Genomic DNA, 113692 nt, shown 5'->3' on the forward strand with positions numbered 1-113692 from the left:
GTCGCCGGCCGCCTCCGACGAGCGCCCGGTGGTCGCCGTGCGCGACTGCCCCAAGCCGCCGCCGACCCGGGTGAGCCTGGGCTTCCCGGCGATCACCGCCGCCGAGGAGGTCTGGCTGCTGGTCAGCGGGGAGGGCAAGGCCGACGCGGTGGCCGAGGCGCTCTCCGGCGCCGACCGGCTGCAGCTCCCCGCCGCCGGCGCCCGCGGCCGCCGGGCCACCCGCTGGCTGCTCGACACCGCCGCCGCGAGCAAGCTCCCGCGCGCATGACGCCGGCGCCCCCAAGGGCGCCGGCGTCATCGGGAGGTGCTGGAACGGCCCCCTCTCAGGGTCCCGCCCCGAGCTCGCGAGGGGTGGGGTCAGGCCCCCTTCAGGGTCCCGCCGCGAGCGTGCGAGTGGCGGGGGGAAGGGGGTCCTTCCACCTTCCTCAGGCGCCCCGGCGGGCGCGGAGGCGGGTCAGCGCCTCTTCGAGCAGTGCGTCCCCGTCGGCGTCGCTGCGCCGCTCGCGCACGTACGCCAGGTGCGTCTTGTAGGGCTCGGTGCGCGGAGCCGGCGGCGGGCTCTGCTGGTCGGTGCCCGCCGGGAGCCCGCAGCGCGGGCAGTCCCAGGTCTCGGGGACCTCGATGTCGGTCGCGAACGCGATCCGCGACTCGTGCCCGTTCGCGCACCAGAAGCCCACCCGGTGACGGGGCGCGGCCTCGCCCCGTTCTGCCTCGCCCATCGGTCCTGCCCCGACCCGACTGCCCCGGATCGCATTCCCACCAGCCACGAGCGGCCCCCTGATCGTCTGCCTCGACCGCGGTGCTCTTGATCACCGCCCGGGCAGTCTAGGGCCATCCGGGCCGCTCTCAGGTCACGATGCGGACACCGTGCGTACCGACCCGCTACCGAGCGTCGATGGGATCGATCGCACGCTGGTGACTTGCTGGAACGGCCCCCGGCCCCGTCGCAGGGTCCCGCCGCGAGCTCGCGAGTGGTGGGGGCGAGGGGGTCCTTGGTCAGACCTTGATCAGGATGCCCAGGGCGACGATGCAGACGGTCCAGACGAGGCCGGCGAAGACGGTCAGCCGGTTCAGGTTCTTCTCCACCACGGAGCTGCCGGACAGCTGCGAGGACACCGCGCCGCCGAACATCGACGACAGACCGCCGCCCTTGCCGCGGTGCAGCAGGATCAGGACGATCAGCAGCACGCTGGTGAGCACCAGGAGCACGTTGAGGACCAGCTCGATCATCGTCAGTCTCCTGTCCCGTTGACCACGGGGTGGGCTCGCACCCGGTGGATCGGGGGCTCTCGACGGTCCAGCCTAACCGACGCGGTCCCCCGCCCCGGTCAGCCGACCCGCTCAGCCCACCCCTGCGGTGGCGACGTCGTAGCCGCCGTAGGGCTGCATGACCACGCCGTTGCGCAGCCGCTGCCCGGCGAGCAGCTGCACCCGGTTCTCCACCAGCGGCACGTACGCCGACGTCGTCTGCACCGCGGCGACCACCTGGCGCCAGGCGTCCGCGGCGGCGACCGGGTCGGGCACCGCGCGCGCTGCGTCGACCAGGCCGTTCACGGTCGGGTCGTCGAGCCGCGCGTAGTTGGTGTTGCCCACCGCGCCGATCGAGCGGCCGTCGACCAGCGGGACCAGGAACGACGCCCAGGTCGGGAAGTCCGCGGTCCAGGTGGCCAGCACGATGCCGTACCCGCCCGCGGCGACCGCGTCGGGGTCACCGACGTCCGTGGCGTAGTACGTGCTCGGGTCCAGCGGCCGCACCTCGGCCTGGATGCCCACCTCCGCCAGGTCGGCGGCCAACGAGGTGGCGACCTTGACGCTGTTGGGCGCGTCCGGGACGGCGAGCACGGTGCTGAACCCGTCCGGCAGGCCGCAGGCGGCCAGCGACGCGCGGGCGGCCGCCAGGTCCGGGCGGGGGTCGGGGTCGGTGACCTCGCCGGCGAGGGCCCGCGGCCAGAGCATCGACGTCCGGACGGCGTCCTCCGGCCCGCCGAGCGCCTCCTGCACGCCTGTCCGGTCGACGACGGCGGCGACCGCGGACCGGCAGTGCGCGTTGTCCATCGGCGCCACCGAGTTGGGCAGGGCCAGCAACCGCACCGCGCCGGTGGTCACGTCGTCGATCCGGCCGGCGAGCGCCCGGTCGTCCAGCCGGCTGGTGGTCGCCTGGTGCACGCCCATGCCGGACAGGTCGGCGTCGGCCGAGCCGGCCAGCAGCGCCTGGTCCCGGGCGAGCGCGGTCATCCCGGTGCGCACGACCACCTGGTCGGGCAGGGCGGTGCGGACCTCGTCGGTGGCCGGGTCCCACTGCGGGTTCCGGTCCAGCTGGATGCCCGTCTGCGGGTCGACCGAGGTGACCAGGTACGGCCCGGAGCTGATCGGGTCGGCACCGTAGTTCCCCGCGGTGTCGTTCTCGATCGGCACCGGGCTGCTGGACAGCAGCGCCATGACGAACGGGAAGTCCGGCGCCGCGGCCGTCAGGGTGAAGGTGATCGTCCGGTCGTCGGGGGTGGCGATCGAGGCGAGGCCGAGCTTGTCCGCGGACTCGTCCTGGTAGGGGCCGGCGTAGGGGTCGGCGGGGTCGTCGAGCAGGTCGACGACGTAGGTCGGACCGCCGACGACGACCTCGGAGGCGAAGGACCGCTCGATGCCGTACTTGACGTCGCGGGAGGTGATCGGCCGGCCGGTCTCGAACCGGACGCCCTCCTTGAGGGTGAACGTCCAGGTCCGGCCGCCGTCCGGCGTCTGCCCGAGGTCGGTGGCCAGGTCGGCCACCAGCTCGTCGGTGCGGCCCGGCTCGCTGGAGTAGGTGACCAGGGTGCGGGCGTAGAGCCGCATCAGGTTCCACACCCCCGGCGAGTAGGAGCGCTGCGGGTCGAGGCTGTCGATCTCCCCGGTGACCAGCCGGAGCGTGCCGCCGGGGGTGTCGGACGGCGCGCGGACCCCGTCGACGCCGTCGTCGGCCTGGCCGCCTTGGGTGGGCACGCCGGCCGCGCCGGTGTTGCCGCTGCCGCACCCGGCCAGCAGGGCCAGCAGGGCGACGACGGACAGCACGACGGCCGACCGCCCCGCCCCCCGCGAGGAGGGACGGCGGCAGGTCGGCCGTCGATCGGTGCTGTGGTTCAACGTGGGTGCTGCTCCGCCCGGTCAGTGCCGGGGGCGGTCAGCTCCCACCGGCAGCGGTACGACAGATCTGTGCGAACTCGTCGGCGTCCAGGCTGGCCCCGCCGACGAGCGCGCCGTCGACGTCCGGTCCGGCGAGGATGCCGGCCGTGTTGCCGGCCTTGACCGACCCTCCGTAGAGGATACGGACGGCTACGGCGAGTTCCGGCCCGTAGCGCTCGGCGAGCCGTGCCCGGAGTGCCGCACAGACCTCCTGCGCATCATCGGGGGTGGCGACCTCACCGGTACCGATCGCCCAGACCGGCTCGTAGGCGACCACCAGACCGGCGAGCTGGTCGACGGTGAGGCCCTCCAGCGCCCGGTCCAGCTGCGACGTGCAGTGCGGGACGTGGGCCCCGCTCCGGCGGACGTCGAGGCCCTCCCCCACGCACAGCACCGGCACCAGGCCGTGCCGCAGCGCCGCTTGCACCTTGGCCGCGACCACGGCGTCGTCCTCGCCGTGCAGCGTGCGCCGCTCGGAGTGCCCGACCAGCACGTACCGGCAGGCCAGCGCGGCGAGCATCGCCCCGCTGACCTCGCCGGTGTAGGCACCGGAGTCTGCCGCGGACAGGTCCTGCGCCCCGTAGCCGATCTCCAGCTTGTCGCCGGCCACCAGCGTCTGCACGCTGCGCAGCGCGGTGAACGGCGGGACGACGACGACCTCGGCCGCGTCGAGCTGGGCCTCGGTCAGCGAGAACGCCAGCTTCTGCACCAGTCCGATGGCCTCGAGGTGCGTGAGGTGCATCTTCCAGTTGCCGGCGATCAGCGGACGGCGTCCCTCGCGGGGTGCCCGGGTCTCCCTGGTGCGCGCCATCAGTCGGCCAGCACCGAGAGCCCGGGGAGCTCACGGCCCTCGAGGTACTCCAGCGACGCGCCGCCGCCGGTGCTGATGTGACCGTAGGAGTCCTCGTCCAGACCCAGCTGGCGCACGGCGGCAGCGGAATCGCCACCACCCACGACGGACAGGCCCTCGACCTCGGCGACGGCCTCGGCGACCCCGCGGGTGCCGGCCTGGAAGGGCGCCAGCTCGAACACGCCCATCGGCCCGTTCCAGAAGACCGTGTGGGCATCGGCGAGCTCGGCGGCGAAGACGTCCACGGTCAGCGGGCCGATGTCCAGCCCCATCAGGTCGTCCGGGATGCCGTCGGCCGGGGTCACGGTGACCGCCGCGTCGGCGGCGAACCGGTCGGCGCAGACGACGTCGACCGGGAGCGCGATCCGGTCGCCGGCCTGTGCCAGCAGCCGCCGGCACGTGTCGACCTGGTCGGCCTCGAGCAACGACGACCCGACGCCGTGCCCCTGGGCGGCGAGGAAGGTGAAGCACATCCCGCCGCCGACGAGCAGCCGGTCGACCTTGGGCAGCAGCGCCTCGATCACGCCGAGCTTGTCGCTGACCTTGGAGCCGCCGAGCACGACCACGTAGGGGCGCTCCGGGTCCTCGGTGAGCCGGGTGAGCACCTCGAGCTCGCGGGCGACCAGCCGGCCGGCCGCGTGCGGGAGCCGCTCGGCGACGTCGGCGACCGAGGCGTGCCGGCGGTGGACGGCACCGAAGGCGTCGTCCACGTACAGGTCGGCGAGGCCGGCGAGCCGGTCGGCGAGCTCGCCGCGGACGGCGTCGTCCTTGCTGGTCTCGGCCGCCTCGAAGCGGACGTTCTCCAGCATCAGCACCTCGCCGTCGGCGAGCGCCGCGGCCCGGGCCGTGGCGTCCGGGCCGGCGACGTCGGCCGCGAGCGGCACCGGGCTGCCGAGCAGCTCGGCGAGCCGGGCGGCCACCGGGGCGAGGGAGAACTGCGGGTCCGGCTCGCCCTTGGGCCGCCCGAGGTGGGCGGCGACGAGGACCCGGGCACCGGCGTCCCGCAGCGCGGCGATCGTCGGCAGGCTGGCCCTGATCCGGCCGTCGTCGGTGATCTCGCGGGTGACCTTGTCCAGGGGGACGTTCAGGTCGGCGCGCAGCAGCACGCGCCGACCCGACACCCCGTCGGCGATGAGCTCGTCGACGGACCTCATCAGAGCTTGCTGCCCACCAGCGCGACGGAGTCGACCAGGCGGTTGGAGTAGCCCCACTCGTTGTCGTACCAGCCGACGACCTTGACCTGGTTGCCGAACACCTTGGTCAGGCCGGAGTCGTAGATGCACGACGCCGGGTCGGTGACGATGTCGGAGGAGACGATCGGGGCGTCGGTGTAGACCAGGTACGGCGCCAGCGGGCCGTCGGCGGCGGTCCTGTAGGCGGCGTTGACCTCGTCGACGGTGACCTCGCGGGACAGCGTGACGGTGAGGTCGGTCGCCGAGCCGGTCGGCACCGGGACGCGCAGCGCGTAGCCGTCGAGCTTGCCCTTGAGCTCGGGCAGGACCAGGCCGATGGCCTTGGCCGCACCGGTGGACGTCGGGACGATGTTCAGCGCGGCGGCGCGGGCGCGGCGCAGGTCCTTGTGCGGGCCGTCCTGCAGGTTCTGGTCGGCGGTGTAGGCGTGGATCGTGGTCATCAGGCCACGCTCGATGCCGAAGGCGTCGTTGAGGACCTTGGCCAGCGGGGCCAGGCAGTTGGTGGTGCAGGACGCGTTGCTGATGATCGTCTGCGAGCCGTCGTACTGCTCGTGGTTGACGCCCATGACGATCGTCAGGTCGTCACCGGTGGCCGGCGCGGAGATGATGACCTTCTTGGCGCCACCGGCGTCGACGTGCTTGCGCGCGTCGTCGGCCTTGGTGAAGAAGCCGGTGGACTCGACGACCACGTCGACGCCCAGGTCGCCCCAGGGCAGGTTGGCCGGGTCGCGCTCGGCCAGCACCTTGATGGTGGCCCCGCCGACCTTGATGCCGTCGCCGACGACCGAGACGTCCTCGGGCAGCTTGCCCAGGATCGAGTCGTACTTGAGCAGGTGCGCCAGCGTCTCGGGGGTGGTCAGGTCGTTGACCGCCACGATCTCGATGTCCGCACCGCTGGCGGCAGCCGCCCTGTAGAAGTTGCGGCCGATCCGACCGAACCCGTTGATCCCGACCCGTACCGTCACTGCGGACCTCCCAGACCGTGCTGCCGGGCCGTGTTGCCCGGCTGCGCCGTCGGCCGCGCGTGTGCACGGCCACATGTCGCGGTCAGCCTATCGGCCCCCGGGACGGCGCCCGACCACGCACCTGCCCCGGCCCACCGGGCCCGCACAGACGTCCGCGACGTCTCCCCGGCTGAGCCGGAGAGACGTCGCGGACGTCCCGGTGAGGCGCTGGACCGGCCCTCCTACCGGGACGGGAGGCGGCACCCTTGCGTCACTGGGCCAGCATGTCGTCGGTGACGACGGACTCCGTGTCCGGGATGCCGAGGTCCTTCGCGCGCTTGTCGGCCATCGCCAGGAGACGCCGTATGCGCCCGGCAACAGCGTCCTTGGTCATCGGGGGGTCGGCGCGCTGACCGAGCTCCTCCAGCGAGGCCTGACCGAACTCCAGCCGCAGCCGGCCGGCGACCAGCAGGTGCTCGGGGGCGTCCTCGCCGAGGATCTCCAGCGCCCGCTCGACCCGCGCGCTCGCTGCGACCGCGGCCCGCGCCGACCGGCGCAGGTTGGCGTCGTCGAAGTTGGCCAGTCGGTTGGCGGTGGCCCGCACCTCGCGGCGCATCCGCCGCTCCTCCCAGGCGAGCACCGCGTCGTGGGCGCCCATCCGGGTCAGCAGGGCGCCGATGGCGTCGCCGTCCCGGACGACGACCCGGTCGGTGCCGCGCACCTCGCGGGCCTTGGCCGCGATGCCCAGCCGGCGGGCGGCGCCGACGAGCGCCATCGCCGCCTCGGGCCCCGGGCAGGTGACCTCCAGGGACGACGACCGGCCCGGCTCGGTGAGGGAGCCGTGCGCCAGGAACGCCCCGCGCCAGGCTGCCTCGGCGTCACCGATGCCACCGGAGACGACCGACGGCGGCAGACCGCGCACCGGCCGGCCGCGCTGGTCGACCAGCCCGGTCTGCCGGGCCAGCCCCTCACCGTGCTTGGCGATGCGCACCAGGTAGCGGACGCCGCGGCGGATGTTGCCGCCGGCGAGCACGCTCACGCCGCTGGTGTAGCCGTACACCTCGCTGATGTCGCGGCGCAGCCGCCTGGCCACCGAGCCGGTGTCGAGCTCGGCCTCGATGACCACGCGGCCACCCACGATGTGCAGGCCACCGGAGAAGCGCAGCAGCGCCGTCACCTCGGCCTTGCGTTCGGAGGTCTTCGTGCACTCCACGCGGGAGAGCTCGTCCTTCACCATCGCCGTCATAGCCATGAGCGGTCTTCCCTTCCCCCTGTGTGCCGGCCGGTGCACCCGTCGTCGCCGTGCCCGGCCCTCCCCGGCCCGGTCACCGCGCGCCGACCATGGAGGCCAGCGCGGCGGCGAGCCGAGCAGGATCGTGCCGTGGTGCACCGTCGGGTGCAGCCACCGGTGCGAGCACCAGATCCGCACCGCATCCCTGCACAGCAGACAGCAGACCACGCCGGTCAACAACCGCAGCGGCATCGGCGATGACAGTGTGCAACGACACGCCCCCCAGATGTGCCAGCAGGACCCCCAGGTGCTCCTCCGGGGAGAAGCCGTCGGTCTCCCCCGCCTGGGGCTCCAGGTTGAGCACGACCACCATCTTCGCCGGGCTGTCCTGCAGCGCCTGGCGCAGCTGCGGGACCAGCAGGTGGGGCAGCACGGAGGTGTACCAGGAGCCGGGGCCGAGGCTGACCACGTCCGCCTCGGCGATCGCCCGCAGCACCGCCGGGGGCACCGGGGGGTCGGCCGGCGAGACGCGGATGTCGCGGACCCGGCCCGGGGTCGAGGCGATCGCGACCTGGCCCCGGATCCGCCGGGTCTCCTCCGGGTCGTCGGGGTCGGTGCTGACGACCGTGGCCACCAGGTCCAGCGGCACCTCGGCCATCGGCAGCACCCGGCCCTGGGCGCCGAGCAGCTCCTCGAGCACGCCCAGCGCACGCACGCTGTCACCGCCGTGCATCTCGGTGAGCCCGGTGAGCATCAGGTTGCCGACCGGGTGGCCGGCCAGGACGCCGCTGCCGCCGAAGCGGTGCTGCAGCAGCCGGGCCACCTCCTGGGTGCGCGGGTGCTCGCCGGCCAGCGCGGCCAGCGCCATCCGCAGGTCGCCCGGGGGCAGCACCGGCATCTCGCGCCGGATCCGGCCGGAGGAGCCCCCGTCGTCGGCGACGGTGACCACCGCGGTCAGCTCCCGGGTCAGCCGGCGCCAGGCGGCCAGCGCGGCCGCGAGCCCGTGCCCGCCGCCCATCGCCACCACCCGCAGCCGGTCGGCCGAGCGGCGGTCGCCGCCGACGGGCACCGGGACGGGCGGTGGCGGCGCCAGCCGGACCGCCTCGTCGCCGGGCAGCTCGGGCAACGTCACTCCCGCCCCAGGTCGCGGTGCCGGGCGGTGGCGGGCACGCCCTCCTCGGTGAGCCGGCGGGCGAACTCCTCGGCGATGGCCACGCTGCGGTGCTTGCCGCCGGTGCAGCCGACCGCCAGCGTCAGGTAGCGCTTGCCCTCGCGCCGGTAGCCGGGCAGCAGCAGCCGCAGCACCTCGGTGTACCGGTCCAGGAACGCCGGGGCGTCGTCCTGGCCCAGCACGTAGTCGCGCACCTCGCTGTCCCGGCCGTTCATCGGGCGCAGCTCGGGGACCCAGTGCGGGTTGGGCAGGAACCGGGCGTCGACGACCAGGTCGGCGTCCAGCGGCAGGCCGTACTTGAAGCCGAAGCTGAGCACGGTGGCGACCACCTGGGGCGGGGCGCCGTCCTCGACGAAGGCCGACTCCAGCGTGGCCCGCAGCTGGTGGACGTTGAGGTCGCTGGTGTCGATCCACAGGTCGGCCTCGCCGGCGATGCCGGTGAGCAGCTCGCGCTCGGCGTCGATGCCGTCGATGAGCCGGCCGGTGCCCTGCAGCGGGTGCTCGCGGCGGACCGACTCGTAGCGGCGGACGAGCACCTCGTTGCGGGCGTGCACGTAGACGACCCGGGGCCGGTGGCCGGCGTCGGCCAGCTGCCGGATGGACTCCTGCAGGTCGCTGGAGAAGGCGCGGCTCCGCACGTCGACCACCGCGGCGAACCGGCGGAGGTCGCCGCGGGCACCGAGCTCCACCATGGGCTGCAGCAGCGCCGGCGGCAGGTTGTCGACCACGAAGAAGCCCAGGTCCTCCAGCACCCGCCCGGCGCTGTTCTTGCCCGCACCGGACAGCCCGGTGACCACGACGACGTCGAGCGGGGCCAGCTCGGTGCTCGACCCGTCGGCCGAGGGCGGGACGTCGCCCTGCGGACCCGCGGGTGCCGGGTCGGTGAGTGCGGCGTCGCTGTGTGCCGGGTCGGCGTGGGCGGCGTCGGTGGGTGCCGGGTCGCTGTGTGCCGGGTCAGAGTGGGCCGGGTCGGCGGTGGGCTCCCCGGCCTGCGGACCGCCGCTCACGCGCCGCTCCCCTCGACCTGGTGGACCCGGCCGATCTCGGCGCTCTCCCCCGCCTCGGGACCGCGGACCACCCGGGCCGGGGTGCCGGCGCCCACCGGCGCGACCTCCAGCTCGACGGCGTCCTCGGCCACCCGGTCGGGGTCGGCACCGGCCTGGACCGGCTCGGCGACCGCGGCCAGCACCGCCTCGGCGGTCCGCCGGCCGATGCCGGGGACGGCGGTGAGCTCCTCGACCGAGGCCGCGCGCAACCGCTTGAGAGATCCGAACTGCTTCATCAGCGCCTTCCGCCGGGTGTCGCCCAGCCCCGGGACGTCGTCCAGGAGCGACACCAGCATGGTGCTGGATCGCTTCTGCCGGTGGTAGGTGATGGCGAACCGGTGCGCCTCGTCCCGGATCCGCTGCAGCAGGTACAGCGCCTCGGAGGTGCGCGGCAGGATGACCGGGTCGGGGTCGTCGGGCAGCCACACCTCCTCCATCCGCTTGGCCAGGCCGCAGACGGCGACGTCGACGACGCCCAGCTCGGCGAGCGACCGGCTGGCGGCGGCCACCTGCGGGGCGCCGCCGTCGACGACCAGCAGGTTCGGCGGGTAGGCGAACCGGCGCGGCCGGCCCTCCTCCGCGGCGACGCCCTGCTCGTCGCGGCGGTCGGCCTCCTCCTTGAGGTGCCGGGCGAACCGCCGGCGGACGACCTCGGCCATCGCGGCGGTGTCGTCGGTGCCCTGGGCGACGGAGAACCGGCGGTAGTCGGACTTCTTGGCCATGCCGTCCTCGAACACCACCATGCTGGCCACCACGTTGGTGCCCTGGACGTGGGAGATGTCGATGCACTCGATGCGCAGCGGGGCGTCGGCGAGGTCCAGGGCCTCCTGGATCTCCGACAGCGCCATCGACCGCGCGGTGAGGTCGCTGGCGCGCTTGACCCGGTGCCGGGCGAAGGACTCCTTGGCGTTGCGCTCCACCGTCTCCATCAGGTTGCGCTTGTCGCCGCGCTGGGGCACCCGCAGCGACACCCGCGACCCGCGCAGCTCGCTGAGCAGCTCGGCGTAGACCTCGGCGTCCTCGGGGAGCTCGGGCACCAGCACCTCGCGCGGCACGGCCTCCCCCACCTCGCCCGCGCCGGTCTCCTCGTCGACACCGCCGTAGACCTGGAGCAGGAACTGCTCGACCAGCTGCCCGGTGGTGACGTCCTCGACCTTGTCGATGATCCAGCCGCGCTGGCCGCGGACCCGGCCGCCGCGGACGTGGAACACCTGGACGGCGGCCTCCAGCTCGTCCTGGGCGAACGCCACGACGTCGGCGTCGGTGCCGTCGCCGAGGACGACGGCCTGCTTCTCCAGCGCCCGGCGCAGCGCACCGAGGTCGTCGCGCAGCCGGGCGGCCTTCTCGTAGTTCAGCTCCTCGGCGGCCTCGGCCATCTGCCGCTCGAGCCGGCGGGTCATCTGCTCGGTGCGGCCGCCCATGAAGTCGCAGAAGTCGTCGACGATCTCGCGGTGCTCCTCGGCGCTGACCCGGCCGACGCAGGGGGCCGCGCACTTCCCGATGTAGCCGAGCAGGCACGGCCGGCCGATCTGACCGGCGCGCTTGAAGACGCCGTTGGAGCAGGTGCGGGCCGGGAAGACCCGGGTCAGGGTGTCCAGCGTCTCCCGGATGGCCCAGGCGTGCGCGTAGGGCCCGAAGTAGCGGACGCCCTTGCGCTTGGGCCCGCGCATGACCTGCAGCCGCGGGAACTCCTCGTTCAGCGTGACCGCCAGCGAGGGGTAGCTCTTGTCGTCCCGGTAGCGGACGTTGAACCGCGGGTCGAACTCCTTGATCCAGTTGTACTCGAGCTGGAGGGCCTCGACCTCGGTGCCGACGACGGTCCACTCCACCGCGGACGCGGTGGTGACCATCTGCCGGGTGCGCGGGTGCAGCCCCCACACGTCGGCGAAGTAGCTGTTCAGCCGCTGCCGGAGGTTCTTGGCCTTGCCGACGTAGATGACCCGGCCGCCGGGGTCGCGGAACTTGTAGACCCCGGGGTCCTCCGGGATGCTGCCGACCGCTGGGCGGTACGTGGACGGATCGGCCATGCCCCCAGGTTAGGTCGGCCCCCCGACACTCCGGTGCCCCCGTCAGCGACCTGCGCAGATGCCCTGGGGGGTCAGGCCGGCGGCGCGGTCTTGACCGCGAGCACCGGGCAGTCGACGTCCAGCAGGATGCGCTGGGCGGCGCTGCCCATCAGCAGCTTGCCGACCGCCGAGCGGTGCCGGATGCCGATGACCAGCAGGTCGGCCGCCGTCTCGGTGACGACCGCGGCGAGCTCCTCGGCGACGTCGCGGCCCACCGGCTGGCGGACCTCGAACGCCACGCCGGAGGCGGCGAGCTGGTCGCTCAGCCCGCGCAGCGCCTCGCCCTGGAGGTACTCCGGGTCGACGAGCGCGTCCCCGCGGGAGCTGTTGACCACGACCAGCCGGGCCCCGCGGCGGCGGGCCTCCTGCACCCCGTGCGCCAGCGCCGCAGCGCCCCGCGGGTTGGGCACGTGCCCCACGACGACCGTCCCCATCTGCACGTCTCCGCTCATCGCTCCGTCGTCCCCGGGTCGTCCGGGTGGTCTGCGTGGTCCCCGTGGTCTGCGTGGTCCCGGTGGTCCGCGCCGGTGCGGACGCGCTCGTCGCGGTGCTCGAGCCGGCCGTCGCGCTGGACCTCCTCCGGCGTGGACCGGCGGCCCTTCACCAGCCGCAGCACGATCGGCCCCACCAGGGCCACCAGCGCGAGGAACAGCACGATCCGGCTGAACCAGCTGTCCACCAGCACGCCGAGGTCGCCGCCGCTGATCGCCAGGGCGCGGCGCAGGTTGGTCTCCGCGATCGGCCCGAGGATCAGCCCGATCACCGCGGGCGCCACCGGCCAGCCGTACCGGCGCATCAGGAACCCGAGCAGCCCGAGCAGGAGCAGGAGGACCAGGTCCAGCGGGTCGGCGTTGACGGCGAAGGAGCCGAGCGAGGCGAACATCAGGATGCCGGCGTACAGGTAGGGCCGCGGGATGCGCAGCAGCCGCACCCAGACGCCCACCAGCGGCAGGTTGAGCACCAGCAGCATCGCGTTGCCGATCAGCAGCGAGGCGATCAGCGCCCACACCAGCGGGCCCTCGGTGGTGAGCAGCGTCGGCCCCGGCTGGATGCCGTAGCCCTGGAAGGCGGCCAGGATGATCGCCGCCGTGGCCGAGGTGGGGATGCCGAGGGTCAGCAGCGGCACGAGCACGCCGGCGGCCGCGGCGTTGTTGGCGGCCTCCGGCCCGGCGACGCCCTCGATGGCGCCCTTGCCGAACTCCTCGGGGTGCTTGGTGAGCTTCCGCTCCGTCGCGTAGGACAGGAACGTCGGGATCTCCGCACCGCCGGCGGGCAGCGCGCCGAACGGGAAGCCGAACGCGGTGCCGCGCAGCCACGGCTTCCAGGAGCGCCGGAAGTCCTCCCGGGTCATCCAGTTGCCCTTGTGGTCGATCACCTGCACCGCACCCCGGCGCAGCCGGGAGGCCACGTAGAGCGCCTCCCCGACCGCGAAGAGGGCCACCGCGACGACGACGACGTCGATGCCGTCGGACAACTGCGGCACCCCCAGGGTGAACCGCTCCTGGCCGGTGAGGACGTCGGTGCCCACCAGCCCGAGGTACAGGCCCAGGCAGAGGGCGGCCAGCCCGCGCAGCGGGGAGGAGCCCAGCACGGTGGCGACGGCGACGAAGGCGATGACGGCCAGCGCGAAGTAGTCCGCCGGGGTGACGCTGATGGCCAGGTCCACCACGGTGGGGGCGACCAGCGCGAGCAGCAGGGTGGCGATGGTGCCGGCCACGAACGAGCCGATGGCCGCGGTGGCCAGCGCGGCCGACCCGCGGCCGGCCTTGGCCATCCGGTTGCCCTCGAGCGCGGTCATGATCGAGCTGGACTCGCCGGGGGTGTTGAGCAGGATCGACGTCGTCGACCCGCCGTACATCCCGCCGTAGTAGATGCCGGCGAACATGATCAGCGCGCTGGTCGGCTCGAGCACGTAGGTGGCCGGCAGCAGCAGGGCGACGGTCATGGCCGGGCCGATGCCGGGCAGCACGCCGACGGCGGTGCCCAGCAGCACGCCGAGCAGGGCGAAGAGCAGGTTGCCCGGGGTCAGGGCGTCGGCGAACCCGCCGAGCAGGTCGTCGAAGGCCATCAGAGCCAGTCCGTCAGGAACTCGAGGACCGTGCCGCCGGGCAGCGCCACGTTGAGCGCCTTGACGAAGACGATCCAGACGACGCAGCTGACCAGCAGGCCGATCAGGAACGGCCGGACGACGCCCACGGCGCCCAGCGCCCAGGCCACGGCGGCGAACATCAGCGCCACCGCCAGCGGCCAGCCGATCACGTTGATCAGCAGCGCATGGGCGACGAAGGCGACGGCGATGATCGCGACGGCCCGCCAGTCGGTCGGGGCGTCGGGGTCGACGTCCTCGCTGTCGTCGGAGGGTCCGCGGTCGCCGCGCAGCGCGCGGAGGGCCAGCGCGGTGCCGGTGAGCACGGTCAGCCCGCCGACGGCGTAGGGGAAGAACCGGGGACCGACCGTGTTCGACGACCCCGGCACGGCGATGGCCCCGGCGTCGACGAGCAGGTAGACGCCCAGCGCGGCGAGCAGCGCGGCCATCACCAGCTCGCCGGTGTTCCGCTCCGGGCGGCTGCTGCGCTCCTCGGCCACCGGCCCGGGCTCGTGCCCGGCGGCGGTGCTCACGGGATCAACCCGATCTCGGTCAGGACCTGGCGCACGCGGGTCTCCTCCTCGGCGAGGAAGTCGCCGTACTCGTCCCCGGTCTGGAAGGTGTCCAGCCAGCCGTTGTTCTCCAGCGCCTCGGCCCACTCGTCGCTGTCGTGCGCGGCCTGCACCACGGCGATCAGGTCGTCGCGGGCGTCGTCGCTCATGCCGGGCCGGGCCATCAGCCCGCGCCAGTTGACCACCTCGACGTCGTAGCCGGACTCGATGATCGTCGGGACGTCGGGCACCTGGTCGGAGCGCTCGGCGGTGGAGACCGCGAGGCCCCTGAGGTCACCGGCGGCCACCTGCGGGCCGTAGTCCGCGGTGCCGGAGATGCCGGCGGCGACCTGGTTCCCGAGCAGCGCGGACAGCGACTCGCCGCCGCCCGAGTAGGGGATGTAGTTGACCTCGCGGGGGTCGATGCCGGCCGCCTGCGCCAGCAGCCCGGCCAGGATCTGGTCGGTGCCACCGGCCGAGCCGCCGGCGATCGGGGTGCCGCGCGGGTCCGCGGCCCACGCCTCGACGAAGGCCGCCAGGTCCTCGTACGGCGACTCGGCCGGCACCACGAGCAGCTCGGTCTCGCCGATCAGCTGGGCGATCGGGGTGACGTCGTCCAGCCGGGTGCGGGAGTCGTTGGTGTCGACAGCGCCCACCATGACCAGGCCCATCATCATCAGCAACGCGTCGTCGTCCTCGCGGGCCAGCTGCCCCAGGCCGATGGTGCCGCCGGCGCCCTCGACGTTGAACACCTGCACGTTGCGGGCGACCCCGGCCTGCTGGATCACCCGCTGCAGGGTGCGGGCGGTGGTGTCCCAGCCGCCGCCCGGGCTGGCCGGGACCATCATCCGCAGCCGGGAGAGGTCCCCGGGCTGGACGACGGTGCCGGCGCACGCGGACAGCGTGGCCAGGGCCGGCGCCGCGAGGCTGCCGGCGAGGAAGGTCCTGCGGCTCATCGGCACGGGGGTGCGCCTCCTGCGGCTGCGCTGCTCACGGGGAGTCAGGCAACCACAGCCGGACGCCGTCCGTGAACCTGGTGCCGCGATCGGCACCGAGGCGTGACCTGGGGCGGCCGAACGACCGGGCGGGGGGCGCTCCCTCCGCCCGGTCAGCCGGTCGGCGTGCCGGCCGGCGAGGCGGTCAGCTGGCCTGCTCGGCGGTCAGCTGGCCTGCTCGGCGGTCAGCTGGCCTGCTCGGCGACCGCCGCGGCCAGGGCCGGCTTCTTGCGGGTGCGCTTCTTCGGTGCGGCGGCCGCGGCGACGGCGGCCGGGTCGAGGATCTGCGCGAGGAACTTCCCGGTGTGGCTCTCCGGCACCCCGGCGACGAACTCCGGGGTCCCCTCGGCCACCACCATGCCGCCGCGGAAGCCACCCTCGGGGCCCATGTCGATGAGCCAGTCGGCGCTCTTGATGACGTCGAGGTTGTGCTCGATGACGATGACCGAGTTGCCCTTGTCGACCAGGCCCTGGACGACCTTGAGGAGCTTGTTGATGTCCTCGAAGTGCAGCCCGGTCGTGGGCTCGTCGAGCACGTAGATCGTCCGGCCGTTGGAGCGCTTCTGCAGCTCGCTGGCGAGCTTGACGCGCTGCGCCTCGCCACCGGAGAGGGTGGTCGCCGGCTGGCCGAGGCGGACGTAGCCCAGCCCGACCTCGGTGAGCGTGCGCAGGTACCGGGAGATCGCCGGGATGGCCTCGAAGAAGTCCGCGGCCTCCTCGATCGGCATGTCCAGCACCTCGGCGACCGTCTTGCCCTTGTAGTGCACCTCGAGGGTCTCCCGGTTGAACCGGGCGCCCTTGCACACCTCGCAGGGGACGTAGACGTCGGGCAGGAAGTTCATCTCGATCTTCAGGGTGCCGTCGCCGGAGCAGGCCTCGCAGCGCCCGCCCTTGACGTTGAAGGAGAACCGGCCGGGCTGGTAGCCGCGGACCTTCGCCTCCGACGTGCTGGCGAACAGCTTGCGGACGTGGTCCCACACCCCGGTGTAGGTGGCCGGGTTGGACCGCGGGGTGCGGCCGATCGGCGACTGGTCGACGCCGACGACCTTGTCCAGCTGGTCCAGGCCGGTGATCGTGCGGTGCCGGCCGGGCACCATCCGGGCGCGGTTCAGCTCGTTGGCCAGGGTCGTGTAGAGGATGTCGTTGACCAGGCTGGACTTGCCCGAGCCGGAGACGCCGGTGACCGCGACCAAGACGCCGAGCGGGAACGCCACGTCGATGCCGCGCAGGGTGTTCTCCCGGGCGCCCTTGACCACGAGCTCGCGGCCCGGGGTGGGCACCCGCCGGTCCTTGGGGATGGTGATCTCCCGGCGGCCGGAGAGGTACTGGCCGGTGATGGACCGCTCGCTGGCGAGCAGGTCCTCGTAGGTGCCGCTGACCACCACCTCGCCGCCGTGCTCGCCGGCGCCGGGACCGATGTCGACGATCCAGTCGGCCTGCTTGATGGTGTCCTCGTCGTGCTCGACGACGATCAGCGTGTTCCCCATGTCGCGCAGCCGGACCAGCGTCTCGATCAGCCGGACGTTGTCCCGCTGGTGCAGCCCGATCGACGGCTCGTCGAGGACGTAGAGGACGCCGACCAGCCCGGACCCGATCTGGGTGGCCAGCCGGATGCGCTGCGCCTCACCACCGGCCAGCGTGGCGGCCGGACGGTCCAGGGACAGGTAGTCCAGGCCGACGGAGACCAGGAAGGAGAGCCGGGCCTGGATCTCGCGGAGCACCTGGACGGCGATCGCCCGCTCCCGCTCCCCCAGCTCCAGCGCGTTCAGCCACTCGGAGGCGTCGCCGATGGAGAGCCCGGTGACCTCGGCGATGGAGCGGCCGTTGAGCTTGACCGCGAGGATCTCCGGCTTGAGCCGGGTGCCGTGGCAGACGGGGCACGGGACGTCCCGCATGTAGCCCTCGTACTTGTCCTTCATGAACTCGCTGTCGGTGTCCTCGTGCCGGCGCTCGAGGAAGGGCAGGACGCCCTCGAAGGCGGCGTAGTAGCTGCGCTCGCGGCCGTAGCGGTTCTTGTAGCGGACGTGCACCTGGTCCGGGGACCCGTGCAGCACCGCCTTCTGCACCTTGGCCGGCAGCTGCTCCCACGGCGTCTTCATCGAGAAGCCCAGCATGTCGGCGAGCCCGCCGAGCAGCCGCTGGAAGTACTCGTTGCTCATCGACGTCGACCACGGGGCGATCGCGCCCTCGCCGAGGCTCTTCTGCGGGTCGGGCACGACGAGGTCGGGGTCGACCTCCTTGCGGGTGCCGATGCCGGTGCACTCGGGGCAGGCGCCGAACGGGGAGTTGAAGGAGAACGACCGCGGCTCCAGCGCCTCGAACGACAGGCCGTCGTCGATGCAGGCCAGGTGCTCGGAGAAGGTGCGCTCCCGGTGGGTGTCGCCCTCGGCGAGGTCGACGAAGTCGAGCACCACCAGCCCGCCGGCCAGGCCCAGCGCGGTCTCGACCGAGTCGGTGAGCCGGCGCTTGGCGCTGTCCTTGACGGTGAGCCGGTCGACGATCACCTCGATCGTGTGCTTCTCCTGCTTCTTGAGCTTCGGCGGCTCGGTCAGCGAGTGCACGGTGCCGTCGACCCGGACCCGGGAGAAGCCCTGGGTCTGCAGCGAGCTGAACAGGTCGACGTACTCGCCCTTGCGGGCCCGCACGACCGGGGCGAGCACCTGGAACCGGGTGCCTTCCTCCATGGCCAGCACCTGGTCGACGATCTGCTGCGGGGTCTGCCGCGAGATCGGCTTGCCGCAGTTCGGGCAGTGCGGCTGACCGGCGCGGGCGTAGAGCAGGCGCAGGTAGTCGTAGACCTCGGTGATCGTGCCGACGGTCGACCGCGGGTTGCGGTTGGTCGACTTCTGGTCGATCGACACCGCCGGGGACAGCCCCTCGATGAAGTCGACGTCCGGCTTGTCCATCTGGCCGAGGAACTGGCGGGCGTAGGCCGACAGCGACTCCACGTACCGGCGCTGGCCCTCGGCGAAGATCGTGTCGAAGGCCAGGCTGGACTTGCCCGAGCCGGAGAGCCCCGTGAACACGATCATCGCGTCGCGGGGCAGGTCGAGGTGGACGTCCTTGAGGTTGTGCTCGCGGGCGCCGCGGACGACGAGCCGGTCCATGTGATCCCTGTCGGTCGCAGTGGTTCGGGAGTGGTCGCTGCCCCGGGAGGCGGGGACCGGTGGTACGGGGCGGAGCGGGGGCCGTGGGTCGTGCATCCCCAGGTCGAACGGTGGGCCGGTGGGGGCGCTTCCCGGCGGTCGGTGTCGGCTCGGTCTCCCCGCCGCCCCGGGAGCTCGACGGTGACCGGCGACGGTGCCGGTCAGCCGGTCGGGACGCCGGCGGGCTCGGTGGGGTCGAAGACCGGTGCGTGCCGCCGCCAGGGCTGCCGGCGTTCCAGCTCTCCGGCCAGCCAGAGTAGTCGCGTCTCGGACCCTGCCGGTCCGACCAGCTGGACCGAGGTGGGCAGGCCCTCCCGCCCCGGCCCGGCGGGCAGCACCAGCGCCGGCAGCCCGGCCAGGTTCCAGGCCGAGACCCACGGCGCCCATCGGGCGTTCGCCGTGACGTTGGCCAGGAACCCGCGCTCGTGCCACGGCCGGGCGGCCAGCGGCAGCCCTGCCACCACCGGGGTGAGCAGCACGTCGACGTCGGCGAAGAAGCCGGTCATCCGCTCCCGGAAGGCCGCCGCGGTGCGCGGCCGGACCAGCCCGGCCCGGCGGACCCAGCGGCCCAGCCGCGCGTGCGTGCGGCTGCGGGGCTCCATCGCCGCGCGGTCCAGGTCGAGCGCCTCGGCGTCGGCGTCGGCGCCGGCCAGCCACCGGGCGACGGTGCCCAGGGCCGCGGCCGGGGTGACCACCGGCTCGGCGCGGACGACGGTGTGCCCGGCCGCCTCGAGCTCGGCGGCCACCGCGTCGACGGCCGACCGCCCGGCGGCGTCCAGCCGGGTGCCGGGCACCGGCGAGCGGGTGGAGACGGCGACCCGCAGCGGCCGCGCCGGGGCGACCGGGGCGACCACCGGCGTGCCGGCCAGGACCGCGAACCCGGTGGCGAGGTCGGCGACGGTGGTGGCCAGCACGCCGTTCTCCGCCATCCCCGACCAGCTGTCGGCGCCGATGCCGGCCGGGACGACCCCGGAGCCGGGCTTGAGGGTGACCAGGCCGCAGGCGGCGGCCGGCAGCCGCAGCGACCCCATGCCGTCGTTGCCGTGCGCCAGCGGGACGACCCCGGCGGCGACCGCGGCCGCGCTGCCGCCGCTGGACCCGGCGGAGGACCGGGCGGTGTCCCAGGGGTTGCGGGTGACGGTGCCGGGGCCGTCGGTCGCGGAGTAGAGGCACAGCTCGGGCACCCGGCTGATGCCGACGACCACGGCCCCCGCGGCCCGGAGGCGGGCGACGACGGGGTGGTCGGCGGAGGCCGGGGCCGGCCGGTGCGCCCGCGAGCCGTCGGTGGCGACCTCGCCGGCGACCGCGACGTTGTCCTTGACCGCGACCGGCACCCCGGCCAGCGGCAGCTCGGCGCGGTGCGGGGAGGCGTCGACGGCGGCCGCCTCGGCCAGCGCGGCCGCGGTGCGGACGACCCGGAAGGCCCCGATCCGCGCGTCCACGTCGGCCAGGTGGGCGAGGTGGGCACGCACCACGGCGACGGCCGACAGCCCGCCGGAGCGGACGCGGGCGGCGAGCTCGGTGGCCGGCACGCCGACGAGCGACCGGTCGACCGGGGTGCCGTCGTCCGGGAGTCCGGTCGAGGGGTCAGGGCGCGCGGAACCTGCACTAGCGTCCATGCGGTCGAACCTATCCGGGGGCGCCGACAGTTCTCAGATCGGAGCGGGATGAGCGGGCAGACGTACACCGGGGACGTGCAGGTCGGCGGGCCGGCCGAGGTCCGGGAACTCCCCGGGCTGACCATCCGGAAGCTGGCCGTGGGCGAGATGGCCAACAACGCCTACCTGCTCACCGACACCGCCACCGGCGAGGCCCTGCTGGTCGACGCGGCGGCCGAGCCCGAGGCGCTGCTCGGCCTGGTCGACGGGGCCGTCGTGCGCACCGTGGTCACCACCCACGGGCACTGGGACCACCACCGCGCCCTCCCCCAGGTCGTCGCGGCGACCGGGGCGGACACCGTCGCCCACCCGGCGGACGCCGCCGACCTCCCGGTGCCGGTGACCCGCCCCGTGCAGCACGGCGACACGGTGGCCGTGGGCGAGCAGGTGCTCGAGGTCGTCCACCTGCGCGGCCACACCCCGGGCTCCATCGCCCTGGTCTGGCGCGGCCCGGCGGGCGCGGGCACCCACGTGTTCACCGGCGACAGCCTGTTCCCCGGTGGCGTCGGGAACACCCAGCAGGACGCCGCCCGGTTCGCCAGTCTGCTCGACGACGTCGAGACCCGGCTGTTCGGCACGCTGCCCGACGACACCTGGGTGTACCCCGGCCACGGCCGGGACACGACCCTCGGCGCCGAGCGCCCGCACCTCGCGGAGTGGCGGGCCCGCGGCTGGTGAGCCGGCGGGCCCGGATCGTCGTACCCCGGCCCTAGCCTGCCGGGCATGACGTCACGGACCCCGATCACGCTCGGCGCGGTCAACGTCGAGGCCGACGACCCGCCCGCGCTGGCGCGCTTCTACGCAGCCCTGCTCGACACCGAGGTCGCTGGTGGCGAGGACGGCTACGCCTTCCTCGCGCCCCGCCCGGACGGCGGCTTCGCCATGTTCTTCCAGCGCCGCAGCGGCCCCCGCCCGGAGCACTCCGGGCAGCACCTGGACCTCACCGTCCCCTGGGGCAGCCGCGAGGCCGAGGCGGAGCGCGCCGTGTCGCTGGGCGCCGAGCACCGCTGGGACGTGCTCGACGAGGTGCCCTGGGTGCGGTGGACCACGCTGGCCGACCCCGAGGGCAACCTCTTCTGCCTCGCCGAGCACCCGCCGTCCTGACGGGGCGGTCAGTCCTCGAACAGCTCGACGAGCTCCTCCGCGGTCCCGGCGACGTGCAGCGGCACGACCGAGACGGTCCACTCGGGCCGGCGGTCGTCGAGGTCGATGGCCAGGTCCCAGGCCGCCCGGGCGGTGAGCGGACCGAAGCAGGCGTCGTCGCCGTCCTCACCGACCGCGATCTCGACCAGCCAGGTGTCGGACAGGTCGGCCGCGAGCTCCTCGAAGTCCGGGTCGGTGTCCTCGTCGGGCTCCGGAGCGTCGGCCTGGACCGGGTAGATGAGCGCCATGGCAGCACGCTAGACCCGCAGGGCGCCGCCGGGCGTCCCGGCGCGGGTCGCCGGTTCGCCGCGCATCGACCGGGTAGTGCACAACAAGTCGGCGGCCACCGTGCCGCCGTCCCTGCGGGACCCGAGCACCGACCGATCGAGGAGACCCCATGAGCATGACCAACAGCGACGCAGCGACCGGCGAGCGCGACATCAAGTCCCACGACACCACCAGCTTCGCCGACCTCGGCAAGGAGATGTGGGCGTACCTGACCGGCAAGGGCGCCGCCATCAACTACGAGTTCGTCGACATGACCGTCGAGGTCCCCCGGGAGACCGGCGCCGACGCCCCCCGCGCCACCTGGCGGCTCAACGGCACGCTGCGCATCACCACCGCCGAGAACGCCAGCAAGGGATGACCCCGGAGGTGACCCGCCTCGACGTGACCGCCGACCTGTCGATCGAGGTCGACGGCGCGCCCGTGCGGGTCACCGCCGAGAGCGGTGACCTGCACGTGGTCGCCGACGACGTCCGTGGCTTCGTACAGGGCCTGCGGTCGGCGGCCACCGCCCGCAACGGCACCCGTCCCGGCCGGGCCGACGTCGCCGACCTCGCCGGGGTGCTGGCCGACGCGGGGCTCACCGCCCGGCTGGACTCCCCGTCGCAGCACATCGTCACCGTGGGCGCCGGCGTCGACTCCGCGCTCGGTGGCCTGCTGCTCGGCACCCGGCTCGCGCAGCCCGACCCGGTCGGCATCGTCCGGGCGAGCGTCCGGGCGCGGACGGTCGGGACGACGCTCGCCGCGGGCCTGTTCGTGCTGGGCTACGCGGTGGTCCGCCGCCGCCGGTGACGCTCAGCCGACCCGGGTCGCCGCCACGGTGAGCCGGTCCGCCGGGCGCGCGTCGGCCGGCGGGCCCGCTGGCGCGGCGCCGGCCGGCAGCGCCCCGCGCGCCGAGCTGTTGCGGGCCGTCGGCAGCCAGCGGCCCCACCACCGGAGCACGTGCTCCAGCCGGGCCTGCCGGTGCTTCGGGCGCCCGGTCCGGGACAGCTCGTGCCCCTCGCCCGGGAACAGCAGCATCTCGGTCGGGACGCCGCGCCGCTTGAGCTCGACGTAGAGCCGGGTGCCCTGCTCCAGCGGGCAGCGCCAGTCCTCCTCCGAGTGGATCACCATCGTCGGCGTCGTGATCCGGTGCGCGTGCGCCAGCGGCGACTGGGCCGCGATCCGCTCCGGGTCGGTGCCGACGTACTCGTCGGCGAAGAAGAAGCCGATGTCGGACGAGCCGACGAAGCTGACCGGGTCGTTGAACGCCCGCTCGCTGATGCCGGCGGCGAACCGGTCGGTGCGGCCGAGCAGCAGCGTCGTCATGAAGCCGCCGTACGAGCCGCCCATGATCCCGACCCGGGACGCGTCCAGCGTGGGGTCCGCCAGGGCGTCGTCCAGGAACGCGAGCACGTCGTCGGCGTCCAGCTCGCCCATGTGCTCCTTGACCACCCGGCCGTGCGCCTGGCCGTAGCCGGAGGAGCCCCGCGGGTTGCACTGCACGACCGCGTACCCGGCCTCGACGTAGGCCTGCGTCTCGTCGAACAGCGTCCAGCCGTACTGGGAGAACGGCCCGCCGTGCACCGTGAGCAGCACCGGGTGCGGCCCGGGGCCGGGCGGCGTGGTGACCCAGCCGTGCACCGGGTAGCCGTCCGGCGCGATCGCCGTCCGGTCCCGCATCCGGTGCAGCCGGCCGGTGGCCTGCAGCGGGGCACCGAAGCCGGTGATCAGCCGGCGCCGGCCCGGGGTGACGGCGATCAGCTCACCGGCCGACCGGTCGTGCGCCACCGTGGCGACGACGACGCCACCGCCCACCCCGATGCCGCGGACCGTGTACGGCCCCTGGACCAGGGGCTCGGCGTCGCCCCCGGCGAGCGGCACGCGGAGCAGCTCGACCGCACCCCGGCGCTGGACGCCGACGAACGCCGCGCCGTCGGCGAGGACGGTGGCCGGGGTCTCGTCCCCGCGGTCGTGCCACTCCGGGTCGAGCACCGGCTCGACCGGGCCACCGGCGGCCGGCACCCGGCAGAGGGTGGTGTTCCGGCCGACGAAGTCCCGGCCCTCGGGCCCGAGGTCGGGCTGGGCGGTGAGGTAGATCGTGTCGCCGGCCGGGTCGTAGGCCGGGTGCGCGCACGCCGACCGGGACTCCGTGACCCGGCGCAGGCCGGTCCCGTCCGGCCGGACCGCGTACACGTCGGTGACCCGGTCGAGGTCGGCGCCCTCGTGCCGCGCGGAGACGAAGGCGAGCTCGGCGCCGTCCGGGCTCCAGGTGACGTCGGTGTCGTCGACGTCCCCACCGGTCACCTGGAACGGCTCGTCCAGCACCACCCCGTCGTCGGCGGCGTCGTCCGGCAGCGCGACGACGAACACGTGGCTGCGCCGGTCGGCGGTGAAGCCGAGGTCGTCCTGCCGGTAGCTGAGCGTGGTGATCAGCCGCGGCGGCTCGGCGGCCGGCGGGACGTCCTCGTCGGTGCCGTAGCGGCCGGCCTCCGGCACCCGGGCGGTGTACGCCAGCCGGCGGGAGTCCGGCGACCAGGCCGGTCCCCCGGCCCCGAGGGGGTGGTCGGTGAGCCGGCGGGCGGCTCCCCCACCGGTGGGCAGCACGTGCAGCTGGGGGCGGCCCGCCGGCTCCGCGGACAGGTAGGCCAGCCACCGGCCGTCGGGGGAGAACACCGGGGCCGAGTCGCGGTGGCCGTGGGTCAGCGGCCGGGCCGCCGCCGAGCCGTCGGTGGGCACCGTCCAGAGCTGGCTGCGGTACTCGTCGGCGGCCAGGTCGAGCCGGGAGACGGCGACGACGGCGGTCGCCCCGTCCGGCGAGACCGTCGGGACGCCGGGGGTGCGCAGCAGGGAGAGGTCGGTCGGCCGCATGACGGCACGCTAGCCCAGCGCCGTCCGCGTCCCGGTGCTGAGCCGCGCTAAGGGGCCACCGCACCCGGGTCGCGGCGTTCCGCCCGGATGCCGGGGACCAGCCCCAGCGCACCGACCAGCGGCAGCACGGCGAGGAGCAGCAGGCTCCGGTCCAGCCCGAGCACCTCCCCCGCGCCCCCGACCACGGCCGACCCCACGCCGCCGCCGACCAGGAAGACCAGGGTGGCGATGCCGAGGGCCACACCGCGCACTTCGACCGGGACCGCGCCACCCACCGCGGCCATCAGCGCCGGCTGGCCGAGCCCGAAGGCGAAGGTCACCAGGACGACGGCGGACACCAGCCACGGCGCCGAGCCGGCGGTGGCGCCGAGGGCGGCCACCAGCAGCGCGACCGTGGCGGTGACCCCGGAGATGGCCAGCGACCGTGCGGGGCCCAGCCGCGCCAGCAGCGGGCCGGCCAGCCGCGGCGCGAGGAACCCGGTGAGCGCGCTGGGCAGCAGCGCGAGTCCGATGTGCAGCGGCGTCCACCCCTCGCCGGCCAGCACGGCGGGGACGGCGATCAGCAGCGCGAACCACGCGGCCGGGACGGCCGAGGCGGCCAGCGCGCTGCGCACCACCACCGGCTCCCGCACGACGGCCCGGGGCAGGAAACCCTCCGGCCGGCGGCGCACCCGCGCGGCGACCGCCGGGACCCCCAGCCCCAGCAGCGCGGCGCCGACCGTGGCGATGACCACGCCGGACGAGGGGGACTGGATGAGGAGCACCAGGCCGGCGGCGGTGCCGGCGACCAGGACCGCGCCCAGCACGTCCAGCCGGGCACCTGTCCCGGTGGTGGGGACCGATCGCCACAGCACGGGCACCAGCAGCAGCCCGAGCGCGGGCAGCACCACGACCGCCCGCCAGCCCGCCACGTCGGCGACCAGCCCGCCGGCCAGCGGTCCGAGCGCGCTGACCGCCGCGGTGGTCCCGGCCACCTTCCCGAGCGCCGTGGTCCGCACCGTCCCCTCGTACCGGGCGCTGACGATCGCCATGCCGAGCACCGGGACGGCGGCCGCGCCCATGCCCTGCAGCAGGCGGGCACCCAGCAGCACCGGGTAGCTGGGCGCCAGGCCGCCGAGCACCGCGCCGGCGGTCATCAGGCCGACGCCGACGACCAGCGGCAGCCGGATGCCGGCGAGGTCGGCGACCCGGCCGTAGACCGCGGTCGCCACCGCCAGCATCAGCGCGTAGAGGCTGATCACCCAGGACACGCCACCGGTGGTCAGGTCGAGGTCGGCCGCGATGGCCGGCAGGGTGACCGCGACCGCCGCACTGCCCATGGCGGCCAGGCCGAAGAGGAGGCCGACCAGGCCGGCGATGCGGCCGGCGTCGGTCGGGGAGGCCATGGGCGCCAGCCAACCAGGCGCACGTCCGCACCGCCCGGCCGCCTTGTCCTGAGCGGCGCTAACGAGGCGGTTAGGGTGCGGAGATGACGCGACGGGTGTTCACCGGTGGGCAGGTCCTCGACGGCACCGGGAGCCCCGCGGCCCCCGCCGACGTGGCGGTGGAGGACGGCCTCCTCGTCGAGGTCGGCACCGGCCTGGACGGCGACGAGGTCGTCGACTGCACCGGCGCCAGCGTGCTGCCGGGGCTGTTCGACTGCCACGTGCACGTGATGCTGAGCGGCGTCGACACGCTGCGGCACCTGCAGACCCCGTTCAGCTACGGCTTCTACGAGGCCGTGCACAACCTGCGCCGCACCCTGGCCCTGGGCATCACCAACGTCCGGGACGCCGGCGGTGCCGACCTGGGGGTCGCCGAGGCGGTGCGCAACGGCCTGGTCGCCGGCCCCCGGATGCAGATCGCGATCAGCATGCTGTCCCAGACCGGTGGGCACGGCGACGGCTGGCACGTCTGCGGCGCCGAGGTCCCGCTGATGGGCCCGCACCCCGGCCGGCCGGACACCGTCGTCGACGGCCCCGACGAGATGCGCCGCACCGTGCGCGAGCTGTTCCGCGCCGGCGCCGACGTCATCAAGGTGGCCACCAGCGGCGGCGTCCTCTCCGCCCGGGACGACCCGCGGCACCCGCACTTCCGCCCGGCCGAGCTCGACGTGCTGGTCGAGGAGGCCGAGGCGGCGGGCGCGTTCGTGATGGCGCACGCGCAGGGCGCGGAGGGCATCAAGGCCGCCGTCCGCGCGGGCATCCGGTCCATCGAGCACGGGATCTACCTGGACGACGAGGCGATCGAGCTGATGCTGGCGCGCGGCACCTGGCTGGTGCCGACGCTGGCCGCACCCCGCGCGGTGCTGACCGCGGTGGCCAACGGCGCCTCGCTGCCCGCCGCGGTCGTCGAGAAGGCCCGCACCGTCCAGGCGGTGCACGATGCCTCGGTGTCCCGGGCGATCGCGGCCGGGGTCAAGGTGGCGATGGGCACCGACAGCGGCGTCGGCCCGCACGGCGACAACCTGTCCGAGCTCGGCCTGATGGCCGGCTGCGGGATGCGCCCCGAGCAGGCCTGGCACGCGGCCACGCTGTCGGCCGCCGAGCTGCTCGGCGTGGCCGACCAGCTGGGCAGCCTGGAGCCCGGCAAGCGCGCCGACGTCGTCGTCCTGGACGGCGACGCCGGCGACCTCACCGGGCTGGCGGGCCGGGTGCGCGAGGTGTGGCGGGACGGCGAGCTGGTCGCCGTCGGTGGCGCCACGGTCGAGGCAGGGACGGTCCCCCCGCGCTGAGCCGCGGGCTCAGGACCGGGCAGCCCCCGCGTCCTCGTCCTGCGCCGGGTCCTGCCCCAGGGAGAGGAACCCGGCGTACAGCAGCGCGGCCAGCACGCCGCCGACCAGCGGGCCGAGGACGTACGCCCACACGCCGTCGAACTCACCGGCGACGAGCATCGGGCCGAGCGCCCGGGCGGGGTTGACCGCACCCCCGGACAGCGGCCCGGCGACCAGCACGCAGACCGCCAGGGTGACGCCGACGGCCAGCCCGGCCGACGCCTTGGCGACCCGGCTGTCGGTGGCCACCGACACGATGACCAGCACCAGGAAGAAGGTCACGACCGCCTCGATCACGAACACCGTGAGGGTGCTGACCCCGCCACCGGGCAGGGTGGCGGCCAGCGAGGCGTCGTCCCGGGCGGCGTCGCCGTAGGTCAGCCACACGGTCAGGCTGGCCAGGACGGCGCCGAGGAGCTGGCTGACCACGTAGGTGGGCACGTACCGCCACGGGAAGGCCCCGCTCACCGCGAGGGCGACCGTGACCGCCGGGTTGAGGTGGGCCCCCGAGACGTGCCCGAGGGCGTTGACCAGCGCGACCAGCGCGAGGCCGAACGCCAGCGCGATGGCCAGCGAGTCGGCGGTCCCACCGGCGATCGGCTGGTCCAGCAGGGCGGCGACGGCGACCGAGGTGCCGGCCAGGACGAGCAGGTAGGTGCCGATCGCCTCGGTGATCGCCACGCGCGGGATGTTCTGGGTGGTGCTGCTGCCATAGAGGCCGGCGGGCATGTCTTCTCGTTCCCCCGTGGAGACGCCCGCCGCTTGCTCAGCGGGCCCGCTCAGTCTCGGCGCGCACCGGGGACACCGCGCGCCGAGGAGCCGCCGGTGCGACCAGCGTCACCTCCGGGTGCGCCGGGGCCGTCCTGGGCGTCCGGCGCGGGGGCCGGGCGACCCGTCGTCTCGGTGCCGACCGGGGACTCACCCTCGGCGACCTGCGCGGGGGCGTCCTCCGCCGTCTGGCCGCGGGTCTTCAGCAGGCTCGCGACGGTGGCGACCACCAGGACGACGAGGATCACCGTCAGCGACAGCCAGGTCGGGATCGCCGGGACGCTCTCCAGCGGCTCGCGCTCGCCGGCGAACGGGTACTGGTTCTCGTGCAGCGCCTCGAGGATCAGCTTCACGCCGATGAAGGCGAGGATCACGGCGAGGCCGAGCGACAGGTAGACCAGCCGCTTGAGCAGGCCGCCGAGCAGGAAGTACAGCTGGCGCAGGCCCATCAGCGCGAAGATGTTCGCGGTGAAGACGATGAACGGCTCGCGGGTGAGGCCGAAGATCGCCGGGATGCTGTCCAGCGCGAACAGCAGGTCGGTGGTGCCCAGGGCGAGGAACACCACGATCATCGGCGTCCACAGCTTCTTGCCGTCCTGGACGACCCGGATCTTGCTGTCGTGGAAGTCCTGGGTCATCGGCAGGACCTTGCGCATCCGCCGGATGAAGCCGTTCTCCTCGTAGTCCTCGTCCTCCTCGCGGTGCCGGACCAGGTTGATCGCGGTGTAGACGAGGAAGGCGCCGAAGAGGAAGAACACCCAGATGAAGCGCTCGATGACCGCGGCGCCGGCCAGGATGAACAGGCCGCGGAGCACCAGCGCGATGATGATCCCGACCATCAGGACCTCTTGCTGCAGCCTCCGGGGCACCTGGAAGCGGGCCATGATGATCACGAAGACGAACAGGTTGTCGACCGAGAGCGAGTACTCGGTCAGCCAGCCGGCGTAGAACTCCGTCGCGAAGGTCCCGTTCGTCACCGCGAACAGGATCCCGCCGAAGATCAGGGCGAGGCTCACGTAGAAGACCACCCACGCGGTGGCCTCCTTCACGGAGGGCTCGTGCGGGCGGCGGACGACGAGGGCGAGGTCCGCGAGGAGCAGGACGGTGAGCCCCACGAACGTCGCGATCTCGAACCAGACGGGGAGCTCCACGGGAGGGCACTCTACGGCCCCGCTGTGAGGTGCACCGGCCAACTTGTTCGTCGCCCGGGACGGCCCGGCCACCCGGTGCGGGCACCGGCGGGGAGCGCGTTGGACGCCCCCCGCCGGCCGCCGGGGTCAGGCGTCGGGCGGGGGCACGGTCCGCAGCGCCGGGGCCGCCGGACGATCCTCGGCGAGGGCTGACCCGAGCGCCGACACCGTCGTCCGCAGGCTGGCCGCCTCGACGTCCCCGAGCTGCTGGACCAGGGCGGCCAGCGCCCGGATCTGCAGGCCCTCGGCCTGCGCCAGGACGACCCGGCCGGCCTCGGTGAGGTGCACCAGCGGGGCCTCGTCGGCGGGTGAGGCGGGGTGCCGGTGGCGCTGCAGCAGCCCGCGCTGCACCAGCGAGCCGACCGTCGCCGCGCCGGCCTCGTCGACCTGGCCGGTGCGGCGGGCGACGGCCCGGGGGTGGGCCGCGCCCTCGGCGACGGCGACCAGGGCCTGCAGCTCACCGGCCCGCAGCCCGTGCACCGCGTCCAGCCGGCGGGCCACCCCGTCGACCACCCGGCCGAGCGCGGAGAGGTCGTCGAGCAGGCCGAGGACGTCGGTCAGCCCGTCGACCGGCCGGTCCGGCGACCGCAGCAGCTGCGTGACGTCGGCCCGATCGAGGCAGGAGTCGACGACCGTCGGGGCGGCGGTCACCGCCCGGCCACCGGGCCGACGCGCTCGGCGTCCGGGTCGTCGCCGGCCCGGGCGCCGTCGTCCTCGACCGCCTCGCGGGCGGTCGCCGGGGCGGCGGGCGCCGCGACGGCGCTGGGGTCGGCCGGCGCCGCTGCGGCGTCGCGGGCCCGACGGCGCTCGCGGACCTTGCGGTCGTGCCGCAGGCTGGCCACCGTCGTCACCAGCAGGGTGACCAGGATGACCACCAGCGACAGCCAGGTCGGGATCTCCGGGATCGCGGTGATGTGCTCGCCGCCGTTGAGCCAGGACAGCTCGTTGGTGTGCATCGCGTGGATGACGAGCTTGGCGCCGATGAAGGCGAGGATCACGGCGAGGCCGTAGGCCAGGTACACCAGCCGGTCGAGCAGGCCGTCGATGAGGAAGAACAGCTGGCGCAGGCCCAGCAGCGAGAAGGCGTTGGCGGCGAAGACCAGGTAGGTGTCCTGGGTCAGCCCGAAGATGGCCGGGATCGAGTCGACGGCGAAGATGATGTCGGCGGTGCCGATGGCGATGAGCGCGATGGCCAGCGGGGTGATGTACCGCTTGCCCTGCAGCTTCACGGTCATCTTGTCGTCGTGGTGCTCCTCGGTGGTCGGCACGACGCGGCGGACCAGGCGGAGGACGGCGTTCTCCTCGTAGGCCTCGTCACCGTTGTGGCCGCCGCTGCGGGCCTGCACCCAGGCGGTGTAGATCAGGATGCCGCCGAAGATCCAGAAGACCCAGCTGAAGTTCTCGATGGCCGCGGCGCCGACCAGGATGAAGATCGTGCGCAGCACCAGCGCGAAGGTGATGCCGAACAGCAGCACCTTCTGCTGGGCGATCCGGGGCACGCCGAAGCTGGCCATGATCAGCACGAACACGAAGAGGTTGTCCACCGAGAGGCTCTTCTCGGTGATGTACCCGGCGAAGTACTCGCTGCCCGGTGTGGCGCCGCCGAACCACAGGACCAGCAGGCCGAAGACGACCGCGATCCCGACGTAGACCGCCGACCAGGTGGCGGCTTCCTTCAGCGAGGGCGCGTGCGGGGTCCGGACGTGGCCGACGAAGTCGAAGACCAGCATCCCGACGATCGCGGCGATCGTGACCGCCCAGATCCAGAAGGGGACGTCCATGCGTGTGTTCCTCCGGTGCTACTGGCAGATGTGTCAGTACCCGGAGGTCTCTCCCGCCGGCCCCGATCGGGCCGACCGGCAGCGCCGGAGGTCATCGGACCTCGTGTTGACGACGTTGCCGCGCGGGGATACTCCCCTCCACGTCGGACCCGGTCGGCGCAGGCGTCATCGCCCAGCGAACCCGGTCCGTCTGTCGGTGAACGCTCAACCGGCGACCCGAGTTCCCGGCCAGCGCACTTCTCCTCGGCCGGACCATCCCGGCCTGGACGACGTGCGCTTGCTGCCACTCCCCCGGCCCCCACCTGGCACCCAGCGCCCGCCGTCCCGCTACCGGCCGGCGGCGGGTTCAGTCCACGGTGTGCTGGCGCTCCCTGCCCGTGTCGAAGAACTGGTCGAGGTAGTCGTCGGGCGTCAGGGCGCTGTCCCGGATCGACGAGAACACCTCCGCACCGTGGCCGGGCGGCTCGGCCAGCGCGTAGGCCTGGACGAAGGCGAGAGCGGTGACGTCCTCGAGGAGCGCCGCGTACTCCGTCGCCTCGGCCTCCCCGAGCGCGATGGCGGCGTCGAAGGACCCGGCCCGCCACAGGGTCACCCGTTCCTCGTACGACGCGACGCCGGCAACCTGACCGGCACGGTCACCGGGCCAGCTGCGCCGGAAGACGCAGCGGACGCCGTACCAGCCAGGGTCCTCGTCAGCGGTCACCAGCCGATCCTGCCGCGACGGCTGTGGGCACCGGCGACCGTGGACGCCCACGGCCCACTCCGACGGCGGAATGGGCCGTGGGCGTTCAGCGGCGGTGCGGGGTCAGGCGTGGGCGGCGTCGAACTGGCGCAGCTCGCGCTTGAGCTCGTTCAGCTCGTCACGCAGCCGGGCGGCGACCTCGAACTGCAGCTCGCGGGCCGCGGCCAGCATCTGCTCGTTCATGTTCGTGATCATGTCGGCCAGCTCGTTGCGGGGCAGGCCCTGCACGTCGATCGACCCGGCCTTGGCCTTGCCCTTCGACGACAGCCCCGGCACCGGCGACTTGCCGCGCGACTGCTGGCGGCCCGACCCACCCAGCAGCTCGGTCGCCGCCTCGGTGTCCTCGGCGGTCTTGTAGATCCCGTCGAGGATGTCGACGATCTTCTTCCGCAGTGGCGTCGGGTCGATGCCGTGCTCGGTGTTGTAGGCGATCTGCTTCTCGCGGCGCCGGCTCGTCTCGTCGATCGCCTGGGCCATCGACGGGGTGATCTTGTCGGCGTACATGTGCACCTGGCCGGAGACGTTGCGCGCCGCCCGGCCGATGGTCTGGATCAGCGAGGTGCCCGAGCGGAGGAAGCCCTCCTTGTCCGCGTCGAGGATCGCCACCAGCGACACCTCGGGCAGGTCGAGACCCTCGCGCAGCAGGTTGATGCCGACCAGCACGTCGTACTCGCCCTGCCGCAGCTCGCGCAGCAGCTCGACCCGGCGCAGCGTGTCCACCTCGGAGTGCAGGTAGCGCACCTTGATGCCCAGCTCGAGCAGGTAGTCGGTGAGGTCCTCGGACATCTTCTTGGTCAGCGTGGTGACCAGGATGCGCTCGTCCTTCTCGGTGCGGAGCCGGATCTCGTGCACCAGGTCGTCGATCTGGCCCTTCGTCGGCTTGACGACCACCTCGGGGTCGACCAGACCGGTCGGGCGGATCACCTGCTCGACGACGTCACCCTGGACCCGGCCGAGCTCGTAGTGCCCCGGCGTGGCCGACAGGTAGACGGTCTGGTGGATCCGGTCGGTGAACTCCTCCCACTTCAGCGGGCGGTTGTCCATCGCCGAGGGCAGCCGGAAGCCGTGCTCGACCAGCGTGCGCTTGCGGCTCATGTCGCCCTCGTACATGCCGCCGATCTGCGGCACCGTCACGTGCGACTCGTCGATGACCAGCAGGAAGTCGTCGGGGAAGTAGTCGATCAGGCAGGCGCCGGCACTGCCCGGCGCCCGGCCGTCGATGTGCCGCGAGTAGTTCTCGATGCCCGAGCAGAAGCCGACCTGCCGCATCATCTCGATGTCGTAGGTGGTGCGCATGCGCAGCCGCTGGGACTCCAGCAGCTTGCCCTGCCGGTCGAGCTCGGCCAGCCGCTGCTCCAGCTCGGCCTCGATGCTGCCGATCGCCCGTTCCATCCGCTCCGGCCCGGCGACGTAGTGGGTGGCCGGGAAGACGAACAACTCGTCGACCTCGCGGACGACCTCACCGGTGAGCGGGTGCAGGTAGTACAGCCGCTCGATCTCGTCGCCGAACATCTCGATCCGGCAAGCCAGCTCCTCGTACACCGGGAAGATCTCGATCGTGTCGCCGCGGACCCGGAAGGTGCCGCGGGTGAACGACAGGTCGTTGCGGGTGTACTGCTCGGTGACCAGGGTGCGCAGCAGCTCCTCCTGGGACCGTTGCTCCCCCACCTTCACCTTGAGCGCGCGCTCGACGTACTCCTGCGGCGTGCCCAGGCCGTAGATGCAGGACACGGTCGAGACGACGATGACGTCGCGCCGGGTGAGCAGGCTGTTGGTCGCCGAGTGCCGCAGCCGCTCCACCTCCTCGTTGATCGAGGAGTCCTTCTCGATGTAGGTGTCCGTCTGCGGGACGTAGGCCTCGGGCTGGTAGTAGTCGTAGTAGGAGACGAAGTACTCCACCGCCGCGTCGGGCATGAGCTCCTTGAACTCGTTGGCCAGCTGCGCGGCCAGCGTCTTGTTCGGGGCCATGACCAGCGTCGGGCGCTGGACCTGCTCGATCAGCCAGGCGGTGGTCGCCGACTTGCCGGTGCCCGTGGCGCCGAGCAGCACGGTGTCGGTGTCGCCGGCGTTGACCCGCTCGGCCAGCGCCTTGATCGCCGTCGGCTGGTCGCCGGAGGGCTCGTACTCGCTGACGACACGGAACCGCCCGCGGGTGGGCCGGATGTCGGTGGAGGTGGACACGGGACGACGGTACGACGGGGGTGCGACAGAACGGGCCGGTCGGCGTCCGGGACGCCGCGCGGCTGGTGGGGCCGGTGGTGCGACCGGTCGGCGCGGCGCCGCGCTGCACGCTTGTCCGCGCGCTGCGCAGGCCCTACCGTGCTCCCCGCACCAGCGGGCACGCGCCGCTCCCCCACCAGTGCCACCCGGACGCCGGGCGAGGTCGGTGGGGGCCGGTCGACTGCCGCCGGGTCCGGGGTCCCCGGGCCGCGTACGACGCCCCCCGCGGCCAGCCGCGGGGGGCGTCGTCGTCCCCGGTGGGCGCACGGCCGTCGCCCCCGCGCCCAGCGGCCCGGACACCACCGCGCCCGGACACCACCGCGCCCGGTCCCCGGCCGGCCGGGACGTCCTCTTGGCAGACTCCTGACCAGGGGACGTCCGCACCGGCGCCCACCGCAGAGGTGTCCTGGCCCATGATCAGGTGTCCTGGCCCATGATCATGTGTCCTTGCCCATGATCGGGTGTCCTGGCTCATGATCAGGTGTGCGGGGGCCGTGCAGCGGGCATCGGTCCCCGGACCCCCGGGTCCAGCCGCCACGACCCGCGCCTGCGCACCCGCGCAGCGGCGCACTGCTTCAGGAGGACGACCCCTTCATGACCACCCAGGTGTGGCCCGGCTCTGCCTACCCCCTCGGAGCGACCTACGACGGCACCGGCACCAACTTCGCGATCTTCAGCGAGGTGGCCGAGAAGGTCGAGCTGTGCCTGTTCGACGAGGCCGGCAACGAGGAGCGCGTCCGGCTCCCCGAGATGGACGCCTACGTCTGGCACGCCTTCCTCCCCGGCATCCAGCCCGGCCAGCGCTACGGCTTCCGGGTGCACGGCCCGCACGACCCCGCGCAGGGCCACCGCTGCAACCCGAACAAGCTGCTGCTCGACCCCTACGCCAAGGCCATCGACGGCCAGGTCGACTGGGACGAGGCGGTCTTCGGCTACCGCTTCGAGACCGGCGACAAGAACGACGACGACTCGGCGGCGCACATGCCGAAGTCCGTCGTGATCAACCCGTACTTCGACTGGGGCGTCGACCGTCCGCCGAAGACCCCCTACAACAAGACGGTCATCTACGAGGCCCACGTCAAGGGCCTGACGATGACGCACCCGCGCATCCCCGAGGAGCTCCGCGGCACCTACGCCGGCGTGGCCCACCCGGCGATCATCGAGCACCTGCAGGACCTGGGGATCACCGCGATCGAGCTGATGCCGGTGCACCAGTTCGTGCAGGACGACACGCTGCTGCAGAAGGGCCTGCGCAACTACTGGGGCTACAACACGATCGGCTTCTTCGCGCCGCACAACGAGTACGCGCAGCAGACCGACGGCCAGCAGGTGCAGGAGTTCAAGGGCATGGTCCGCGCCCTGCACGAGGCGGGCATCGAGGTCATCCTCGACGTCGTCTACAACCACACCGCCGAGGGCAACCACATGGGCCCGACGCTGTCGTTCCGCGGCATCGACAACCAGGCCTACTACCGGCTGGTCGAGGACGACAAGCAGTACTACATGGACACCACCGGCACGGGGAACTCGCTCAACGTCCGCACGCCGCAGTCGCTGCAGCTGATCATGGACTCGCTGCGCTACTGGGTCACCGAGATGCACGTCGACGGGTTCCGCTTCGACCTGGCGTCGTCCCTGGCCCGGCAGTTCCACGAGGTCGACCGGCTGTCGGCGTTCTTCGACCTGTGCCACCAGGACCCGATCGTCAGCCAGGTGAAGCTGATCGCCGAGCCGTGGGACATCGGTGACGGCGGCTACCAGGTCGGCAACTTCCCGGCGCTGTGGACCGAGTGGAACGGCAAGTACCGGGACACCGTCCGTGACTTCTGGCGCGGCGAGGACGCGACGATCGGCGAGTTCGCCAGCCGGATCACCGGGTCGGCCGACCTCTACCAGCACTCCGGCCGGCGCCCGGTGGCCAGCATCAACTTCGTCACCGCGCACGACGGCTTCACCCTCGACGACCTGGTCTCCTACAACGAGAAGCACAACGAGGCCAACGGCGAGGACAACAACGACGGCGAGAGCCACAACCGCAGCTGGAACTGCGGGGTCGAGGGCGAGACCGAGGACCCCGAGATCCTTGCGCTGCGCGCGCAGCAGCGGCGCAACTTCATCGCCTCGCTGATGCTCAGCCAGGGCGTGCCGATGCTGCTGCACGGCGACGAGCTGGGCCGCAGCCAGGGCGGCAACAACAACGGCTACTGCCAGGACTCCGAGCTCACCTGGATCGACTGGGAGGACGTCGACGAGGGGCTGCTGGAGTTCACCAAGCTGGTGACCAAGCTGCGCAACGACCACCCGACGTTCCGCCGCCGCCGGTTCTTCCACGGCCGTCCGGTGCGCCGCGAGGAGGGCGACCCGGTGCAGGACATCGCCTGGCTCACCTCGGCCGGCGAGCTGATGGACGACGACGACTGGGACGTCGGCTTCGCCAAGTCGCTGGGCATGTACCTCAACGGCCACGGCATCCGGGAGACCGACGAGCGCGGCGAGGAGGTCGTCGACGACTGCTTCTACCTGGTCTTCAACGCCCACCACGACCCGATCGACTTCACCCTGCCCGGCGCCGACTACGCCGAGGGCTGGACCGTCGTCGTGGACACCGCCGAGCTGGGCGAGGTCGAGCCGGTTCAGGTCAAGGCCGGCGAGACGCTGACCGTCGCGGCCCGCGCCACCGTCGTCCTGCAGGCGGCTCCGTGACCGAGCAGACCACCGGGCAGACCGCCGGGGAGCACGGCCGGCGCCGGGAGGTGCCCGCGGGCACCTACCGGCTCCAGGTGACGGCCGACTTCACCCTGGACGACGCCGCGGCGGTGGCCGGTTACGTCGCCGACCTCGGCGTGACGCACGCCTACTCCTCGCCGCTGCTGCGGTCGGCGGCCGGGAGCACGCACGGCTACGACACCGTCGACCACGCGCACATCGACGAGCCGCGCGGCGGGCGGGCCGGCTTCGACCGGTTCGTCGCCGCGCTGCACGACCACGGGCTCGGCCTCGTGCTGGACCTGGTGCCCAACCACATGGGCGTCAGCGACCCGGCCGAGTCGGGCTGGTGGTGGGACCTGCTGCAGCACGGCCGGGACAGCGCCCACGCCGACGCCTTCGACGTCGACTGGGACTTCGGGAACGGCCGGGTGCGCATCCCGGTGCTCGGCAGCGCCGACGACGTCGCCGAGCTGAAGGTGGTCGCCGGCGAGCTGCACTACTACGACAACCGCTTCCCGATCGCCCCGGGCACCGGCGAGGGCACCCCGCAGGAGGTGCACGACCGGCAGCACTACGAGCTGGTCGACTGGCGGCGGGCCGACGACCAGCTGAACTACCGCCGGTTCTTCGCCATCAACACCCTCGCCGGGCTGCGGGTGGAGGACCCGGAGGTCTTCCGGGCCACCCACGCGCTGGTCGTCGAGCTGGTCGAGGACGGCTCGGTGGACGCGCTGCGGATCGACCACCCCGACGGCCTCGCCGACCCGAAGGGCTACCTGGACGCCCTGGCCGCCGCGACCGGCGACCGGTGGACCGTGGTGGAGAAGATCCTCGAGCCCGGCGAGGAGCTCCCGGAGAGCTGGCGGACGGCCGGGACGACGGGGTACGACGCGCTCACCGAGGTCGACGGCGTGCTGGTCGACCCGGCGGGCGAGCCGGCGATCACCGCACTGGACACCGAGCTGGCCGGCCGTCAGGTCGACTACGCGCAGCTGGTGCACGACTGCAAGCGCGAGGTCACCGACGGCATGCTCGGCTCGGAGGTGGCCCGGCTGCACCGGATCGTCGGCGAGCTGCCGGGCGTCCCGGCCGAGCAGGTCACCGAGGGCCTCGCCGAGCTGCTGGCCAGCTTCCCCGTCTACCGCAGCTACCTGCCCGACGGCCGGGAGCACCTGGACGAGACGGTCGCCGCGGTCAAGCAGCGGCGCCCCGACCTCACCGCCGCCGTCGACGCGCTGCACCCGCTGCTGGGCACCGCCGGCACCGAGCTGGCCACCCGCTTCGAGCAGACGTCCGGGCCGGTCATGGCCAAGGGCGTCGAGGACAGCGCCTACTACCGGTGGGCCCGGTTCGTCGCGCTCAACGAGGTGGGCGGCGACCCGGCCCGGTTCGGGACGACGGTCGCGCAGTTCCACGCCGCGCAGCAGCACCGCCAGGCGGTCAAGCCGGCCTCGATGACGACGCTGTCGACGCACGACACCAAGCGCAGCGAGGACGTGCGGGCGCGGCTGGCGGTGCTGGCCGAGGTGCCCAGCGAGTGGGCCCAGCTGGTGCGCGGGCTGGTGCAGCGGCACCCGCTGGCCGACCGGTCGCTGGCCCACCTGGTGTGGCAGAACCTGGTCGGCGCCTGGCCGCTGTCCCGCGAGCGGGCGCACGCCTACGTGGAGAAGGCCGCCCGGGAGGCCGGCACCTCGACCACCTGGACCAACCCGGTGCAGGAGTTCGAGGACCAGCTGCACGCGCTGGTCGACGCCGCCTTCGACGACCCGACGACGCACGCCGAGCTCGAGCGCTTCGTCGCCCGGGTCGCGCCGTCCGGGTACGTCAACTCGCTGTCGCAGAAGCTGCTGCAGCTGACGATGCCCGGGGTCCCGGACGTCTACCAGGGCACCGAGCTCTGGGACTTCTCGCTGGTCGACCCGGACAACCGCCGTCCGGTCGACTACGCGCTGCGCCGCGAGCTGCTCACCCGGCTGGACACCGGCTGGGTGCCGCCGGTCGACGAGACCGGGGCGGCGAAGCTGCTGGTGGTCTCCCGGGCGCTCCGGCACCGGCGCGACCACCCGGAGGCGTTCACCGGGTACACCCCGGTGGAGGCCACCGGCACGGCCGCGGACTCGGTCGTCGCCTTCGACCGCGGCGAGGTGGTCACCGTCGTCACCCGCCGTCCGGTGCACCTGGCCGCGACCGGCTGGGGCGACACCGCGCTGCACCTGCCCACCGGTGCCTGGCAGGACCTGCTGACCGGCACCCGCGTCGTCTCCACCGCCGGTGGGGCCCCGCTCCCCGAGGTGCTGGGCCGGCTCCCGGTGGCGCTGCTGGTGCGCGCCTGACGGTGGATCCGCGGCTCGGGTCGGTGCACCAGGAACGTGCGCCGGCGACGAGCGACGGACGGTGACGGGCCGGGGACGCTGAGGCGTCCCCGGCCCGGCCTGTCGTGGGCCGTCCTGCGGATATGCCCGGCGCCCGCTCGGGCGGCCGAGCGGAACCGGGCGGTCTCGTTGACAGTGGACGCCGTGCCCGGGCCACACCGGACGGGCACGAGGCACCGGACCGCCCAACCCCGTCCGCCGGTCGCCTGACCCCGAGTCGAACCCAGGACGGGGGCGGGGGACCCAGGTTCCCGACGCGTCCGCGCGTCTTGGGGTGAAGCCGCGCCGTGCGCACCACGCACGGCGGGCCGGGCAACGATCGCCCGAACCCGACAGCTCACCCCGCAGGCGGTGATCGGAGGATCACCCATGTCCGAGCACACCTCGATGACGCGCGCCCGCACCCTGCTCCGCGGGGGCGCCGTCACCCTGGGCGCCGCCGCTGTCGGCATCGGCGTCCTGGCCGCCCCGGCCTCGGCGGCCGAGCACGACTGGACCGGCGTCGCCCAGTGCGAGTCCGGCGGCAACTGGCAGATCAACACCGGCAACGGCTACTACGGCGGGCTGCAGTTCAGCTCGTCGACGTGGCTGGCGTTCGGCGGCGGGGCCTACGCGCCGCGGGCCGACCTGGCCACGCCGGCCCAGCAGGTCGAGATCGCCGAGGCGGTCCTGGTCGGCCAGGGCGTCGGTGCCTGGCCGACCTGCGGCAAGCGGCTGACCGGCGGGACGACCCCCGCCGCGGCCGGACCGGCCGCCGCAGCACCCGCCCCCGCGGCCGCCGCCCCGGCGTCGACCCCGTCGTCGGGGGGCACCTACACGGTGCGCGCCGGGGACACCCTGAGCAAGATCGCGGCCGCGCACGGCACCAGCTGGCAGACCCTGCACGCCGCCAACGGCTCCACGGTGCCGAACCCGAACGCGATCCGCGTCGGGCAGCAGCTGCAGCTGCCCTGACCCGCTGAGGGCAGCCGGGGACCGTCGTCCCCGGCTGCCCGCCGGTCAGGGGTCCCAGACCTCCTGCACCGCCAGCGGCCACACCGGGTCGAGCTGGTGGTCGCCGTGCCCGCGGGCGCCCGGCCAGGGCCGCAGCTGCGGGTCGACCGGGGCGGGGTCCAGCAGCCGCCACTCCCGGCCGCTGCGCCGCTCACCCAGCGGGCCGGGCACGTCGTCCGCAGTGCGCAGCCCGGTGCTGGTCAGCCGCGTCGACCAGCCGACGCTGCCGGTGGGCGCCTCGGCGGTCGGCTGCCGGCCCCAGGCGAGCACCGGCCCGCCGATCGGGTCGGTGTCCCGGTAGAGGCTGACCCAGCGGTCGTCGAGCCGGCCGAGCACCCAGCGCAGCAGCGGGGCGTTCACGTAGCCGGGGAACGCCCGGGCGTAGGAATGCCGGAGCTGCGACCCGTGCGTCACCAGCGCGATCCGCCCGTGCAGCTCGGCGGGCACCCGCAGCAGCGCCGCGACGCAGATCAGGCTGCCCTGGCTGTGCCCGGCCAGCAGCACCCGGTCCGCGCCGTGCCGCAGGTGCCAGGTGACCCGGTCGGCGAGGTCCCGCACGGCCCGCTGCGAGTACGGCGGCGGCGCGATCGGGTGGGTCTCCCGCGGCCAGAAGGCGACCACGTCCCACACCACGTTGAGCACCCGGCGCCGGTCGGCGGAGAACAGCGCCCCGCGCCCGGCGCGCAGCAGCCCGGCCGCGAAGACGCTGAGCAGCACGATGCCCACCGGGACCAGCACCGGCCCTGCCCCGTCGTCCGCCCGCTCGCTGAGCCACCCCAGCGGTGGGGGGACGACGTCGGAGGCCCCGCGGCCCGGCCGGAACTCGGCGGCGACGCCCAGGCTGAGCAGCGCGCCGACCGCGGCGAACAGGGCACCGACCCAGCCCACCTGCTCCTTCAGCCGGCCGAGCCAGGTGCCGCGGACCGCCGGGTCCACCAGCTGCGGCACCGGCCCGGGCCCGGCCGGCGGCACGCCGAAGTCAGCGCGCACCTCGGTGCGGATGGCACCGGCCGCCAGCCACCGCCAGCAGGCCGCGGCGCCGGCGAGGAGGAGCACCAGGCAGGCGGCCACGCCCCAGCTGTAGGCGACCCGCTCGTGCACCTCCGGCAGGGTGACGCGCTCCCCCAGCCGGCCGAGCAGCCAGCTCGTCGCGTAGCTGAGCCCGACGCTGAAGCCGATCCCCACGAACACCGCGAGGGTGGCGACCACCCAGGCCGCCGTGCCGCCGGCGTAGGGCCGGAAGGGCGCCGGCACGCCGTCCGGCGAGTCGGCCTCCACCGCCTCTGCGGCGCGGCGGGCGGCCCGGGCCAGCGTCTCGACCAGGCAGAACAGCACGACCAGCGCCACCAGCCCGCAGAGCAGCAGGACGAAGGTGAAGCCGGACAGGCCGGGGAGCAGCCCGCGCTGCGGCGGGGTGTCGCGCAGCGCCCGGACGACCGCGACCGCCACCGCCAGGCCGGACACCGCCAGCAGCACGGCGGTGAGGACCTCCCAGGCCCGGGACGCGGCACCGACGTCCTCCGACGGCGGCAGCGGGCCCCGGGTGCCCAGCAGGCGGCGGACCTCGCCGCGGGAGTCGTGCAGCAGGGCGACGGCGAGCGCGCAGCCGGCCAGCGCGAGCCCGACCGTCCAGACCGTCACCGCCCCCGGCCCGTCGCGGCGCATGTCGGCGAAGGGCAGGGCGACCACCAGCCCGCCCGCGGCCAGGTGCAGCCGGCGCAGCAGGGGCGCGTCCGGCTCGCGCACGTAGAACTGCCGCTCGGCCAGCCGGGTCAGCCGGCGGACGGCGTCGTCGTCCGGGGCCGGGAGCGCGCCGTCCTGGCCGGGTGGCGGTGGCGGCAGCCGGTGCCGGCCGAGCAGGGTCACGGTGCCCAGCACGGCCAGGCAGCCGAGCGCGGCGAGGCCGAGCCAGACCGGGTCGCCGTCCCCCGGCCCCTGCCAGGCCAGCGCGTCGACCAGGACGTGCACGACGCCGAGCACGAAGACGGCGGTGAGGGTGAGCCCGAGCACCCGCAGCACCGCGGCGGCCAGCGTGCGCGCCCAGCGCGGCGGACCGGCCGGCAGCATGAAGAACGCGGCGTTGACCAGGCCGAAGGGCAGCAGCAGGAACCACAGGGCCTGGGTCAGGCTGCCCGAGGTGAACAGCCCCCAGTGGTAGGCCTCCACCTCCTGCCCGTCGGCCGCGGGCAGCGGGCGGCCGGCCCCGGACGCGGGGCGCAGGAAGCGGCCGAGGGAGTCGCCGGCCACCTGGACGGTGACCGGGGCGCCGAGCACCGCCCCGGGCGGGGTGCCGCTGACGCCGTGCACCCGCAGTTCGACCGTCCGTGGACTCGTCATGCTCCCGCATCCGTCGCCCCGGGCGTGCGGCACCGCACGGTTGACCCTCGGCTCCCCGGGCATGATCGACCCGTCTCGACCCTTCCGTCCAGGCAACTCCCCCGCACCCGCACCGCCGCACGCTGGAGGCCCCCGCATGCCCGAGCCCGTCGACTTCTCCGTCTGGGCGCCCCTGCCCGAGCGGGTCCGCCTGCAGGTGGACGGCGAGGTGCACGACATGCACCGGGACGACGCCGGCTGGTGGCGGGCGACGGTGCCGGCGACGGCCGAGGCCGACTACGGGTTCCTGCTCGACGACACCGGGACGCCGCGCCCCGACCCGCGGTCCCGCCGGCAGCCCGACGGCGTCCACGGGCTGTCCCGCCGCTTCGACCCGTCCGCCCACGCCTGGGGCGACGGTGCGTGGACCGGCCGCCCGCTGGCCGGCGGTGTCGTCTACGAGCTGCACGTGGGCACCTTCACCCGCGAGGGCACGTTCGACGCGGCCGCCCGCAACCTCGACCACCTGGTCGACCTCGGCGTCGACTTCGTCGAACTGCTCCCCGTCAACGGGTTCAACGGCACCCACAACTGGGGCTACGACGGCGTCGCCTGGTACGCGGTGCAGGAGACCTACGGCGGTCCGGCCGGCTACCAGCGCTTCGTCGACGCCTGCCACCAGCGCGGGCTGGGCGTCGTCCAGGACGTCGTCTACAACCACCTCGGCCCGTCGGGGAACTACCTGCCGGAGTTCTTCCCGATCTTCGCCGAGGGCGGGGCGAACAGCTGGGGCAACTCGGTCAACCTGTCCGGGCCGGACTCCGACGAGGTGCGCCGCTACATCCTGGACAACGCGCTGATGTGGCTGCGCGACATGCACGTCGACGGCCTGCGGCTGGACGCGGTGCACGCGCTGGTCGACGAGCGGGCGACCCACCTGCTGGAGGAGATGGCCGTCGAGGTCGCGAAGCTCTCCGTCGCCGAGGGCCGGCCGCTGACGCTGATCGCGGAGAGCGACCTCAACGACCCGCGGCTGGTCACCCCGCGGGTCGCCGGCGGCACCGGCCTGGACGCGCAGTGGAGCGACGACTTCCACCACTCGCTGCACACCCAGCTGACCGGCGAGGGCCAGGGCTACTACGCCGACTTCGCCGCGGCCGGGCTCGGCGGGCTCGCCAAGGTGCTCAGCGGCGCGTACTTCCACGCCGGTGACTGGTCCAGCTTCCGCAGGCGGCACCACGGCCGGCCGGTGGACACCGCCGCGCTGCCGGGCTGGAAGTTCCTGGGCTACCTGCAGGACCACGACCAGATCGGCAACCGCGCGGTCGGCGACCGGATCTCCGCCTCGGTCTCCCCCGGCCTGCTCGGCGTCGGCGCCACGCTGGTGCTGACCAGCCCGTTCACCCCGATGCTCTTCATGGGCGAGGAGTGGGGCGCCTCGACCCCGTGGCAGTTCTTCACCAGCCACCCCGAGCCCGAGCTGGGCCGGGCGACCGCCGAGGGCCGGATCGGCGAGTTCGCCGAGCACGGCTGGGACGCCGACGTCGTGCCCGACCCGCAGGACCCGGAGACCTTCACCCGGTCGAAGCTGGACTGGTCCGAGCCGACCACCGAGCCGCACGCCTCGGTGCTCGCGGTGCACCGGGCGCTGATCGCGCTGCGCCGGGCGCACCCGGAGCTGGTCGACCCCGACCTGTCCGCGGTGCAGGTGCACTGGGACGACGCCGACCGCTGGATCGTGGTGCACCGCGGGTCGCTGCGCGTGGTCGCGAACCTGTCCGACCAGCCGCGGGAGGTCGACCTGGACACCCCGGCGACCGAGGTGCTGTTCGCCAGCGGCGAGCTGCCCACGCTGGAGGGTGCGCAGGTGACGGTGCCCGCGGAGAGCGCCGTCGTGCTCGCGACCCACTGACCGTGCAGCCGCTCCCGACCGACCCGGCCGGCCTGGCCGACGCCTACCGCGTCGCACCGGGCCGGCACGTCCGGACCAACTTCGTCGCCTCGCTGGACGGCGCGGTCAGCGTCGACGGCCGCAGCGGCGGGCTGGGCTCCCCCGGTGACCGCCGGGTGTTCCGGGTGCTCCGGGCGCTCGCCGACGCGGTGCTGGTGGGCGCCGGCACCGCGGCGGCCGAGGGCTACCGGCCGGTGGCGGCGGACTCCGCGGTCGGGCGGCTGCGGGCGGAGCTCGGCCGGCCGGCCGAGGCGCCGATCGCCGTCGTCTCCCGGCGGGCGTCGCTGGCCCCGGACGACCAGCTGGTCACCGACGCCGTCGTGCCGACGCTGCTGGTCACCTGTGCGGCCGCCGACGCCCGCCGGCGGGCCGCGCTGGCCGCCGCGGGGGTGGACGTGCTGGTCTGCGGCGACGACGACGTCGACCTGCCCGCGGCGCTGGACGCGCTCGCCGACCGCGGGCTCGCCCAGCTGGTGTGCGAGGGCGGGCCGGCGCTGTTCGATGCGGCGCTGTCCGCCGGGGTGGTCGACGAGCTGGACCTCACCATCGCCCCGCTGCTGGTCGGCGCCGGGCCCGGCCTCGTGCCCGGCCCGCGCGACGTCCCCGCCCGGGCCCGGCTGGTGTCGCTGCTGACCGAGGACCACGTCCTGTTCACCCGGTACGCGCTGGACCGCTGACGTGCCGCGGGGGCCCGGCCCGGGTGCCCGGGCCGCTCTCGCGCGGGTGCTGCGCAGGTCGGACCTGGGTCAGCACCGCGTCCACGGAGAAGGTGGCCGAGTTGCCCTGCACCGCGTCGTCGTTGGCGGTGTCCGGCAGCGCCGGACTGGCAGCACCAGGACACCGACCGCTGGGACCTGCCCGGCGACGAGGACGTGCGCACCGTCCGCCTCCCTCCGGTCCCGGCCCGCGCGCTGCGCTGAGGTCGATGGGCGTCGGTCGTCGCACGCAATGAGTGCCATGTCGCAGCGCCTCGTCCCTGGCGTCCCTCCCGGGCGGTCCCTGGTCAGGCTCCCCCCGGAGCCGCGCAGAGAGGTTCGGACGACGTCGGCCCGACTAGCGTGCGCCACATGCCCATCAAGCTGGAGAACGTCGGCATCGCCGTCCGCGAACTCGACGCGGCGATCACCTTCTTCACCGACCTCGGGTTGACCGTTCTCGGCCGTTCCACGGTGAAGGGTGAGTGGGCCGACACCGCCGTCGGCCTCGACGGCAACCACGCCGACATCGCGATGCTCCAGACGCCCGACGGCAACGGTCGCCTCGAGCTCTTCGAGTACATCCACCCCGACGCGATCGAGACGGAGCCCACCCGGCCCAACGAGATCGGGATGCACCGCGTGGCCTTCTCGGTCGACGACATCGACGAGGCGCTCGCAGTCGCTGCCAGCCACGCCTGCCACCCACTGCGCGGCGTGGCGACGTACGAGGACGTGTACAAGCTCACTTACGTCCGCGGCCCCAGCGGCATCCTCTTGATGCTCGCCGAGGAGATCACGAGCAGCTGACGTCGCACCGGTGCGGATCGTCTGTGCGGACGGCCTCGCGCCGTGGAGCGCAGTCCGAGCCGGACCGGCCAGTGGACTGCCGCCGTGCCGGGAGCCGTTCGGCTGGCGAGACGGATGGACGCCCGACGAGCCACCGGCGTCAGGTCACCCATGGCGGCCCACTATGGGTCACCGACGCTATGCCCTGCCTCCACCAAGCGGCCGGGACGGGAGGAGCGCAGCGGCAGCGAAGGTCACGAGGCCGACGAAGACAGCCGCCGCGATACCACCCAGCCACCACAGGATGACCCCAGCTACCAGCCCCACTGCTACGGCGGGCAGCAGGCGGCGGCGCACGCCCTGCCAGTAAACGCGATCTTGCTGCATGGCGACGGACAGTAATGCCGCTTGACAGGAGTCAGTCCCTCCTTGGCCCGGAGCCCGCTTCGCGTCCCTGAGCGGCCCACTATGGGACGGCTTGACGAACCTCGATCGCGAGCTGCTGGAAGACGCCCGGGTCGACTTCCAGCTCGGCGTCGCAGCGCCAGTGAGGCGGTGCACCGTCCTCCAGCTCCACAAGCACCAAGACCGTGTTGGTCTTGTCATGCCGGACGGATAGCCGCATCTCGGCTTCTCCACTTTGCCAGCGCCGGTCGCCCTCCCAACCTCGCCAGTCCGCTGCGATGTTGTCGAGGAAGTCGGCCAGGCTCTGCGGCTCCCATCCAGCCTCGGCGAAGTCCAAGGAAGCGTTCAAGCCTCTGCCCGCGAGGACGGCCCGCCACATCGGTATCGGTCCAGGCTCCATCGAGCCAGCTGGATGCAGCTCCAGCCGAAGTCCGTTGCGTGATCCAAGTACGGCGGCATCCACGCGGTCAGGCTATGAGGCGGGTGCACCCGAGTGTCTGTGAGGCCGCCCTCTGCGCGAGCCCGGCGAAGGCGTCCCTGAGCGGCCCACTCAGGGCTACGTCGGCAGAGGAGCTACTCGCCAGGCTCTGTGGAAGTCAGTCCCGCCGCCTCGGCGAACTCCGCCGCTGCCCCCTCGGTCACAGCGAGGTAGGTGTGCCACCACCGCTCGTCGTCCTCCGCCCAGCGGCCCCAGGAGACAAGGCGTTCCCGCCCGATCGTGGGCGAGAGCACGCGATCAGGGGAGTTGTCCCCGAACTCGTACAACTGGATCAGCCCTTGGTCGAACCACCGCACGAGGTGCGCCGAGCACGCCTCCGGATCCCACGGGCCAAGCACTCCTCCGCCGAAAACACCGTCGTCGACTCCGCGGGGCACCTCGGCCAGGGAGGCTCCTTCGGCGACCGCCAAGTACATCTCGCGCTCAAAGTCGGTCAGCTGCTCCCAGCCCATGCCCGCAAGCCTGGCAGACCTCTTTACGGACTGTCTCTGAAGCCGCCCTACGGGCGAGCCGGCACGGGTGTCCCTGAGCGGCCCACTCTGAGACAGTTCGCCGAGGTTCCGACGCCTCTAGGAGGGGCGGCCAGTAGCCTCGAATCGTGCCGACCAGTAGTGGGCCGTTGGCGACGCTCAATCACTACCTGCGGGTCGCCTTCGGCGACCTGCAAACCCCGGATATGGCGCTGGCGGCCGACCTGGCGGCGGAGAACGTGCACCACGCCTTGCAAGCCGACCTCGCAGAACTGGGGCCGGTGGAGGTGATGACGGAGATCAACACCGCTGACCGGGCCTGCGCTTTCCGAGTGTCCGGACCCGACGACAGCTATGTGGACGTCGAGGTCTCGACGGTCCTTCCCTACGCCGTCGTCCTACTGCCCAACGGTGGCCCGGGGCTCACGCTGTACCTCACCGAAGCAACGGATGACTGGACGGGCAAGGTCATCGATCTGGTCCGTCGGCATGGTCTGCTGCTGCTCTCCGGCGAAATCTGCCGAGCACCCTCTCCCGTCCTCGACCCATACAGCGGCGATCCCTTGACCTACTTCGAAGCGCTGTTCCGTGACGAGCACGGCATCCCGTGAGCGACTCGGCCATGCTCGCCGGGGCGCATCGGAACTTCGCTCGCGGATGTCCCTAAGGCCGCCTTCAGGGACATCCGTCGACATGGACCTCGACTCACCTGTCCCACAACGACGCACCATCGCTGTCGAAGCGGAGAGTTAGGCCCTTGGCAATCCACAGATGAGTGCCGAGTCGATCTCAGCACGCAGAACTGTCGTACCCCGAACGTATGTTCGACGCGTGGCTGGGCATGCGGGGAGTCTGCAGATCGACGTGGTGTGGGAGCGCCCGATCACGTCGCCGCGGGTCCCGGTCGCCTGGCTCTCGGACGACGACAAGGCCGCCGAGCTGCGGCGGGTGCAGGAGCGGCGGGCGGCGGACACGGCCTACGAGGCGGAGCTGATCATGTCGCTGGCCGCCGAACGGCCGGCGTCGGCCGACCCCGCGCCCGGCACGCCGGGCGCCCGCCGACCCGGGTGGGCCGATGAGGTGTCCGGTGGGGTGAGTGAGTTCTTCACCTCGGAGCTGTCCGCGGTGCTCAACCTCGGGCGGGGGACGGCGGCCTACCGCTACGCCCGGGCCCGCACCTGGCTGACCAAGCTCCCGCTCACCTTCGCCGCGCTCCAGGCCGGCGAGCTGGACCAACGGCGCGCGACCCAGCTGGCCGAGGTGCTCATGCACACGAACGCTGAGGTTGCCGGGCAGGTCGAGGCCGCGCTGCTCGGGGAGGCGACCGATCTGTCGGTGGCGCGACTCAGGGCGCGGGCCACCGAGGAGCTGCTGCGCCTGGACGCCGCGGCCGCCGACGAGCGCCGGGCCGAGGCGGAGAAGGCCGCCGACGTGCACCTCTACCCCTCGGCCACCGACGGCCGCGCGACCCTGGCTGCGGACCTGCCGGCGGAGGAGGCCGTGGAGTGCTTCGACGTGGTCGACCAGCTCGCCCGGATGCTCAAGGCCGACGGCGACCCCCGGCGGATCGGTGCCCTGCGCGCGCACGTGCTGTCCCTGCTCATCCGCCGCCCCGCCGACAGCGGACTGCCCCCGGTGCGCGCCGATGTCCGCATCACCGCCGACCTCGACGCCCTGACCGGGGCCACGCCGACGCCCGGCGAGGTGGGCGGGCTGCCGATCACCGCCGCCCACGTCCGAGAGCTGCTGGTCCGGATCGGTGCGTTGGGCCTCACCGCACCGGTGGGCGGGACCCTCACCCTGGCCATCACCGGACCGGACGGGGAGCTGCTGGCCACGACCACCCCGGCCGAACTGGCCCGGGCTGCCCACCGCGGCTGCTCAGACCATCGAGAGGACGCGTGCTCCTGCCCGGTGCTCGGTCCACCACCAGAGACGACCGGCTACGCACCCACCGACCGGCAACGGGCGTTCCTCACCGTCCGCGACCGCCGCTGCCGGTTCCCCAACTGCGGCCAGCGCACCGGCTGGACCGACCTGGACCACGTCGCACCCCACGGCGACGGCGGCGCCACCGACTGCACCAACCTGTGCTGCCTGTGCCGCTCCCACCACCGCCTGAAGACCTTCGCCCCCGGCTGGCGGTTCCGGCTCGACGACGACGGCACCCTGCACGTCACCACCCCGTCCGGCGTCACCCGCACCACCCGACCACCCGGACTGCGACCACCCGGACTGCGACCACCCGGACTGCGACCACCTGAACTGCGAACTCCAGCTCCAGCGGCCGTCCCACCACTGCCGGACGACGAGCCGCCACCCTTCTGACCGATGATCGGTGTTCCGCCGTGCTCCGGGCCGAACTCGCTGGTTGCCGACTCCCGCTCTCCCTACCCTGCGCGGCGTGGAGATCCGATGGCGCGGGCCGTTCACCAGCAACGAGGCCAACCAGCTGCACGCGGAGGCCTTCGGCACCCGCGTGTACAGCGACGCCGAGTGGAACTGGACCGACCAGGTGGCCCGGCACAGCCTCGGGTGGGTCACCGCCCGGGACGGCGGCACGCTGGCCGGCTTCGTCAACGTCGTGTGGGACGGGGAGGCCCACGCCTGGCTGCAGGACGTGATGGTCGCGGCCGCGAGCCGGCACCAGGGAATCGGCGTCCGGCTGGTCGGTGCCGCCCGGGACGGCGCCCGCGCGGCCGGGTGCGAGTGGCTGCACGTCGACTTCGCCGACGAACTGGCGCCCTTCTACCTCGACGCCTGCGGCTTCCGGCCCACCCGAGCAGGGCTGATGGCGCTGTGACGCCGCGTGTCCCGAGGTCCGGTGCCCGGGCGCCGGGGCTGCTTGACTGACGCCATGGACCTGCCCGTGATGCCCCCGGTCAAGCCGATGCTCGCCAAGCCCGCCGCCGCGCTGCCCACCGGCGACGGATGGTTCTACGAGCCAAAGTGGGACGGCTTCCGCTGCATCGTGTTCCGGGACGGCGACGAGGTCGAGCTGGGCAGCCGCAACGAGCGCCCGCTCACCCGCTACTTCCCCGACGTCGTCGAGGCGGCCAAGGCCCACCTCCCCGAGCGCTGCGTCGTCGACGGCGAGATCGTCGTCCCCCGCGGCGACCGGCTCGACTTCGAGTCGCTCCTGCAGCGGATCCACCCGGCCGTCTCCCGGGTGACCAAGCTGGCCGCGGAGACCCCGGCGTCCTTCGTCGCCTTCGACCTGCTCGCCCTCGGCGACGAGTCGCTCATGGACACCCCGTACGCCGAGCGGCAGGCCCGGCTGCGCGAGGCGCTGGCCGGCGCGCGGGCGCCGATGTACGTCTCGACGGTCACCGACGACGCCGAGGTCGGCCGGCGCTGGTTCGACGAGTTCGAGGGCGCCGGGCTGGACGGCGTCATCGCCAAGCGCGGCGACCAGCCTTACGCCCCCGACCAGCGGCTGATGACCAAGGTGAAGCACGTCCGGACGGCGGACTGCGTCGTCGCCGGGTTCCGCTGGCACAAGAGCGGCCCGGTGGTCGGCTCGCTGCTGCTCGGCCTCTACGACGGCGACGGCGGCCTGCAGCACATCGGCGTCGCGGCGTCCTTCACGATGAAGCGCCGCGCCGAGCTGGTCGAGGAGCTGGCCCCCTACCGGGCCGAGGCGCTGGACGGCCACCCCTGGCAGGACTGGGCCAACGCGCAGACCGGCGAGGACGGCGAGCACCGCATGCCCGGCGCGACCAGCCGCTGGAACGCCGGCAAGGACCTGTCCTGGGTGCCGCTGCGGCCCGAGCTGGTGGTGGAGATCCGCTACGACCAGCTGGAGGGCAGCCGGCTGCGGCACACCGGCCAGTTCCAGCGCTGGCGGACCGACCGGGACGCGCGCTCCTGCACCTACGACCAGCTCGAGGTGCCGGTGAAGTACGACCTCGCGGAAGTCCTCGGCGGCTGAGTTCCCGGCCGGGGGTGAGCGGTTCCTCACCGGCCCGCCCGCTGCCGGGGCCGCCGCCCTCTCCTACCCTGGAGTGATCATGATGTCGCACCGCCGTCTGGCCGCCTCCGGAGGAGCCCTCCTCACCCTCGCCCTCGCGCTCAGCGGGTGCACCTCCTCGGGGGACGAGGAGCCGGCTGCGGACGGCTCGGCGGCGGAGAGCACGGCGGCGCCCACCGCGGAGCCGATCGACTGGAGCGACTGCAGCAGCGACATCAACCCGATCATCGCCGGCCGCCCCGGCGCGGAGCGCGGCCTCACCTTCGAGTGCGGCACCACCGAGGTGCCGGTGAGCTACGACGACCCGGACGGCGGCACGCTGCAGCTCTTCCTCGTCAAGGCCGCCCTCCCCACGCAGACCTCCCGGATCGGCTCGCTGGTGGTCAACCCCGGCGGCCCCGGCCAGTCGGCCACCGACGCGGCGATCCAGTCCGCGCTCACCCTCCCGGCCGACGTGCTGGCGCGCTTCGACGTCGTCGGGGTCGACCCGCGCGGCGTCGGGCTGTCCACGCCCGTCGAGTGCATCTCCGACGAGCAGAAGGACGAGCTGTTCGCCGCCGACCCCCGGGCCACCGACGCCGCGACGCTGGAGGCCTCCTTCGAGCGGGTCGACGAGGTGGCCGCGGGCTGCGCCGAGAAGTACCAGGAGGCCCTCGGCGCCTTCGACACCGTCGACTCCGCCCGAGACATGGACCTGGTCCGCGAGGCCCTCGGTGACGAGCAGCTGACCTACCTCGGCTACTCGTACGGCACCACGCTGGGCTCCACCTACGCCGAGCTGTTCCCCGACCGCGTGCGGGCGCTCGTCCTCGACGGCGCCGTAGACCCCGACGCCGGCCAGCAGGAGTTCGCCGAGACCCAGGCACAGGGCTTCGAGGCCGCCTTCGACGCCTTCGCCGCCAACTGTCTGGCGCTGATCAGCGGCTGCCCGCTGGGCGGGGAGCCGCGCACCTTCGTCAACGACCTGCTGGCGCAGGCGACGACCACGCCCGTGCCCAGCAGCCGGGCGGGCGAGACCCGGCAGGCCACCCCCGGGCTGGTGCTCAACGGCATCCGCTCGGCGCTGTACCAGCCCACCGCGTGGCCGCAGCTCACCCAGTCCCTGGCCAACGCCCGCTACGGCGACGCCGCCGGCATCCTCACCCTCGCCGACACCTACACCGGCCGGAACGACGACGGCACCTACAGCAACGTCGTCGACGCCAACGTGGCGGTGAACTGCGCGGACACCGACGAGGAGTTCACCCGCGAGGAGGTCAGCACCCTGGCCACCCAGTGGAACAGCACCTACCCGCTGTTCGGCGCCGACGCCGCGCTCGGCCTCTACACCTGCTCGCCCTGGGACGCCCCGCGCACCCCGCTGCCCGGGCGGGACGCCGACGGCAGCGCCCCGATCCTGGTGATCGGCACCCAGGGCGACCCGGTGACGCCGCTGCCCGGCGCCGTGGACATGGCCGAGGACCTGACCAGCGGGGTGCTGCTCACCTGGCAGGGCTCCGGGCACACTGCCTACCCCAAGACCGACTGCGTCACCGCGGCCGTGAACGCCTACCTGATCGACCTCACCGCACCGCAGGACGGGCTGACCTGCCCGGCCTGACCTGATCCGCCGGACCCCAGGAGCCCCGAGATGGCCAGCAGCAAGGACGCCGTCGTGCTGTCGGTCGACGGGCACGACGTGCGGGTCAGCAGCCCGGAGAAGCCGTACTTCGGGGACAAGGGCATCCGCAAGATCGACGTCGTCAACTACTTCGTCGCGGTCGGCGAGGGCATCCTCTTCGCGCTGCGCGACCGGCCGACGACGTTGGAGCGCTGGCCCGGGGGCGTGTTCGAGGGCGCCCGGCTCTCCACCCGGATGGACAACACCGGCGACGCGTTCTACCAGAAGCGGGTGCCCAAGAACGCCCCCGAGTGGGTGCCGACCGCGCACATCACCTTCCCCAGCGGGCGGACCGCCGACGAGATCGCGCCCGACTCGGTCGCCGTCGTCGCCTGGTGCGCCAACCTCGGCACGCTGACCTTCCACCCGTGGCCGGTGTCGAAGACCGACGTCGAGTCCCCCGACCAGATCCGCATCGACCTCGACCCGCAGCCGGGCACCGACTTCTCCGACGCCGTGTGGGTGGCCCCGCACGTGCGCGAGCTGCTGCACGAGTTCGGCATGGAGGGCTGGCCGAAGACGTCCGGCGGTCGCGGCGTCCACGTCTACGTGCCGATCCAGCCGCGCTGGACCTTCCCCGAGGTGCGCCGGGCGGTGATCGCCTTCGGCCGGGAGCTGGAGCGCCGGATCCCCGACCGCGTGACGATGAACTGGTGGAAGGAGGAGCGCGGCGAGAAGATCTTCATCGACTACAACCAGATGGCCAGGGACCGGACGATCGCGTCGGCCTACTCGATCCGGGCGAAGTCGCACGCGCCGGTGAGCGCCCCGCTGGACTGGGACGAGCTGCCCGACGTCTCGCCGTTCGACTTCGACGTCCTCACCATGCCGGCCCGGTTCGCCGCCGTCGGGGACAGGCACGCCGGGCTGGCCGACCACGCGTTCGGCATCGAGCCGCTCATCGAGCTGGCCGACCGGCAGGAGCGCGACCTGGGGCTGGGCGAGATGCCCTACCCCCCGGACTACCCGAAGATGCCCGGCGAGCCGATGCGCGTGCAGCCCAGCCGAGCCAGGAAGCCGGCCGCCGGAGACGCCTGACGCGGGCACGTCGGACGACCTGGTAGGCCTGCTCCATGCAGCACTACGACGTCTTCTCCTGGGTGTACGAGTCGGGGACCGAGCTCCTGCACGGCAGACACCGGCGTGAGGCCGTGGAACTCCTCCGGCTACGGCGCGGCCAGACGGTCCTCGACGTGCCGACCGGCACGGGGGCGAGCCTGCCGCTCCTGCGGGAGCGGGTCGGTCCCTACGGCCGGGTCGTGGGCGTGGACTACTCCTCCGGCATGCTCGCCAAGGCCCGGTCCAAGGTGACCGACGCCGGGTGGCGCAACGTCGACCTCGTCGAGGCCGACGCCCGCACGCTGGATGCCGAGCTCGTCGGGACCGACCGGGTGGACGCCGCCATCTGCATGCTGGGCCTGAGCGTCGTGCCCGACTGGCAGGAGGTCTTCCAGCGCATGTTCGACCTGGTGCGCCCCGGGGGCCGCGTCGCCGTCATGGACCTCTGGCTGGACGGCCGGGTCGACAGCGGCATCGCCAACACCTACTACCGCCTGCTCGCGCAGGCCGACCAGCGACGGCGGTTCTGGGAGCCGCTCGTCGAGCAGGCCACCGACGTCCACACGATCGACCACACCTGGTTCGGTGGCGTCGCCAGGATCGTCGGCGGCACCAAGCCGCTCTGACGCCGGGCACCCGCCGGCCCCCCCGACCGGCGGTCCAGACCCCCTCCGGCCGTCTCACCCCTTCAGGTGATGGGACGCTGACCCCAGTGGTGTCCTCGCCCCCGCGAGCCGATCAACCCTGCATGGAGCGGAAGGGGCAGGCGATGACCGCACCCCGGCGTCCCGTCCTCGCGCTGTACCTGACCATCGCCCTGACCCTGGTGTTCGCCACGGGCGTCTGGGTCCGCCCGGCCGGAGCAGCGTGGGACCGGACGTACGACGTGGTGCTGTTCAACCTGCCCTACCTGGCAGCGTCCTGGGCGCTGTTCTCGGCCGGGCGGCGGATCCGGATCGACCGGCTCGCGTGGTGGGGCCTCGCGGTCGCCCTCACCCTGAGCGCGGTGGGCAACGCCCTCCGGGTGCTGGCCGCCGGCGTCGACGGGAACGGGCCCTCGTCGCCGGTGGCGGACCTGATCTCCCTGGCCGGCTACCTGACCCTCTACGTCTTCGTCGTGGGGGTGATCAAGGCGCGCGTGCCGCGCTTCCACCCGAGCATGTGGCTCGACGGCCTGATCACCGCCCTCGGCAGCCTCTCCCTGGGGATCGCGCTCCTCCTCGGGCCCTACCTGATCCCCGAGGCCGGCGAGATGGCCGTCCCCGCGATCGAGCTGACGAGCCCGACGATCAGCGTCGTGCTGCTCGCCATGCTCGCCGCGGTCGGCTCCATCCTCGGGATGCGCCTGGACCGCACCCTCGTCCTCGTGATCGCCGGGCTGACGTTCGTCGCCGCGTCGGACCTCGTGTACTTCACCCAGGCGGTCCGCGGCGACTACGTCGACGGCGGCCCGCTCGAGCTCGGCTGGCTGACCGGCGTGGTCTTCGCCGCGCTGTCAGCGACCAGCGCGGTCGACCGGCCCGCGCCGATCGACCGCGGGGCCTCGCGCATCGGGTGGCGTCTGCTCGCGGTGCCCCTGGCCTGCATCGGCGCGAGCCTCTTCGTCCTGGGGTCCGGCTGGACGCACCCCATCCCGCCGGTGTGCGCCTGGCTGGCGATCGCCTGCGTGGTCGCCGGCATCGCCCGGATCGCCGTCACGTTCGCCGAGGTCCGGGGCTTTCAGCAGGTCAAGCAGGAGTCGCGCACCGACGAGCTCACCGGCCTGCCCAACCGCCGGGCGCTGCTGGAGTCCGCCCAGGAGATCGTGGCCTCGTCGGCGACCAGCCGCCCTGCGGCCCTGCTCCTGCTGGACCTGGACGGGTTCAAGGAGGTCAACGACAGCCTGGGCCACACGGCCGGCGACGAGCTGCTGCGCCAGGTCGGCCCTCGCCTGCGCCGTGGCCTGCGCTCGGACGACGTCCTCGCCCGCCTCGGTGGCGACGAGTTCGCCGTCCTGCTGCCCGACACCGGGACGGAGCCGGCGCGCGTCCTCGCCGAGCGGCTGCGCTCCCTGCTCCTCGAGCCCTTCACGGTCACCGGCGTACGGCTGCACGTCGGCGTGAGCATCGGCATCGCGACCACCCCCGCGCCGGCCTCGACGGTGCAGGAGCTGCTGCACTGCGCCGACGTCGCGATGTACTCCGCGAAGACCGCCCGGGAGGGCGTCCACGTCTACGTGCCGGACCCGGTGACCGGCACGGCCGGCAGCGACCGGCTGCGGACGATGGAGGAGCTACGGGTCGCTCTCGAGGGCGACGAGCTCGTCGTCGAGCTCCAGCCGCAGATGGACCTGCGCGACGGGCGCATCGTCGGCGCCGAGGCGCTCGTCCGGTGGAACCACCCCACGCGCGGGCTGCTCTCCCCCGCCCACCTCCTGCCGGCCGCCGAGCAGGCCGGGCTCCTGCGCCCGCTGACCGACCGGGTGCTCGAGCTCGCGCTGCAGGCGACCCGCCGGTGGTGGGACGAGCGGCACATCCCGGTCTCGGTCAACCTCTCGGCCGCGAACGTCACCGACCTGGACCTCCCGGAGAAGGTCGCCTCCGCACTCCGGCGGCACGGGCTGCCCACCGCGGCGCTCACGCTCGAGCTGGTCGAGGACACCCTCATGGCCGACCCCGACCGCGGCCGCGCCGTGCTGGCGGACCTGCGCCGGCTCGGCGTCCGGACGTCGATCGACGACTACGGCACCGGCTACAGCTCGCTGGCCTACCTCCGGCACCTCCCCGTCGACGAGCTCAAGATCGACCGGAGCCTCACGGCGGAGGTCGACAGCGACCCGCGCGCCGCCGCCATCGTCCGGCACACCGTCGCGCTCGCCCACGACCTCGGCATCACCCTCGTCGCCGAGGGCGTGGAGACGGCCTCGACCAGTGCCGCCCTCGCCGGGCTCGGCTGCGACGTCGCGCAGGGCTACGGCATCGCCCACCCCATGCCGGTGGACGCCTTCCTGGCGTGGCTGGACGCGGCGGACTCCGGGGTGACCGAGGCGATCCTGCTGCCCCAGCTGAGCCGCAGGGCCCGCTCGACCTGAGCGTGGCCCGCTCGACCTGGGCGTCGCCTCGGCCGGCTGCGGATGGGCGGCATCACGTCGTCGTGCGACGACATGCCGTCAGCCCGCGTGCGCTCTGCGTAGTGAGTGGTACACCATGATCGCGTGACGACGACCTCCCCCGGTGACCTGCTGCGACCCCGCGTGGCCCTGGGCTCCGCGCGCCTCCCCACGCACCCGGCACCCGAGGAGTGGCGCGACCTGGCCCCGGAGATCCTCCGCCAGCGACTGGTGATCGAGGGTGTCCCGGCCCGACCCGTCGACGACGAGCAGATCCGCCGCTACCTGTCGGCGCTGTCGCGCGAGGTCGACATGGTTCAGCTGCTGGAGCCGGTCACGCACCGGTCGGACCTCTACGGCTGGGCCGGCTGGATCCACTGGGAGACGTCGGGCGCGCACTTCTACGCCTGGGAGCAACCGCGGCTGTTCTTCTCGGTGGACGTCTACACGTGCAAGGCGTTCAGCGTGGACACCGCTGTGGCGTTCACCCGCGACTTCTTCGCCGCGGGCACGATCGTCGCCAAGTCCTTCTGAGGTGGCGCTCCGGCTGCTGGTCGCCCACACCCCGGCCGAGCGGGACGCCGCCCGGCGGATCGAGGGCGCGGTGTTCCTGCAGGCGTTCGGCAACACGCCGGAGGTGATGGAGGAGGAGTACGGCGCCTACGAGGCCCGCTCCCGCTTCGTCGTCGTCCTCGACGAGGAGTCGGGCTCGGCCATCGGGGCCGCCCGGTTCATCGTCGACGCCCCCGGCGCCGAGCCGGTGAAGACCCTGGTCGACGTCGCGGGTGCCCCGTGGCACGCCGATCCGACGAGTGCCCTCGCCGCCGCGGCGCCGGCCGGTGGACCGGTGTGGGACGTGGCGAGCCTGGCCGTGGACCGCCGCTTCCGCGCCGGTGCCGCCGGCGCTGAGGTCACGCTCGCGCTGTGCCACGGCATCCACGAGTACTCCCGCCGCAGCGGCGTCGAGGGCTGGGTGACCGTGCTCGACGACCGCGTCCTGCGGCTCCAGCGGATGATGGGCATCCCCTGGCTGACCATGCCGGGGGCGGCGTCGCAGCCCTACCTGGGGTCGGCCGCCAGCACCCCGTGCACCCTCGTCATCGCCACGATCGAGCCCCACATGCGGTCGTCCCGGCCGGACGTGGCCCCCGCGATCATGGACGGCGTCCTCCGGTCGATCGCCCTGGACCCGTCCGATCTCTCGGCCGACCGCGGCGCGCTGCTCTCCGAGCCCGACCCCATGCCGGTGAGCCCGCTCCCGGCCAGGCGCGACACCACGGGTTGGCGGCGGCCGACGTCCGGCCGCCGCGAGGTCCGCGACGGCACACCGGCACCTTGATCCGGCCGCACTCCCGCTGCATCCAGGACGACGGTCCCCGACCAGCCACGTCGTAGTTTCGTCACACACGGTCGGGTGCGACGAGCACGGCCGCGCCCACCGGACGACCTTCCCGCCACCGCACGGACCCCACCTGGAGGCTCGCACCATGCACACCGCTCACCAGGCACCCGCGGAGAGCAGCTCGTGAGCGGCACCAGCACCTTCGACCCGTGGCCCGCGCTGCCGCTGGCCGACTGGCAGGACACCCGGGACACCCTGCACCTGTGGACCCAGGTGGTCGGCAAGGTGCGCCTGGCGCTCGCCCCGGCGGCCAACCACTGGTGGCACGTGCCCTTCTACGTCGACGCCCGCGGGCTCACCACCTCGCTGATGCCCCACCGGGGCGGCGGGCTCGAGGTGGTCTTCGACCTCACCGCGCACGAGCTGCAGCTGCTGACCACCCGTGGCCAGCACCGGCGGATGGCGCTCGAGCCGCGCAGCGTGGCCGACTTCGCCGCCGAGTTCCGCGCCCACCTGACCGCCCTGGACGTCGACGTGCCGATCAACGGCATGCCGGTCGAGATCGCCGACGCCGTCCCGTTCGACGAGGACACCGGCCACGCCAGCTACGACGCCGACGCCGTCCACCGGTTCTGGACCTCGCTGGTCAGCGCCGACCGGGTGCTCAGCCGGTTCCGCGGCGGCTGGCGCGGCAAGGCCAGCCCGGTGCACTTCTTCTGGGGCGCGTTCGACCTCGCCGTCACCCGGTTCTCCGGCCGCCCGGCGGCCCCGCACCCCGGCGGCGTGCCGAACTGCCCGGACTGGGTGATGACCGAGGCCTACAGCGACGAGGTCTCCAGCTGCGGGTACTGGCCCGGTGGCGCGGACGAGGGCGTCTTCTACGCCTACGCCTACCCCGAGCCGCCCGGCTACCGGCAGACGCCGGTCACGCCGGCCGGGGCGTCCTTCGACGCGGCGCTGGGCGAGTTCGTCCTCCCCTACGCCGACGTCCGGCGGGCCACGGACCCCGACGCGCACCTGCTCGACTTCCTCACCAGCACCCACGAGACCGCGGCGGCCACCGGGCGCTGGCCGCGCGCCGAGAGCTGAGGAGCACCGGCGTCCGACGACGCAGTCCCCCTGGGCGACAGCCGCCGGGTCGGGGGCACGGACCGGGCGCTGTCAACGACAGCTGCCACCGGGTCCGGGGTGACCGCGTCACTGTGCCCTGCCCGGCGGGCTCTGTCCACCGGGCAGGACGTCCGGGTCCGGCACTGTCGGTGGGGCGCGCCCCCCGCTAGCCTTGCTCCTGGAGCGTGAGCCCGGTCGACCGACCTGGCGGCCCCGGACCCGGCCTCCTCCAGCGAGAGACAGGCCGCGGTCATGACGTCGTCCATCCGCCCTGCACGCCACGTTCCCCTCCTCCACGGTCACGTGGCCCGGCGGCCCGGTGGTCGGGTCGACGTGGTCGTCCTCGGAGAGGTGGACTCGTCCAACCAGGTCGAACTGGGCCGGCTGATCGCTGCCGCGGAGGCCGGCCGACCGGACCGGCTGGTGCTGGACCTGCGCCGGGCGCCGTTCCTCAGCTTCTCCGCGTTGCACCTCCTGGCAGGCGCCCGCAACCGGGCGCGGGCCGGCGGCACCTCCTTCGAGGTGCTCAGCGACACGCGCGCGGTCGCCCGGTCGCTGCGGCACCTGGATCTCTTCCCGTGACGGCGTCCGAGCCAGCGGACTCCCGCCGATGGACGCCGTGACCGGCCTCCGAACGGCCGACATCCTGGCCGAGCTCGCCACCGTCGGACCGATGGCGGCCTGGCCCGGGCACCTGGTCGAGGGGTGCCGCAACGCCACGACGGTCAGCGGCGTCGGGCTGGCGGTGATGAGCGCGGCCGCCGTGGGCAGCGTGCTCGCCGCCACCGAGGGCCTCGCCCGTGCGATGGAGGACCTGCAGTTCCTGCTCGGCGAGGGCCCGTGCGTCGACGCCGTCGCGTCGAGGCGCCCTGTGCTGGTCCCGGACCTGACCCGGCAGGCCGGCGCGCGCTGGCCGGCGTTCAGCGCAGGCGCCGTGGACCGCGGCGTCGTCGCCTCCTTCGCGTTCCCGCTGCACGTCGGCGCGGTCACGATCGGGGTGCTCGACCTGTACGAGGAGAGCCGCGGGCCGCTCGACGACTTCCAGCTCTCCACCGCCCTCGCCTACGCCGACGCGGCCACCGCCGTCCTGCTGCACCTCCAGTACGGCCGGCTCGAGGACGTCGAGGGTGGTGCACGAGCGACCTCCCCGCTCGCCGAGGTGGTGGACCGCAGGGCCGTGGTGCACCAGGCGACCGGGATGATCTCCGTCCAGCTCGACGTCGGTCTGGCCGCCGCGTTGCTGCGCCTGCGCGCACACGCGTTCGCCACGGACCGATCGGTGCTCGAGCTCGCGGGCGACGTGGTCGCCCGACGGCTACGGTTCGACCACAGTGCCGCCGGCACCGTCGCACCACCTCCCTCCACCGCTGCTGCAGACGAGGAGTCGTCGTGACGGGCCGTGAGCTGCTCATCGCAGACACCTTCGTCGAGTTGGCCGACACGCTGGTCGACGACTTCGACCTGCTGGACTTCCTCAGCACCCTGGTCGAGCGCACCGTGGCCCTCGTCGATGCCGACGCCGGCGGCATCATGCTGGCCGACCACCAGGGCGGCCTGCAGGTGTTCGCCGCCTCGACGCACGCCGCCCGGCTGGTGGAGCTCTTCGAGCTGCAGCACGACGAGGGCCCGTGCCTGGAGGCCTTCCGCACCGGCCGGCAGGTCACGAAGACCGACCCGGCGGCCATGGCGGCTGCCTGGCCCGCCTTCACCCCGCGACTGTCCGAGGCCGGCTTCGCCTCGGCCCAGGCCATCCCGCTGCGCCTGCGCACCGAGGTGATCGGGGCTTTCAACGTCTTCCGGGTGGCTCCCGGCGCGCTCAGCGAGGCTGACATGAAGCTGGCCCGGGCGCTGGCCGACGTGGCTACCATCGCGATCGTCCAGCAGCGCTCCCTGGAGGCCCGGGAGCAGCTGGCCGAGCAGCTGCAGCACGCGCTGACCAGCCGGATCGCGCTGGAGCAGGCCAAGGGCATCCTGGCCGAGCGCACCGGGGTCGACGTCGACGTCGCCTTCACCGTGCTCCGTTCGTACGCCCGCCGCCGTGGGCTCCCCCTGCGCCAGGTCGTCCAGGACGTGATCGACGGGACGCTCACCCGGCTCCCCTGACCCGGACGGGCGGGGTGTCCGGCCGCCCGTGACCCCGTGCGGGCAGGGTCTGGCCCCGGTCACCGGGCACGGCCAGGATGCGGGGGCATGAAGCACGTGATGAGCTACCGCGCCGTCGAGGACTTCCTGCCGCTCGCGATGCAGCACGGACCGGACCACGTGACCCGGCTGCACGAGTTCCGGGACCGCGGGGTGCTGCTGATGGCCGGCACCCTGGACGAGCCGATGAACGGTGACGCCCTGGCGGTGTTCACCACCCGGGAGGCGGCCGAGGAGTTCATCGCCGGCGACCCGTTCGTCGTCCACGGCGTGGTGGCGCAGTGGACGGTGCGCCCGTGGGACGAGGTCCTCGCCCCCTGACCGCTCGCCCCCTGACCGCTCGCCCCCTGACCGCTCGCCCCCTGACCGCTCACCCCCTGACCGCTCGCCCCCTGACCGCTCGCCCCCTGACCGCTCACCCCCTGACCGCTCACCCCGTGGGGTGACACAGGGCCGCCCGGGCGGCTCCGGGGCTCCCGTCGCGGGCACCGCCTGCCGTTGTGAGGGCACGGTCGGTCCGACGACGGAGAGGCAGGTCCATGAGGGTCGCGTTCCTGGTGTACGGCGTGCTGTACGTCGTCATCGAGGTCGTGGGCCACCAGCTGGCGCAGGTCAGCTGGATGGAGGTCACCGCCCTCGACGTCGCGACCGCCGTGGCCGACGCCTTCCTGACCGTGGCCGTGCTGGTGGCCGTGCTGGTCGCCGTCGACGTGCTCGGCAACCGGTGGCACCGGCACGTGCAGGCCGCCCGGCTCGAGGCGGCGCGCCGCGCCGCCGAGGAGTGGGCCGACCCCGAGCCGATCACCGTGCCCTCGTGGCGCCCGGCGCCGCTGGCCCTGCCGGCCGGCGCCCCGCCCGTCGAGGCCGTCCGGGTGGAGAACGCCTACGTCCGGGAGGCCTGGCCGGACGACGCACCGGCCGGGGGTCCCCGGCGGCTGCTGTAGCTGCTGGCCCCTGCCTGCGTGGCTCGCCGAGGATCTTCTGGCCCCTGGACTCCCGCGGAGCGCCCGGAGCCGCTAGGGTTCTGCACGTCGGGAAGGCCCTGCGCTCTGGCAGGACCCCGACGCACGACCTCAGCTAGGAGCGAGCAATGCCCGAAGGAACAGTGAAGTGGTTCAACGCCGAGAAGGGGTTCGGCTTTGCCACCCCCGATGGCGGCGGCCCGGACGTCTTCGTCCACTACTCGGCCATCCAGACCAGCGGGTACCGCTCGCTCGATGAGGGCCAGCGCATCTCGTTCGACATCGAGCAGGGCCAGAAGGGCCCGCAGGCGGCGAACGTCAACCCGGTCTGATCTGAGACCGAGGAGCTGACGCCCCTCTCGAACCACCGACGACGCCCCCGCCCGGGAAACCGGACGGGGGCGTCGTTGCGTCTGGACCCGCTGCTCAGCGGCCGCGCGGCACGTACCCGCCGATGAGCGCGGACATCAGCAGGGCGCCGTCGTCCGGGCCGATCGCCGTGGCGGCGTCCGCGAGGGCCCGCCACCGGGCGCGCTCCACGTCGGTCATCGCGCCGGCGGCCCGGGCCGCCAGCTGCTCGAGCAGCCGGTCCCACTCCCCCTGCGGCGTCGGCCAGAGCCCGGTCAGCCGCCGCGCCTCGGCCGAGACGGCGGTGAACCGGACGACCTCCCCGGCGTGGTTGGTGAGCGCCTCGACGTAGCCGGCGGTGACCAGCGCGTTGGCCGCGGACACCACCTGCGGCTTGGGCAGCCCGCTGGCCGGCACGACCGCCCCCAGGTACGGGGCGCTGCCGTGCGGTGGCTCGTCGATGAGCCGGACGATCGCCCGCAGCACGGGGAGGTCGCGGGTGAACCAGGTGTCGGCCAGGGGCTGCGGGGTGCTCATGGGTCCTCTCGGCGGACGGCGGCGCCACCGGACGCGGCGCCGGGCCCACGGTACGAGCCCCGCCGGGGACCCGGTCCGCGGACTCCCGGTGGACGCCGGATGACCATCGGCTTTCGTTACCGGAAGTTGCTCGACCGTCGCTCTGCGCGCTGGGAGGATCGGGAACGTCCCCCCGCCCGACGGGCCCGCGCCCGGGTCGCCGAGGAGTTCCGTGTCCGCGCGCCGCCTCCGCCCCGCCGTCGTCGGCCTGGCGCTCGCCGTCCTGGCGGTCGGTGGTCCGGTGGCCGGCGCTGCGCCTGCGCTCGCCGGCCCCGCCGACGCCCGGACCACGGCCGCGGACGGCGACGGCACCCGGACGGGCGGCGACCACGACCGGGCGACGTCGGGCGGGGCGTCCACCGCGGCGGAGGTCCCGGCGACCGCCACGATCAGCGAGCCGTACCCCCTGGGCGGCGACCCGGTGACCGTGACCGGGAACGGCTTCGCCCCCGGCGAGGAGGTGGACGCGTCGCTGCCCTCGCGCACCCGCGGCCAGCTGGGCAGCGCCGTCGCCGACGCCGAGGGGCAGGTGTCCATCGCCTTCTCGGTCCCGCTGGCGCTGCCGGTGGGCGACCAGGAGGTGCGGCTGACCGGCACCTCGGGCGAGACGGCGAGCACCGGCTTCCAGCTGCGCACCGCGCTGGAGGAGCTGCGCGAGCGGCTGCTCCGCTGGTGGCAGGACTGACCCCCGCCCAGCGCTGAGCGGGCCCTGCGGCAGGTGGCGGGCGCGCCGTACGGTGGGGACATGACCACATCCGCCCACCAGCCCCAGGTCGTCAAGAGCGACGAGGAGTGGCGCGCCGAGCTGTCGCCGGAGGAGTACGCCGTCCTCCGCGAGGCCGGCACCGAGCGGCCGTGGACCGGTGAGTACGTCGACACCAAGACCGTCGGCGTCTACTCCTGCCGGGCCTGCGGCGCCGAGCTCTTCCGCTCCGAGACCAAGTTCGACTCGCACTGCGGCTGGCCGTCCTTCTACGCACCGTCCAGCAGCGACAACGTCGTCCTCCGGGACGACACCAGCCACGGCATGCTGCGCACCGAGGCGCTCTGCGGCACCTGCCACAGCCACCTCGGGCACGTCTTCGCCGACGCGCCGCAGACCCCCACCGGCGACCGCTACTGCATCAACTCGGTGAGCATCACGCTCTCCCCCACCGAGGCCTGACCACAGCACGGCACAGCGCCCCCGCCCGGGATCACCGGGGCGGGGGCGCTGTGCTGTCTGCGGTTCGGCTCTTGCGGTGTGGCGCCTGTTCCTGCGGTGCTGCAACTCCGCGGGAGCTGGAGGAACACCGCAAGAGCACCCGTCAGGGCAGGTCGGCGACGAGCTCCGCGACCTGCTTGCGGGTGCCGGTGTAGAACGGCACCTCCTCGCGGACGTGCCGGCGGGCGCGGCTGGCCCGCAGGTCACGCATCAGGTCGACGATGCGGTGCAGCTCGTCGGCCTCGAAGGCGAGCATCCACTCGTAGTCGCCCAGGCCGAACGACGACACGGTGTTGGCCCGCACGTCGGGGTACGGGCGGGCCTGCATGCCGTGCTCCTTGAGCATGTCCCGCCGCTCCTCCTCCGGCAGCAGGTACCACTCGTAGGAGCGGACGAAGGGGTAGACGCAGACGTAGCGCCGCGGCTCCTCGTCGGCGAGGAAGGCCGGCACGTGGCTGCGGTTGAACTCCGCCGGGCGGTGCAGCGCCATCTGCGACCAGACCGGGTCCAGCTGCCGGCCCAGCGTCGTCCGGCGGAACCGGCCGTAGGCCTCCTGCAGGGCGTCGGGGGTCTCGGCGTGCCACCAGATCATCAGGTCGGCGTCGGCCCGCAGGCCCGCCACGTCGTACACGCCCCGGACGACGACGTCCTTGCCGGCCAGCTCGTCGAACAGCGCGGTGACCTCGTCGGCGGCCGCAGCGCGCTGGTCGTCACCCAGCGGGCGGGCCAGCTTGAACACCGACCACATCGTGTAGCGGATCATCGCGTTGAGCTCGTTGGCACGCTTGCCGATGCTGCGCTCTTCGGTCTGCTCGCTCATGCCCCCATTGTGGCGCGCCGCGGCGACCCGCCCCATGGGGTCCCCTGTGAGACTCGCTGCCCCGTCGCGGCGCTCAGCCGAGGGCGGCGACGGCCCGGCGGGCGTCGCGGATGCAGGCGGGCACGCCGACCCCGGCGTAGGCGGCACCGGCCACGGCCAGCCCGGGGACGGCCTCGACCGCCGACCGGATCGCCGCCACCCGCTGCGGGTGGCCGACCAGGTACTGCGGGAGCCCGTCGGCCCAGCGGACCAGCCGGGTCTGCAGCGGCTCGGGACGCTCGAGGTCCAGCAGCTCGGCGACGTCGGCGACCACCGCGGCCGTCAGGTCCTCGTCGTCCCGGCCGAGCGCGGCGTCGTCGCCGTACCGGCCCACCGACGAGCGCACCCGCAGCACGGGCGCCTCCGCCGGCCCGGACAGGTGCGGCCACTTCGACGACGAGACGGTCACGCCCTTCACCATCCGCCCGGTCACCGGCGGCACCAGCAGCCCGGACCCGGCCGCCACCGGCTGGTCGGGGAAGGCCATCGCCACCACGGCCATCGAGGCGTACGGGATGCCCCGCAGCGGCTCGACGGCGTCCGGCGCCACGTCGGCCAGCAGGCGGGCGGTCGGCGCGGCCGGGGTGGCCAGCACGACGGCGTCCGCGGTCAGCGTCCCCCCGCCCTCGACGTCGAGCTCGAACCCGCCGGGCACCCGGCGCAGCGCCGTCACGGCGGTGTCCAGCCGGACGTCGGCGCGGGACGCCTCGACCAGCGCCTGCGGCAGCGAGCCGATGCCGTCCCGGACGGTGACGAAGACCGGGCCTTCGACGTCACCGCGGCTGCGCGCACCGGCGTCGCGGGCGGCGATCGCGGCGCCGAGCAGCGTCGTCGCCCCGGGCAGCTGCGCCGCGAGCGCGGGCATGGTCGCGGCCAGGGACAGGTCGTCGGGGCGGCCGGCGTAGACCCCGCCGAGCAGCGGCTCGACCAGCCGGTCGACGACCTCGTCGCCGAGCCGCTCGCGGAGCAGCGCGCCCACGGAGACGTCGCCGGCCAGCCGCAGCGGCGGCAGCTCGGCCTCGGCGCGCACCCGGGCCACCCCGGCCGGGGTGAGCACCCCGTCGAGCCCGTCGGCGGTGGTCGGGACGCCCTGCATCGTGCCCGCGGGCAGCGGGTGGCGGCCCTCCGGCAGGACGATCGAAGCCGAGGTGGTGCGGGCCGGCACCAGCTGGTCGGCCAGGCCCAGCGCCTCGACGAGCTCGACCGCCTCGGGCACCCGGGCGAGCACCGCCTCCGGGCCGGTGTCGTACCAGCGGCCGGCCAGGTCGATGCGGTCCAGCTTGCCGCCGGTCCGCGCCCCGGCCTCCAGCACGACCACCTCGTCGTCCGGGTGGGTGCGCCGCCACTCCCAGGCCGCGGTCAGCCCGGTGATGCCGGCACCGACCACGACCAGCCGGCGGGCGGTCATCGCGCCGACAGCTCGTGCACCAGCTCCACCACGTGCGTCAGGACCCCGGGGTCGGTGTCGGGCAGCACGCCGTGGCCGAGGTTGAACACGTGCCCGCGGGCGGCCCGGCCCTGCTCGACCACCCGGCGCACCTCGCGGTCGACGGTCGCCCGGTCGGCGAGCAGCACGGCGGGGTCGAGGTTGCCCTGCAGCGAGTAGCCCGGGCCGACCCGGCGCGCGGCCTCGTCCAGCGGCACCCGCCAGTCGACGCCCACGACGTCGACGCCGGCCTCGCCGATCAGCGGCAGCAGCTCCCCGGTGCCCACCCCGAAGTGCACCTTCGGCACGTCGTCGGCGGCCAGGCCGTCGAAGACCGAGCGCGAGTGCGGCAGCACCCGGGCGGCGTAGTCGGTGGCCGACAGCACCCCGGCCCAGGAGTCGAACAGCTGGACGGCGCTGGCCCCGGCGTCGACCTGGACGCGCAGGAAGGTGGCCGCGCTGACCGCCAGCCGCTCCAGCAGCCGCTGCCACGCCTCGGGCTCGGCGTACATGAAGGCCTTGGTCCGGGCGTGCTCCTTGGAGGGGCCGCCCTCGATCAGGTAGGTGGCGAGGGTGAACGGCGCACCGGCGAACCCGATGAGCGGGGTGTCCCCCAGCTCGGCGACCAGCCGGCGGACCGCGGTGGCCAGGAAGTCCAGCCGGTCGGGCTCCAGCGGCGGCAGCGCGTCGACGTCGGCGACGGTGCGGACCGGGGAGGCCACCACCGGCCCGATGCCGGGCTTGATCTCGATGTCGACCCCGGCCACCACAAGCGGCAGCACGATGTCGGAGAACAGGATGGCGGCGTCCACCCCGTGCCGGCGGACCGGCTGCAGGGTGATCTCGGTGACCAGGTCGGGGTCCTGGCAGGCCTGCAGCATCGCGGTGCCGGCCCGCAGCGCCCGGTACTCCGGCAGCGACCGGCCCGCCTGGCGCATGAACCACACCGGGGTGCGGCTGACCGGGAGACCCCGGGCCGCGCGGACGAGGTCGGAGTCTGCCGGTCCTGCTGCTGTTCCCACGACTGCCGATCCTCCCAGACGCCGCGCCCGGCGGTCGCGGGCGCTCGGGCGGGTCACGGGGAGGGCACGGCGGCGCGTCACGAGGGGCCATCGCGACGCGGGCGACCTACCCTGCGCACGTGGCCCAGCAGCGCAGACGCACGGACGACGCCACCCCGCCGCCCGCGCAGCGACCCGCCGACTTCGAGGCCGCCCTCGCGGCGCTGGCGACCGTACACCCGCGCGCCGAGGTCGTCGTGGAGCACATCCCGGCCCCGCAGCGCCTCGCGCCGTGGGCGCACGCGGTCGGCATCCGGGTCGGCGACCCGCTGGACGACGACGAGGAGATCGCCAGCGGGCGGTTCATCGTGCTGTTCGACCCGGAGGGCCACGAGGCCTGGCAGGGCACCACCCGCTGCGTCGGCTACGTCTCGGCCGCCACCGACTCGGAGATGGTCGACGACAGCATGTTCTCCGAGGTCGCCTGGAGCTGGCTGACCGACGCGCTGGTCGAGCACGGCGCGGGCCACCACTCCGTCGGCGGCACGGTCACCCGCACCGCCTCCACCCGGTTCGGCTCCATCGCCGCCCCCGAGCACTCCGTCGACGTGGAGATCCGGGCCTCCTGGACCGCCGAGGGCACCGACCTGGACAAGCACCTCACCGCCTTCCTCGAGGTGCTCGGCAACGCGGCCGGCCTGCCCCCGCCCGGCATCCACCTGCTCACCTCGAACGGGCAGCCCGCCGAGAGCGGCGCCTAGACTCCTCGTCTGCCGGGGAGAGCCGGCGGCCCGGCCCTGGTGGCGTCCGGGACCGGCACACTGACGAGGGGATCGGCGACGAGGTGGAGCAGTCCGCACCGACCGTGAGGTCACCGGCGTGCCTGCCGGCCATCCGCGTGGAGGGCCTCCGCTGAGCAGCGAGCACACTCGGGCCGTGCCCCCGGTCGAGTTCACCGAGCCCACGCCCCCAGCGGAGGCACCGGCGGCTGCGCCTACCGACCCGGTGGGCGAAACGGCTGCGGCTGCTGCAGACCCGGCGGACGCCACCGAGGACGGGCCGACCGCCGTCCCGCTGCTGGCCCCCCGCGACGGGCTGCCGCCGACCATCGAGACCTCGACCGCCCTGGTGGCCTACGCCGACGCGCTGGCCGCCGGGAGCGGACCGGTCGCCGTGGACGCCGAGCGCGCCTCGGGCTACCGCTACGGGCAGAGCGCCTACCTGGTGCAGCTGCGCCGGGCCGGGGCCGGCACCGGCCTGATCGACCCCGTCCCGCTGCCCGACCTCTCCGCGGTGCAGGCCGCCATCGGCGACGCCGAGTGGGTGCTGCACGCGGCCAACCAGGACCTCCCGTGCCTGGCCGAGCTCGGCCTGGTGCCCAGCCGGCTGTTCGACACCGAGCTGGCCGCCCGGCTGGCCGGCCTGCCGCGCGTGGGGCTGGGCGCCGTCGTCGAGTCGCTGCTCGGGTTCTCGCTGCAGAAGGGCCACTCGGCCGCCGACTGGAGCACCCGCCCGCTGCCCGAGGACTGGCTGGTCTACGCCGCCCTGGACGTCGAGGTGCTGGTCGAGCTGCGCGACGCGCTGGCCGGCATCCTCGAGGAGCAGGGCAAGACCGAGTGGGCGCGGCAGGAGTTCGAGGCGATCCTGGCCGCCGGCCCGCCCGCGCCGCGGGTCGACCCCTGGCGCCGGACGTCGGGGATGCACGGGCTGCGCAGCCGCCGGCAGCTGGGCGTCCTGCGGGCGCTGTGGCAGGCCCGCGACGAGCTCGCCCGCCGGCGCGACATCGCCCCCGGGCGGGTGCTGCCGGACTCGGCCATCGTGTCCGCCGTGCAGGCCGACCCGCGGGACGAGGGCGCACTGCTGGAGCTGCCGGTGTTCCGCGGCCGGGCCAACCGCAAGCTGGTGGGCACCTGGTTCGGCGCCATCACCAGCGGCCGGGCGCTGCCCGAGGCGGAGCTGCCGCTGCACAGCAAGCCCGGCGACGGCCCGCCGCCGGTCAACCGCTGGGGCGACCGCGACCCGGCCGCGGCAGCGCGGCTCAAGGCGGCCCGGGCCTCGCTGGCGCAGATCTCCGAGCAGTGGTCGGTGCCGGTGGAGAACGTGCTGTCCCCCGACCTCGTCCGCCGGCTGATGTGGAGCCCGCCGTCCCCGGCCGGCGCCGACGCCGTCGCCGACGCGCTGCGGGCCGGCGGGGCCCGCGAGTGGCAGGTCGAGCTGACCCGCGACGCGCTCACCGAGGCCGTCGCCGCCGGCTGACCCACGGCGGCGGTCACGGTCAGCGGCGGTGCTGGTCAGCGAACGTGGTGATCAGCGGGGAGCGCCGCCCGCCGCCAGCAGGTCCGCCAGCTTCGTGACGGTGTTCCAGTTGCGGGCCGTGCCGGACGGACCGCCGGTCCGCTTCGCCAGTGCGGCGGCCAGCGGGCTCTGCAGCTGCCCGTGCGGGCACCACAGGTACAGCTCCCGGCCCTCGACCGCGTAGGCGTCGTCGCCCGGCTTGACCGTCTGCAGCCACTCCCCCAGCTCGGCCGGCAGCGCGGTGGCCGCGAACCAGACGACGTACCGGCTCGGGTCGTCCACCACGGCGCGCAGCGGGTCCCGGGCCACCACGTCCAGCAGCTCCGCGGCGGTGCGGACGAGCGTCGGGACCTCGAAGCCGAACCGGTCGTGCAGCGCCGCCGCCATCGACCGGGCCAGCTCGTCGGGCGGCAGCTCGGACTCGGCGACCACGTTGCCGCTCTGCAGCAGCGTGCGGACCCCGCCCAGCCCCTCCGCCGTCAACAGCTCCCGCAGTTCGGCCATCGGCACCCGGTGCGCACGGCCGACGTTGATGCCGCGCAGCAGCAGCGCGTACCTGGTCACGGCGGCACGTCCCTGGTCACGGCGGCACGTCCCTGGTCACGGCGGCACGTCCCTGGTCACGGCGTCACGTCCTCGGCCACCTGCACCCCTCCGGTCCGGCGGTCCGGTCGTCCGGAGCCCTCGCGGGTGCTCCGGACGACCGGACCGTCAGTGTCCTGTCGCGGCCGCCCGGCGACGCGCCAGGGCGTCGACGCTCGCGGCCAGCAGCAGGACGGCGCCGGTGATGATGAAGTTCAGGTACGCGTCGACGCCCAGCAGGCCGAGGCCGTTGGCGATGATCGCGACCACCAGACCACCGAGGACGGCGTCGCGCACCCGGCCGCGGCCACCGAAGAGGCTGGTGCCGCCGATGACCGCCGCCCCCACCGCGTAGAGCAGCGTGTTGCCGCCACCGGAGCCCGGGGTGACCGAGGCGAGCCGGGAGGCGGCGACGAGCCCGCTGACCGCCGCCATCGACGAGGACAGCACGAAGACCAGCACCCGGATCTTGGTGACGTTGATGCCGGCGCGGCGGGCCGCCTCGGTGTTGCCGCCGACGGCGTACACGTGCCGGCCGAAGGTGGTGCGGCCGGCGAGGAACGTGAGCGCCAGCAGCAGCACGACCACCAGCGGCACCGCGTACGGGATGCCCTTGAGGTCGACGGCGGCCGACAGCGCGCGGTCGACGCTGAGCACCGCGGTCACCACCACCAGCACGGCGCCGATGACCACGATGCGGGCGACCACCACCAGCAGCGGCTGGTTGGACAGGCCCCGGGCGTTCGCCACCCGCCACCGGTTCAGCTGCAGCAGCGCGTAGAGCACGATCGCCGCCGCGGTGAGCGCCCAGCCGAGCCCGACGGGCAGGTTGCTGTTGGTGATCGCCCGCACGGTCTCGTCCCGGATCGGCACGGTGCCGCCCTGGCCGATCAGCCGCAGGGTCACCCCCTGGAAGCCCAGGAACAGCGCCAGGGTGACGACGAACGACGGGATCCCGATCAGGGAGACGACGACGCCGGTGAAGAGCCCGATGAGCGCACCGGTGAGCAGGGCACCGAGCACCGCGACGTACCAGGACGCCCCGGCGTCGGCGAGCAGCTGCGCGGCGACCGCGGCGCAGACGCCGCTGACCACGCCGGCGGACAGGTCGATGTCGCCGAGCAGCAGGACGAAGACCAGGCCCATCGCCAGCAGCGTGATGGGCGCGGCCTGCACGAGCAGGTTGGTGAGGTTGAGCGGGGTCAGGAAGGTGTTGGGGCGCAGCGCGTAGAAGAGCAGCGTGAGCGCGACGATGCCCAGGATGGCCGGCAGGGCGCCGAGGTCACCGCCGCGGATGCGGTTGAGGTAGCCGCGGACGACGCCGCCGAGGGAGCCGTCGGGGCGGTCGCCCTCGAAGCCGGACGGTGCGGAACCGCCGGGCTCGACGTTGCTGGTGGGGGTGGTGCTGGTCGACATCGGTGTCCTCAGATCCCAACTTCTGCTGCGGCGGCGGGCGCCATGCCGAGGTCCCCGGAGCGACCGGCGGTGATGAGCTCGATGACCTGGCTGCGGTCGACCGTGGAGATCGGCACGTCCGCGGCGACCCGGCCCAGGTAGAGCGCGGCGACCCGGTCGGCCACCTCGAAGACGTCGACCATGTTGTGCGAGATGAAGACGACCGCGTGCCCGGTGTCGGCCAGCCGGCGCACCAGGTCGAGCACCTGCCGGGTCTGCGCGACGCCCAGGGCGGCCGTGGGCTCGTCGAGGATGACGACCTTGGACTCCCAGAGCACGGCCTTGGCGATCGCGACCGTCTGCCGCTGACCGCCGGACAGGCTGGAGACCAGCTGGCGCACGGACTTCAGCGTCCGCACCGACAGCCGGGCCAGGGTGTCCCGGGCCGCCTGCTCCATGGACGCCTCGTCGAGCAGGATCCCCTTGGTGCGCTCACGGCCCAGGAACATGTTCTGCACGACGTCGAGGTTGTCGGCCAGCGCGAGGTCCTGGTAGACGACCTCGATGCCCAGCGCAGCGGAGTCGCGGGGGCCGGCGACCTGCACCGGCCGGCCCTCGAACAGGATCTCGCCGCTGTCGATGGGGTGGATGCCGGCGATGGACTTGATCAGCGTGCTCTTGCCGGCGCCGTTGTCGCCGACCAGTGCGGTGACCTTGCCGGTGTAGACCTTCAGGTCGACCCCGTGGAGGACCTGCACCGCACCGAAGCTCTTGTTCACGCCACGGAGTTCGAGGACGGGCGTGCCGTCCTCGGACTGCGGAACGCTCATGGTTGGCCTTCCTGCCTGCGACGAGCCTCGGGGCGCCCTCCCGGGAGGAGGACGCCCCGAGGGTGGGGATGGGTTAGGAGATGCCGAGCTCGGTGCAGGCGGCGGCGTACTCACCGGTGCACAGCTCTGCGGCGGTCACCTGGCCGTCGTCGGTGACCTGCTTGACCGTGTCCCGGGTGATGGAGACCGGGTCGAGCAGCACGGACGGGACCTGGCGGTCGCCCTCGGTGTCCTCCGACTCGCCGTTGATGATGTCCGGCGCGTCCTCGCCGTTGATCAGCGAGATGGCCAGCTCGGCCAGCGCCCCGGCCTCCTCGGAGGCCGGCTTGAACACCGTCATGCACTGACGCTCGGCGAGGATGTTCTGCAGGCCCTCGACCGAGGCGTCCTGCCCGGTGACGGGCACCTGACCGGCCTGGCCGTTGCGGGCCAGGGTCTGGATCGCCGCGTTGGCCAGCGTGTCGTTGGCAGCCAGGACGCCCTGGATGTTGCCACCGGCCTGGGTGTACATCTGCTCGAAGATCGTCGCCGCCTCGGCCGGGTCCCAGCCGGGGACGGCCTGCTCGGCGACCTGGGTGTAGGTCGGGATCGCGTCGAGGACCTCGTGCGCACCGCTGGCGAACAGCGTCGCGTTGCTGTCGTCGGGCGAGCCGTTGAGGAAGGCGATGTTCGCGGTGGTGTCGCCGAGGCAGTCCGCGAGGCCCTGGCCCTGCAGCTGCCCGACCTGGGCGTTGTCGAAGGAGACGTAGTACTCCGCCGAGCCACCGAGGGTGAGCCGGTCGTAGTCGATCGTCTGCACGCCCTGCTGGGCGGCCTGCTGCTGGATCTGGGCGCCGGAGGCGTTGTCCAGGTTGACGATCGCCAGGACGGTGACGCCCTCGGTGATCATCTGCTCGGCGATCGTGGCCATCCGCTGGGCGTCGCCCTCGGCGTTCTGGATGTCGTACTCGATCCCGGCGTCCTCGAACGCCGCCTCGAGCAGCGGGCGGTCGAAGGACTCCCACCGGGGAGAGGACTCGGTGTCGGGGAGGATGACCCCGACCTTGCCGGCGGCCTCCTCGCTGCCGCCGCCACCGCCACCGCTGCCGCCGCCGTCGTCGTCGCTGCCGCAGGCAGCCAACCCGAACACGAGCGTGGCTGCGAGAGCCGTCATGAGGGTGCGCCGTACCGCCATCAGGTCCTGCCGTTTCGTTGAGGTCTGTAACAGTGCCGGGCGTGATGGTGCGCGGCCTCACACTGTGGCGGCAAGCACAATCGATCACCGTTATGAGCCCGTGATCGAAAGTTCCCGATACGTCACAGACGTCTACCGTGGCGCAGACCTGCTGCTAGACGGCGTGGCGCGGTCCCGGTGGGCCGGTGCCGGCTGTCCGGTCGGCCACCCCCGCGGGGGGCGGCTGCCGACGTGTGCCGGGCCGTGCCTCAGCGGAACTCGTGGGTGAGGCTGTCCATGGTGCGGTGCACGCTCGCCACCTTGAGGTGGGAGATGCCACCGGTCGCCCCCGCGGCCAGCATCGCCTCGTGCGCGGCCCGCAGGGTGGCCCACACCGCGTCGGCGTCGCCCTCCAGCGTGGTGCCGAGCGCACCCACCTCGCACCGCAGCCCGGACGCCTGCAAGACGCGGATCGCGGCCTCGACGTGGGCGTGCGGGTCGTCCGCGGTGCCCGGCGGCGACGGCGCCACCTGGATCTCGGCGATGATCATGATGCTCCTCCGGCCCTCGTGCAGGGTCCCGGCACGAGCGAGCGAGTGGTGGGGGGCACGGGGGTCCTTCTACTGCTGCTGGCCCTCGGCCCGCTCGGTCTGCTGCTCGGCGGCACCGCGGTCGGCGACCCGCGCCGCCCACTCCACGATCCGGCGGGCGACGTCCTGCTCGGTGAGGCCGGCGTCGGCGAGCACCTGGCCGCGGCTGCCGTGGTCGAAGAAGCGCTGCGGCAGGCCGAGGGTGCGGACCGGCACGTCGCAGTCGTCGTCCTGCAGCGCGCGGGACAGCATCGACCCGACGCCACCGGCCCGGCCGCCGTCCTCGACGGTGACCACCAACCGGTGCGCCGCGGCCATCGCCAGCAGCTCGGTCGAGACCGGCAGCACCCAGCGCGGGTCGACGACGGTGACCTCGATGCCGTGGTCGGCGGCCCGCTCGGCGACGGCCAGGCACATCGGCACCAGCGACCCGACGGCGACCAGCAGCACCTCCGGGGTGGCACCGCGGCGCAGCACGTCGACCGGCCCGCGGCGCTCCAGCGCGGGCAGCTCCACCGGCAGCGCGCCCTTGGGGAAGCGGACGACGGTGGGGCCGTCGGTGACCGCGACCGCCTCGCGCAGCGCCTCGCGCAGGGTGGGCTCGTCGCGCGGCGCCGCCAGCTGCAGCCCGGGCACGACCGAGCAGATCGACATGTCCCACATGCCGTTGTGCGAGGCGCCGTCGGACCCGGTGACGCCGGCGCGGTCCAGCACGACGGTGACCGGCTGGCCGTGCAGCGCGACGTCCATCAGCAGCTGGTCGAACGCGCGGTTGAGGAAGGTGGAGTAGACCGCCACGACCGGGTGCAGCCCGGCCATCGCCAGCCCGGCCGCGGAGGTGAGGGCGTGCTGCTCGGCGATGCCGACGTCGAAGGTCCGCTCGGGGAACCGCTCGGCGAAGGAGGCCAGTCCGGTCGGGTGCAGCATCGCCGCGGTGATCGCGACGACGTCGGAGCGCTCGGTGCCGATCCGCACCAGCTCGTCGGAGAAGACGTCGGTCCACTCCGGGCCGGCGGCGGCGGAGGACAGCCCGCTGTCGGGCTCGAAGACCCCGGTGGAGTGCCAGGCGTCGATCGTGTCGGTCTCGGCCGGCGGGTAGCCGAAGCCCTTGGTGGTGACGGCGTGCACGATGACCGGGCCGCCGAAGGACCGCGCCCGGCGGAGCGCGGACTCCATCATCTCCACGTCGTGGCCGTCGACCGGTCCGACGTACTTCATGCCGAGGTCCTCGAACATGCCCTGCGGCGACAGGACGTCCTTGAGGCCCTTCTTGATGGCGTGCAGCGCGTCGTAGAGCGTCGAGCCGACGACGGGCGCCTTGTGCAGCGCCTGGCGGACCGCCGCCAGCGCGTCCTCGTAGCCGGGCCGCAGCCGCAGCGTGGCCAGCGCGTCGGCGACCCCGCCGATGGTCGGCGAGTACGAGCGGCCGTTGTCGTTGACGACGATGACCACGGGCCGGTCGTCGGCGGCGGCGATGTTGTTCAGCGCCTCCCAGGCCATGCCCCCGGTGAGCGCGCCGTCGCCGATGACCGCGACCACCGGCCGGGAGTCGCCGCGGACGGCGAAGGCCTTGGCCAGGCCGTCGGCGTAGGACAGCGACGTGGAGGCGTGGCTGTTCTCCACCCAGTCGTGCTCGCTCTCCGCGCGGCTCGGGTAGCCGGACAGCCCGCCGCGCTGGCGCAGCTGGGTGAAGCCCTCCAGCCGGCCGGTGAGCAGCTTGTGCACGTAGGCCTGGTGGCCGGTGTCGAACACGATCGGCTCGCGCGGGGAGTGGAAGACCCGGTGCAGCGCGATCGTCAGCTCGACCGCGCCCAGGTTGGGGCCGAGGTGGCCGCCGGTCCTGGCGACGCTGGTGACCAGGGCGTCGCGGATCTCTGCGGCGAGCACGGGGAGCTGGTCGGGCCGCAGTGCCCGGAGGTCATCGGGCCCGGTCAGCGAGCGGAGCAACGACACGACGGGGCAGGGTCCTCTCGACGACGGCGGCGTCCGGTGGGGCGCAACCGGTGGGGGTCCCACTGTAACTGCGAACCGGCGGCCCGCCCGGTGAGCGCGGGCACTCAGAGCCGGGGCACCCAGCGCTCCCCGCGCAGCGCCCCGGCGACCACCTCGACCCCGCGGGCGGCCCGGGTCAGCCGGGCGCCCTCCCGCTCGTAGGCGTTGATGGCCGCCTCCATCGCCTCGGCCGGCAGCTGGTCGGCCAGCTCGACGCGGACGGTGCGCCAGCCGGCGCGGGCCGCCTCGAGGCCCGCGGCGACGTGGTCGGCGGCGAACCGGGCCAGCAGCACCGGGTACCGGCGCAGCACCTCGTGCGCCCGGTAGTCGTGCGGCACCAGGTCGTACAGCCACGCGACCGCCGTGCGCTCCCAGTCCGGCGCCCCCGGCGGGGCCACCTCGTCCGGCCAGCCCGGGGGCAGTGCGACGTCCACCCCGCCAGTGTGCGACCCGTGGGCGCGGCACGGGGCACCGCATCGCACGTGTGTTCGAAGCGTCACCTGCCGGTGCCGAGCCGTGCACGGTCGTGCCGGAACACCCTCCGATCCGCCCGAAGTGCGCTAGGTTCACGGCAGAACCCCGTGGGCGCCCCGGACCCGGCAGCTCGACGACTCGTGCACCGCCACCGAGAGTCGGTTGAGATGGTCCTGGACCCGCACCGGCACGGCCCCTTCGACGCCCGCCCGCCCGCCCCGGGACCGGCTGGCCCACCCGACGGGCACAGCGTGCTGGTGTCGGTGGTGCGGCTGGTCGGCGAGCAGGACGGGTCGACGGTGCCCGAGCTGCGCGCCCGTCTCGACCGGGCCTGCGGCCTCGACCCGCAGGGCCTGGTGGAGGCGGACCTGGCCGCGGTGACCTTCATCAGCTGCGAGCCCCTGCGCGTGCTGGCCCAGACGAAGGTGCGGATGGCCGACCGGTTCCGGCTCACGTCGGTCTCCCGGCCGGTGCGGCGAGTGATCGACCTCACCGGCCTCGACGACGTGCTTGGGCCGGTCCCGGAGGAGGAACCTGAGGTGGCGGCGGCTGAGGCCGCCGCGCTCGCGCTGCTCGCCGACCTCGAGGGCGAGGTGCGCGCGCTGCGCGAGGCGACCCAGGGTCGCGCAGCCGTCGAGCAGGCCAAGGGGCTGCTGATGGGCATCAACGGCTGCGACGCCCAGCACGCCTGGTCGCTGCTGGTCCGCACCGCCGCCGGCTCCGGCGTGCGGATCCGCGACCTCGCCCAGGCGGTGACCGCCGCGGCGGCCGGTGAGCCCGAGCCGGTCGCCCTCCCGGTCCGGGCCGCCATGCGCGCCCTGGCCGGCTCCCCCACGCGGGGACGCGGTCCGCTGTGACCGGCCCGCGACCGTCTGCACCACCACCGGCGACCTGCCGCTGGAGGCGCCCCCCGTGTCACCTCGGGTGAACGAGATCCTCGCCGGGCTGGCGCGCGGCTGCCCGGACGGCGAGGGGCTGGCCGACCGGCTGGTCGCCGACTGCGCCCATGCCGCCGCGGTGACCGGCGTGGGGCTGTCCCTGACCACCGACTCCGGGTCGGGCGCGGTGGTGGTCGCGGTGAGCGACCACCGGGCGGGCGTGGTCGAGGAGCTGCAGTTCACCCTCACCGAGGGCCCCTGCGTCGACGCGGCGCGGTGGGGCCGGCCGGCGCTGCAGCCCGACCTCGGCAGCGGCGTCCGGCCCCGGTGGCCGAGCTTCACCGCCGGCGCGCTGGCCGCCGGGCTGCACGCGGTCTTCGCCTTCCCGCTGCGGGTCGGGGCGATCCAGCTCGGCGTGCTGGACCTGTACCGGGACACCGCCGGGCCGCTCACCGGGGCGGAGCTGGCCGAGGCGCTCTGCTTCGCCGACGCCGCGACCGCCCTGCTGCTGCACCTGCAGGCCGAGGTGCACGGGGGTGGGGGGCTGGCTGCCGTCGACGACCGCGCCGAGGTGCACCAGGCGACCGGGGTGGTGTCGGTGCACGCCGGGGTGACCCTCGTCGACGCGCTGACCCTGCTGCGGGCGCGGGCCTACGCCGACGGCACCCCGATCGGCGAGGTCGCCTCCGCGGTGCTGGCCGGCGAGCTGCAGCTCAGCGACTGACCGACGACGCACGATCGCTCGAGAAGAGGGAGACCATGACCCCAGAGGCCCGGATGGCAGAGGTCTTCGTGGAGCTGGCCGACACGTTGGTCGACTCCTTCGACGTCGTCGACTTCCTGCACGTGGTGACCGAGCGGTGCGTGGAGCTGCTGCCCTGCGACGCCGCCGGGATGCTGCTGGGTGACCAGCGCGGCGGCCTGCGGGTGGTGGCGGCGACCACGCGGGAGGTCGAGCGGCTGGAGGTGTACCAGCTGCAGCAGGACGAGGGGCCGTGCCTGGACTCGTTCAGCACCGGTGAGCTGATCGCCAACGTCGACCTGGTCCACCCCGACGACCGGTGGCCGGTCTTCAGCGCCGCGGCGGTGCGGCACGGGTTCTCCGTGTCGCAGGCGCTGCCGATGCGGCTGCGCGCGCAGGTGATCGGCGCGCTGGGCCTCTTCAACTCCGAGCGGGTCGAGTTCACGCCTGCGCAGGTGGCGCTGGGCCAGACGCTGGCCGACATCGCCACGATCGGGTTGCTGCACGAGCGCGCCGCGCGGGACCAGACGCTGCTGTCCGAGCAGCTGCAGTCGGCGCTCACCAGCCGGGTGCTGATCGAGCAGGCCAAGGGCGTGCTCTCCGCCCGGGCCGGCACCGGCGTCACCGAGGCCTTCGAGCTGATGCGCTCGCACGCCCGCCGGAACCGCCGGCCGTTGAGCGAGGTCGCCTCCGCCGTCGTCGCCGGCACGCTGATGCCGGAGGACCTGCGGACCGGCTAGCGGTCCCCGGCGCACCGGTCGGCGAAGGCCACCAGGTCCTCGGGGCGGAAGTACGAGAGGTCACCGTGCTCCCCGGAGGCCACCGCGGTGCCCACGGACGCACCCTGGGCCCGGAGGGCGGCGACGAGCACGTCGCCGTGGGCGGCGGCGGGCACCCAGGTGTCGTCGGGCGACGTCACCACGAACCAGCGCATCGAGGCCGGCAGCCCGGCCAGCCGGCGGGCGGGGTTGGAGCGGGCCGGCGGCGGGCCCCCGTAGACGTCGAGGAGCTCGGCCGTGGCTCCCGGGACGGCCGAGACGGCGCCGAGGTCGACGACGACCTCCGTGCCGTACCAGCACGGTGCGCTGACGGCCCCGTCGAGCAGGGCGTTCAGCGAGGTGGCGCCGCCCATCGAGCCGGCGACGAGCAGCCGCACCTCCGCGCGGGCCTGCCGGGCCGCCCACCGGGCCAGCTCCCGGGCGTCCCGGACCGCCGCCGGGCTCCCCCAGGCGTTGCCGTGCAGGTCCGAGGAGGCGACCGCCCAGCCCCGGGCCCGGATGGCGTCGAGCCAGGCCGAGCCCATGTAGCTGTCCACGTCGCCGGTCTGGCCGTGGAACCACAGCGCCACCCCGACGGTGCGGCCCGACGTCGGGGGGTCGAGCCGGACCCGCTGCCCGGCGAGCACGTCGGTGACCGTCCGCTCGGGGACGACGCCGCGTCCCGCGGTGCCGGCGGCGCCGCCGGTGCAGCCGGCCAGGGTGAGGAGCATCAGGAGCACGGCGACGAGCGTGGCCGCCGACGTCCGTGCGGGGCGTTCAGCCCGCATGGACCAGCAGTGCCACGCACTCCACGTGGGCGGTCATCGGGAAGCAGTCGAAGGCACGCAGCGTCTCCAGCCGGTAGCCGGCACCGGTGAACACCGCGACGTCCCGGGCCAGCGACGCCGGGTCGCAGGCCACGTAGACGACGGCCCGCGGCCCGGCGGCCGCGATGACCCGGCTCACGTCGGGCCCGGCACCGGCCCGCGGCGGATCGAGGACGACGACGTCCGGGCGGCCCAGGTCGGCCAGCAGCTCGGTGAGCCCGGGGGCGTCGACGTCGCCCTGCCAGACCTCGGCCTGGGGCAGGTCGGCGAGGTTGGCGTCGGCGGCGGCGCAGGCTGCGGCGTCGGACTCGACGCACACCACCCGGCCGCCGCCCCCCACCCCCGGGGCCAGCGCGCCACCGAAGAGGCCGGCACCGGCGTACAGGTCGAGCACCGTCTCCCCCGGCTCGACGGCAGCGGCCGCGGACACCGCACCGACGAGGGCGTCGGCGGCGGCCGGGTGCACCTGCCAGAAGCCGGTGCCCTCGACCTCCCAGTCGCGCCCGCCGGCCGAGCGCTGCGCCCGGCCGGCCGGCTCCTCCGGGACGTCGACCCCCGGCCGCAGCACCCGCGTGGAGGTGGCCTGGCCGCGGCGGTCGAGCCGGGTGGTGGTCACCACGCCCGCGGAGTCGACGGCGACGTCCATCCCGCCCGCGCCGGGCCAGCGGCGGCCCAGCACGGCGTGGGTGGCCGGCTCGACGGTGATCGGGCAGTCGTCGAGGACGACGACGTCGTGCGAGCGGTGCCGGCGCAGGCCGGGCCGCCCGGTGCGGTCGACGGCGAACCGGGCCCGGGACCGCCAGCGCAGCGGGCCGCCGGGCAGCGCCTCGACCTCGACCGGCACGTCGAGCCCGGCCAGCCGGGACAGCTGCTCCCGGACGACGGCGGCCTTGAGCGCGAGCTGGCCGGCGTGGCCGACGTGCTGCCAGTCGCACCCGCCGCACCGCCCGGGGCCGCTGTGCGGGCAGGGCCGCTCGACCCGGTCGGGTGCGGCCTCGAGCACCTCCACGGCGTCCGCGCGGCAGAAGCCGGCGTGTCGGTCCTCGGTGACCTGCACGACCACCCGCTCGCCGGGCAGCGTGTGCCGGACGAACACCACCCGGCCCTCGTGCCGCGCCACGCAGTGCCCCCCGTGCGCCACCGGCCCCACGGTCACCTCGAAGCGGTCGCCCACCCAACCAGCGCCGGCCCTCCGGCCCCCGGCCCCGGCCCGAGGCTCGTCCCGAGCCTGCGAGGGATGAGGAGGCCGGGGTCCTTCGACTTCATCCATAGGGGGTCTGCTCCACGTCGTCGGTGAGCCCGCGGCGCAGGTCGCCCGGCACCGGGCCCTGACCCTCCACCTTGGGTTCACGGTCCAGGGAGCTCTCCAGCTGCCACGGCACGCTGGTGATCATCACGCCCGGCTGGAACTGCAGCCGGGTGCGCAGCCGCAGCGCGCTCTGGTTGTGCAGCAGGTTCTCCCACCAGTGGCCGACGACGTACTGCGGCACGAAGACGACGACCAGCTCGCGCGGGCTGGACCGGCGGATGTCCCGGACGAAGTCCAGAACCGGGCGGGTGATCTCCCGGTAGGGCGAGTCGACCACGGTCAGCGGCACCGGGATGTCGTAGCGCTCCCAGTCGGCCTGCAGGGCGCGGGTGTCGTCGTCGTCCACGTTGACGGTGAGCGCCGTCAGCTCGTCGGGCCGGGTGGCCCGGGCGAAGGCGAGCGCCCGCAGCGTCGGCTTGTGCACCTTGGACACCAGCACGACCGCGTGCACCTTGCTCGGCTTCGTCCGGGCGTCGCTGTCGGGCACCAGCTGGCGGGCGACGTTGGAGTAGTGCCGGTTGATCGACCGCATGAGCAGGAAGATGACCGGCATCGCGGCGATGACGATCCAGGCGCCGCCGGCGAACTTGGTGACCACCACGATGGCCAGGACGACGGTGGTCAGCGTGCCGCCGATCGCGTTGATCACGCGGGACCGCTGCATCCGCCCGCGCAGCGCCGGCTCGGTGGCCCCGCGGAGCTCGCGGTTCCAGTGCCGCACCATGCCCCACTGGCCGATGGAGAAGCTGGTGAAGACGCCGACGATGTACATCTGGATGAGCTGCGTCGAGTCGGCGTCGAAGACGACCAGCAGCAGGATCGCGAACCCGGCGAGCAGCAGGATGCCGTTGCTGTAGACCAGCTTGTCCCCGCGGGTGTGCAGCTGGCGGGGCATGAACCGGTCCTGGGCGAGCACCGAGCCCAGCAGCGGGAAGCCGTTGAAGGCGGTGTTGGCCGCCAGGATGAGCACCAGCGCGGTGGCCGCCTGGACGAAGAAGAAGCCGAGGGAGTCCGCTCCGCCGAAGACGGCCGCGGCCACCTGGGCGATGACGGTCCGCTGCGGCTCGGTCTCGCAGTCGGCGAAGCCCACCAGGTCGCAGGTGTTCTCGACGTACTTGACGTCCGACAGCAGCGCCAGTGCGGTGACCCCCGCGAACATGGTCGCCGCGATGCCGCCCATCAGCGCCAGCGTGGTCGCGGCGTTCTTGCTCTTCGGCGGGCGGAACGCCGGCACGCCGTTCGCGATGGCCTCCACGCCGGTGAGCGCTGTGCACCCGGAGGCGAAGGCGCGCAGCACGAAGAAGATCAGCGCCAGGCCGGTCACGTTCTCGTAGCCGGGCTCCGGGAGCACCGCGTACTGCGCGCTCTCGGCCACGACCGGGTTGTCGGTGACGAGCTCGCGCACCAGGCCGGTGACGATCATCACCATGATGCAGGCGATGAAGGCGTAGGTCGGGACGGCGAAGGTGCGGCCGGACTCGCGCACGCCGCGCAGGTTCATCGCGACCAGCACGGCCACCAGGACCACCGAGATCAGCACGCGGTGCTCGTCGAGGCGGGGGAAGGCCGAGATGATGTTGTCGGTGCCTGCGCTCACCGAGACCGCCACGGTGAGCACGTAGTCGGTGAGCAGGGCGCTGGCCACCACGAGGCCGGCGAACTGCCCGTGGTTCTTCATCGCCACCTCGTAGTCACCGCCGCCCGAGGGGTAGGCGTGCACCACCTGGCGGTAGGACAGCACCACCACGGTCAGCAGCACCACGACCAGCGCGGCCAGCCACGGGGTGAGGAAGAGGAACGACGTCCCGGCCAGCGTCAGGAAGATCAGGATCTCCTGGGTCGCGTAGGCGACGGAGGAGAGCGGGTCGCTGGCGAAGATCGGCAGCGCGAGGTGCTTGGGGAGGAGGGACTCCCCCAGGCGGTCGCTGCGGACCGGCCGTCCGAGGACGAGGCGTTTCGGGAGTTGCCCGAGGTCGGACAGGGTCGGCACGCGGGCGATCGTACGGTCGCCGCGGCCCGCCGACCGCCGTCCCGGGGCGACGTCACTCACAGGGGCGCCCCGGAGGGGTGGGGACGGCGGCCTGGCCCGCCTCGGTGGCCACCGGTCGGGTGTACGTTCGCGCGCTGTACGCCCCCGCGGTGCGCGGGGTCGGCCGAGGGCTCGTGGGACCGGCGAGCAGACAGGGTGGGACAAGGTGCACGTGGTCGTCATGGGCTGCGGACGCGTCGGCTCGGCGATCGCCCGGCGGCTCGAGGCCGTCGGCCACAGCGTCGCGGTGATCGACCAGGACCCCGAGGCGTTCCGCCGGCTCGGCCCGGAGTTCGCCGGCCGGCAGATCACCGGGCTGGGCTTCGACCGGCAGACCCTGCTGGACGCAGGCATCGACACCGCCGGCGCCTTCGCCGCGGTGAGCAGCGGCGACAACTCCAACATCATCAGCGCCCGGGTCGCCCGGGAGACCTTCGGCGTCGAGCACGTCGTCGCGCGGATCTACGACTCCAAGCGGGCCGAGGTCTACGAGCGGATGGGCATCCCCAGCGTCGCGACCGTGCCGTGGACGGTCAGCCGGCTGCTGCGCGAGCTGCTCTCGGTCAAGGTCAGCGAGATCTGGCGCGAGCCGACGGGCAAGGTGCTGCTGATGCGGGTCACCGTCACCGACACCTGGGTCGGCCGCCCGCTGACCGAGCTCGAGGCCGCCTCCGGCTCCCGGGTGGCGTGGCTCGTCCGCTTCGGCGAGGCGCAGCTGCCCGCCGCTACCACCGTCCTGCAGACCGGCGACCACCTCGTCGTCGCCACGACCGATGAGTTCGCCGGCCGGGTCCACGAGTGCGTCGAGCAGGGCCCCACCGGAGGGAAGCACTGATGCGCGTCGCCATCGTGGGCGCCGGCGCCGTCGGCCGCTCCATCGCCACCGAGCTGCTCGGCAACGGGCACAGCGTGATGCTGATCGAGAAGAACGGTTCGCGGGTGAAGCCGCGGTCGGTGCCCGGGGCGGAGTGGGTGCAGGCCGACGCCTGCGAGGTCACCTCCCTGGAGGAGGCGCAGCTGGCCACCTGCGACGTGGTCATCGCCGCCACCGGCGACGACAAGGCCAACCTCGTGGTGTCCCTGCTGGCCAAGACCGAGTTCGCGGTGAACCGGGTGGTCGCCCGGGTGAAGGACCCGCGCAACGAGTGGCTCTACACCGAGGCCTGGGGCGTGGACGTCGCCGTCTCCACCCCGCGGGTGCTGGCCGCCCTGGTCGAGGAGGCGGTGACCGTCGGCGACGTCGTCCGGCTGATGAGCTTCCGCAAGGGCGCGGCGAACCTGGTGGAGATCACCCTGGCCGAGGACACCCCGTGGGTGGGCCGGCCGGTGCGGGACGTGCCGCTGCCCCGGGAGACGGTGCTCACCGCCATCCTGCGCGGCGATCGGGTGATCAACCCCGACCCGGACGAGCCGCTCGAGGCCGGGGACGAGCTGCTGTTCGTCACCCACGGCGACATCGAGGAGCAGCTGCAGAAGGTCATGTGCCCCGACGGGAGCTGCTGACGAGGCTGCTCAGGCGGCGGGCGGGTCGCCTGCGGCCGGTTCCTCCGAGCGGTGCCGGTGCAGGCGGGCGACCACCCAGAGGGTGACCACGAGCTCGACCGCGGTCAGCGGCAGGCCCAGCACCAGGGACGACGTGCCGAGCAGCTCCACCTCGTCGGCGCGGTAGAGCACGAACTGGACGACCGCGCGCAGCAGGAACACCCCGCCCCACAGCACGGTCAGCCAGCCGTAGGCGCGCAGCATCCGGCGGTCGTCGCGCCAGTGCCGCTCGGCCGGTGCGTCCGGGGTCCGCTCGGGCACCGCGGCCTCGGCCTGGTCGGCGGGCTTGCGGGTGAGCCGGCTGCGCAGCGACGGCAGCCGGTGGGTGGACATCTGGCCCAGGTGGCTGGGCGCCAGGAACTCGGCGACCACGCCGACCAGCGGCCAGCGGACCAGCAGCGAGCCGAGCAGGACGACGCCGATCGCGGCGTTGCGGATGATGCCGAGGACGAAGAAGTCGCGCGCCTCGCCGGTGCGGGCCGCGATCACCACGGCCACCGCGACGGCGAACAGCCCGCTGATGGCCTGCTGGATGCTCTCCCGGCGGACCAGCCGCAGCAGGAACACCACCACCGCCGCGGCGACGGCCGCCCAGATGCCGACGGTCAGGCCGCCGATGCCGTTGGCGACGATGAACGCGATGGTCGGCAGCGAGGCGTCGACCATGCCCCGCCAGCCCCCGAGCTGGTCCAGCACCATGTGCCGGTCGAACGTCATGCCGTTGCGCTGTGCCTGACCGCTCACCGCCGGCTGCCCCCGGGCCGTACCGGTGCGCGGGAGGTCACCCGGCGCTCAGCTCGTACCAGGGGTTGTAGATGACCTGACGGCCCTCGAAGGCGGCGAACCGGCCGCGGGCGGTGAGCCGGCGGCCCGGCTCGATGCCGGGGATCCGGCGGCGGCCCAGCCACACCAGCGTCACCGAGCCCGACCCGTCGAAGAGCTCGGCCTCCAGGGTCGGCACGGTCTCGCGCGGGGTGTAGACCACCGACTTCAGCCGGCCGGTCACGGTGACGACCTCGCCCTTGCGGCAGGCGCTCACCGGGGCGCACCCGGAGTTGACGACGTCGGACTGCAGCTCGCGGGCGTCGACGGTCTGGTCGTCGGCGGTCAGCTTCTGCAGCGTGCGGGAGAGCCAGCCGCGGGCACCGGGCTGTGCGCCCGGTGCGGCCGAGGTGGCCCTGGTGTCGGTCACGTCCCCAGCGTAGTGCGGTCCGGGCCGGCTGTCCGTCGCGCGGTCAGCCAGTCCACCGTGCGCAGCCAGGCCTCGTGCGTGAGGTCCAGCACCACCATGTGGTCGCCGGGCACGACGGCCACCTCGACCCGGTCACCGGCCGCCTCCGCCGCAGCCGCGTAGCGCCGGCTCTGCTCCAGCGGGACGGTCGTGTCCCCGGCGCCGTGCACGCAGAGCACGGCCGCGCCGGTGGGCAGCAGCTGCACCGGGTCGGCGGCCCGGTAGCGCTCGGGCACCTCGGCGGGCGTGCCGCCGAGCAGGTCGACGGTCGCCCCGGCACCGAGGTCGGCGGCGACCGCGGCCGTCAGGTCCAGCACGCCCGCCTGGAGCACCGCCGCGGTGACGGCGACCCGCGGCCCGGCCCCCGGGGCATCGGCGGGCAGCCGGCCGCGGCCGGCCGCCCAGGCCGCCAGGTGCCCGCCGGCGGAGTGGCCGACGACCGTCACGTCGGTGAGGTCCAGCCGTGCGGCCCCCGGCACGTCCGGCAGCGCGTCCAGCGCGGCGGCCACGTCCGCCAGGGTCGTCGGCCAGCCGCCGCCGGCACCGACCCGCCGGTACTCGACGGCCACCGCCGCCCAGCCGCGCGCGGCCAGGTCGGCCGCCAGCGGCCGGGCCAGGTCGATGCCGTAGCGGGCCCGCCAGAAGCCGCCGTGCAGCACGACGACGACCGGCGCCGGCCCGTCGCCGTCGCCGTCGGGGAGCGTCACCTCGAGGAACTGGTCCGGCGCCGGCCCGTAGGCGGTCGTGACCGGCGTGCTCACCCGGCGGCGCCCGGGGCGGGTGCCTGACCGGGTGCCTGACCGGGTGCCTGACCAGGTGCCTGACCGGGTGCCCGACCGGTCGCCGGGCCACCGGCCTTGCGCGCGGCCTGCTGTCGGGCGACCTGCTCGGCGGCCTGCGGCGGCAGGGTCAGCGGCAGTTGGTCGCGCACCGGCATCGGCAGCGTGCCCCGGACGACGACGACCGCCCGGAAGGCCGCCTCCAGCGCGGCCGACCCCTCCGGGCTGGCCGCGGCGGGGCCGGTGAGCATCCCGCGCAGGAACCACCGGGGGCCGTCGACGCCCAGGAAGCGGGCCGGCCGGCGCACCGGTGCGGACGGGCCCGACTGGCCCGGCTGCGCCGGCCCGGGCACCAGCACGGTGCCGGCGAGCTCGCGCCCGAAGGGGCCGTCCACCTCGCGGAGGGAACCGCCCTGGCCGCTGGCGCCGCGCGCCAGCTCGGCCCGGACGTCGTCCCACAGCCCGCCCGCGCGGGGGGCGGCGAAGACCGACAGCTGCAGCAGGGACTCCCCCGACCGCAGGCTCGCCCCGACCACCTGCTGCTGGGCGTTGACGTCGACCCGCAGCTCCATGCCGCTCACCGCGGGCACCCGCAGCGCACCCAGGTCCACCCGGGCCACGCCGTCGTCGGGGACGTCGGCGACGTCCCAGGGACCGCTGGTCGCGGCCTCCTCCCGCTCCCGCACCTGCGGCTCGGGGGGCACCCCGCGCTCGCGCAGGCTGCGGTCGATCCGGTTGCGCCGGCGTCCGAGCGGCATCGTCAGGCCCGTCCTTCCAGGGGTGAGGGGGTGGGGGCGGCGAGCGCCGCGGCCCCACCGGTGGAGCCGTGCCCGCCGCTGCCGCGCTCGCTGTCGGGCAGCTGCGCGACCGGCACGAAGCGGGCCCGGACGACCGGCTGCACCACCAGCTGGGCGACGCGGTCGCCGCGGTGCAGCCGGAGGGTGCGGTCCGGGTCGAGGTTGACCAGGTTGACCTTGATCTCGCCGCGGTAGCCCGCGTCGATCGTGCCGGGGGCGTTGACCAGGCTCAGCCCGAGCCGGTGCGCCAGCCCCGAGCGCGGGTGCACGAACCCGGCGAAGCCGTCCGGGATGGCCACGGCCACCCCGGTGCCGACCAGCGCGCGCTGGTGCGGGGCCAGCTCGACGTCCTCGGCCAGGCAGAGGTCGGCGCCGGCGTCGCCGGGGAGTGCGTAGGCGGGGAGGACGCCGTCCGGTGCGGTCAGCAGGACGGGCACCTCGACGTCCGACGCCGTCGGCCGGGGGTCGGGACGGGGTACGGGCACGGCGGCGAGGCTAGCCGCGCCGGCCGGGTCCGCGGGTGCCGGGCCGACCGCGGTCAGGACGACCCGGGGCCCGGCCCGATGCCCAGCTCGGCGCGGAGCCGGTCGGCGAGCGCGGTGGTGGCCTTCCGGTTGCCGCGGGCGGCCAGCGTGGCCCCCACCAGCAGCGGCGCCATGGACGTCGAGCTGCGCGCCAGCCGCTGGGTGACCCGGCGCCGCAGCGCGGTGGCGCCCGCCGTGCTGATCACCGAGAAGATCCCGGCCGAGCGGGTGCTGCCGACCGGTCGCTGGGTGGTCCAGCTGCTCAGGTAGGCCGCGGCCCGCTCCCGGGCGTCACCCGGGGCCCGCCGGCCGGCGAGCTCGTGCAGCTCGCCCACCAGGACCACCTCGACGGCGGCGACCAGCACCGTCTGCGCGCCCAGCTCCAGCGGGACGGCGACCATCGACGGCGGGGCGAACCACTGGGCGGCCGCCAGCCCGCCGGTGGCCGCGCCGATGCCACCGGTGAGGCGGGTGGCCCGGGCGACCAGCGCATCGGCGATCTCGGCGTCGGACAGCCCGGGGTGGGCCTTCCGCAGCCGGTCGCGGTCGCGGATCGGCAGCCGGGGCGCCGCGGCGTCGAGCAGGTCGCCGAGCACCCCGCCCGGCGCGAAGCCCCGCGAGCCGCCCTTGGCCGAGCGGCCGCCGGTCGCGGACCCGCCGCCCGTCGCACCGCCCGGGTCGGCGGCCGAGCGTGCGGCCGCGGCCACCGCGGCGATGACGTCGGTGAGCACGCCGGACGCCGCCCTCGCCCCGGCGGCGGCGCGCTGCCCGGCGGCCGAGGGCCCGCTGCCCGGCCGGCCGGCCGGGGCGTCCCGGCCCAGCAACCCGACGACGGCGTCGGCCAGCGCCCGGGCGGCGGAACCGAGCCCCGGCTCACCGCCGACGACCTCGCCCTCCACGGGCTCCCCCACCGGTCGCGGCGGAGGCACGTCACGCGGCGGCGGCACGTCCCGCGGCTGCTTCGAGGTCATCGGGTCGCCTTCCCTCAGTGGTGACGTGCTGGAACGGTCAGGCCCCGCCGCGAGCCCGTTGACGTACTGGAACGGCCCCGCTGCAGGGGCCCGCGCCGAGCTTGGTGAGGTGCAGGAACGGCCCCCTCGCAGGGCCCCACCGCGAGCTCGCGAGTGGTGGGGGGCGAGGGGGTCCTTCTTCAGGCCGCGCAGTCGCGGCAGACGGGCTGCCCGTTGCGGGTGGTCGCCAGCCGGGTGCGGTGGTGCACCAGGAAGCAGCGCGAGCAGGTGAACTCGTCCTCCTGCTTGGGCAGCACCCGGACGGTGAGCTCCTCGTTGGAGAGGTCGGCCCCGGGGAGCTCGAGGGCCTCGTTGAAGTCGGTCTCGTCGACGTCGACCGAGGAGCTCTGCGCCTCGGCCCGCCGGGCCTTGAGCTCCTCGAGGGAGTCCTCGCCGAGCTCGTCGGCCTCGTTGCGTCGGGGGGCGTCGTAGTCGGTGGCCATGGTGTGCCCCTTCTCTTTCCTCAACGCGGGCACCTGGCCCGCTCGTTCGCCGTCGGCGCCGGAGCGCCTCGGCCGGTGGTGCCGGCCGCCTGGGCGGCCGGGGGTCTGTCTCCGGCCCGGGGCCCCACTGCTGGGTCCCCGCGCCGGTCTCGCACGGTCGTGCACCGGACGCATCCGGGACCGCTCCGTCGGTGGTGCCACCTCCAGGACCGCTCCCGTCACGCGCCTCTGCACGCTCCGGCCAGCCGCCCAACGTCGCCAGGCCCCCGTTTGTGCCCGCCTCCCCGGAGGCGACACATGGGGGCCGCCGGGAGGCCGGCGGAGGGTGGGGGCGCCAGAGGCTACCCTGCCGCCGTGGCTGCTCCGGTGGGTGCTGATCCGGGGGTCGTCGGGCCCTACCTGGCGACCGTCCTGGGCGACGAGAAGTGGCGCTCGGTGGACGTCGAGCTCATCGCGGCGGGGATGTCGAACCTCACCTACGTGGTGACGCCTGCGGGCGGGTCGGCTGACGACGCGGTGATCCTCCGCCGTCCGCCGACCGGCGCGGTGCTGGCCACGGCGCACGACATGGTCCGCGAGCACCGGGTGATCTCGGCGCTGGCCGGCACGCCGGTCCCGGTCCCCCGCACGCTGCACCTGGCCACCGACACGTCCGTGCTCGGCGCGCCGTTCTACGTGATGGAGCGGGTCGTCGGCGTGCACGTCGTCACCGAGCTGCCGCCGGGCTACGCCGACGAGCCCGGTCAGCGCCGGGCGGTGGCCGACGGGCTGATGGACACCCTCGCCGACCTGCACGCCGTCGACCCGGCCGCGGTGGGCCTGGCCGACTTCGGCCGCCCCGAGGGGTTCCTGGAGCGGCAGGTGCGCCGCTGGACCAAGCAGTGGGACGCCACCCGGGACACCGACCGGCCGGCGCTGGACGCGCTGGCGGCCCGGCTGGCCGAGACCGTGCCGGCCCCCGCCCGCTCGGGCATCACCCACGGCGACTACCGGCTGGACAACTGCCTGCTCGACCCGGTGACGCCGGGCCGCATCCGCGCCGTCCTGGACTGGGAGATGTCCACCCTCGGCGACCCGCTGACCGACCTGGGCATGCTCTTCGTCTACTGGCCGCAGGCCGGCGAGGACCGGGACGTGTCGGTCCCCTCGGTCAGCGCGCTGCCCGGCTTCCCCACCCGCCGTGAGCTGGCCGAGCGCTACGCCGTGCGCAGCGGCGCCGACCTGTCCGACCTGCACTGGTACGTCGGGTTCGCGTACTTCAAGTTCGCCGCGATCGTGGCCGGGATCGTCGCCCGCTCCGCCGCCGGCGCGATGGCCGGCAAGGACACCACCGGCTACGCGGAGAAGATCGGTCCGTGCGTCGAGCTGGGACGCGCCGCACTGGACGACGGTGCGCTGTAGCAGCCCCCCGCGCCGCTAGGGTCTGCCGCGTGTGCGAGCTCGCCGACGTGAGGGAACCGTGAGCGAGACGACCGAGAGACGCCCGGCGGGCGCCAGGCGGCGCCGTCCGCTGCCGGCACTGATCTTCCTGCTGGTGCTCGCGCTGGCCGCGCTCACCGTGTGGTGGAACGTGCTCAGCGACGAGACCGCCCGGGACGAGGCCAAGGCGGCGGCCTGCAGCAGCGCCAGCGCCGCGCCGTCCGCGCTCGACCCGGCGACGGTCACCCTGCGGGTGCTCAACGCCAGCGACGTCGCCGGCCGGGCCGGTGAGGTCGCCACCACGCTGCAGAGCCGCGGGTTCGTCGTGGAGGAGATCGCCAACGACGGCAGCGGCATCGAGGTCACCGGCGTCGGCGAGCTGCGCTTCGGCCCGCGCGGTGCCAGCACGGCGGACTTCATGGCCCTCTACCTGCCGGGCTCGACCGACCGCCCCGACACCCGGGCCACCGCCGTCGTCGACGTGGTGCTCGGTCCGGACTTCGCCGGGCTCGCCACCCAGGAGCAGGTCCAGGCGGCCCTCGCCCCCATCGTCGACGCCGAGGGCGCCTGCTGACCGCTGGTCAGGGTGGCGGGACGACGCTCAGGCGTGCAGCTCCGCCAGCAGCTCCAGGAGCTCGTCAGCGACCGTCGGGGCGACGGCCACGGCCATCGGCTCGGCGAAGGGCCGTCCACCGAGCCCGGTGACCACCAGCCCGGCCTCTTCGGCCACCAGCGCCCCGGCCGCGTGGTCCCAGGGCTTGAGGTCCAGCTCGTAGTAGGCGTCCACCCGGCCGGCGGCGGCGGAGCACAGGTCGAGCGAGGCGCAGCCGGCGCGGCGGATGTCGCGCACCTCGGGCAGCAGGCGGGCCACCACGCCGCCCTGCGCGCGGCGCTGCTCGACGCGGTAGCCGAAGCCGGTGGCCACCAGGGTCTGCTCCAACGACACCGGCGCGCTGCCGTGCAGCTGCATCGCGGCCGCGCCCGGCGCGGTCAGCCACGCCCCACGCCCGCGGACGGCGGTGAACAGCTCGCCGGTCGCGACGTTGAGCACCACCCCGGCCACGGCCCGGCCGTCGACCTCGGCGGCGATGGAGACGGCGTAGGCCGGCAGCCCGTAGAGGAAGTTCACCGTGCCGTCGATGGGGTCGACCACCCAGCGGACGCCGCTGGTGCCCTCGCGGGCGGCACCCTCCTCCCCCAGCACCCCGTCGTCCGGCCGGGCCTCGAGCAGCCGGCGCACGATCAGCGCCTCGCTCGCGGTGTCCACGGCGGTGACCACGTCGACCGGGCTGGACTTGGTGTCGACCTGGTCCGCGGCGGTGCCGCGGCCGGCCCCGACGAGCAGCGCTGCCTCCTCCGCGGTGGCCCGGGCGAGCTCGAGCAGCTCGGTCGGCAGGTCGGGCGCGGCGGCGCCGGAGGTCATCACGAGGAGCGATCCTGCCCGACCTGCGCGACGCCGCCGCCGCCGGTCGCTAGCCTGCCCCCGTGCAGGGCTTCGGAGTGGACATCGGTGGCAGCGGCATCAAGGGCTGCGTGGTCGACCTGGACAAGGGCGAGCTGGTCGGCGAGCGGGTGCGCATCCCCACGCCGCAACCGGCGCTGCCCGAGCCGGTCTACGGGGTGGTGGCCGACATCGTCGGCCAGTTCGGCTGGGAGGGGCGCATCGGCGTCACCTACCCCGGCGTCATGAAGCACGGCGTCACCTTCACCGCCGCCAACATGGACAAGTCCTGGATCGGCACCGACATGGCCGCCGGCCTCGAGGCGGTCATCCCCGGCACGGTGCAGACGCTGAACGACGCGGACGCGGCCGGCATCGCCGAGATGGCCTACGGCGCCGGCAAGGACGAGCGGGGCCTGGTGCTGATGCTGACCTTCGGCACCGGCATCGGCAGCGCGCTGTTCATCGACGGCACCCTGGTGCCCAACACCGAGCTCGGGCACATCGAGGTCGACGGCCAGGACGGCGAGAAGCGCGCCTCGGCCTCGGCGCGGGAACGCGAGGAGCTCAGCTACGCCCACTGGGCCAAGCGGGTCGACCGCTACCTCGACACCCTGGAGAAGAGCATCTGGCCGGACCTGATCATCGTGGGCGGCGGGGTGAGCAAGAAGGCCGACAAGTGGGTGCCGCTGCTCTCGACCCGTACCCGCGTGGTCCCGGCCCAGCTGCTCAACGACGCAGGCATCGTGGGCGCCGCCCTCGCCGCGGAGCAGCACATCGGGCAGTGACGCCCGCGGACGGCGACCGGACCGCCGGTGCGGCTCCCCCCGCGGGGGGACCGCCCGCGCCGCCGGACCGGTCCCGGTACGGAACCGGTGGACCGTCGCGTGCGCGTCGTTACAATGGAACGGCCCCACCGCGTCAAGCCCTCAGCCAGCAGGTCATCCCCCGCTCCCAGCGCGGTGAAACACCCCAGCGGTGTGTCGCCTCGCCGCGCGTGTCGGTGGGCGGCAGCGGCCGGGTGCGGGCCGGGGCCGCTGCCCGCGGGCCACACGGCCCTCGAGGAACGCACCGCAGTACGGGAAGGAACCCTGAGTGCCCGCCGACCAGCCAGGACCGGACGCAACCACGGTGAGCAGCCAGAGCCGCAGCAGGACGGTCGCCGCCGCCGGCGCCCCGTCACCGGCCACCGCCCCGGTGACCGCGGCAGCCAAGAAGGCCCCGGCGAAGAAGGCCGCGGCGGGTACCGCGGGTGCGGCCGCCAAGAAGGCCCCCGCGAAGAGGACCGCCGCCCGCAAGCCGACGATCGCCCCGTCCCCGGGCGCCGGTGAGGGCACCGTGCTCACCGCGGTCGCCTCCGACGGCGCGGCCCTCGCCGTCGTCGACGCCGGCCCCGAGGGCCTCAAGCTCGACGAGACCGTCGTCACCGGCAAGGACGGCGTCGCCGTCGCCGAGACCGACGACAAGGCCGAGGGCGAGGGCCCGGAGTTCGAGTGGGACGACGAGGAGGAGTCCGAGGCGCTGCGCCAGGCACGCAAGGACGCCGAGCTCACCGCGTCGGCCGACTCCGTCCGCGCCTACCTCAAGCAGATCGGCAAGGTCGCGCTGCTGACCGCCGAGGAGGAGGTCGACCTCGCCAAGCGCATCGAGGCCGGGCTCTACGGCGCCGAGCGGCTCCGCCAGGTCGAGGAGGAGGGCCAGAAGCTCTCCCCGCAGATGCGCCGCGACCTCAACTGGATCGTCCGCGACGGCGAGCGCGCCAAGAACCACCTGCTCGAGGCCAACCTCCGCCTCGTGGTCTCCCTCGCCAAGCGCTACACCGGCCGCGGCATGGCGTTCCTGGACCTGATCCAGGAGGGCAACCTCGGTCTGATCCGCGCCGTGGAGAAGTTCGACTACACCAAGGGCTACAAGTTCTCCACCTACGCCACCTGGTGGATCCGGCAGGCCATCACCCGCGCCATGGCCGACCAGGCCCGCACCATCCGCATCCCGGTGCACATGGTCGAGGTCATCAACAAGCTCGGCCGCATCCAGCGCGAGCTGCTCCAGGACCTGGGCCGCGAGCCCACCCCGGAGGAGCTGGCCAAGGAGATGGACATCACCCCGGACAAGGTGCTGGAGATCCAGCAGTACGCCCGGGAGCCGATCAGCCTCGACCAGACCATCGGTGACGAGGGAGACAGCCAGCTCGGTGACTTCATCGAGGACTCCGAGGCCGTCGTCGCGGTCGACGCGGTGAGCTTCACCCTCATGCAGGACCAGCTGACCAGCGTCCTGCAGACGCTGTCCGAGCGGGAGGCCGGCGTCGTCCGGCTCCGGTTCGGCCTCACCGACGGCCAGCCGCGCACGCTGGACGAGATCGGGCAGGTCTACGGGGTGACCCGGGAGCGGATCCGGCAGATCGAGTCCAAGACGATGTCCAAGCTGCGCCACCCCAGCCGCTCCCAGGTGCTGCGCGACTACCTGGACTAGAGGCGGATCCCACCGCACCGTCACCTGCGGCACCCCTCCCCCACCGGAGGGGTGCCGCGGTGTACGACGGCACGTGCCGGGTAGACGGCGTAGCGTGGGACAGGTCAGGACAGCAGCGGACCCACAACCGGCCCGGCCGGTGACCAGCACCACCAGCACGTGCACCATCCGGACCCAGTTCCGAAACCAGTGACGTCCCCTGCTGGACCGTTCCACCAGCCCCATCCGTGTCACGACCTCATCTCGATCGGTGAGTCGTTGCACATCCGGAGCCGGAACGGGAACACGAGGGGCCATCCTGGCGCTGTGCAGGAGGCCGATCCGCAGTCGCGGGTCCGTGCGGTAGAGAGCGAGTGATGAGCCAGATGACCCAGACGCTGACGACGACCCCGCCCACCGAAGAACTCGTCGTTCCCTTCCACTGCGACCGCTGCGGTGCTCTGGCCAAGGTGCGAGTTGTCCTTCCCAGTGGGAGTGACCTGGTCTTCTGCGGGCACCACGCCCGTGAGTACGAGAGCAAGCTCCGCGACATCGCCGTCGACATCATCGAGACCGACGGCGAGGCGCGCGTCTCCAGCTGAACGAGGCAACTATCGTCGCGCCAGCGATGAAGCCCTCACCCGACGAAGCCGCCGACCCCCTCGACCCGCACCGCGGGAACGGGGAGTCGGCGGCTTCGTCGTCCCCGGGACCGGAGTCCGGTCCCCGCCGAGCCGGAGAACGACCGATGCCGCAGGAGCCCACTCGCGACGACACCGTTCGCCTCGAGGCCGACGGCACGATCGGGCGCGGCGGCCCCGGCCAGCCCGCCGTGCCCGCCGCGGCGGAGCCGGCCGGATCGGCCCAGCCCGTCGCGGACCAGCCCGTCGCGGACCAGCCTTCCGACACGCGGCTCATCCCGCCGGTCGACGACGACCGGGACTCCGGCACCCAGGTCATCGACCGGGTGGAGGAGCCCGACGCGTCGGCCACCCAGGTGATCGCCCCGGTGCCGGCCGCCCCGCCGGTGCGCGACCTGCCTCCCACCCACGGCCCTGCCGGCGGGTCCGACGGCGGTGCCGACGGCGGTGCCGGCGAGCCGCCCGCCGCCGGCGACGGGACGCCGGCCGGCTGGCCGTGGTGGCGTCGCCGCGCGGTCCTGGTCCCGGCTGCCGCCGTCCTCGCCCTCGCCGCCGCCTACGGCGTCGACCTGGTCGCCGCCGGCGACGACGTCCCCCGGGGCACCGTCGTGGCCGGTGTGGAGCTCGGCGGCCTCTCCCCCGCAGCCGCCTCCGAGCGGCTGACCGGCGAGCTGGCACCGCGGATCGCCGCGGACCGGCCGCTGGCCGCCGCCGACGTGCAGGGTGTGCTGCACCCGGCATCGGCCGGCATCGCCCTCGACGTGCCGGCCACCGTCGACGCCGTCGACGACCAGCCGCTGGCCCCCTGGACCCGGCTCACCTCGCTGTTCGCCGACCGCCCGGTCGACCCGGTGCTGACCTCCGACCGGACGTCGCTGGACGCCCAGGTCGAGCAGCTGGCCTCGACGGTCGACCGGGCGCCGGTCGACGCGACGATCACCCTGGACGGGACCACGCCGTCGGTGGTCGACCCCGTCGAGGGGCGCACGCTGGACCGCGAGGGCGCCGCCGCAGCGATCACCACGGCGCTGGCGGCCGCCGGCGACCCGTCGTCCCCCGTCGAGCTGCCGGTCGACGTCACCCCGGCGCGGGTGGAGGCGGCCGAGGCCCAGCGCGTGCTCGACCAGACGGTCACCCCGGCCCTGGCCGCACCGGTCACCGTGGTCGGGGCCGACGGCGCGGACTCCGTCGAGGTGCCCGAGACCGCCATCGCCTCCTCGCTGACCTTCACCCCGCAGGACGACGGGACGCTGGCCGTCGCGGTCGACCCGGCGGCGCTGCAGACGGCGATGGGCGAGGACTTCGCGACCTTCGGCTCGCCGCCGCAGGACGCCCGGTTCGAGGTCGCCGGCGACGCGATCACCGTCGTCCCGTCGGTCGACGGCCAGGGGATCAACCCGACCGACCTGGCCACCCAGCTGCTGCCGGTGCTCACCGAGCCCGCGCCGCGCTCGGTGACCGCGACGCTCGGTGCGGTCCCGGCCGAGTTCACCACCGAGCAGGCGCAGGCGCTGGGCATCGTGGAGGAGGTCAGCTCCTTCACCACCAACTTCACCAACTCGGCCAGCGGCACCAACATCCGGGTGGTCGCCGCCGAGGTGGACGGCGCCCTGGTCCTGCCGGGCGAGACGTTCAGCCTCAACGGCTACACCGGCCCGCGCGGCACGGCGCAGGGCTACGTGCCGGCCGCGGTGATCAGTGGCGGGCAGCTGTCCCAGGCCGTCGGCGGCGGGATCAGCCAGTTCGCCACCACGATGTTCAACGCGGTGTTCTTCGCCGGCCTCGAGGACGTCTACCACAAGCCGCACAGCTTCTACATCAGCCGCTACCCCGCCGGCCGTGAGGCGACGGTGTACGAGGGCGCGATCGACCTGCAGTGGCGCAACGACACCGAGACCGGCATCTACGTGCAGGCCGAGTGGGTGCCCGGCGCGCTGACCGTCACGTTCTGGGGCACCCGGTACTACGACGTCGAGTCGGTGAGCAGCGAGCGCCGCAACCTGCGCCAGCCGGCTGTGCAGGAGAAGGTCGACGACGGCAGCTGCATCCCGCAGTCGGGGTCGACCGGTTTCGACATCACGGTGACCCGGGTGTTCAAGGACGTCGACTCCGGCGCCGAGCTGCGCCGGGAGAACTTCAACACCACCTACGCGGCGGAGGCGGTCATCCGCTGCCTCCCGCCGACCGACCCGGCCGCCGGGCAGCCGCCGGCCGCCGGGCCGGCCGCGCCGGCCACCCCCTCCGGACGGCGGCCCGGTCACCGGGCGGCGGAGGACGAGCGACCGCGGGCGCGCCGGCGCCGGTCCTGACGCGCCGACCTCCCTCCGGGTGGGTGGAGGCGGCCCGGCAGGGTCCCTCCACGGACGCCGCCGTGCACACTGTGGGCGTGGCCTCCGCCGTCCCCCGCAGCTCCGCGGCGCCCGCCGACGAGCTGACCGGTGACGCACCGGTGGTGCCGCCCGAGCCGGCTCCCCCCACCCGTGCCGTCCCGGCACCGGGGTCCGCGCCGCGGCCGGCGCCGACCGGGCGGTTGCGCCGGTGGCCGGCGCCGATCCGGGTGCCGTTGCAGGTGCTGGGCAGCAGCGTCGCCAAGGCGTGGTCCGACCGCATCCTCGGGCTGTCGGCCGAGGCCGCGTTCTGGCAGATCCTCTCGATCCCGCCGCTGCTGATCGGGCTGCTCGGCTCGCTGGGCTACCTGGGCGCCTGGATCGGCGACGACTCGGTGGCCGAGATCGAGGAGCGGCTGGTCAGCGCGTCGGCCGAGGCGCTGACCCCGGGCGTCGTGGAGAGCCTCGTGCAGCCCACCCTGGACGACATCCTGGGGTCGGGGCGGCTCGACGTGGTCAGCCTGGGCTTCCTGCTGTCGCTGTGGGCCGGCTCCTCGGCGACCGCGACGTTCATGAACACCTCGGTGATCGCCTACGGCCAGCGGGACGTCCGCGGCCCGATCGCGACCCGGCTGATGGCCCTGTGGCTGTTCATCGTCGGCCTGGTCGCCGCGGTCATCACCCTGCCCCTGCTGGTGCTGGGCCGCGAGACCCTCGTCGCGCTGATGCCCCCCGACTGGCAGGACACCGCGACGCTGCTGGTCAACGCCGTCTACTGGCCGCTGGTCGTGGTCGGCCTGGTGCTGTTCCTGACCAGCTTCTTCCACGTCATGCTGCCGCGGCGGATCCCCTGGCACCGGCACCTGCCGGGTGCGGTCTTCGCCGTGGTGTTCTTCGTGGTGGCGGCGGTGGTGCTGCGCGGCTACGTGGCCGACATCCTGACCACCGCGCTGCCCTACGGCGCGCTGGCCGCCCCGATCGCGGCGCTGCTGTTCTGCTTCCTGCTCGGCATGTCCCTGCTGCTGGGCGCCGAGCTGAACGCGACCATCGAGGCGCGCTGGCCCTCCCAGCGGCGGCGGCACGACGCCCGCCGTCAGCGTCGCCGTGCCGCCAAGATCGAGCTGGAGGCCCAGAAGCTCGGGCTCAGGTGACGATCTGGAACGGCCCCCGTGCAGGGCCCCCGGCCCGAGCGGAGCGAGGGTCGGGGGGCACGGGGGTCCTTCTACTTCTTGAGCTGGTTGTAGACCTCCTTGCAGGCCGGGCACACCGGGCTGCCGGGCTTGGGGGTCTTGGTGACCGGGAAGACCTCGCCGCAGAGCGCCTCGACCATGGTGCCCATGACGGCGCTCTCCGCGATCTTGTTCTTCTTGACGTAGTGGAAGACCTCGTTGGCGCTGCCGGTGTCGGCGTCGCGGACGTCGGGCCGCTCGAGGATGTCGCTGCTGCTCACGTCTTCTCCCTGGTTCGGGGGTGCGGGACCCGGGGCGGTCCGCTGCAGGCCGCCCACCATGATGTCAGGGTGCAGAACTCGCCTCCGCCGCTCGCCGTTCCCGTGCTCTCCGCCGAGGTCGCGGACGCCCTCGCCGCCGGCCGTCCCGTCGTCGCCCTGGAGAGCACGCTGCTCGCCCACGGCCTGCCCCGGCCGGACAACCGGGCCGCCGCCGACGAGGTGGAGGACGCCGTCCGCCGCGGGGGCTCGGTGCCGGCCACCATCGCCGTCCTCGACGGGGTGCCGCACGTCGGGCTGACCGCCGACGAGGTGGACCGGGTCTGCGAGGACCCGGAGCTGGCCAAGCTGGGCGTGCGGGACCTGCCGGTGGCCGCGGCGCTGGGCCGCAGCGGCGCCACCACGGTGTCCAGCACGGCGCTGCTGGCCGCGCGCGCCGGCATCGGCGTCTTCGCCACCGGCGGGCTCGGCGGGGTGCACCGGCACGCCAGCGACACCTTCGACGAGTCCGCCGACCTCACCGCGCTGGCCCGCACGTCGCTGGTCGTGGTCTGCGCCGGCGTCAAGTCGATCCTCGACGTCCCGGCGACCCTGGAGCGGCTGGAGTCGCTGTCGGTCACCGTCGTCGGGTATCGCACGCTGCGGTTCCCCGGCTTCTACGTCGCCGACTCCGGCTCCCCGGTCGACTGGTCGGTCGAGACGCCGGCCGAGGCGGCCCGGGTCTTCGCCGCCCGCCGCGAGCTGGCCCCGGGCGCGGTCGTGGTCGCCAACCCGCTGCCCGTCGACGAGCAGCTGGACGCCGACCTGCACGACCGGGTGATCGCCGACGCGCTCGCCGCGGCCGACGCGGCCGGCGCCCGGGGCAAGGACGTCACGCCGTTCATCCTCGGGCACCTGCACGAGGCCAGCGGCGGGGCGAGCCTGGCGGTCAACGTGCGCCTGGTGCTGCGCAACGCCGAGCTGGCCGGCCGGATCGCGGCCGAGCTCGCCGCGCTCCCCCGCTGAGCCGGGCGTGACCGCAGCCCAGCTCGCCGGGACGGCGGCGCGGGTCGTCGTCGTCGGCGACGTCTGCACCGACGTCGTCGCCCTGCTGGCCGGGGAGCCGTCGCCGGACTCGGACCGGCCGACCGCGATCGCCACCCGGGGCGGCGGTGCCGGCGCCAACGTCGCGGCGCACCTGGCCGCGCTCGGGACGCCGGTCGTGCTGGCCGGGTGCGTCGGGGACGACCTGCCCGGTCAGGCGCTGTGCCGCGACCTGGCCGACGGTGGCGTGGCGCTGGCGGTGCGGACGGTGCCGGGTGTCCCGACCGGCACGATCATCAGCCTGGTCGAGCCCGGCGGGGAGCGCAGCATGCTCGCCGACCGGGGCGCCAACCTCGCGCTGCGCCCGGACGACGTCCCGCTGCCGGCGCCGGGCGGGCACCTGCACCTGTCCGGGTACACGCTGCTGGACGACCGCCCGCGTGCGGCCGGGCTGGCGGCGCTGGCCGCCGCGCGGGCGGCCGGCTGCACGGTGTCGGTGGACCCGGCGTCCACCGGGCCGCTGCGGGGGTACGGGGTGGACCGGTGGCTGGCCGACACCGCGGCGGCGACGCTGGTGCTGCCCAACGCCGACGAGGCGCGGCTGCTCACCGGCTGCACGGACCCGGAGGCGGCGGCTCGGGCACTGGCCGGTCAGCACCCGGTGGTGGTGGTGACCCTCGGCGCCGACGGGGCGCTGTGGGCGGCCGGTGACCTGCTGGTGCACCGGCCGGCCCGGCCGACCACCGTGGTGGACACGACCGGCGCGGGGGACGCCTTCACCGCCGGCGTGCTGTCGGTGTGGACGGCCGCGCCGGGTGCGGCGGACCCCGCCGCGGCCCTCGAGGCGGGCGCGCTCCGGGCGGCCACCGTGGTGGGGCGGCCCGGGGCCCGCTGAGGGTCACATGTCGATGACGCGGGCCTTGCTGCTCCCCGACTCCAGGATCCGGTCCGGCGCCGGCGGCCGGTAGCGGTTGGCGTCGATCGTCCGCTTCGGCGGGCGGTCGTTGGCCATCACGACCGCGATCCACGGGAGCACCGTGCCGAGGACGGCGAAGACCGCCATCAGCCACAGCGAGTACTGCGCGGTGAGGGCGGCGACGACGAGGCTGGTGCCACGGATCGCCATGGTGATCGAGTACCGGCGCTTGCGGGCCGCGTGCTGGTCGGCCTGGCTGGGCTCGGCCTCGGTGATGAGCAGGGGCTCGCTGCGGTCGTGCCGGCTCGCGGACTGACTGGAGGCCACTGGTGCCCTTCCCTGGACTGGCCGGGGGAAGGGCGGCGGTGGTCGGTGCGTCAGTGGTTCGACCGGCCCCGGAGCCCCCGGCTCCTGCGCCCCATCGTGCCACTCGATCGTGCGCCATGCACCGGTTCGGGCAACTCCCGGTGTGACCTCCGGATCAGTCCGGCCGGGCTGCTCCTCGCCGTCCCGCCGCCCGGGTGGGTCAGGCCTGCTGGACGGCCTTGGCGTCTTTGGCGGCCTTCTTGGCGGCCTTCTTGGCGGCCTGCTTGGTCGCCCGGACCTCCGCCAGCGACTCCGGGCCGGTGATGTCGGCGACCGACCGCCGGGAGCCCTCCTGGCCGTAGTCGCCGGCGGCCTCCCGCCAGCCCGGTGGGGTGACGCCGTACTGCTTGCCCAGCAGGGCCAGGAAGATCTTCGCCTTCTGCGCGCCGAAGCCCGGCAGGTCACCGAGCCGGCGCAGCAGGGTGGCGCCGTCCGGGACGTCGGTCCAGAGCGCCTCCGCGCGGCCGTCGTGCCGCTCGACCAGCAGCCGGGCCAGCTCCTGGGCCCGGCCGGCCATGGATCCGGGGTACCGGTGCAGCGCCGGCGGGCCCTGGAAGTGCCGCTGCAGCACCTCCGGGTCGCACTCGGCCAGCGCGGCCGCCGACAGGGTGTCGACCCCCAGCCGGTCGGCGAGCAGCCGGGGCGCGGCGAAGGCCCGCTCCATCGGGAACTGCTGGTCCAGCAGCATCCCGATCAGCAGGGCCAGCGGGTCGCGGCCGAGGAGTTCGTCGGCCCGTTCGTCCTGGGCGATGCGGAGCTGCGGCACCCGGGCAGTCTGCCGCACCCGCTGCTGGGGTGGCGCCGCTGCCTGCGGGCGAGCGGGGATGATCGGCCGGTGCGTGCGGTGGTGACCCGGGTGAGCGAGGCGTCGGTGACGGTGGCCGGGGAGGTCGTCGGTGCGATCGGCCCGGGGCTGCTGGCCCTGGTGGGGGTCGGCCGGGACGACGACGCCGACCGGGCCCGGACCATGGCCCGCAAGGTGCACGAGCTGCGCGTCTTCCCCACCGACGACGGGGCCCGCTCGGTCGGCGACCTGGGCCTGGCCGTCCTGGTGGTCAGCCAGTTCACCCTCTACGCCGACACCCGCAAGGGCCGCCGGCCGTCCTGGGCCGACGCGGCGCCGGGCGAGCTGGCCGAGCCGCTGGTCGACGAGGTGGTCGCCGAGCTGCGCCGTCGCGGCACCGAGGTGGCCACCGGCCGGTTCGGCGCCCGGATGTCGGTGGCATCGGTGAACGAGGGGCCGATGACCCTGCAGCTGGAGGTTCCGGCTCGGGTCGGTCCGGGTACCACACCGCCGTAGTCCACCCGGCGAAGCACCCCGCCTGGACGTTGCCTGTGAGTTGCGCCGCCCCGGAACACCCTGCTGACGCGGTCCGTTGCACACGATGTACCACACCGGACAGAACGGCTGGAGAGCCCCCCGGACGATCCCGGGTCGACGCTCTGACCGCCTCCCCCCGGGGTGCACCGACCGCCCGACACGGCATCGGCGCATCCGGACCCCTAAGCAAGGACGAAGACTCATCGTGACCGTGCTGCAGTCCTCCCCCACCGACACCCTCGGAGTGCGCTCCCCGCGCCGCGCCCCCGACACCAGTGGTCTGGTGTCGACGGACCTGGTGCGCGTCTACCTGAACACCATCGGCAAGACCGCGCTGCTGACCGCCGAGCAGGAGGTCGAGCTCGCCAAGCGGATCGAGGCCGGGCTCTACGCGCAGCGGCTGCTCGTCGAGAAGCAGCTGACCCCTGCGCTCAAGCGCGACTACACGACCCTCGCCGCGGACGGCAAGGCCGCCAAGGCACACCTGCTCGAGGCCAACCTGCGCCTGGTCGTCTCGGTGGCCAAGCGCTACACCGGCCACGGCATGACGTTCCTGGACCTCATCCAGGAGGGCAACGTCGGCCTGATCCGGGCGGTCGAGAAGTTCGACTACACCAAGGGCTTCAAGTTCTCGACCTACGCGACGTGGTGGATCCGCCAGGCGATCACCCGTGCCATGGCCGACTCCGGTCGCACCATCCGGCTGCCCGTCCACCTGGCCGAGCAGGTCAACAAGGTGGTGCGCACCCGCCGCCGGATCCACCAGGAGCTGGAGCGCGAGCCCACCCCCGAGGAGCTCGGCCTCGAGCTGGACATGACGCCGGAGCGGATCACCGAGCTGCTCGAGTACTCCCGCGACCTGGTCTCCCTCGACCAGACCGTCGGCGCCGACGAGGAGTCCCGGCTCGGTGACTTCATCGAGGACGCCGACGCCGCGGTCGCCGAGGACGCCGTCGCCTTCCAGATGATGAAGGGCGACGTCCGCAACGTCCTGGAGACCCTCGAGGAGCGCGAGCGCGACGTGGTGATCATGCGCTTCGGCCTCGACGGCGAGCAGCCGCGCACGCTGGAGCAGATCGGCAAGCGCTTCGGACTGTCCCGCGAGCGGGTCCGCCAGATCGAGCGCGAGACGATGAACAAGCTCCGCGACCCCCAGCGCGCCGACGCGCTGCGGGACTACCTGGGCTGACGAAGGACCCCGTCCTCCTCACCCCTCGCACGCTCGGGGCGAGCCTCTGGACGGGGCCGTGACGGGAGCCCGCTGCCCTCCGGGGTGGCGGGCTCCCGTCACGTCCCGGGGCGGAACATCCGGCGCGGGCCGGCGTCCAGCCGGGCGGTGGGCTGGCCGACCCGCACGGCGGCGCCGGCCACGACCAGCGACCGGCCGCCGTGCCAGGCGTCCGCCGGGCCGACGATCACCGGCTCGAGGGAGAGGCTGAGCACCTCGGGCAGGTCGTCGCCGAGCCGGGCCACCCGCAGCAGCAGGTCCTCCAGCGCGTCGGTGTCGACCGGGGCGCTGCCGCGGTAGCCGTTCAGCATCGGCCAGGCCCGCGGCTCGCGCACCAGCTCGTGCGCGTCGAGGTCGGTGAGCGGCAGGGTGCGGTACGCCCGGTCCCCGAGCAGGTCGGTCGCCACCCCGCCCACGCCGAAGCTCACCAGCGCGCCGAAGGACGGGTCGTCCACGATCTCCACCACCGTCGCCACCCCGGGCGCGGCCTGCTCCTGCACGATCACCGGGTCGCCGGCCGGGATCGCCGCGTAGGCGGTCCGCACGTCGTCGGCGTCGGCCAGGTCGAAGCGCATGCCGCCCAGGTCGCGGCGGTCCCGCAGCCAGGGGGCGGTGGACTTCAGCACCACCGGGTAGCCGATGCGCTCGGCGGCGGCCACGGCGGCGTCGGGGTCCTCGACCCGCTGCGTGCCGAGCATCGGCACGCCGTAGGCGCCCAGCAGCGCGATCGTCTCCTCGTCGTCGAGCTCGCGTCCCTCCGGAGCGGCGGCCAGCACCCGCTCGACCAGGGCCCGGGCGGCGTCCTCGTCGACCCCGTCGAGCTCGGGGAGCACGCCCAGCGGGCGACGGCGCCAGCGGGCGTACTCGCTGACCTTGGCCAGCGCGATGACCGCGCGCTCGGGCGTCGAGAACGACGGCACCGAGCCGCGGCCGGGCATGCCGTCCTCGTCGCGGACGACCAGCTCGTCGGGGATGCCGTCGGTGGACAGGAAGTTGGCGACCAGCGGCTTTGTCGCCTCGCTGGACACCTCGCGCAGCACCCGGCCGAACGGCTGCTCGCCGCGCAGCAGCGGCGGCAGGAACACCGCGACCACGGCGTCCACGCCCTCGTCGGCCAGCGCCGTCTCCAGCGCGGACCGGAAGTCCTCCGGCCCGGCCTGGGTGCCGATGTCCACCGGGCGGTCGTGGGCCAGCTGCAGCCCCTGCTCCAGGACGGCGTCGGCGACCAGCACCCCCATCGCCGTGGAGTTGCCGACGATCGCCACCCGGTCGCCCTCGGGCAGCGGCTGGTGGGCGAGGAGGGTGCCGACGTCGAACAGCTGGACGAGGGTCTCCACCCGGATCACCCCGGCCGAGGCGAACAGCGCGGCGACCGACTGCTCGGGCACGGTGACGCTGGTACCGGCCAGGCCCGCGGTCATGCCGACGTGCCGGCCGCTCTTGACCGCGACGACCGGCTTGGTGCGGCCGATGCCCCGGGCGAGCCGGGCGAACTTGCGGGGGTTGCCGAAGCTCTCCAGGTGCAGCAGCACCACCTCGGTGCCGGGGTCGCTGGCCCAGTACTGGAGCAGGTCGTTGCCGCTCACGTCGGCCCGGTTGCCCGCCGACACGAAGCTGGACAGCCCGATGCCGCGGCCGCGGGCCCGTTCGAGCAGGGCGACCCCGAGCGCGCCGGACTGGGCGAAGAAGCCCACCCTGCCGCGGCCGGGCACGTCGGGGGCGAGGCTGGCGTTGAGCCGCACCGCGGGGTCGGTGTTGACGATGCCCAGGCAGTTCGGGCCGACCACCCGCATGCCGGACGCCCGCGCGGAGGCCACCAGCGCCCGCTCGGCCGCGCGGCCCTCGGGGCCGGTCTCGCCGAACCCGCCGGAGATGACGACGAGCCCGCGGACGTTCTTGCGCCGGCAGGCCTCGACCACCCCGGGGACCTCGTCGGCGGGGACGGCGATGACGGCGAGGTCGACGTCGTCGGGGATCGACTCGATGTCGGCGTAGGCCGGCACCCCTCGGACGTGCCGCACCGCCGGGTTGACCGGGTAGATCGGCCCGGCGAAGCCGTACTCGAGGAGGTTGTGCAGCACGGCGTGGCCGACCTTGGCCGGGTCGTTGCTGGCGCCGACGACCGCGACGGAGCCGGGGTTGAGCAGCCGGCCGATGGAGCGGGACTCGCTGCGCTGCTCGCGCTCGTGGGCGACCGCCAGGGACTGCTCGGTGGGCGCGATCGGGAAGGTCAGGTGCACCACGCCGTCGGCGTAGGAGCGCTCGGCGGAGTACCCGGCGTCGATGAAGACCCGCACCATCTGGCTGTTCTGGCTGAGCACCTCGGCGACGAACCGGGTGATGCCCCGTTCCTGCGCGGCGGCGGACAGGTGCTCCAGCAGCACCGACCCCAGGCCGCGGCGCTGGTGGGCGTCCTCGATGAGGAAGGCCACCTCGGCGTCGTCGGTGCCGGGATAGCGGTCGTAGCGGCCCACGCCGATCAGCCGGTCACCCAGCAGCACCACGAAGGCGACCCGGCTGTCGTGGTCGACGTGGGTGAAGCGGTGCAGGTCCTTGTCCGACAGCCGCCGCATCGGCCCGAAGAACCGGTAGTAGCGGGTCTGGTCGGAACTGCGCTCCATCAGCCCGACGATCCCGTCGGCGTCCTCCGGCGTGATCGGCCGCAGGTGCACCGTCCCGCCGTCCGCCGCGACGACGTCGGCCTCCCAGTGCGGCGGCGCAGTGGGGGTCACGGCTGCGTCCTCGGTCATGGGACCTCCCGGCCACCTCGTAGGGACCCGCCACGAGCGTGCGAGTGGTGGGGGGCGAGGTGGTCCTTAATCACGGGGGTCGTCCGGGTCCAGGCCGAACAGGGGGAACGAGGCGGTGCGCGTCCGCATGATCGCGCGGTCCACCCGGTTCTCGGTGAACGGGTCCCAGCGGTGGAAGCCGACGTAACCGCCCTCGGTCATGGTCGCCGGCGGTGGCGTGCGCAGGCCCCGGTGGCGGACGTCGTCCTGCCAGCTCGCCGGGATCTCGGTGCCCGGGGCGAGCCGGTCGCCGCTGGCCTCGGCGATCAGGTGCGTCCAGGCCCGCGGGACGCAGCGGACCACGCCGTAGCCGCCGCCGCCCAGGGCGACCCAGCGTCCCTCGCAGACCTCGTGCGCCAGGTCGTGCACCGCCCGGTAGGAGGCCCGCTGCCCGTCGACGGTGAGCGCGAGGTCGGCGAGCGGGTCCTCGTGGTGGGCGTCGCACCCGCACTGGGTGACCAGGATCTGCGGCCGGAACGCGCGGACGACGCTCGGCACGACGGCGTGGAAGGCCCGCAGCCACCCGGAGTCGTCGGTGCCGTTGGGCAGGGCGAGGTTGACCGCGCTGCCCAGCGCCTTGCCCGGGTCGCCGGTCTCCTCCGGGAAGCCGGTGCCCGGGAACAGGGTGAGCGGGGTCTGGTGGACGCTGACGGTGAGCACCCGCGGGTCGTCGTAGAAGGCGGCCTGCACGCCGTCCCCGTGGTGCACGTCCAGGTCGACGTAGGCGATCCGCTCCCAGCCCTGCCCGAGCAGCCAGGCGATGGCCACCGCCGCGTCGTTGAACACGCAGAACCCGGAGGCGGCGTCGCGCATCGCGTGGTGCAGGCCGCCGGAGATGTTGACCGCGTGCTGCGCCCGACCGCTGGACACCTGCTCGGCGGCGAGCACGCTGCCCCCGGTGATCAGCGCGGCGGCGTCGTACATGCCGGGGAAGACCGGGTTGTCCGTCGTGCCGAGACCGTGCCCGACCCCGTGCGGGTCCTCCGGTGCCCGGCGGACCGCGTCCAGGTAGGCCGCGCTGTGCACCAGCTCGAGCAGGTCGGTCCCGGCCGGGGTGGGGGCGAGCACCTGCATCCGGGGCCCGTCCAGCACGCCGAGGGACTCCGCGAGCCGGACGGTCAGGTCCAGCCGCACCGGGTGCATCGGGTGCTCCCCGCCCATGGTGTAGCCCAGCAGCCGGTCGTCCCAGACCACCGTGACCGCGTCGCTCACCGGGACCCCCTCCCGGCGACGGGGCAGGCGGGTGGTGCTGCGGTGCTCGTCGTCGAGCGGGCCGGCTCCGTCACCGCGCCGACGCTACCGGTGGGAGCGGGTCCCCGCGCCGGTGGAACGCGTCGTCCCGGATCTCCCCGTGGGGTGGCGCCCGCCTCGTAGGATCGGGCACACCTGACGGAGGAGTGGACGTGAACGACCTCATCGACACCACGGAGATGTACCTCCGGACGATCTTCGAGCTCGAGGAGGAGGGCATCGTCCCTCTCCGGGCCCGGATCGCCGAGCGCCTGCACCAGAGCGGCCCGACCGTGAGCCAGACCGTCGCCCGGATGGAGCGCGACGGCCTGCTCACCGTGCAGGGCGACCGGCACCTGCAGCTGTCCGACGAGGGCCGCGAGCTGGCCACCGCGGTCATGCGCAAGCACCGGCTGGCCGAGTGCCTGCTCGTCGACGTGATCGGGCTGGACTACGCCGACGTCCACGAGGAGGCCTGCCGCTGGGAGCACGTGATGAGCGAGGCGGTGGAGCGCAAGCTGCTGAGCCTGCTCAACAACCCCACGGTCTCCCCCTTCGGCAACCCGATCCCCGGCCTGGACGCCCTGGGCGGGGACACCTCGGCGGTGCTCGACGCGCTCACGCTGCTGTCCACGACGGCCACCGCGGAAGGCCGCCAGGTCGTGGTCCGGCGGATCAGCGAGCAGCTGCAGGAGGACGCGCCGCTGCTGCGCTCGCTCGCCGACCAGGGCGTCCGGCCGGGCTCGACGGTGACCGCGACGCTGTCCAACGGGACGGTGCTGGTCGACGGCGTGGCCCTGCAGCCGGGCGTGGCCCAGCACGTGTTCGTCAGCGCCGTCGACGAGGACCTCAGCCCGGTCGAGGCCGCCGAGGCCACCGCCGCCGTCGGCTGACCTCCGCCCCGCCCGTCCGACGTGCCGAGAGCCGCGGTCCCACCCGGGACCGCGGCTCTCGCCGTCCCGGGCGCGGGGCACCGCCGGCTCGTTCGCCGGGCTCACGACCTGGCTCACTAGGCTCGGCGGGGACCCGTCCGGACCCGCAGAGAGAAGGCCCCGGTGAGCGACCCCGCAGCTGGCGACCCGACCGCCGACACTCCCCCGCCCAGCCCCTTCCACCGGCTCGCGGACTTCGTCGCCCTCCCCCGGCTGGGCGGTCTCGCGCTCTCCCCTGACGGGACCCGGCTGGTCACCACCGTCGCCACCCTGGACGCCGCGGGCACGAAGTGGCAGTCGGCGCTGTGGGAGGTCGACCCGGCCGGGCAGCGCGAAGCCCGCCGGCTCACCCGGGGGCCGGCCGGCGAGTCGGCCCCGGTGTTCACGCCGGCCGGCGACCTGCTGTTCACCTCGGCCCGGCCGGACCCGGCCGCGGGCAAGGACGCCGGCGAGCCCACCGCCGCGCTGTGGAGCCTGCCGGCCGACGGCGGTGAGGCGCGGTTGGTGCTGCAGCGGCCGCACGGCATCGGCGGGGTGACGGTCGCCGCCGACACCGGGGACGTCGCGGTGGTCGCCTCCACCCTGCCCGGCGCTGCCGACGCCGACGCGGACAAGGAGCGCCGGGCCGCGCGCAAGGACGCCGGGGTCACCGCGGTGCTGCACGAGAGCTACCCGGTGCGCTACTGGGACCACGATCTCGGCCCGGCCGTCCCGCACGTCTTCTGGGTCGGCCGGCTGCCGGCCGAGCCCGCCGCCGGAGCACCCGCCGCGGTGCCGGGGTGGCGGGACCTCACCCCGGACGCCGGACCGCCGACGGGCTCCGGCGACGACGTCGCGCTCTCCCCCGACGGCCGGTGGCTGGTGCGCAGCGAGGAGGTGCCCGACGGTCCGGCCGGCCGCCGGTCGCGGCTGGTCGTGGTCGAGGTGGCCTCCGGGGACACCCGGGTGCTCGTGGACGACCCGCTGGCCGACGTCCACGGCGCCGCCTTCTCCCCCGACTCCGGCCGGGTGGTCTGCACCCGGGAGTCCCAGTCGACCTTCGCCGAGCCGCCGGACTACACGCTCCTGCTGGTCGACGTGGCCACTGCGCAGAGCCGCGACCTGACCGCCGGCTTCGACCGCTGGCCCAGCGCGCCGCAGTTCTCCGCCGACGGCACGGGCGTCTACTTCCTCGCCGACGACGACGGCCGGCACGCGCTGTTCCTGGTCGACTGCGACGGCGGGGCGCCGGTGCGGCTGACCGACCAGGGCGCCTACAGCGGCCTGCAGGTCGCCCGGGACGGCAGCGCGCTGTACGCCCTGCGGTCGGGCTACGACACCCCGCCGGTGCCGGTGCGGCTCGACCCCCACGCCCCCGGGCAGGACCCGGCGCCGCTGCCGAACCCCGGCACGATCGCCCACCTCCCGGGCACCCTGCGCGAGCTGGACGCCACCGCCTCCGACGGCACCCGGGTGCAGTCCTGGCTGGTGCTGCCCGAGGGCGCGAGCGCCGAGCGGCCCGCCCCGCTGCTGCTGTGGGTCCACGGCGGCCCGCTGATGAGCTGGAACGCCTGGTCCTGGCGCTGGACACCGTGGGTGCTCGCCGCCCGGGGGTACGCGGTGCTGCTCCCCAACCCCGCCCTGTCGCAGGGGTTCGGGCAGGACTTCGTCCGCCGCGGCTGGGGCGACTGGGGTGCTGAGCCCTACACCGACCTGATGGCCGCCGTGGACGCCGCCGAACAGCTGCCTGAGGTCGACCAGACCCGGACGGCCGCCATGGGCGGCTCGTTCGGCGGCTACATGGCCAACTGGATCGCCACCCAGACCGACCGGTTCTCCGCGATCGTCACCCACGCCAGCCTCTGGCACCTGGACGGGTTCAGCGGCACCACCGACGCGGCCTGGTACTGGCAGCGAGAGTTCGGCGACCCGCTGACCGAGCCCCGGCGCTACGACCAGAACTCGCCGCACCGCTACGCCGACGCGATCCGGACGCCGATGCTGGTGGTGCACGGCGACAAGGACTACCGCGTGCCGATCGGCGAGGGCCTGCGGCTCTGGTACGACCTGCAGAAGCGCGGCGTGCCCTCGAAGTTCCTCTACTTCCCCGACGAGAACCACTGGGTGCTCACCCCCGGCAACGCGCAGGTCTGGTACGAGACGGTGCTGGCCTTCCTGGCCGAGCACGTCCTCGGCGAGGGCTGGCAGCGCCCCGAGCTCCTCTGAGCGGTCACCGTCGGGCGTCCCGCGGAACACCCGCCTCGCGGATCAGCCGGCGGATCCGGGCCGGGGGCACGCACGCGTCGAGCGCCGACCGGAGCAGCACGGCGAAGGTGTAGCCGGGTTCGCTGTCCAGCGCCCGGGCCAGCGCCACGTTGGCCAGCGCGCCGTCGCCCCGCACCCAGGCGGTGACCGCGAGCAGGGTGGCCGGCGCCGCGTCCAGCGGCGCCGGCGCCCGCCGGGTCAGGTCGACCCACACCGACTCGGCGGCGGCCGCGGAGTCGCCGAGGGCCAGCGCCAGCGCCCGGTCGCGCAGGTCGACGTCGCGCAGGCCCCAGGCGAGCCGGGCCACCTCCCGGTCGGACAGCCGCTGCCCGCCGCCGTCCCGGGCCGGGCCGGCGGCCTCGACCGCGGCGAGGACCGCGGCCCAGCCCTCCTCGGCCACCTCGTCCCAGCCCAGCTCGGCGGTGCGGCGGGCCAGGTCGTCGCCCACCTGGTCGCAGGCCTGCGCCATGCCGGCGGCGGCGAGGAACCCCACCGGGGCGATCCGCCGGACCAGCGCCGCGCGGTCGTCCTCCACCACCTGACCGCCCAGCGCGGCCGCCGCGGCGAGCGGGCTGGTGCCACCGGGCAGTGGCGTGCCGACGTCCGGGGCGCAGCACCCCCGCGCGCAGTCGTAGGACCACCACCGGCCGCGCCGGACGAGCACCGCCTCCCGGACCGCGACCCCGGCGGCGTCGAAGGCGAGCACCGCGTCGTGCACGAGGGGCCGGTGCGGCAGCTCGGCCACGGGGCCGGCCGACCCGGGTGCCGGTGGGACGGCGGCGTCGTCGTCGGACTCGCTCACCACGAGCAGGAGGACGGCGGCGGGACCGTCCGTGAGCAGCGACCGGACCAGTTCGCGCAGCACCGGGCCGCGGTGCTCGGCCGCGGGCAGGTCGACGCGCGCGGTCAGCCCGACCCGCAGCCCGGTCGCCCCGCGGAGGGCAACCACCACCAGGGACTCCCTGGGGCGGAAGCCGATCAGCTGGGGCAGCGCCGCGGCGACGTCCCCTCGACCGGAGAGGTGGACGGTGGGCGGCTGGTCGGCATCGGGCATGCACCGACCGTGCTGCCGCGACCGGGCCCGGGAAAGGGCTCACCGGGAGTTGTGGACGGAGCCGCCGGCTGTGGACGACGGGCGGCGGACCGGTCGCCGGGCGGTGCAGGGTCGGGGCATGTGCACCCCGTCCCCGCGCCGGCCGCCCGGCCGCTCAGTCGAGCTCGTCGGCCTGGTGGTCGAAGGCCTGCTGCAGCAGGTCGCCGAAGGTGCCCGGGTCGACCGCGCCGGTCGGGTCGGTCGCGGTGAGGCTCACCAGCCGGTCGCCGTCCGCGGCCATGGCCAGCAGCACCGGCACGGTCACCGGCTGGCCGCCCGGTCCGCTGGTCTCGATGGTCATGGTCAGCCCGGCGGAACCGTCGCCCAGGTCGGGCACCGCCAGCTCGGCGAAGGTGACCGTCGCGGTGCCGATGTCGGGCGAGCTGAGGGTGAGCTCCGAGCACTGGTCCAGCGTGCTGGTCAGCTGGTCGATCCCGGCGGTGAGGCCCGCGCCCGAGGCCAGGACCTCCACCGTGGCGCCGGAGCCGACCACCACCGTCTGCGCGCCGAACGCGTCCATGTCCTCCAGCCCGGGTTGGACGGTCTTGAGCGCCGGCGCGCAGCTCTCCGGGGTGATCGTCAGCCCCTCCGTGCCCAGGCCGCCGAGCTGGGCCTGGCCCTGGACCTGCTCGGCGGTGATCGGCGTGGCCTGGGCGCCGGTGCCGAACGCCGACGCGGGCAGCAGCCCGGCGGAGAGGTCGGCCACGTCGTCGAGGCCGCCGGTGCTCCCGGCCCCCGACGAGGACGCCGACGAGGACGCCGCGGAGCTCGACGGCGTGCTCGCCGACCCCTGCCCGTCCACCTCGGACCCGCACCCGGCCAGGGCGACGACCCCGAGCAGCCCGGCGGCGAGCAGTCCTGGCGAACGGCG

108 protein-coding genes and 1 riboswitch (2 of these 109 only partly in view) are annotated in these 113692 nt (G+C 74.3%); of the genes, 51 read left to right on the forward strand and 57 right to left on the reverse strand.

Annotation, left to right across the window (positions count from 1 at the left end):
• Nucleotides 1-268, forward strand: the 3' end of a protein-coding gene (gene pgl, locus HL054_RS10170) for a 6-phosphogluconolactonase (RefSeq protein ID WP_369138848.1). Its footprint begins 545 nt before the window's first position; only the last 268 of its 813 coding nucleotides appear in the window; the start codon falls outside the window, past its left edge; it ends in the stop codon at nucleotides 266-268.
• Between the two features lie 157 nt (nucleotides 269-425).
• Here pgl and HL054_RS10175 read toward each other — a convergent pair whose 3' ends face one another.
• From HL054_RS10175 to HL054_RS10250, 16 genes are all read right to left on the reverse strand, one after another.
• A complete protein-coding gene (locus HL054_RS10175) occupies nucleotides 426-767 on the reverse strand; it encodes an RNA polymerase-binding protein RbpA (RefSeq protein WP_369138849.1) in 342 nt (113 codons plus the stop codon).
• A gap of 229 nt (nucleotides 768-996) precedes the next feature.
• Nucleotides 997-1230, reverse strand: coding sequence for a preprotein translocase subunit SecG (secG, locus tag HL054_RS10180; protein ID WP_369138850.1), 234 nt, complete (start codon nucleotides 1228-1230; stop codon nucleotides 997-999).
• A gap of 111 nt (nucleotides 1231-1341) precedes the next feature.
• The gene (locus HL054_RS10185; RefSeq protein WP_369138851.1) at nucleotides 1342-3045 is read right to left on the reverse strand and encodes an ABC transporter substrate-binding protein; all 1704 of its coding nucleotides are present in this window, start codon (nucleotides 3043-3045) and stop codon (nucleotides 1342-1344) included.
• Nucleotides 3046-3154: 109 nt separating this feature from the next.
• A complete protein-coding gene (gene tpiA, locus HL054_RS10190; RefSeq protein WP_369138852.1) occupies nucleotides 3155-3967 on the reverse strand; it encodes a triose-phosphate isomerase in 813 nt (270 codons plus the stop codon).
• The gene (locus HL054_RS10195) at nucleotides 3967-5160 is read right to left on the reverse strand and encodes a phosphoglycerate kinase (RefSeq protein WP_369138853.1); all 1194 of its coding nucleotides are present in this window, start codon (nucleotides 5158-5160) and stop codon (nucleotides 3967-3969) included. Before HL054_RS10195 ends, tpiA begins: the two co-directional genes overlap by 1 nt.
• Nucleotides 5160-6164 carry a type I glyceraldehyde-3-phosphate dehydrogenase gene (gene gap / locus HL054_RS10200; RefSeq protein ID WP_369138854.1) on the reverse strand — a complete coding sequence of 335 codons (1005 nt, stop codon included), beginning with the start codon at nucleotides 6162-6164 and terminating at the stop codon, nucleotides 5160-5162. Before gap ends, HL054_RS10195 begins: the two co-directional genes overlap by 1 nt.
• Before the next feature lie 250 nt (nucleotides 6165-6414).
• The gene (gene whiA / locus HL054_RS10205; RefSeq protein ID WP_440347930.1) at nucleotides 6415-7389 is read right to left on the reverse strand and encodes a DNA-binding protein WhiA; all 975 of its coding nucleotides are present in this window, start codon (nucleotides 7387-7389) and stop codon (nucleotides 6415-6417) included.
• Between the two features lie 79 nt (nucleotides 7390-7468).
• Nucleotides 7469-8500, reverse strand: a complete 1032-nt coding sequence (locus HL054_RS10210; RefSeq protein ID WP_369138856.1) for a gluconeogenesis factor YvcK family protein — start codon at nucleotides 8498-8500, stop codon at nucleotides 7469-7471.
• Between the two features lie 2 nt (nucleotides 8501-8502).
• Nucleotides 8503-9552, reverse strand: a complete 1050-nt coding sequence (gene rapZ, locus HL054_RS10215) for an RNase adapter RapZ (RefSeq protein WP_369138857.1) — start codon at nucleotides 9550-9552, stop codon at nucleotides 8503-8505.
• Nucleotides 9549-11618 carry an excinuclease ABC subunit UvrC gene (uvrC, locus tag HL054_RS10220; protein WP_369138858.1) on the reverse strand — a complete coding sequence of 690 codons (2070 nt, stop codon included), beginning with the start codon at nucleotides 11616-11618 and terminating at the stop codon, nucleotides 9549-9551. Before uvrC ends, rapZ begins: the two co-directional genes overlap by 4 nt.
• Nucleotides 11619-11689: 71 nt before the next feature.
• Entirely contained in the window at nucleotides 11690-12109 is a 420-nt protein-coding gene (locus HL054_RS10225; RefSeq protein WP_369138860.1) for a universal stress protein, read from the reverse strand.
• Nucleotides 12106-13725 carry a tripartite tricarboxylate transporter permease gene (locus HL054_RS10230; RefSeq protein ID WP_369138861.1) on the reverse strand — a complete coding sequence of 540 codons (1620 nt, stop codon included), beginning with the start codon at nucleotides 13723-13725 and terminating at the stop codon, nucleotides 12106-12108. Before HL054_RS10230 ends, HL054_RS10225 begins: the two co-directional genes overlap by 4 nt.
• Entirely contained in the window at nucleotides 13725-14276 is a 552-nt protein-coding gene (locus HL054_RS10235; RefSeq protein ID WP_369138862.1) for a tripartite tricarboxylate transporter TctB family protein, read from the reverse strand. The genes HL054_RS10230 and HL054_RS10235 overlap by 1 nt, the downstream gene beginning before the upstream one ends.
• Nucleotides 14273-15250 carry a Bug family tripartite tricarboxylate transporter substrate binding protein gene (locus HL054_RS10240; protein WP_369138863.1) on the reverse strand — a complete coding sequence of 326 codons (978 nt, stop codon included), beginning with the start codon at nucleotides 15248-15250 and terminating at the stop codon, nucleotides 14273-14275. Before HL054_RS10240 ends, HL054_RS10235 begins: the two co-directional genes overlap by 4 nt.
• Nucleotides 15251-15474: 224 nt before the next feature.
• Nucleotides 15475-18396, reverse strand: a complete 2922-nt coding sequence (uvrA, locus tag HL054_RS10245) for an excinuclease ABC subunit UvrA (RefSeq protein WP_369138864.1) — start codon at nucleotides 18394-18396, stop codon at nucleotides 15475-15477.
• A gap of 200 nt (nucleotides 18397-18596) precedes the next feature.
• Nucleotides 18597-20054: an amidase gene (locus tag HL054_RS10250; RefSeq protein ID WP_369138865.1), complete on the reverse strand. Its 1458-nt coding sequence runs from the start codon at nucleotides 20052-20054 to the stop codon at nucleotides 18597-18599.
• A 48-nt stretch (nucleotides 20055-20102) separates the two neighbouring features.
• On the opposite strand from HL054_RS10250, the gene HL054_RS10255 reads away from it, so the two are divergent.
• Together HL054_RS10255 and HL054_RS10260 are read left to right on the forward strand one after the other, a co-directional pair.
• A complete protein-coding gene (locus tag HL054_RS10255; protein WP_369138866.1) occupies nucleotides 20103-20771 on the forward strand; it encodes an MBL fold metallo-hydrolase in 669 nt (222 codons plus the stop codon).
• A 45-nt stretch (nucleotides 20772-20816) separates the two neighbouring features.
• Nucleotides 20817-21197, forward strand: coding sequence for a VOC family protein (locus tag HL054_RS10260; protein WP_369138867.1), 381 nt, complete (start codon nucleotides 20817-20819; stop codon nucleotides 21195-21197).
• 8 nt (nucleotides 21198-21205) lie between these two features.
• Here HL054_RS10260 and HL054_RS10265 read toward each other — a convergent pair whose 3' ends face one another.
• Nucleotides 21206-21484, reverse strand: a complete 279-nt coding sequence (locus tag HL054_RS10265) for a hypothetical protein (protein WP_369138868.1) — start codon at nucleotides 21482-21484, stop codon at nucleotides 21206-21208.
• Nucleotides 21485-21633: 149 nt separating this feature from the next.
• Between HL054_RS10265 and HL054_RS10270 the strand changes: the two genes are divergently transcribed.
• Both HL054_RS10270 and HL054_RS10275 read left to right on the forward strand, forming a co-directional pair.
• Nucleotides 21634-21882 carry a hypothetical protein gene (locus tag HL054_RS10270; protein WP_369138869.1) on the forward strand — a complete coding sequence of 83 codons (249 nt, stop codon included), beginning with the start codon at nucleotides 21634-21636 and terminating at the stop codon, nucleotides 21880-21882.
• An 8-nt stretch (nucleotides 21883-21890) separates the two neighbouring features.
• Entirely contained in the window at nucleotides 21891-22313 is a 423-nt protein-coding gene (locus tag HL054_RS10275; protein ID WP_369138871.1) for a hypothetical protein, read from the forward strand.
• A 3-nt stretch (nucleotides 22314-22316) separates the two neighbouring features.
• On the opposite strand, the gene HL054_RS10280 is transcribed toward HL054_RS10275, so the two are convergent.
• Both HL054_RS10280 and HL054_RS10285 read right to left on the reverse strand, forming a co-directional pair.
• Nucleotides 22317-24371, reverse strand: a complete 2055-nt coding sequence (locus HL054_RS10280) for a S9 family peptidase (RefSeq protein WP_369138872.1) — start codon at nucleotides 24369-24371, stop codon at nucleotides 22317-22319.
• A gap of 47 nt (nucleotides 24372-24418) precedes the next feature.
• Entirely contained in the window at nucleotides 24419-25756 is a 1338-nt protein-coding gene (locus HL054_RS10285; RefSeq protein ID WP_369138873.1) for an MFS transporter, read from the reverse strand.
• 83 nt (nucleotides 25757-25839) lie between these two features.
• On the opposite strand from HL054_RS10285, the gene HL054_RS10290 reads away from it, so the two are divergent.
• The gene (locus tag HL054_RS10290) at nucleotides 25840-27084 is read left to right on the forward strand and encodes a metal-dependent hydrolase family protein (RefSeq protein ID WP_369138874.1); all 1245 of its coding nucleotides are present in this window, start codon (nucleotides 25840-25842) and stop codon (nucleotides 27082-27084) included.
• 9 nt (nucleotides 27085-27093) lie between these two features.
• Here HL054_RS10290 and HL054_RS10295 read toward each other — a convergent pair whose 3' ends face one another.
• The 6 genes from HL054_RS10295 to uvrB all read right to left on the reverse strand — a co-directional run bounded on the left by HL054_RS10295 (nucleotide 27094) and on the right by uvrB (nucleotide 33785).
• On the reverse strand, nucleotides 27094-27852 hold the full coding sequence (locus HL054_RS10295) for an MIP/aquaporin family protein (RefSeq protein WP_369138876.1): 759 nt from the start codon (nucleotides 27850-27852) through the stop codon (nucleotides 27094-27096).
• Between the two features lie 50 nt (nucleotides 27853-27902).
• Entirely contained in the window at nucleotides 27903-29042 is a 1140-nt protein-coding gene (locus tag HL054_RS10300) for a TerC family protein (RefSeq protein WP_369138877.1), read from the reverse strand.
• Nucleotides 29043-29168: 126 nt separating this feature from the next.
• Complete coding sequence (locus HL054_RS10305) at nucleotides 29169-29732, reverse strand: MarR family winged helix-turn-helix transcriptional regulator (protein WP_369138879.1); 564 nt, start codon at nucleotides 29730-29732, stop codon at nucleotides 29169-29171.
• A complete protein-coding gene (locus tag HL054_RS10310) occupies nucleotides 29729-30862 on the reverse strand; it encodes a TerC family protein (RefSeq protein WP_369138880.1) in 1134 nt (377 codons plus the stop codon). The genes HL054_RS10305 and HL054_RS10310 overlap by 4 nt, the downstream gene beginning before the upstream one ends.
• 346 nt (nucleotides 30863-31208) lie before the next feature.
• Nucleotides 31209-31565 (reverse strand): hypothetical protein, encoded by a 357-nt coding sequence (locus HL054_RS10315; RefSeq protein ID WP_369138881.1) that lies wholly within the window; start codon nucleotides 31563-31565, stop codon nucleotides 31209-31211.
• Nucleotides 31566-31667: 102 nt separating this feature from the next.
• Nucleotides 31668-33785, reverse strand: a complete 2118-nt coding sequence (uvrB, locus tag HL054_RS10320) for an excinuclease ABC subunit UvrB (RefSeq protein ID WP_369138882.1) — start codon at nucleotides 33783-33785, stop codon at nucleotides 31668-31670.
• Nucleotides 33786-34418: 633 nt separating this feature from the next.
• Here uvrB and glgX point away from each other — a divergent pair.
• The 3 genes from glgX (at nucleotide 34419) to HL054_RS10335 (ending at nucleotide 39859) form a co-directional block, all read left to right on the forward strand.
• A complete protein-coding gene (gene glgX, locus HL054_RS10325; protein WP_369138883.1) occupies nucleotides 34419-36527 on the forward strand; it encodes a glycogen debranching protein GlgX in 2109 nt (702 codons plus the stop codon).
• Nucleotides 36524-38866, forward strand: a complete 2343-nt coding sequence (treY, locus tag HL054_RS10330) for a malto-oligosyltrehalose synthase (protein WP_369138884.1) — start codon at nucleotides 36524-36526, stop codon at nucleotides 38864-38866. Before glgX ends, treY begins: the two co-directional genes overlap by 4 nt.
• A gap of 244 nt (nucleotides 38867-39110) precedes the next feature.
• Nucleotides 39111-39271, forward strand: a riboswitch (cyclic di-AMP (ydaO/yuaA leader).
• Between the two features lie 3 nt (nucleotides 39272-39274).
• Nucleotides 39275-39859, forward strand: coding sequence for a transglycosylase family protein (locus HL054_RS10335; RefSeq protein ID WP_369138885.1), 585 nt, complete (start codon nucleotides 39275-39277; stop codon nucleotides 39857-39859).
• Between the two features lie 45 nt (nucleotides 39860-39904).
• Here the strand turns inward: HL054_RS10335 and HL054_RS10340 are convergent, their stop codons facing one another.
• Complete coding sequence (locus HL054_RS10340) at nucleotides 39905-42235, reverse strand: alpha/beta-hydrolase N-terminal domain-containing protein (RefSeq protein WP_369138886.1); 2331 nt, start codon at nucleotides 42233-42235, stop codon at nucleotides 39905-39907.
• A gap of 136 nt (nucleotides 42236-42371) precedes the next feature.
• On the opposite strand from HL054_RS10340, the gene treZ reads away from it, so the two are divergent.
• The 3 genes from treZ (at nucleotide 42372) to HL054_RS10355 (ending at nucleotide 45670) form a co-directional block, all read left to right on the forward strand.
• Nucleotides 42372-44126, forward strand: a complete 1755-nt coding sequence (treZ, locus tag HL054_RS10345; protein ID WP_369138887.1) for a malto-oligosyltrehalose trehalohydrolase — start codon at nucleotides 42372-42374, stop codon at nucleotides 44124-44126.
• Nucleotides 44127-44128: 2 nt separating this feature from the next.
• Nucleotides 44129-44842 carry a dihydrofolate reductase family protein gene (locus HL054_RS10350; protein WP_369138889.1) on the forward strand — a complete coding sequence of 238 codons (714 nt, stop codon included), beginning with the start codon at nucleotides 44129-44131 and terminating at the stop codon, nucleotides 44840-44842.
• Nucleotides 44843-45232: 390 nt separating this feature from the next.
• A complete protein-coding gene (locus tag HL054_RS10355) occupies nucleotides 45233-45670 on the forward strand; it encodes a VOC family protein (protein ID WP_369138890.1) in 438 nt (145 codons plus the stop codon).
• A gap of 445 nt (nucleotides 45671-46115) precedes the next feature.
• Here the strand turns inward: HL054_RS10355 and HL054_RS10360 are convergent, their stop codons facing one another.
• Nucleotides 46116-46454: a DUF6228 family protein gene (locus HL054_RS10360; protein WP_369139082.1), complete on the reverse strand. Its 339-nt coding sequence runs from the start codon at nucleotides 46452-46454 to the stop codon at nucleotides 46116-46118.
• Nucleotides 46455-46627: 173 nt separating this feature from the next.
• A complete protein-coding gene (locus tag HL054_RS10365) occupies nucleotides 46628-47005 on the reverse strand; it encodes a hypothetical protein (RefSeq protein WP_369138891.1) in 378 nt (125 codons plus the stop codon).
• 146 nt (nucleotides 47006-47151) lie between these two features.
• Here HL054_RS10365 and HL054_RS10370 point away from each other — a divergent pair, with 146 nt between their 5' ends.
• The 17 genes from HL054_RS10370 (at nucleotide 47152) to HL054_RS10450 (ending at nucleotide 62688) form a co-directional block, all read left to right on the forward strand.
• Nucleotides 47152-47634 (forward strand): hypothetical protein, encoded by a 483-nt coding sequence (locus HL054_RS10370; protein ID WP_369138892.1) that lies wholly within the window; start codon nucleotides 47152-47154, stop codon nucleotides 47632-47634.
• Nucleotides 47635-47854: 220 nt separating this feature from the next.
• Entirely contained in the window at nucleotides 47855-49351 is a 1497-nt protein-coding gene (locus HL054_RS10375) for an HNH endonuclease (protein ID WP_369138893.1), read from the forward strand.
• A 76-nt stretch (nucleotides 49352-49427) separates the two neighbouring features.
• A complete protein-coding gene (locus HL054_RS10380; protein WP_369138894.1) occupies nucleotides 49428-49826 on the forward strand; it encodes a GNAT family N-acetyltransferase in 399 nt (132 codons plus the stop codon).
• Nucleotides 49827-49880: 54 nt separating this feature from the next.
• Entirely contained in the window at nucleotides 49881-50954 is a 1074-nt protein-coding gene (locus HL054_RS10385) for an ATP-dependent DNA ligase (RefSeq protein ID WP_369138895.1), read from the forward strand.
• Nucleotides 50955-51036: 82 nt separating this feature from the next.
• Nucleotides 51037-52593 carry an alpha/beta hydrolase gene (locus HL054_RS10390; RefSeq protein ID WP_369138896.1) on the forward strand — a complete coding sequence of 519 codons (1557 nt, stop codon included), beginning with the start codon at nucleotides 51037-51039 and terminating at the stop codon, nucleotides 52591-52593.
• A gap of 30 nt (nucleotides 52594-52623) precedes the next feature.
• Nucleotides 52624-53691, forward strand: coding sequence for a DNA polymerase domain-containing protein (locus HL054_RS10395; protein ID WP_369138897.1), 1068 nt, complete (start codon nucleotides 52624-52626; stop codon nucleotides 53689-53691).
• 35 nt (nucleotides 53692-53726) lie between these two features.
• Nucleotides 53727-54338 carry a class I SAM-dependent methyltransferase gene (locus tag HL054_RS10400; RefSeq protein ID WP_369138898.1) on the forward strand — a complete coding sequence of 204 codons (612 nt, stop codon included), beginning with the start codon at nucleotides 53727-53729 and terminating at the stop codon, nucleotides 54336-54338.
• A gap of 143 nt (nucleotides 54339-54481) precedes the next feature.
• A complete protein-coding gene (locus HL054_RS10405; RefSeq protein WP_369138899.1) occupies nucleotides 54482-56782 on the forward strand; it encodes a putative bifunctional diguanylate cyclase/phosphodiesterase in 2301 nt (766 codons plus the stop codon).
• A gap of 123 nt (nucleotides 56783-56905) precedes the next feature.
• Entirely contained in the window at nucleotides 56906-57334 is a 429-nt protein-coding gene (locus HL054_RS10410) for an S-adenosylmethionine decarboxylase (RefSeq protein ID WP_369138900.1), read from the forward strand.
• A 1-nt stretch (nucleotide 57335) separates the two neighbouring features.
• Nucleotides 57336-58139 carry a hypothetical protein gene (locus HL054_RS10415; RefSeq protein WP_369138902.1) on the forward strand — a complete coding sequence of 268 codons (804 nt, stop codon included), beginning with the start codon at nucleotides 57336-57338 and terminating at the stop codon, nucleotides 58137-58139.
• Between the two features lie 186 nt (nucleotides 58140-58325).
• Complete coding sequence (locus tag HL054_RS10420) at nucleotides 58326-59231, forward strand: DUF5996 family protein (protein WP_369138904.1); 906 nt, start codon at nucleotides 58326-58328, stop codon at nucleotides 59229-59231.
• 354 nt (nucleotides 59232-59585) lie between these two features.
• On the forward strand, nucleotides 59586-59834 hold the full coding sequence (locus tag HL054_RS10425) for an STAS domain-containing protein (RefSeq protein WP_369138905.1): 249 nt from the start codon (nucleotides 59586-59588) through the stop codon (nucleotides 59832-59834).
• Nucleotides 59835-59871: 37 nt separating this feature from the next.
• Nucleotides 59872-60645, forward strand: a complete 774-nt coding sequence (locus tag HL054_RS10430) for a GAF domain-containing protein (protein WP_369138906.1) — start codon at nucleotides 59872-59874, stop codon at nucleotides 60643-60645.
• Nucleotides 60642-61355, forward strand: coding sequence for a GAF domain-containing protein (locus HL054_RS10435; RefSeq protein WP_369138907.1), 714 nt, complete (start codon nucleotides 60642-60644; stop codon nucleotides 61353-61355). The genes HL054_RS10430 and HL054_RS10435 overlap by 4 nt, the downstream gene beginning before the upstream one ends.
• An 87-nt stretch (nucleotides 61356-61442) precedes the next feature.
• On the forward strand, nucleotides 61443-61715 hold the full coding sequence (locus HL054_RS10440) for a YciI family protein (protein WP_369138908.1): 273 nt from the start codon (nucleotides 61443-61445) through the stop codon (nucleotides 61713-61715).
• 218 nt (nucleotides 61716-61933) lie between these two features.
• Entirely contained in the window at nucleotides 61934-62338 is a 405-nt protein-coding gene (locus HL054_RS10445; RefSeq protein WP_369138909.1) for a hypothetical protein, read from the forward strand.
• A 146-nt stretch (nucleotides 62339-62484) separates the two neighbouring features.
• Nucleotides 62485-62688 (forward strand): cold-shock protein, encoded by a 204-nt coding sequence (locus tag HL054_RS10450; protein WP_014741881.1) that lies wholly within the window; start codon nucleotides 62485-62487, stop codon nucleotides 62686-62688.
• 94 nt (nucleotides 62689-62782) lie between these two features.
• Here the strand turns inward: HL054_RS10450 and HL054_RS10455 are convergent, their stop codons facing one another.
• Complete coding sequence (locus HL054_RS10455; protein WP_369138910.1) at nucleotides 62783-63241, reverse strand: hypothetical protein; 459 nt, start codon at nucleotides 63239-63241, stop codon at nucleotides 62783-62785.
• Nucleotides 63242-63452: 211 nt separating this feature from the next.
• On the opposite strand from HL054_RS10455, the gene HL054_RS10460 reads away from it, so the two are divergent.
• On the forward strand, nucleotides 63453-63965 hold the full coding sequence (locus tag HL054_RS10460; protein ID WP_369138911.1) for a hypothetical protein: 513 nt from the start codon (nucleotides 63453-63455) through the stop codon (nucleotides 63963-63965).
• Nucleotides 63966-64025: 60 nt separating this feature from the next.
• Entirely contained in the window at nucleotides 64026-64445 is a 420-nt protein-coding gene (gene msrB, locus HL054_RS10465) for a peptide-methionine (R)-S-oxide reductase MsrB (RefSeq protein ID WP_369138912.1), read from the forward strand.
• A 142-nt stretch (nucleotides 64446-64587) separates the two neighbouring features.
• On the opposite strand, the gene hemQ is transcribed toward msrB, so the two are convergent.
• The 3 genes from hemQ to hemE form a co-directional block, all read right to left on the reverse strand.
• On the reverse strand, nucleotides 64588-65304 hold the full coding sequence (gene hemQ, locus HL054_RS10470; RefSeq protein WP_369138913.1) for a hydrogen peroxide-dependent heme synthase: 717 nt from the start codon (nucleotides 65302-65304) through the stop codon (nucleotides 64588-64590).
• Between the two features lie 73 nt (nucleotides 65305-65377).
• Nucleotides 65378-66751, reverse strand: a complete 1374-nt coding sequence (hemG, locus tag HL054_RS10475) for a protoporphyrinogen oxidase (RefSeq protein WP_369138914.1) — start codon at nucleotides 66749-66751, stop codon at nucleotides 65378-65380.
• On the reverse strand, nucleotides 66748-67791 hold the full coding sequence (gene hemE / locus HL054_RS10480; protein WP_369138915.1) for a uroporphyrinogen decarboxylase: 1044 nt from the start codon (nucleotides 67789-67791) through the stop codon (nucleotides 66748-66750). The genes hemG and hemE overlap by 4 nt, the downstream gene beginning before the upstream one ends.
• Before the next feature lie 119 nt (nucleotides 67792-67910).
• Between hemE and HL054_RS10485 the strand changes: the two genes are divergently transcribed.
• Both HL054_RS10485 and HL054_RS10490 read left to right on the forward strand, forming a co-directional pair.
• Nucleotides 67911-68531 carry a DUF3000 domain-containing protein gene (locus HL054_RS10485; protein WP_369138916.1) on the forward strand — a complete coding sequence of 207 codons (621 nt, stop codon included), beginning with the start codon at nucleotides 67911-67913 and terminating at the stop codon, nucleotides 68529-68531.
• A 244-nt stretch (nucleotides 68532-68775) separates the two neighbouring features.
• Nucleotides 68776-70026: an HRDC domain-containing protein gene (locus HL054_RS10490; protein ID WP_369138917.1), complete on the forward strand. Its 1251-nt coding sequence runs from the start codon at nucleotides 68776-68778 to the stop codon at nucleotides 70024-70026.
• A gap of 51 nt (nucleotides 70027-70077) precedes the next feature.
• Here HL054_RS10490 and HL054_RS10495 read toward each other — a convergent pair whose 3' ends face one another.
• The 7 genes from HL054_RS10495 to HL054_RS10525 form a co-directional block, all read right to left on the reverse strand.
• Nucleotides 70078-70629, reverse strand: a complete 552-nt coding sequence (locus HL054_RS10495) for a DUF1697 domain-containing protein (protein WP_369138918.1) — start codon at nucleotides 70627-70629, stop codon at nucleotides 70078-70080.
• Nucleotides 70630-70776: 147 nt separating this feature from the next.
• Nucleotides 70777-72063, reverse strand: a complete 1287-nt coding sequence (locus HL054_RS10500; RefSeq protein WP_369138919.1) for a sugar ABC transporter permease — start codon at nucleotides 72061-72063, stop codon at nucleotides 70777-70779.
• Between the two features lie 8 nt (nucleotides 72064-72071).
• The gene (locus tag HL054_RS10505; protein ID WP_369138920.1) at nucleotides 72072-72872 is read right to left on the reverse strand and encodes an ATP-binding cassette domain-containing protein; all 801 of its coding nucleotides are present in this window, start codon (nucleotides 72870-72872) and stop codon (nucleotides 72072-72074) included.
• A 73-nt stretch (nucleotides 72873-72945) separates the two neighbouring features.
• The gene (locus tag HL054_RS10510; RefSeq protein ID WP_369138921.1) at nucleotides 72946-74025 is read right to left on the reverse strand and encodes a sugar ABC transporter substrate-binding protein; all 1080 of its coding nucleotides are present in this window, start codon (nucleotides 74023-74025) and stop codon (nucleotides 72946-72948) included.
• Between the two features lie 269 nt (nucleotides 74026-74294).
• Nucleotides 74295-74576: a thiamine-binding protein gene (locus HL054_RS10515; protein WP_369138923.1), complete on the reverse strand. Its 282-nt coding sequence runs from the start codon at nucleotides 74574-74576 to the stop codon at nucleotides 74295-74297.
• 69 nt (nucleotides 74577-74645) lie between these two features.
• The gene (dxs, locus tag HL054_RS10520; RefSeq protein ID WP_369138924.1) at nucleotides 74646-76568 is read right to left on the reverse strand and encodes a 1-deoxy-D-xylulose-5-phosphate synthase; all 1923 of its coding nucleotides are present in this window, start codon (nucleotides 76566-76568) and stop codon (nucleotides 74646-74648) included.
• Between the two features lie 104 nt (nucleotides 76569-76672).
• Nucleotides 76673-77041 carry a hypothetical protein gene (locus HL054_RS10525; protein WP_369138925.1) on the reverse strand — a complete coding sequence of 123 codons (369 nt, stop codon included), beginning with the start codon at nucleotides 77039-77041 and terminating at the stop codon, nucleotides 76673-76675.
• A gap of 207 nt (nucleotides 77042-77248) precedes the next feature.
• Between HL054_RS10525 and HL054_RS10530 the strand changes: the two genes are divergently transcribed.
• The 3 genes from HL054_RS10530 to HL054_RS10540 are packed head-to-tail and all read left to right on the forward strand — an operon-like array spanning nucleotide 77249 to nucleotide 79441.
• Entirely contained in the window at nucleotides 77249-77938 is a 690-nt protein-coding gene (locus HL054_RS10530; RefSeq protein WP_369138926.1) for an ANTAR domain-containing protein, read from the forward strand.
• A 55-nt stretch (nucleotides 77939-77993) separates the two neighbouring features.
• Nucleotides 77994-78683, forward strand: a complete 690-nt coding sequence (locus tag HL054_RS10535; protein WP_369138928.1) for an ANTAR domain-containing protein — start codon at nucleotides 77994-77996, stop codon at nucleotides 78681-78683.
• A 35-nt stretch (nucleotides 78684-78718) separates the two neighbouring features.
• Nucleotides 78719-79441 carry a GAF and ANTAR domain-containing protein gene (locus HL054_RS10540; protein ID WP_369138929.1) on the forward strand — a complete coding sequence of 241 codons (723 nt, stop codon included), beginning with the start codon at nucleotides 78719-78721 and terminating at the stop codon, nucleotides 79439-79441.
• Here the strand turns inward: HL054_RS10540 and HL054_RS10545 are convergent.
• The 3 genes from HL054_RS10545 to HL054_RS10555 form a co-directional block, all read right to left on the reverse strand.
• Nucleotides 79438-80199: an alpha/beta hydrolase family protein gene (locus HL054_RS10545; RefSeq protein WP_369138930.1), complete on the reverse strand. Its 762-nt coding sequence runs from the start codon at nucleotides 80197-80199 to the stop codon at nucleotides 79438-79440. The two genes, HL054_RS10540 and HL054_RS10545, sit on opposite strands and share 4 nt — an antisense overlap.
• 37 nt (nucleotides 80200-80236) lie before the next feature.
• Nucleotides 80237-81460, reverse strand: coding sequence for a class I SAM-dependent RNA methyltransferase (locus HL054_RS10550; RefSeq protein ID WP_369138931.1), 1224 nt, complete (start codon nucleotides 81458-81460; stop codon nucleotides 80237-80239).
• 88 nt (nucleotides 81461-81548) lie between these two features.
• Nucleotides 81549-83585, reverse strand: coding sequence for an APC family permease (locus tag HL054_RS10555; RefSeq protein WP_369138932.1), 2037 nt, complete (start codon nucleotides 83583-83585; stop codon nucleotides 81549-81551).
• A gap of 205 nt (nucleotides 83586-83790) precedes the next feature.
• Between HL054_RS10555 and HL054_RS10560 the strand changes: the two genes are divergently transcribed.
• Together HL054_RS10560 and HL054_RS10565 are read left to right on the forward strand one after the other, a co-directional pair.
• Nucleotides 83791-84459 (forward strand): potassium channel family protein, encoded by a 669-nt coding sequence (locus HL054_RS10560; protein ID WP_369138933.1) that lies wholly within the window; start codon nucleotides 83791-83793, stop codon nucleotides 84457-84459.
• The gene (locus tag HL054_RS10565) at nucleotides 84459-85127 is read left to right on the forward strand and encodes a potassium channel family protein (protein WP_369138934.1); all 669 of its coding nucleotides are present in this window, start codon (nucleotides 84459-84461) and stop codon (nucleotides 85125-85127) included. Before HL054_RS10560 ends, HL054_RS10565 begins: the two co-directional genes overlap by 1 nt.
• Nucleotides 85128-85136: 9 nt before the next feature.
• Here the strand turns inward: HL054_RS10565 and HL054_RS10570 are convergent, their stop codons facing one another.
• The 7 genes from HL054_RS10570 to HL054_RS10600 all read right to left on the reverse strand — a co-directional run bounded on the left by HL054_RS10570 (nucleotide 85137) and on the right by HL054_RS10600 (nucleotide 89950).
• Nucleotides 85137-85910 carry a DUF3159 domain-containing protein gene (locus HL054_RS10570; protein WP_369138936.1) on the reverse strand — a complete coding sequence of 258 codons (774 nt, stop codon included), beginning with the start codon at nucleotides 85908-85910 and terminating at the stop codon, nucleotides 85137-85139.
• A 37-nt stretch (nucleotides 85911-85947) separates the two neighbouring features.
• Nucleotides 85948-86358 carry an OB-fold nucleic acid binding domain-containing protein gene (locus HL054_RS10575; RefSeq protein WP_369138937.1) on the reverse strand — a complete coding sequence of 137 codons (411 nt, stop codon included), beginning with the start codon at nucleotides 86356-86358 and terminating at the stop codon, nucleotides 85948-85950.
• A complete protein-coding gene (locus tag HL054_RS10580) occupies nucleotides 86355-87158 on the reverse strand; it encodes an alpha/beta hydrolase family protein (protein WP_369138938.1) in 804 nt (267 codons plus the stop codon). The genes HL054_RS10575 and HL054_RS10580 overlap by 4 nt, the downstream gene beginning before the upstream one ends.
• A complete protein-coding gene (locus HL054_RS10585; RefSeq protein WP_369138939.1) occupies nucleotides 87155-87934 on the reverse strand; it encodes a DUF3710 domain-containing protein in 780 nt (259 codons plus the stop codon). Before HL054_RS10585 ends, HL054_RS10580 begins: the two co-directional genes overlap by 4 nt.
• A 2-nt stretch (nucleotides 87935-87936) precedes the next feature.
• Complete coding sequence (gene dut / locus HL054_RS10590) at nucleotides 87937-88458, reverse strand: dUTP diphosphatase (RefSeq protein ID WP_369138940.1); 522 nt, start codon at nucleotides 88456-88458, stop codon at nucleotides 87937-87939.
• Nucleotides 88459-88511: 53 nt separating this feature from the next.
• Entirely contained in the window at nucleotides 88512-89468 is a 957-nt protein-coding gene (locus tag HL054_RS10595) for a hypothetical protein (RefSeq protein WP_369138941.1), read from the reverse strand.
• Between the two features lie 179 nt (nucleotides 89469-89647).
• Nucleotides 89648-89950: a DUF4193 domain-containing protein gene (locus tag HL054_RS10600; RefSeq protein ID WP_369138942.1), complete on the reverse strand. Its 303-nt coding sequence runs from the start codon at nucleotides 89948-89950 to the stop codon at nucleotides 89648-89650.
• Nucleotides 89951-90304: 354 nt separating this feature from the next.
• Here HL054_RS10600 and HL054_RS10605 point away from each other — a divergent pair, with 354 nt between their 5' ends.
• Together HL054_RS10605 and HL054_RS10610 are read left to right on the forward strand one after the other, a co-directional pair.
• Nucleotides 90305-91351, forward strand: a complete 1047-nt coding sequence (locus HL054_RS10605) for a phosphotransferase family protein (RefSeq protein WP_369138943.1) — start codon at nucleotides 90305-90307, stop codon at nucleotides 91349-91351.
• Nucleotides 91352-91409: 58 nt separating this feature from the next.
• Complete coding sequence (locus tag HL054_RS10610) at nucleotides 91410-91943, forward strand: LytR C-terminal domain-containing protein (RefSeq protein WP_369138944.1); 534 nt, start codon at nucleotides 91410-91412, stop codon at nucleotides 91941-91943.
• A gap of 27 nt (nucleotides 91944-91970) precedes the next feature.
• Here HL054_RS10610 and HL054_RS10615 read toward each other — a convergent pair whose 3' ends face one another.
• On the reverse strand, nucleotides 91971-92792 hold the full coding sequence (locus HL054_RS10615) for an inositol monophosphatase family protein (RefSeq protein ID WP_369139083.1): 822 nt from the start codon (nucleotides 92790-92792) through the stop codon (nucleotides 91971-91973).
• Between the two features lie 62 nt (nucleotides 92793-92854).
• Here HL054_RS10615 and ppgK point away from each other — a divergent pair, with 62 nt between their 5' ends.
• From ppgK to HL054_RS10640, 5 genes are all read left to right on the forward strand, one after another.
• Complete coding sequence (ppgK, locus tag HL054_RS10620) at nucleotides 92855-93598, forward strand: polyphosphate--glucose phosphotransferase (protein WP_369138945.1); 744 nt, start codon at nucleotides 92855-92857, stop codon at nucleotides 93596-93598.
• A 343-nt stretch (nucleotides 93599-93941) separates the two neighbouring features.
• Entirely contained in the window at nucleotides 93942-95285 is a 1344-nt protein-coding gene (locus HL054_RS10625; RefSeq protein WP_440347931.1) for an RNA polymerase sigma factor, read from the forward strand.
• 356 nt (nucleotides 95286-95641) lie between these two features.
• Complete coding sequence (locus HL054_RS10630) at nucleotides 95642-95866, forward strand: DUF7455 domain-containing protein (protein ID WP_369138947.1); 225 nt, start codon at nucleotides 95642-95644, stop codon at nucleotides 95864-95866.
• A 146-nt stretch (nucleotides 95867-96012) separates the two neighbouring features.
• Complete coding sequence (locus HL054_RS10635) at nucleotides 96013-98214, forward strand: VanW family protein (protein ID WP_369138948.1); 2202 nt, start codon at nucleotides 96013-96015, stop codon at nucleotides 98212-98214.
• Nucleotides 98215-98291: 77 nt separating this feature from the next.
• Complete coding sequence (locus HL054_RS10640) at nucleotides 98292-99383, forward strand: YihY/virulence factor BrkB family protein (protein WP_369138949.1); 1092 nt, start codon at nucleotides 98292-98294, stop codon at nucleotides 99381-99383.
• A gap of 71 nt (nucleotides 99384-99454) precedes the next feature.
• On the opposite strand, the gene HL054_RS10645 is transcribed toward HL054_RS10640, so the two are convergent.
• Entirely contained in the window at nucleotides 99455-99682 is a 228-nt protein-coding gene (locus HL054_RS10645) for a DUF3039 domain-containing protein (protein ID WP_369138950.1), read from the reverse strand.
• Nucleotides 99683-99751: 69 nt separating this feature from the next.
• Here HL054_RS10645 and HL054_RS10650 point away from each other — a divergent pair, with 69 nt between their 5' ends.
• Together HL054_RS10650 and HL054_RS10655 are read left to right on the forward strand one after the other, a co-directional pair.
• Nucleotides 99752-100684, forward strand: a complete 933-nt coding sequence (locus HL054_RS10650) for a pseudouridine-5'-phosphate glycosidase (protein WP_369138952.1) — start codon at nucleotides 99752-99754, stop codon at nucleotides 100682-100684.
• Between the two features lie 7 nt (nucleotides 100685-100691).
• The gene (locus HL054_RS10655; RefSeq protein WP_369138953.1) at nucleotides 100692-101597 is read left to right on the forward strand and encodes a carbohydrate kinase family protein; all 906 of its coding nucleotides are present in this window, start codon (nucleotides 100692-100694) and stop codon (nucleotides 101595-101597) included.
• 3 nt (nucleotides 101598-101600) lie between these two features.
• On the opposite strand, the gene HL054_RS10660 is transcribed toward HL054_RS10655, so the two are convergent.
• Nucleotides 101601-101945 carry a DUF3099 domain-containing protein gene (locus HL054_RS10660; RefSeq protein ID WP_369138954.1) on the reverse strand — a complete coding sequence of 115 codons (345 nt, stop codon included), beginning with the start codon at nucleotides 101943-101945 and terminating at the stop codon, nucleotides 101601-101603.
• 199 nt (nucleotides 101946-102144) lie between these two features.
• Nucleotides 102145-102750, reverse strand: coding sequence for an HhH-GPD-type base excision DNA repair protein (locus tag HL054_RS10665; protein ID WP_369138955.1), 606 nt, complete (start codon nucleotides 102748-102750; stop codon nucleotides 102145-102147).
• Nucleotides 102751-102819: 69 nt separating this feature from the next.
• Here HL054_RS10665 and dtd point away from each other — a divergent pair, with 69 nt between their 5' ends.
• Both dtd and sigB read left to right on the forward strand, forming a co-directional pair.
• A complete protein-coding gene (gene dtd / locus HL054_RS10670; RefSeq protein WP_369138956.1) occupies nucleotides 102820-103284 on the forward strand; it encodes a D-aminoacyl-tRNA deacylase in 465 nt (154 codons plus the stop codon).
• 226 nt (nucleotides 103285-103510) lie between these two features.
• The gene (gene sigB / locus HL054_RS10675; RefSeq protein WP_369138957.1) at nucleotides 103511-104494 is read left to right on the forward strand and encodes an RNA polymerase sigma factor SigB; all 984 of its coding nucleotides are present in this window, start codon (nucleotides 103511-103513) and stop codon (nucleotides 104492-104494) included.
• 98 nt (nucleotides 104495-104592) lie between these two features.
• On the opposite strand, the gene HL054_RS10680 is transcribed toward sigB, so the two are convergent.
• Both HL054_RS10680 and HL054_RS10685 read right to left on the reverse strand, forming a co-directional pair.
• Nucleotides 104593-107283 (reverse strand): bifunctional acetate--CoA ligase family protein/GNAT family N-acetyltransferase, encoded by a 2691-nt coding sequence (locus HL054_RS10680; protein WP_369138958.1) that lies wholly within the window; start codon nucleotides 107281-107283, stop codon nucleotides 104593-104595.
• A 66-nt stretch (nucleotides 107284-107349) separates the two neighbouring features.
• Complete coding sequence (locus HL054_RS10685) at nucleotides 107350-108534, reverse strand: acetoin utilization protein AcuC (protein ID WP_369138959.1); 1185 nt, start codon at nucleotides 108532-108534, stop codon at nucleotides 107350-107352.
• A 191-nt stretch (nucleotides 108535-108725) separates the two neighbouring features.
• On the opposite strand from HL054_RS10685, the gene HL054_RS10690 reads away from it, so the two are divergent.
• Complete coding sequence (locus HL054_RS10690; protein ID WP_369138961.1) at nucleotides 108726-109445, forward strand: metal-dependent transcriptional regulator; 720 nt, start codon at nucleotides 108726-108728, stop codon at nucleotides 109443-109445.
• Between the two features lie 162 nt (nucleotides 109446-109607).
• Nucleotides 109608-111689 (forward strand): S9 family peptidase, encoded by a 2082-nt coding sequence (locus HL054_RS10695; protein ID WP_369138962.1) that lies wholly within the window; start codon nucleotides 109608-109610, stop codon nucleotides 111687-111689.
• 4 nt (nucleotides 111690-111693) lie between these two features.
• Here the strand turns inward: HL054_RS10695 and HL054_RS10700 are convergent, their stop codons facing one another.
• Nucleotides 111694-112782 carry a DUF4192 domain-containing protein gene (locus HL054_RS10700; RefSeq protein WP_369138963.1) on the reverse strand — a complete coding sequence of 363 codons (1089 nt, stop codon included), beginning with the start codon at nucleotides 112780-112782 and terminating at the stop codon, nucleotides 111694-111696.
• Between the two features lie 154 nt (nucleotides 112783-112936).
• On the reverse strand, nucleotides 112937-113692 hold the 3' portion of the coding sequence (locus tag HL054_RS10705; RefSeq protein WP_369138964.1) for a hypothetical protein. Its footprint extends 21 nt past the window's final position; the window shows 756 of its 777 coding nt (coding positions 22-777); its start codon lies beyond the right edge, outside the window — the gene reads right to left on this strand; its stop codon occupies nucleotides 112937-112939.

Origin of the sequence: Modestobacter versicolor, assembly GCF_041028285.1 — a bacterium.
GTDB lineage: Bacteria > Actinomycetota > Actinomycetes > Mycobacteriales > Geodermatophilaceae > Modestobacter > Modestobacter versicolor_A.

Bases quoted from the DNA above. Each gene is read 5' to 3' on its own strand.
- secG (WP_369138850.1), bottom strand. From the start codon at position 1,230: ATGATCGAGCTGGTCCTCAACGTGCTCCTGGTGCTCACCAGCGTGCTG.
- tpiA (WP_369138852.1), bottom strand. From the start codon at position 3,967: ATGGCGCGCACCAGGGAGACCCGGGCACCCCGCGAGGGACGCCGTCCG.
- HL054_RS10195 (WP_369138853.1), bottom strand. From the start codon at position 5,160: ATGAGGTCCGTCGACGAGCTCATCGCCGACGGGGTGTCGGGTCGGCGC.
- whiA (WP_440347930.1), bottom strand. From the start codon at position 7,389: ATGACGGCGATGGTGAAGGACGAGCTCTCCCGCGTGGAGTGCACGAAG.
- uvrC (WP_369138858.1), bottom strand. From the start codon at position 11,618: ATGGCCGATCCGTCCACGTACCGCCCAGCGGTCGGCAGCATCCCGGAG.
- HL054_RS10225 (WP_369138860.1), bottom strand. From the start codon at position 12,109: ATGAGCGGAGACGTGCAGATGGGGACGGTCGTCGTGGGGCACGTGCCC.
- HL054_RS10230 (WP_369138861.1), bottom strand. From the start codon at position 13,725: ATGGCCTTCGACGACCTGCTCGGCGGGTTCGCCGACGCCCTGACCCCG.
- HL054_RS10240 (WP_369138863.1), bottom strand. From the start codon at position 15,250: ATGAGCCGCAGGACCTTCCTCGCCGGCAGCCTCGCGGCGCCGGCCCTG.
- uvrA (WP_369138864.1), bottom strand. From the start codon at position 18,396: ATGGACCGGCTCGTCGTCCGCGGCGCCCGCGAGCACAACCTCAAGGAC.
- HL054_RS10250 (WP_369138865.1), bottom strand. From the start codon at position 20,054: ATGGACGCTAGTGCAGGTTCCGCGCGCCCTGACCCCTCGACCGGACTC.
- HL054_RS10255 (WP_369138866.1), top strand. From the start codon at position 20,103: ATGAGCGGGCAGACGTACACCGGGGACGTGCAGGTCGGCGGGCCGGCC.
- HL054_RS10260 (WP_369138867.1), top strand. From the start codon at position 20,817: ATGACGTCACGGACCCCGATCACGCTCGGCGCGGTCAACGTCGAGGCC.
- HL054_RS10265 (WP_369138868.1), bottom strand. From the start codon at position 21,484: ATGGCGCTCATCTACCCGGTCCAGGCCGACGCTCCGGAGCCCGACGAG.
- HL054_RS10270 (WP_369138869.1), top strand. From the start codon at position 21,634: ATGAGCATGACCAACAGCGACGCAGCGACCGGCGAGCGCGACATCAAG.
- HL054_RS10280 (WP_369138872.1), bottom strand. From the start codon at position 24,371: ATGCGGCCGACCGACCTCTCCCTGCTGCGCACCCCCGGCGTCCCGACG.
- HL054_RS10285 (WP_369138873.1), bottom strand. From the start codon at position 25,756: ATGGCCTCCCCGACCGACGCCGGCCGCATCGCCGGCCTGGTCGGCCTC.
- HL054_RS10290 (WP_369138874.1), top strand. From the start codon at position 25,840: ATGACGCGACGGGTGTTCACCGGTGGGCAGGTCCTCGACGGCACCGGG.
- HL054_RS10295 (WP_369138876.1), bottom strand. From the start codon at position 27,852: ATGCCCGCCGGCCTCTATGGCAGCAGCACCACCCAGAACATCCCGCGC.
- HL054_RS10310 (WP_369138880.1), bottom strand. From the start codon at position 30,862: ATGGACGTCCCCTTCTGGATCTGGGCGGTCACGATCGCCGCGATCGTC.
- glgX (WP_369138883.1), top strand. From the start codon at position 34,419: ATGACCACCCAGGTGTGGCCCGGCTCTGCCTACCCCCTCGGAGCGACC.
- HL054_RS10335 (WP_369138885.1), top strand. From the start codon at position 39,275: ATGTCCGAGCACACCTCGATGACGCGCGCCCGCACCCTGCTCCGCGGG.
- HL054_RS10340 (WP_369138886.1), bottom strand. From the start codon at position 42,235: ATGACGAGTCCACGGACGGTCGAACTGCGGGTGCACGGCGTCAGCGGC.
- treZ (WP_369138887.1), top strand. From the start codon at position 42,372: ATGCCCGAGCCCGTCGACTTCTCCGTCTGGGCGCCCCTGCCCGAGCGG.
- HL054_RS10355 (WP_369138890.1), top strand. From the start codon at position 45,233: ATGCCCATCAAGCTGGAGAACGTCGGCATCGCCGTCCGCGAACTCGAC.
- HL054_RS10360 (WP_369139082.1), bottom strand. From the start codon at position 46,454: ATGGAGCCTGGACCGATACCGATGTGGCGGGCCGTCCTCGCGGGCAGA.
- HL054_RS10365 (WP_369138891.1), bottom strand. From the start codon at position 47,005: ATGGGCTGGGAGCAGCTGACCGACTTTGAGCGCGAGATGTACTTGGCG.
- HL054_RS10385 (WP_369138895.1), top strand. From the start codon at position 49,881: ATGGACCTGCCCGTGATGCCCCCGGTCAAGCCGATGCTCGCCAAGCCC.
- HL054_RS10390 (WP_369138896.1), top strand. From the start codon at position 51,037: ATGTCGCACCGCCGTCTGGCCGCCTCCGGAGGAGCCCTCCTCACCCTC.
- HL054_RS10395 (WP_369138897.1), top strand. From the start codon at position 52,624: ATGGCCAGCAGCAAGGACGCCGTCGTGCTGTCGGTCGACGGGCACGAC.
- HL054_RS10400 (WP_369138898.1), top strand. From the start codon at position 53,727: ATGCAGCACTACGACGTCTTCTCCTGGGTGTACGAGTCGGGGACCGAG.
- HL054_RS10405 (WP_369138899.1), top strand. From the start codon at position 54,482: ATGACCGCACCCCGGCGTCCCGTCCTCGCGCTGTACCTGACCATCGCC.
- HL054_RS10440 (WP_369138908.1), top strand. From the start codon at position 61,443: ATGAAGCACGTGATGAGCTACCGCGCCGTCGAGGACTTCCTGCCGCTC.
- HL054_RS10445 (WP_369138909.1), top strand. From the start codon at position 61,934: ATGAGGGTCGCGTTCCTGGTGTACGGCGTGCTGTACGTCGTCATCGAG.
- HL054_RS10450 (WP_014741881.1), top strand. From the start codon at position 62,485: ATGCCCGAAGGAACAGTGAAGTGGTTCAACGCCGAGAAGGGGTTCGGC.
- HL054_RS10455 (WP_369138910.1), bottom strand. From the start codon at position 63,241: ATGAGCACCCCGCAGCCCCTGGCCGACACCTGGTTCACCCGCGACCTC.
- msrB (WP_369138912.1), top strand. From the start codon at position 64,026: ATGACCACATCCGCCCACCAGCCCCAGGTCGTCAAGAGCGACGAGGAG.
- hemQ (WP_369138913.1), bottom strand. From the start codon at position 65,304: ATGAGCGAGCAGACCGAAGAGCGCAGCATCGGCAAGCGTGCCAACGAG.
- hemG (WP_369138914.1), bottom strand. From the start codon at position 66,751: ATGACCGCCCGCCGGCTGGTCGTGGTCGGTGCCGGCATCACCGGGCTG.
- HL054_RS10500 (WP_369138919.1), bottom strand. From the start codon at position 72,063: ATGTCGACCAGCACCACCCCCACCAGCAACGTCGAGCCCGGCGGTTCC.
- HL054_RS10505 (WP_369138920.1), bottom strand. From the start codon at position 72,872: ATGAGCGTTCCGCAGTCCGAGGACGGCACGCCCGTCCTCGAACTCCGT.
- HL054_RS10510 (WP_369138921.1), bottom strand. From the start codon at position 74,025: ATGACGGCTCTCGCAGCCACGCTCGTGTTCGGGTTGGCTGCCTGCGGC.
- HL054_RS10515 (WP_369138923.1), bottom strand. From the start codon at position 74,576: ATGATCATCGCCGAGATCCAGGTGGCGCCGTCGCCGCCGGGCACCGCG.
- HL054_RS10530 (WP_369138926.1), top strand. From the start codon at position 77,249: ATGGTCCTGGACCCGCACCGGCACGGCCCCTTCGACGCCCGCCCGCCC.
- HL054_RS10540 (WP_369138929.1), top strand. From the start codon at position 78,719: ATGACCCCAGAGGCCCGGATGGCAGAGGTCTTCGTGGAGCTGGCCGAC.
- HL054_RS10565 (WP_369138934.1), top strand. From the start codon at position 84,459: ATGCGCGTCGCCATCGTGGGCGCCGGCGCCGTCGGCCGCTCCATCGCC.
- HL054_RS10585 (WP_369138939.1), bottom strand. From the start codon at position 87,934: ATGCCGCTCGGACGCCGGCGCAACCGGATCGACCGCAGCCTGCGCGAG.
- HL054_RS10595 (WP_369138941.1), bottom strand. From the start codon at position 89,468: ATGACCTCGAAGCAGCCGCGGGACGTGCCGCCGCCGCGTGACGTGCCT.
- HL054_RS10600 (WP_369138942.1), bottom strand. From the start codon at position 89,950: ATGGCCACCGACTACGACGCCCCCCGACGCAACGAGGCCGACGAGCTC.
- HL054_RS10615 (WP_369139083.1), bottom strand. From the start codon at position 92,792: ATGACCTCCGGCGCCGCCGCGCCCGACCTGCCGACCGAGCTGCTCGAG.
- HL054_RS10630 (WP_369138947.1), top strand. From the start codon at position 95,642: ATGAGCCAGATGACCCAGACGCTGACGACGACCCCGCCCACCGAAGAA.
- HL054_RS10635 (WP_369138948.1), top strand. From the start codon at position 96,013: ATGCCGCAGGAGCCCACTCGCGACGACACCGTTCGCCTCGAGGCCGAC.
- HL054_RS10680 (WP_369138958.1), bottom strand. From the start codon at position 107,283: ATGACCGAGGACGCAGCCGTGACCCCCACTGCGCCGCCGCACTGGGAG.
- HL054_RS10700 (WP_369138963.1), bottom strand. From the start codon at position 112,782: ATGCCCGATGCCGACCAGCCGCCCACCGTCCACCTCTCCGGTCGAGGG.